Origin of the sequence: Rhodococcus sp. ACS1, from assembly GCF_002300155.1 — a bacterium.
Classification (GTDB): domain Bacteria; phylum Actinomycetota; class Actinomycetes; order Mycobacteriales; family Mycobacteriaceae; genus Rhodococcus_F; species Rhodococcus_F koreensis.
This window is the reverse complement of sequence record NZ_NSDZ01000007.1, coordinates 109,688-225,030: the sequence shown is the minus strand read 5'-3', so window position 1 is coordinate 225,030 and position 115,343 is coordinate 109,688. Positions and strand designations below refer to the sequence as shown.

Below are 115,343 nucleotides of genomic sequence, written 5' to 3'. Positions count from 1 at the left end.
TGGGTGACGACGACGCCCTTCGGCTTGCCCGTCGACCCGGAGGTGTAGACGATGTACGCCGCGTTGTCGAGGCTTATCGGCGACCGGCGGTCCGAATCTGCTACCGGCAGAGCCGGTTTCGCCTGGCACGCCTTCTCGAACTTGGGCGAGTCGAGCTGCAGCCACGGCACCGAGTCGGGCAGCGACTTCTCGTAGGCGGCCATGGTCAGCCCGATGGTCGCCCCCGAATCGGTCAGCATGTGCTCGATCCGGTCCATCGGGTAGTTCGGGTCGACCGGGACGAACGCGGCACCCGTCTTGGCCACCGCCCACACCGCCAGCACCGACTCGATCGACCGCGGAATGCCGAGCGCCACGAACGTCTCCGGGCCTGCGCCGCGGGAGATGAGAACCCGGGCGAGCTGGTTGGAGCGCTCGTTGAGTTCCCGGTAGGAGACGTTGCGGCCCTCGAACGTCAGAGCGGTACGGTTCGGATCCAGCGCCGCCGCGTCCTCGAAGATCTGCGGCAGCGTCCGGACGGAGAACCCGGGGCGGCCGCGCACCGGCGCGAACTCGGCGAGTTCGGCCTCGGTGAGCAGCTGCATGTGGGCCAGCGGGATCTCGGGCCGGTCGGCGAGGGCGTCGAGCACCCGCCGCAGCCGGTCCGCGATCTCGTCGACCGCGCTTTCCTCGAGGACCTCGGGGAGGTACTCGAACTTGAAGTTCAGCCGGGCGTCACCGGAGGCGACGACGGCCAGCGGGTAGTGCGCGGAGTCCTTGCCGTCGATGCCGAGGACGAACATCCCGGCGATGTCGGTCTGTTCGGTCAGCCCCGCCTCGTCCACCGGGTACGACTCGAACACGGTCAGCGTGTCGAATGCGCCGCCGCCGCCGACCGCCGACTGGATGTCGGTCAGCCCCACGTAGTGGTGGTCGAGCAGCGTGGCCTGTTCGCGCTGCACGCGTTCGAGCAACTCGCCCAGCGACTCCCATGGGTCGAGGGTGACCCGCACCGGGAGGGTGTTGATGAACAAACCGACCATCGACTCGATGCCCGCGATCTGCGGCGGCCTGCCGGACACTGTCCCGCCGAACACCACGTCGGAGCGGCCGACCAGGCCGCCCAGCACGATTCCCCACGCCGTCTGGACGACGGTGTTGAGGGTGAGCCCGCGTTCGCGGCTCAGGTCACGCAACCGGGTGGTGTGCTCCTCGGACAGCGTGAACGCGGTCTCCTCCGCCACGGCGGAATGCGCCTCACCCCGCTCCAGCGGGGCCAGCAGCGTCGGCTCCTCGACACCGTCGAGCGCGGCGCGCCAGGCGTCGAGGGAGTCCGTGGTGTCGTGGCGCTTCATCCACGACAGGTAGTCGCGGTAGGAATGGACCCGCGGCAGCAGGCTGCCGTCGGCGTCCAGGGCGTACAGCGTCAGCAGGTCGCGGATGACGAGCGGCGTCGACCAGCCGTCCAGCAGGATGTGATGGTTGGTCAGGATCAGCCGGTACTCGTCCCCGGTGAGCCGGACCAGGGCGAGGCGCAGCAACGGCGCGTCCGCCATGTCGAACTTCACCGACCGGTCGCCTGCCACGATCCGCTCGTATTCGCGGGCCGTCTCCTCGGGACCCAGGGCCGACAGGTCGAACTCCGACCACGGCAGTTCCACGTGCTGCTGGATGATCTGCGCGGAAGCGCCGGCACTGTCGTGGACGAACGCGGCCCGCAGGTTGGGGTGCCGGTCCAGCAGCGCCTGCCCCGCCCGGCGGAACCGGTCCGCGTTCACGTCGCCGCGCAGCTTCAGCGCCAACTGCACCAGGTACGGGTCGACCGAGGCGTCCGAGAACTGGGCGTGGAACAGCAGCCCCGACTGCAGCGGCGACAGCGACCAGATGTCCGACAGCGCCGGGAACCGGGACTCGAGCCGGTCGATGGCGTCCTGGTCGAGCGTCACCAGGTCCAGGTCGGACGGTGTCACACCGCCGGCGTCGGGCCGCGCGACGTGCTCGGTCAGCGCGGTCAGCGCCTGCACCCACAGGTCGGCGAGCGCACGCACCTCGGACGGGGTGAGGACCCCGGTCGGGAACGCCCACGTGGCCCGCAGCCGGTTGCCGTCGACCCCGGTGCCGGTGACGGCGTTGATGTCGAGCGCCGACGCCACCGGGATGTCGGAGGCGGGGATGTCGTCGAGTTTGGTGTCCGTCACCGGGACCCAGGCGTGCCCGTGGATGTCGGTGGATGTCGCACCGCCCAACCGGCCCAGGTAGTTGAACGTGACCTGCGGCTTCGCGAGCGCCCGCAACCGGTCGGCGCTCTCCGGGTCCAGGTAGCGGAGCATGCCGTACCCGATGCCGTGGTCCGGGATGGCCAGCAGCTGTTCCTTGATCGCCTTGATCGCCGACCCGGCGGCCCGGCCACCGGCGAAGGCGTCGTCGAGGTCGATGCCCGACAGGTCCAGGCGCACCGGGAACATGGCCGTGAACCAGCCGGCGGTGCGGCCCAGATCGGCGCCCGGCAGCACCTGGTCCTCGCGGCCGTGGCCCTCGAGGCTCACCAGCGACTCGCGCGTGAAATCGCCGTGGGTGCGCCGCCACTGCGCGAGGGCCAGCGCCAGTGCGGTCAGCAGACCGTCGTTGACGCCGCCGTGGAACGCCTCGGGGACACGGGTCAGCAGAGCATCCGTGACGTCGGCGGGCACCTCCACGGTGACCTTCTCGACCGTTCCCGCCACGTCGATCGCGGCGTCGAGCGGACGCGATCCGATCAGCGGGTCGTCGGCCTCGAGCACCCGGCGCCACAGTTCGATCTCGGCGCCGCGTTCGCGGGTCGCGTCGACGAGTCCGTGCGACCAGCGCCGCATCGACGTGCCGACCGGCTCGAGTGCCGGTTCCTGACCCGCGGTGACCTGCGCCCACGCCGTCGCCAGGTCGGGGACCAGGATCCGCCACGACACGCCGTCGACGACCAGGTGGTGGGCCACGACCAGCAGCCGCCCGCCCTCGTCGCCGGCGTCGAACCACACCATCTGCAGCATGACCCCGGCCTCGGGGTCCAATCGTCCTGCGGCGGCGTCGAGTTCGTGGGTGGCGATCTCCGCGAACGCAGACCCGACCACCGACGCGACCTCGACCCGGTGCAGCACGTCGTCCACGTCGACGGCGCCCGTGGCCTGCACCTCGATCCGCCACTGCGGTGCGGCGCCGAGCAGACGCGCCCGCAGCATGTCGTGGTGATCGACGACGGCCGCGATCGTGCGCTTCAGCAGTGTCTCGTCGGCCGCGGCGGGCAGGGACAGCAGCGCGGTCTGGGTGTAGCGGCGGAAATCGCCGCCGCGTTCGAGCAGCCACGCGGTGATCGGGGTGACCGGCATCTCGCCGATCCCGCCGCCAGGCAGTTCGTCGAGGACCACCACGTCGGCGGCGCCCGCCCAGGACGCCGCCTCGGCGAGGGCGGCCACGGTCTTGGCCTCGAACACGTCCCGCGGGGTGAGGACCACCCCGGCGGCCTTTGCGCGCGCCACCAACTGGATCGACATGATGCTGTCGCCGCCGAGCGCGAAGAACGAATCGTCCACACCAACCGATTCCAGACCGAGCACCTCGGCGAACAGGCCGGCGAGGACGGTCTCCATCTCCGTCGCCGGGGCGCGGCCCGCCGACACCCGGGCCCCGAAGTCGGGTTCCGGCAGCGCGCGGCGGTCGAGCTTGCCGTTGCTCGTCAACGGCAGCGCGTCGAGCACCACGAGGGTGGCGGGCACCATGTACGAGGTGAGCTGGGTGCCGACGAACTCGAGGGCCGAGGACACCTCGACGGTGGCACCGGATTCGGGAACCACGTAGCCGATCAGCCGGTGGCCGCCGTGCCCGTCGTCGCGGGTGAGGACGACGGCCTGCGCGATGCCGCGGTACCGGAGCAGCGCGGATTCGATCTCACCGAGTTCGATGCGGAACCCGCGGATCTTCACCTGGAAGTCGCTGCGGCCCAGGTATTCCAGCTGGCCGTCGGTGTTCCACCGGGCCAGGTCGCCGGTGCGGTACATCCGTGCCCCGGGACGGAGCGGGTCGGCCACGAACCGGGTGGAACTGAGCCCGGCCCGGCCCAGGTAGCCGCGGGTGACCTGGTCACCCGAGACGTACATCTCACCGATGGTGCCCGGGGGCACCGGGTGCAGGCGCCGGTCCAGGACGTGCACGTGCAGCCCGGCGATGCCGCGGCCGATCACACTGGCCGACGCCGATTCCGCGAACGCACGGTCGAGCGCGAGGTAGCTGACGTGGACCGTCGTCTCGGTGATGCCGTACATGTTCACCAGGGTCGGGGCGGTGTCGTCGTGCCGTGAGTACCAGCGGCCGAGCTGACCGAGGTCGAGAGCCTCACCGCCGAAGATCACGTACCGCAGCGCCAGTGCCGCCGCGTTCACGTCGATCTCCGAGACGATGCGGTCGGTCTCGGCGAGCTGATAGAACGCGGTCGGGGTCTGGTTGAGGACGGTGACCTGTTCGTTGCGCAGGAGTTCGTGGAACATCTCCGGCGACCGTGCCGTGTAGTAGTCGACGACGACGAGCCGGCCGCCGTGCAGCAACGGACCCCACAGCTCCCACACCGAGAAGTCGAACGCGTACGAGTGGAACATCGTCCACACGTCGTTCTCGTCGAACCCGTACAGCGGCTGGGTGTTCGCGAACAGGGTCAGCACGTTGCGGTGCGAGACGACGACGCCCTTGGGGCGGCCCGTGGACCCGGACGTGTAGATGACGTACGCCACCGACGCGGCGTCGAGCGGGGTGACCCGGTCGGCGTCGGTGATCGTCGCCGGCGACTGCTGCGCGAGGTCCGCGGTGGTCTCCGGGTCGTCGAGCAGGATCACCGGGGTCTCCGAGTCGGGCAGGGCGGAGACGTCGCCGGTGGTGGTGATCACGCAGTTCGGTGCGGCGTCCTCGAACACGAACGCCAGCCGGTCCGCCGGGTAGGTGATGTCGACGGGCAGGTAGCCGCCGCCGGACTTGATCACGGCCAGCAGGGCGATGATCAGATCGCAGGTGCGTGGCAGTGCCACGGCCACCAGCGTTTCCGGGCCCACCCCCTGGGCGATGAGCAGCCGGGCCAGCCGGTTCGACCGGGCGTCGAGTTCCGCGTACGTCAGCGCCACGTCCTCCGACGTCACGGCCGTGGCGTCGGGGAACCGGGCCACGCTCTGCGCGAACCGGTCCGCGAGGGTGTCGGTGCCCGCCTCCACTCCGGCGGTGTTCCACACGGTCGCCATCGCCGACCGCTCGGCGGCGTCGGTGACCACGATGTCACCGACCGGGGCCTGCGGGTCGGCGGTGACGGCGGTGAGGATTCGCAGGAACCGGTCGGCGAACGTGCGCACGGTGCCGGCATCGAACAGGTCGGTGGCGTAGATGAACGACGCGGTGATCCCCGACGCCACCCCGTCCGCGTCGAATCCTTCCTCGACGCTGAGCTGCAGGTCGAACTTGGCGACCTCGAGGTCGAAATCGACGGCGGCCGCGGTGAGTTCGGGCAGCTCGAGGCGCGGTGTCTCGTTGTTCCGGAACTCGAGCAGCGCCTGGAACAGCGGCGAGTGCGCGGTGGAACGCTCCGGCGCCAGGACGTCGACGAGCCGCTCGAACGGCAGGTCCGAGTGGTGGAACGCGGCGAGGTCGGTGGCCCGCACCTGATCGATCAGGGCGCCGAAACCCGCCGCCGGGTCGACCGCGCTCCGCAGCACCAGGGTGTTGACGAACATGCCGACCATGTCGTCGAGTGCGGCGTCACCGCGACCCGCGATGGGTGTTCCGACCGCGATGTCCTCGGTGGACGACAGCGCGGACAGCAGCACCGACAGGGCCGCGTGCACGGCCATGAACATGGTGGAGTTGTGTTTGCGCGCCAGCGCGGACAGCGCCCGGTGCACGTCCGCCGGAATCGTGAAGTCGACCTGCGCACCCCGGAACGACTGCTGGACCGGGCGCGCCCGGTCGGTCGGCAGCTGCAGGAGTTCGGGCAGGTCGGCCAGCTGATCCGTCCAGTACCGGAGCTGCTGGGAGATCAGCGACTCGGAGTCGCTCTCGTCGCCGAGCAGTTGCAGCTGCCACAGCGTGTAGTCGGCGTACTGCACCGACAGCGGGTTCCACTGCGGTGCGCTTCCCGCGATGCGGGCGGCGTACGCGGTCATGACGTCCCGGGCGAGCGGGGTGAGCGAGAACCCGTCGGCGCAGATGTGGTGCACCACGATGACGAGCACGTGATCGTCGGGGGCGAGTGCGAACAGCGCCGACCGCATCGGCACGTCGGCCGTGACGTCGAAACCGGCGGTCGCGAGACCGGCGATGTGCTCGCGGAGTTCGGCCTCGGACACCTCGGTGATCTCGAGGTTCGGTGTCCACTGACCGGGTGAGAGCACCACCTGGGTCGGTTCACCGTCGTGGGACGGGAAGACGGTCCGCAACGACTCGTGCCGGACGAACACGTCGGTCACCGCCGCGCGCAGCGATTCGACGTCCAGGTGACCGGTCAGCCTCACGGCGAGCGGGATGTTGTAGGCCGCCGACGACGTGTCGAACTGGTTGAGGAACCACATCCGCTTCTGCGCCAGCGACACCGGCACGTGCGCGGGCTGCGCCATCGGGCCGAGCGGGAGCCGCACGTGGTCGCCGTCGTGTGCCGGGGCGAAGGCCGTCGATTCGATCAGGCGGGCCAGCTGGTGGATCGTCGGCGCCTCGAACAGGGTGCGGACGCCGATGTCGGTATCGAGTTCCGCGGTCAGGCGTGCGGCGACCCGGGTCGCGATCAGCGAGTTGCCGCCGATGTCGAAGAAGTTGTCGTCGATGCCGACCCGTTCGATGCCCAGGACCGTGGTGATGACGTCGGCGATCGTGTGTTCGAGGACCGTCGACGGCGGCCGGAAGGCGTCCGACGTGGGCAGGAACTGCGGTTCCGGCAGCGCCGACCGATCGAGCTTGCCGACCGGGGTGAGCGGGATCTCGTCGAGGATCATGATGCTCGACGGGACCATGTGCGCGGGCAGCAGATTCGCCGTCCACTCCTTCAGCTCCGGCGGTTCGAGCACCGACTCGGCCTCCGGCAGCACATAGGACACGAGCACGGTGTCGCCGGCGGGACCGGGGCGGCCGAGGGTGACGGCGAACGCGACGGACGGGTGTCCGGCGAGTGCGCTGTCGATGTCGCCGAGTTCGATGCGGAAGCCGCGGATCTTGACCTGGAAGTCGGTGCGGCCCAGGTATTCGACCGTGTGGTCGGGCCGCCACCGCGCGAGGTCGCCGGTGCGGTACATCCGGTCGCCCGGGTCGCCGTAGGGGTTGGCGACGAACCGCTCGCTGGTCAGCCCGGCGCGGGCGTGGTAGCCGCGGGCCAGGCCCTCACCGGAGATGTAGAGTTCGCCGGCGACGCCGACGGAGACCGGTTGCAGCCGCGAGTCGAGGATCACCTCCGACACGCCGCGGACGGGGGCGCCGATGGTGACGGTCTCCCCCACCTGCAGGTGATCGCTGAGGTTGCTCATGATGGTGGTCTCGGTGGGGCCGTAGCCGTTGTACAGCGTGCGCCCCGGCGCCCAGCGGGTCACCAGTTCCGGCGGGACGGCTTCGCCGCCGGCGACCACGTTCTGGAACACCTCGAGACCCTCGGGGTCCACGGAGGCCAGCGCCGCGGGGGTGACGAACCCGTGGGTGACGCCCTCGGCCCGGATCAGCTCCGCGAGTTCCTCACCGCCGTACACGGACGGGGGCACGATCACCATGGTCGCGCCGACGGCGAACGACAGCAGGTATTCGAGGACCGAGGCGTCGAAGCTCGGCGAGGAGAAGTGCAGGGCCCGAGACGCCGAATCCGTCGCGTAGCGGGTGCGCTGCTCCTCGGCGAAGTTGTCGAGACCGCGGTGGCTGACCACCACACCCTTCGGCTTGCCGGTGGACCCGGACGTGTAGATGACGTACGCCGGGTGCGCGAAGCGCAGCGGCACGACGCGTTCGTCGTCGGTCACGGTGTCGGTGGACATCGCCGCGACGGCGGCTTCGGTCTCGGCATCGTCGAGGGTCAGCCACGTCACCGCGGCGGGCAGCCGGTCGCGATCGGCGGCCACCCGCACGCCGAACGTGCACCCGGAGTCGGTGACCATGTGCTCGACCCGCTCCCGCGGGTAGGTCGGATCGACCGGAACGAACGCGGCGCCGGTCTTGGTGATCGACCACACGGCGAGCACCGATTCGATGGACCGTGAGATGCCCAGGGCCACGATGTCTTCCGGGCCGACGCCGCGGCCGATGAGCAGCCGCGCGAGCTGGTTGGACCGTTCGTCGAGTTCCCGGTAGGACATCCGGCGGTCGCCGAACACCAGTGCGGTCGCGTCGCCCGACGCGGCGGCCGTCTCGGCGAACATCTGCGGCAGTGTGCGCACGGACCGGCCAGGCCTGCCGCGGGCCGGAACCAGTTCCGCTTCCTCGGCGTCGGTGAGCAGGCGCAGCTGCGCCAACTTCATCCCGGGGTGCTCGGCGAGCGCGATCAGCGCGCGGACGATCCGGTCGCCGATCCGCTCGACCGCGGCCCGGTCGAACAGATCCTCGACGTATTCGAGTTTCAGTTGCAGATTTTCGTGTGCCGAGGCGATCAGGGCGAGCGGGTAGTGCGCGGCGTTCGCGCTGTCGTGCACGTCGACGACGTGCATGCCGGCGATGTCGGTCTGCTCGGTCAGTCCCTCCCGGTCGACGGGGTAGGACTCGAACACGGTCAGCGTGTCGAAGCCGGCGCCCGGACCGGCCACCGACTGGATGTCGGTCAATCCGACGTAGTGGTGATCGAGCAGTGCGGCCTGCTCGCCCTGGATGCGTTCGAGCAGCTCCCCCAGCGTTTCCCGCGGGTCGAGGGTCACCCGTACCGGGAGCGTGTTGATGAACAGACCGACCATCGACTCGATACCCGCGATCTGCGGGGGCCGACCCGACACCGTCCCGCCGAAGACGACGTCGGAGCGGCCGACGAGGCCGCCCAGCACGATTCCCCACGCGGTGCGGATCAGGGTGCTGAGGGTCAGGCCGTGTTCGCGTGCGAGCACACTGAGCTGATCGGTGCGGTCGACGTCGAGTTCGACGACCAGTTCACTGGACTGCGTGTCGCTCTGGGCCGAGGCGTCGGCCGGGGCGAGCAGCGTCGGCTCCTCCACCCCGGCGAGGGCGCGCTGCCACACCCCGAGGGAGTCCTCGGTGCTGCGGTGCGACATCCACGCGAGGTAGTCGCGGTACGGGTGCACCCGCGGCAGCGCCGTGGCGTCCCCCTCCGTGGCGTACAGGGTCAGGAGGTCGCGGATCAGCAGCGGCATCGACCAGCCGTCGAGCAGGATGTGGTGATTGGTGATGATCAGGCGCTGCTCGTCCGCACCGACCTGGATCAGCATGAACCGCAGCAGCGGCGGGGTGGCCATGTCGAACCCGCGGCGGCGGTCGGTGTCGAGGAGTTCCCGGACCTCGGCTTCGCGGCTCTCCTCGTCGAGTGCGGACAGGTCGATCTCCGTCCACGGCAGTTCCGCGTATCCGTGGACCGCCTGGACGGGGGTGCCGCCCTCGTCGTAGACGAACGACGCCCGCAGGTTCGCGTGCCGGTCGAGCAGGGCCTGCCCGGCCACCCGAAGGCGGGACGACACGGCGCCGCGCAGTTCGAGTGTCACCTGCACCGTGTACGAGTCGATCGACTCGTCGGCCAGCAACGCGTGGAACAGCAGTCCGGACTGCAGCGGCGACAGCGACCAGATGTCGGACAGCGCCGGGAAGCGCGACTCGATGCGGTCGATGGCGTCCTGGTCGAGGCTGACCAGTTCGAGGTCGGACGGGGTCACACCGCCGGCGTCGGGGCGGGCCGCGTACGTCGTGAGCGCGGTCAGTGCCCGGACCCACAGTTCGGCGAGTTCGCGCACCTCGGCGACGGTGAGGACGCCGGCCGCGTACGCCCAGGTGGCGCGCAGCTGAGGCCGGTCGTCGACCTCGGTGGTGACGGCGTTGACGTCGATGGCCGAGGTGACCGGGGTGTCGAGGTCCTGCGCCCGGTCCATGTCGACTTCACCGGTCGGCGTCCAGCCGGCGCGGGTGGCCGCCTCGGACAGGTCGGCGGCGAAGCGTCCCAGGTAGTTGAAGCTGATCTGCGGCAGCGACCGGGCCGCGAGCAGCGGTGCGGTGTCGGCGTTGAGGTACCGCAGCATGCCGTAACCCATGCCGTGGTCCGGGATGGCCAGCAACTGTTCCTTGATCGCCTTGATCGCCGACCCGGCGGCCCGGCCGCCGTCGAACGCGTCGTCGAGGTCGATGCCCGACAGGTCGAGCCGCACCGGGAACATGGCCGTGAACCAGCCGACCGTGCGGCCCAGATCGGCGCCCGGCACGACCTGGTCCTCACGGCCGTGGCCCTCGAGGCTCACCAGGGTTCCGTCGACGGACCGTCCGTGCAGGGTGTGGCCGCGGGTGCGCCGCCACTGGGTGACCGCCATCGCCAGCGCGGTGAGCAGTCCGTCGTTGACGCTGCCGTGGATCGCTTCCGGCAGGGCCGTGAGGACGGCCTCGCTGACCTCGGCGGGCAACTGCACCGTGACCCGGCCGACGGTCGCATTGACGTCGACGTCGGGGTCGAGCGGACGGCTGCCGACGAGCGGGTCCTCGCAGTCGAGGATGCGCTGCCACAGATCCAGTTCGCCCGCCCGGTTCGCCGCCTCGTCGACCAGTCCGTGCGCCCACCGGCGCATGGACGTGCCGACCTGGTCGAGGACCGGTTCCTGGCCTGCCGAGATCTGCGCCCACGCGGTCGCGAGGTCGGGGACGAGGATGCGCCACGACACACCGTCGACGACGAGGTGATGCGCGACCACGAGCAGGCGGCCGCCGGACTCCCCGGCGTCGAACCACACCACCTGCATCATGACCCCGGCCGCCGGATCGAGCCGGTCCAGCGCGGCGTCGAGTTCCGCGATCACGGTGGCCGCGAACGCCGGTGTTCCCGGGGCGGCGGACACCGCGACCCGGCGGATCAGGTCCTGCGCGTCCACCGCACCGATCGGGCGGACGGCGAGATGCGATTCGTCGGCGGAGACCATCAGCTGCGCGCGCAGCATGTCGTGCCGGTCGAGGACGGCCTGAAACGTGCCGATCAGCGGTTCGAGTTCGCGCAGGTTCGGCGGCGCGGTCAGCAGCGCGGACTGCGACATCCGGTTGAACTCGCCGCCCCGTTCGAGCAGCCACTTCGTGATCGGGGTGGTCGGCATGTCGCCGACTCCGCCGCCGGGCAGTTCGTCGAGGACGACGACGTCGGCGGCGCCCACCCACGACGCCACCGCCGCGAGACCGGCGACGGTCTTGGCCTCGAACACGTCCCGCGGGGTCAGCACGACGCCCGCGGCCTTCGCGCGGGCCACCAGCTGGATCGACATGATGCTGTCGCCGCCGAGCGCGAAGAACGAGTCCTCGACACCGGCGGATTCCAGACCGAGCACCTCGGCGAACAGTGTCGAGAGCACCTCTTCCATCTCCGACACCGGCGCGCGGCCGGTCGACACCCGGGCCCCGAAGTCGGGTTCGGGCAGCGCGCGGCGATCCAGCTTGCCTGCCGGGGTGAGCGGCAACTCGTCGAGGACGATCAGCGCGGACGGCACCATGTACGGCGCGAGGAACCCGCCGACGAAATCGAGGACGGCCTCCGGGTCGAGTTCCGCGCCCGCCGTGGGGACGAGGTAGCCGACGAGCCGGTTGGCGCCGGTGCTGCCCTTGTGCGCGGACACCACCGAGCGGGCGACGCCCGGGTAGCGGGTGAGGGCGTTCTCGATCTCGCCGAGTTCGATGCGGAACCCCCGGATCTTCACCTGGAAGTCGCTGCGGCCCAGGTACTCGAGCTGGCCGTCGGTGTTCCAGCGGGCTAGGTCGCCGGTCCGGTACATGCGGGCACCGAGGCCGCCGTACGGGTTGGCGACGAACCGCTCCGCCGTGGTGCCCGCCCGGTCCTTGTAGCCGCGGGCCAGACCGGAACCGGTGACGTACAGTTCTCCGGTCACCCCGTTGGGCACCGGGTGCAGGCGGGAATCGAGCACCATCTCGCCGGTGCCCATGGGCGGACGGCCGATGGTGACGCCCTCACCGGGCAGCATGGGTCCGGTCACGCTCGACACGACCGTCGCCTCGGTGGGTCCGTAGGCGTTGAACATCCGCCTGCCGCCGGTCACCCACTGCGCCACCAGCTCCGGCGGGCACACGTCACCACCGGTGGCGACGCACTCGAGCTGGTCGAGGCCCGCGGGGTCCACGGATGCCATGGCCGCCGGGGTGATGAACGCGTGCGTGACCCGGCCCTCGCGGAGCACGTCGGCGAGTTCGGCGCCGCCGATGACGGAGGCCGGGGCGATCACCATGGTCGCGCCGGATCCGACCGCCAGCAGCAGTTCCAGGATCGAGGCGTCGAAGCTCGGCGACGAGAAATGCAGGGTCCGCGACCGCGGGGTGACCCCGAACCGGACGCGTTCGTCGGTGGCGAAGTTCGCCAGGCCGCGATGGGTGACGACGACCCCCTTCGGGGTGCCGGTGGACCCGGACGTGTAGATCAGGTAGGCCGGGTTCTCCAGCTCCAGCGGGTGTGTCCGGTCGGCGTCGGTGACGACGGCGGCAGAGTGCGCACTCACCTGGTCGTCGAAGCCGGGTGCGTCGACCACGACGTACGGGGTGCAGTCCGGCAGGGTGGGTCGGAACTCGGCGACGGTGAGCGCGAGCGCCGCACCGGAGTCGCTGAGCATGTGGACGATCCGGTCGGTCGGGTAGTTCGGGTCGACCGGCACGAACGCGGCGCCGGTCTTGGCGACCGCCCACAGCGACAGCACCGACTCGGGCGAACGTGCCATCGCCAGCGCGACCACCGATTCGGGGCCGATGCCCCGCCCGATCAGCAGGCGGGCGAGACGGTTCGACCGTTCGTCGAGCTCCCGGTACGTCACCTCGCTGCCCTCGTAGGACAGTGCGGCCGCCTTCGGGTCCACGGACGCCGCCGACGCGAGGAGTTCGGGCAGGGTCCGCGGTTCGGCGTCGGGACCGTCCATCACCGGGGTGAGCGCCGCACGCTCGGACGCCACCATCAGGTCGATGTCGCCGACCGCGATGCCCGGCTCGGACGTCACCGCGTCGAAGATCCGCTGCAGGTAGTCGGCGAAACCGGCGATCGTGGACGCGTCGAACAGACTCGACGCGTACGTGAATGCCGCGGAGATCCCGGCGGGCTCCCCCGACACCCCGAATTCTTCGGTCAGTGTGAGCTGCAGGTCGAAGTTGGAGATGTCGGTGGCCAGGTCGAGGCCGGTGACGGTCAACCCGGGCAGCTCCAGCCGCGGCCGCTCGTTGTTGCGGAACTCGAGCACCACCTGGAACAGCGGCGAATGCGACGTCGCGCGTTCCGGCGAGATCGCATCGACCAGCCGCTCGAACGGCAGATCCGCGTGGTGGAACGCGTTCAGGTCGGTGTCGCGGACCGTGGACAGCAGGTCGGTGAACGTGCCGGACGGCTCGACCGGGGTGCGCAGCACCAGGGTGTTGACGAACATGCCGACCATGTCGTCCAGGGCGGCGTCGCCGCGGCCGGCGATCGGGGTGCCCACCGTCACGTCGTCCGTGTCGCCCAACCGGGCCAGCAACACGGCCAGCGCGGCGTGGACAGCCATGAACACACTCGAATTGTGTTCGCGGGCGGTCGTGATCAACCGGCTGTGGATCTGCGGGTCGATGCTGAAGGGGTGGATGCCGCCGCGCATCGACTGCTGCGTCGGGCGCGGGTGGTCCGTCGGCAGCGCGAGCAGTTCCGGAAGCCCGGCGAGCGTGTGCGTCCAGTAGTCGAGCTGGGCGGCGAGCAGGCTGTCCGGGTCGTCTGCGTTGCCGAGTACCCGGTGCTGCCACAGCGCGAAGTCGGCGTACTGCACCGGCAGCGGCGTCCAGTCCGGTGCCTGGCCCCCGGTGCGGGCCGCGTAGGCGGTCATCACGTCCCGCGCGAGCGGGGCCATGGAGAAGCCGTCGGCGCTGATGTGGTGGACGACGATGACGAGAACGTGCTCGCCGGGATCCGTGCGGAACAGGGCTGCGCGCACCGGCACCGACACCGTGACGTCGAATCCGGCGCCCGCCAGCCGCGAAATATGCTCGGGCAGCTGCTCTTCCGTCGAATCGATCGGCGACAGATCCGGCACCACGTCCTCGGTCGGCAGGATCACCTGGAGGGGTTCGCCCTCCACCATCGGGAACCGGGTGCGCAGCGACTCGTGCCGGTCCATCACGTCGGCGACGGCGTCCTGCATCGCGTCCTCGTCGAGGTCGCCGGTCAGCCGCACCGCGAGCGCGATGTTGTAGGCCGGCGAATCGAGGTCGAACTGGTTGATGAACCACATGCGCTTCTGCGCCAGCGAGACCGGCAGGTGGTCGGGGCGCACCCCGGCCACCAGCGGCGGACGTTCGGCGCCCTGCACGGCCTCGGACTCGATCCGGGTGGCCAGCGTCGCGACGGTCGGGGCGTCGAAGATCTCCCGGACCCCGATCCGGCTGCCGAGCGCGGCGTTGACCCGCGCCACCAGCCGGGTGGCCACCAGCGAGTTGCCGCCGAGGTCGAAGAAGCTGTCGTACACGCCGATGCGGGGTGCGTCGAGCAGGTCCGCGAAGATCGACGCGAGGATCTCCTCGATCGGGTTGCGCGGCGTGACGAATTCCGCTGACGGGCTGAGGAACTCCGGCTCGGGCAGCGCGCCGCGATCCAGCTTTCCGGTCGCGCCGAGCGGGAACCGGTCGAGCACGATGATGCGGGTCGGCACCATGTAGGCGGGCAGCGCCTCCGCCGCCGCGTCGCGCACGACCGCGGTGTCGATGTCGGCGCCCGCCACGGGGATCACGTAGCCGACGAGGCTTTCGCCGGTGGCCTCGCTGCGGTGCACCGTGACGACGGCCTGCGCCACCGACGGGTGCGCCAGCACGGCCGCCTCCACCTCGCCGAGTTCGATGCGCTGTCCACGGAGCTTGACCTGGAAGTCGCGGCGGCCGATGTATTCGATGTTGCCGTCGGCCCGCCAGCGGACCACGTCACCGGTGCGGTACATCCGCTGTCCCGGTGCGCCGAACGGATTCGCCACGAACCGGTCCGACGTCAGGTCACTGCGACCGACGTAACCGCGGGCCAGCTGAACGCCGGCCAGATACAGCTCGCCGTGCACCCCGACCGGCACCGGATGCAGCCGGGAGTCGAGGACGTACAGCTGCGTGTTCCACACGGGTGCGCCGATCGGAACCGAGGCCCGGTCGCCTTCCGTGCACTCCCAGAAGGTGACGTCCACGGCGGCCTCGGTCGGGCCGTACAGGTTGTGCAGCGCCGCGGATCCGAATTCGCGGAAACTGTCGGCAGTGGCCGGCGGGAGGGCCTCACCACTGCAGAACACCTGGCGCAGCGAACCGCACAGTTCCGGTTCGGCGCCCGCCGTGAACACGGCGAGCATCGACGGCACGAAGTGCATGGTGGTGACCTGGTGGTCGGCGATGATGTGGGACAGGTACGTCGGGTCCCGGTGACCGTCCGGCGCGGCGAGGACGAGTCGCGCACCGACCTCGAGGGGCCAGAACAGTTCCCACACGGACACGTCGAACGTGACCGGCGTCTTCTGCAGCACCACGTCCGTGTGATCCATCCGGTACGTGTCCTGCATCCACAGCAGCCGGTTCGCGATCGCCCGGTGACTGACGGCGACGCCCTTGGGCCTGCCCGTCGACCCGGACGTGTAGATCACGTAGGCGGTCGAATCGGGGTGGATCGGACCGCCCCGCTCCGCGTCGGTGATCGGGGTGCTGGGCCGCCGGGACAGGTTCAGGGTGTCGATCTCGATCACAGCGGCGTCCGCGCTGTCGACGCCCTCGCACCGATCGCGGGAGGCGGTGAGAACGCAGGCGGGTTCGGCGCTCTCGATCACGTACGCGATCCGCGACGCCGGATGGTCGGGGTCGAGCGGCACGTACGCGGCCCCGGTCTTCTCCACCGCATAGATCGCGATCATCAGTTCCAGGGAACGGCGCAGCGCGACGGCCACCCGGGATTCGGGTCCGACGCCGCGGGCGAGGAGTTCGCGGGCCAGCCGGTTGGCGCGGGCGTCGAACTCCGCGTAGAGCAGTTCCTCTTCGGCGAACACCACGGCCACGGCGTCCGGGGTGCGGGCCACCTGCGACTCGAACAGGCTGACCAGGGTCGCCGGGTCCGGGACGGGAACGTCGGTGGCGATCCACTGCTCGAGCATCCGGTGCGTCTCGTCCGCGCCGATCAGGTCGAGGTCGCCGACTTTCGCGTCCGACCCGGCGGTGATGGTCTCGAGAAGGGTGACGAACCGTGCGGCCAGCGCCGTCATCGTCGGCGGGTCGAACAGTTCCGACGCGTAGGAGAACTGGACGTCGATCGCGCCCGGGGCGCCGGAGTCCTCGATGTGCTCGGTGAGGATGACCTGGAGATCGAACTTGGCGGCACCGGTCTCGAGTGCCTCGACCTCCACGTCGAGTCCGGGCAGCTCGAGCCTGGTGTTCGCGAATCCCTGCAGCACCAGCATCACCTGGAACAGCGGTGAATGTGCTTCGGAGCGCGTCGGTTTCAGTTCGTCCACGAGCCGCTCGTAGGGCAGATCGGTGTTGCTGAACGCCTCCAGATCCACGGAGCGGGTGTGCGAGAGGATCTCGGGGAAGCTGCGATCGGGGTCGACGGTGGTGCGCAGGACCACGGTGTTGACGAACATGCCGACGACGTCGTCGAGTTGCCGTTCTCCCCGGCCGGAGACCGGGGATCCGATCGACACGTCGGCCGACCCGGACGACCGGGACAGCAGGACCGCGAGCGCCGCGTGCACCACCATGAACAGGCTGGCGTCGTTCGCGCCCGCGATGTCGAGCAGCGCGGTGTGGATGCGTGCCGGAATCGTGAAGTCGGCGGTGGCGCCGATCATCGACTGCCGGGCCGGGCGCGGGCGATCCGTCGGCAGATCCATGACCTCGGGGGCACCGTCGAGGGTGCGGGCCCAGAACGCCAGCTGCCGGGACAGCAGACTCGTCGGATCGTCGGAGGATCCCAGCAGTTCGCGCTGCCACACCGCGAAATCGGCGTACTGCACCTCCAGCGGCGCCCACTGCGGGGCCTCGCCGGCGGCGCGGGCGTGGTAGGCCACCATCACGTCCCGGGTCAGCGGCGTCATCGACAGGCCGTCGGCGGCGATGTGGTGCACCACGAACACCAGCACGTGGTCCTCGGTCGCCGTCCGGTAGAGTTCCGCCCGGATCGGCGGTTCCACGGTGACGTCGAATCCGGTTGCGGCGTCGGCGATCAGGCGGGATTCGAGTTCGCTCTCGGCGACCTCGACTGCGTCGAGGTGCGGGCTCACCTCCGCGACCGGCAGCACTACCTGGATCGGACCGTTGGGGGTGTTCGGGAACACGGTCCGCAGCGATTCGTGGCGGGTGAGGACATCGCTCACCGCGGTCCGCAACGCCTCCACGTCGAGCGTGCCGCGCAGCCGGATGCCGACGGGAATGTTGTACGCGGGAGATCCGGTGTCCAACTGGTTGATGAACCACATCCGCTGCTGCGCCAGCGACACCTGCACCGGGCCGGATCCGGGCCGCGGCGCGAGCACGGGGCGGGCGGAGGTGCGGGGCCCGGCGGCGTCGACGCGGGCGCTGAGCAACGCGACGCTGGGCGCCTCGAACAGATCCAGCACCCCGATCTCCGTGCCGAGGGCAGTGTTCACCCGGGACACCACGCGGGTCGCGACGAGGGAGTCGCCACCGAGGTCGAAGAAGCTGTCGTCGACGCCGATGCGCTCGACTCCGAGCAGCGTCGCGAACACCTCCGCGATCTGCATCTCGGTCGGGGTCACCGGCGCCCGGTAGACGGTGGACGTCGCCTCGAACTGTGGTTCCGGCAACGCCTTCCGGTCGAGCTTGCCCGCCGGGGTCAGCGGGACCTCGAGGAGCTCCATCACCCTGGCGGGCACCATGTGCGCGGGCAGCGCGGCGGCGGCGTGTTCGAGGATGTCGCCGACGACGATCTGCGCGCCGTCCACGGGCAGCACGTACGTCACCAGCGCCGTGTCGCCGGACGGTGCGGTGCGGCCGACGGTGGTCGCGAACGCCACGCTCGGGTGCGAGCGGACGACGGCGTCGATCTCGCCGAGTTCGATGCGGAATCCGCGGATCTTCACCTGGAAGTCGGTGCGGCCGAGGTACTCCAGCTGTCCGGCGGCGTTCCACCGGGCCAGGTCGCCGGTGCGGTACATCCGCTCACCGGGTGTCCCGTGCGGGTCGGCGACGAACCGCTCGGCCGTCGGGACCGACCGGTTGTGGTACCCGCGTGCCACACCGTCGCCGGTGATGTACAGCTCGCCGGGCACCCCGGCGGGGACGGGGTGCAACCGCGAATCGAGCACCAGCAGACCGCAACCGCGGGACGGGCGGCCGATCGTCACCGGTTCGCCGACCGTCAGCGGTCCCGCGACGCTCGCGACGACGGTGGCCTCGGTGGGACCGTAGGCGTTGAACATGACGCGACCCGGCGCCCACTGCTGCACCAGCGCAGGAGGACAGCTCTCACCACCGGTGACGACGCACCGGATGTGGTCGAGTCCGGTGGGATCGACGGATGCCAGCGCGGCCGGCGTCACGAACGCGTGCGTCACCCGTTCGCGGCGCAACAGGTCGGCGAGTTCGGTACCGCCGTACACCGTCGACGGTGCCACCACCATCGTGGCGCCTGCGCCCACGGCGAGAAGCAGTTCCAGGATCGACGCGTCGAAACTCGGGGAGGAGAAGTGCAGGGTGCGCGACCCGGCGGTGACGTCGAACCGCTGCCGCTCGTCCTCGGCGAAGTTCGCCAGACCGACATGGGTGACGACCACACCCTTGGGAGTACCGGTGGAGCCGGACGTGTAGATCAGGTAGGCCGGATCCGCCGTCCGCAACGGCCGGAGGCGGTCGGCGTCGGTGATCGCGCCGGCGGCGTGCTGTTCCGTCTCCCGCCCGAACGACGCGTCGTCCATCACCAGCCACGGCGTGATCGCCGGCAGCGACGAGCGGTGCGCTATGGCGGTGAGACCGACGACCGCACCGGAATCGGTGAGCATGTGCTCGATGCGGTCGGCCGGGTAGTTCGGGTCGACCGGGACGAACGCGGCCCCGGACTTCGCGACCGCCCAGGTGGCCAGCACCGATTCGATCGAGCGCGCGATCGCCAGCGCCACAACCGAACCCGGCCCCACCCCGTGCCCGATCAGCATGCGGGCGAGTCGGTTCGACTGCTCGTCGAGTTCGGCGTAGGTCAGGGTGCGCCCCTCGTAGACGAGGGCGTCCCCGTCGCCGCCCGCCGCGACGGCACCGGCGAGCAGTGCGGGAAGCGTGCGGGGCTCCACCGCGGGCTCGTCGCGCACCGGTGCGAGTTCCGCGTACTCGGCCGGTTCGAGGAGGTCGACGTCCCCGATCGGCGCGGCCGGATCCGCCGTCACCGACTGCAGGATGCGGACGAAGCGGGCGGCGATTGCCTCCGCGCTGTCGCGGTCCCACACGTCCTTCGCGTACCGCAGCCGGCCGTTGATGCCGCCGGTCTCAGATTCGGTGAGGGAGAACACGAGATCCAGCCCCAGGGCTCGGTGTTCACGCTGGATCGGGCTGACCGTCACGGTCCCCGAGGAGTCGTGCGGATGGCCGCCGTCGGTGAACTCGAGCATCACCTGGAACAGCGGCGTGTGCGACGGGTCGGGTTCGGCCACCACGGCAGCGACGAGATCGTCGAACGGCAGCGCCGCGTGCGAGAACGCGGCCCGGTCGGCGTCCCGGACCCGGCTCAGGTGGTCGACGAACGACGACGCCCCGTCCACCTGCGACCGCAGGACCGCCTTGTTGAAGAACGCTCCGGCTTCCGGGTCTTCGGAGTCGGTCGTGTCGCGCCCGACGATCGGTGTTCCGACCACGACGTCGTCGGTGTCACCCAGCCGGCCCAGCAACACGGCCAGCGCGGCATGCAGCGCGGTGAAGATCCCGGTGCCCGCCTCCTCGGCCAGCAGTGCCGCGCGGTGCTGCACGCCGGCGTCGACGGCGAACCCGACGACCTCGCCCGCGCCGGCCCGCTCAGCCGGGCGCGGCCGGTCCAGCGGCAGCGCCGTCACCTCGGGCAGGCCCGCCAGCTCCCGCTTCCAGAACTCGAGCTGGGACTCCCGTTCGAGGAACCGCGCGCCGAGGCGCGCGCTCTCGGCATGGATGTCGGCGGTCCGCGCCTGCGGCTCCGCGGTGACGAATTCTTCGACCAGTTCCACGAACCGGCGGTGGTGCGCGCGCAGCTCCTCCGCGCCGTACCGGTTGGGGTTGCCGCGGAAATCGAGCAGTGTCTGGCCGTCGCCGCTCTGATAGATGTTGACCAGCAAGTCGTCCACCGGGCCCGACGTCACGATGTGGTACTCGCCGTTGACGGAGCCCAGCGTGAACGCCTGGTGGAACAGCATGACATTCACCATCGGGCCGGCGAGACCCTCCGCGGTCCCCGCGAGTCCGGCGTCGCGGCGGATGTCCTCGAGGCTGCACCGCTGATGACGCAGCGCACCCATCAGTTCGAGCTGCGTCCGCTGGACGAGTTCGGTCACCGTGTCCTCGGGGCGGACGGTGATCCGCAGCGGCGCGACGTTGACGAGCATGCCGCCGGACCGCTGCAGCGGCGCCGTGGTGCGCGCCGACACCGGCAGGTTGATGAGCACGTCCCGCCTGCCCGTCATGCGGGACAGATAGCAGGCGAACCCCGCGAGCAGGACGGCCGCCGACGTGGCACCGACCCGCTGATCCGACTCGCCGAGGAAACCCAGCGCGGATTCGGAGATCTTCGCGCTCTCGAGCCTGCTCTTCGCCGCCGCGGGGGCGTCGTGGGTGGCGAGCGTCGACCCGTGCTCGATGCCGACTATCCGTTCGGCCCAGTACAACCGGTCGTTCTCGAACCGGGTCGACTTCCGGTACTTCTGGTCGAGTGCGTACAGCTCGCGCAGGTCCAGCGCACGGTTCGGTTCCGGTTCGGTGCCCTCGATCGCCGCCGTGTACAGCGCCGCGATCCGGTTCACCATGGTCATGCCGCTGTACCCGTCGAGGGCGACGTGATGAATCCTGGTGTACCACAGGTAGTGCTGCTCACCGACCTGCAGGACGTTCATCTCGACGAGCCGGTCCCGGGTCAACCGCAGAGGTGTCGCGTAGTCCTCGTCGATCCACGCCTGCGCGGCGGACATCGGCTCGTCCTCGCCGCGGAAGTCGAGGAACCCGATCGACGGGTCGATCGTGAAATCGACCGCCTGATAGGGCTCCCCGTCGACGTCGAGCAGACGCAGGAACGGCGACTGGAACTCCTGACCGGCCCGCACTGCGGCATCGCTCAGCAGGTCCAGGTCGATCTCGCCCCGCAACTCGATGTACTGCGCGATGAACTTGGGGACCGTGGGGCTCAGTTGTTGGGCAAACCACATGCTCCGTTGCACCGAGGAGAGCGGGAAGGCCCCTTCGGGAACGTTCACATCTTCGGCGCCGTTATTCGGCTGCGGCGAATTCACACTCGTCATCTCGTTCCCCCAGCGGGTAGAAGACCTTGGATGCGCAAGTCCTGCGCGTGAGACGGACCAACCGACGCCGGTCTCCCACGCTGTACTGATCGTGCTGTACGTGTGGGCCCGGTGTGCGTCGATTCGTGATGTTCGTATCGGAATCGCCATCGATCGGCGACGGTCGGACCGGTCGAGCAGAGTGCGTCCCACGCTCCCCCGCCTCTGTCCGAGGCTCAGCGGAAGCGTTCGGCCTCACGTGCGAGTTGCACGAGGTCGGCGCACAGGGACTCCACCTCATGGGCCGCCGCACCTTCGGCAACGGCTGTCGCCACGTCCTCGGCGGCACATCGAACCTGGAAAACCCGGTCGACCATGGCGGAGGCTTCCTCCGAGGTGAGCACCACCGCATCGGCTGGGATTCTGGTGCCCTTGACCTGGGTGCGCTGCTCGTACGCGCGTTGACGGCACGATTGGCGGCAGTACCGGCGACGCCGGCCCATCCCCGTCTCTGCCACTTCGCGTCCGCACCACACACAGGAATCCGGTCTGCGGGAGGCGCTGGTCATGGTCGACCACCTTACTGCGCGGCGCCCCCGAGCCCGCCCGGTAAGATGTCGAGGTTGCATCTGCGCGGCGTGCGGGAACCAATCGGGAGGCCGTGGCGTTGTAGATGAGTGTGAACGCTTGGTGCTGGTCCAGGCGTGCTCGCGCGGAGACGAACGAGGAGAGGACACAACCATGGCAGATCGCGTACTTCGAGGGAGTCGACTCGGAGCGGTGAGCTACGAGACCGACCGTGACCACGACCTCGCGCCCCGTCGGATGGCCAAGTACCGGTGCGACAACGGTGAGGTCTTCGACATTCCCTTCGCCGACGATGCCGAGATCCCCGGTACGTGGCTGTGCCGCAACGGCCTCGAGGGAACCCTGGTCGAGGGCACGGCGCCCGAGGCCAAGAAGGTCAAGCCGCCGCGTACCCACTGGGACATGCTGCTCGAACGCCGTTCCAAGGAGGAACTGGAAGAGCTGCTGAAGGAGCGCCTCGACCTGCTGAAGGCGAAGCGCCGCGGAGCCTGACACAGGCCACCGAACCGTACGAACGCCGTCTCGGCTCTGCCGGGGCGGCGTTCGCCGCGTCCGGGGGGTGTGCGACCCCGCCTTCGGCGCGGTCCGGGGTGCCTGCGACCCCATTTTGGGCGGGGACGGGATGTTCGACACGGACAAGCTTCTGTAGGCCACTGGGCTGGTCACCGTCTCGACAGGACTCATCCAAGTACTCCGATCTGCTGAACGCGGGCGCGTTACATTCCGAGCACACCAAGCACCGAGCGTCACGCCCCGAACACGCAGTCGAAGAAACCACGTATGACCGACCTCCCGGGCTTCCATACCGTGTGAGAGGTAGGTCACATGACCGCTCTCAATCTACTATTCGGTACGGCGGAGTCAAGGGTTTGGTCTTCTCTTCGGGCAAATCTCACACCTGGGGTATGAAACCGGCACCCTGAAACCACGGCAGGTCCGGCGTTCACGATGTTCCGGGTGGTCAACCGCTCATTTCCACTACAACCGCTCACATTTCGTGGTATTTCCCCATCACCGCCCAAACCAAACCTTGCGGTCGGTTGAGCGGGGGCGGGGTGCGGTCATCGCACCGAGTGCGGCCGGTTCTCGCTGTCGTCCGGGTCGGTGTCCCTGCCGGTGTCGGGCGCGGCGTGCCGCGGCCGGCGCCGCGAACGCTCGAGGTGCGGCGCGATCGCGGCGAGAGCGTCCGGTGTCGTCATCGTCCAGTGCGTCGCGTCCACCGGGTGCTCGTCGATCCTTCCGCGCACGAACGGGCCCCAGCAGGTGACCGGGTCGACGTGGAAGCCGTCGTCGAGGGCGGCGGTGAAGAACACCAGTTCGCCGTCGAACATTCTCGGGCGGTGTCCGTCGATGAGGTCGGGGGCCCGCAGCGCGTTGCCGTAGATCCGGTCGAGTTCCGGGGCGGTGAGCGCCGCCAGCGGACCGCCGACGACCCGGAGCAGCGCGGCCGCCCGCTCGGCGTCGAACTGCCCGCCGGACGCGAGTTCGTCGAGAACACCGTCGTCGGGCAGGTCCAGGCCGGCACCGCCGAGGAGATCCGCCGTGGTCGCGGTGTTCTCCACGCTGCGGTCGAGTCCGACGTAGCTGTCGAGGAGTCCGAGCAGACGCACCTCTTCGCCCGCCGCCTGCAACTGCACCGCCATCTCGTGAGCGATGACCCCGCCCAGCGACCAGCCCACCAGGTGGTACGGGCCGTGCGGCTGGATCGAGCGGATCTCCCGGACGTAGCGATCCGCGAAGTCGGTGATCGTCTCCGGGTGCGGCTCGTCCTCGGTCAGCGCCGGCGACTGCAGCCCGTAGATCGGCCGGTCCTCGGTCAGTTCCCGGCTCAGCCCGGCATAGCTCCAGGCAAGCCCGATGAACGGGTGGACGCAGAACAGCGGCTCCGCCGTCCCTCGGGTGCGGATCGGGAGCAGCACGTCGAGCGAGGCGCCGGCGCCGCGCACTCCGTCGGTCGCCGCGTTCTGGATGCGCTGCCCCAGCGACCACGGCGTGGGGTCGGTGAACATCCACTGCAGCGGGAAGTCGATGCCCAGTTCGGACCCGAGCGCGGACGCGACCCGGGTGGCGATCAGGGAGTTGCCTCCGAGGTCGAAGAAGCTGTCCGTGGCTCCGACCCGGTCGATGCCGAGGACCTCGCCGAACACGGTGGCGACGGCCCGTTCGGCCGCGGTCCGTGGGGGCTGGTACTCGGCGGCGGCGGAGCGGACCTCCGGTGCGGGCAGGGCCTTGCGGTCGAGTTTGCCGTTGACCGACAGCGGGAAGGTGTCCAAGTGCACGACCTGCGCCGGAATCATGTACGACGGGACCCGGGTCGACAGGTGTGCGCGCACGTCGGACCACTCGGCCGCGCGCCGTCCCACCAGATAGGCGACGAGGGCTTCCTCGCCGCGTTCGTCCCGGTGCACCACCACGACCGCCTGCACCACATCCGGGTGCGCCTCCAGGGCCGCCTCGATCTCCCCCAACTCGATCCGCTGCCCCCGCAACTTCACCTGGAAATCCGTACGACCCAGATACTCCAACGCCCCGTCCCCGCGGCGCCGCACCAGATCCCCCGTCCGATACATCCGCCCACCCGCGGCGAACGGGTTCGCCACGAACCGATCCGCCGACAGATCCGCCCGATTCAGATAACCGCGCGCCAACTGATCACCCGCCAGATACAGCTCCCCCGCCACCCCGTTCGGCACCGGATGCAACCGCGCATCGAGCACATACACCTGCGTGTTCCACACCGGACGACCGATCGGCACCGACAGCGTGTCCGACGCACCGGTCTCCCAGTACGTCACGTCGACCGCAGCCTCCGTCGGCCCGTACAAATTGTGCAGACCCGCACCACTGACCGCCCGGAACCGCGACACCTGCTCCGGCGTCAGCGCCTCCCCCGAACAGAACACCAACCGCAACGAATCACACTGCACCACAGCAGGTTCAGCAGTGAACACCGACAGCATCGACGGCACGAAATGCGTGGTCGTCACGTGACGTTCCTGTATCAGCCCTGTCAGGTACCGCGGATCGCGATGCCCGTCGGGTGCGGCGATCACCAGGGACGCCCCGACCTGCAGCGGCCAGAACAGCTCCCACACCGACACGTCGAACGTCACCGGCGTCTTCTGCAGAACGACGTCCGAGCTGGTCAGGGCATATTCGTGCTGCATCCACAGCAGCCGGTTCACGATCGCACCGTGCGTGACCGCGACCCCCTTCGGACGGCCCGTCGAGCCGGACGTGAAGATCACGTACGCCGTGTTCGCCGCGGACAGCGGCCGGAGCCGGTCCCGATCGGTGACCGGCGCGCTGCCGTACCGGGAGAGGTCCTCGGAGGCGACGTCGATGACGGGGACCGAGCCGCTGTCGGCGAGTCCGGCACCGCTGACCAGCACACATGCGGGCCGTGCGGTGTCGAGCACATACGCGGTGCGCTCGGCCGGATGGTCCGGATCGATCGGCAGGTAGGCGCCGCCGGCCTTGACGACGGCATGGATTCCGACGAGCAAATCGACCGAACGGCGCATCTCCACCGCCACCACCGACTCGGGGCCGACGCCCTGTTCGATCAGTCGGCGCGCCAGCCTGTTCACGCGGGCGTCGAAGCTCGCGTAGGTCAGCTCCTCCCGGTCGCAGACCACCGCGATCCGGTCGGGGTCCGTCGCCACCGCCGCGTCGACCAGCGACGCGAGGGTGCCGGCGGGCACGGGGTGCGACGTCGCGTTGGTGCCGGCGATCTGTTTCCGTTCACCGCTGCCGAGGACGTCGAGGTCGCCGACCGCGGTGCCCGGACTGTCGACCGCCGCCCGCAGCACCTGCAGGAACCGCTGCCCGAACACGTGCGCGGACGGTTCGTCGAACAGGTCGGCGGCGTACGTGAGGCGGGCGGCGATCCCGCCGGGGCCTCCCTCGGAGTCGAACTGTTCCATCAGGGTGAGTTGCAGGTCGAACTTGGCGATGTCCACGTCGAAGTCGACACCGCTCACCGACAGGTCGCCGAGTTCCAGTGTCGCCTGGTCGAGGTTCTGGAACGTGAGCATCACCTGGAACAAGGGGTGCCGCCCGGTGGACCGCGACGGATTGACGACCTCGACGAGGCGCTCGAACGGGACGTCGGCGTGGGAGAACGCGGCGAGATCGGTCTCGCGCACGTCGGCGAGGAGTTCGGCGAACGTGCGCGCGCCCTCGACGTGCTGTCGCAGGACCAGCGTGTTGACGAACATGCCGATCAGGTCGTCGAGTTCGCGTTCGCCGCGGCCCGCGACGGGGGTTCCGATGGCGATGTCCGCGGAACCGGCGAGCCGGCTCAGCAGCACCGCGAGCGCCGAGTGCACCACCATGAACACGGACGCGTTCGCGTCCCGCGCCGCACCCAGCAGCGTGCCGTGCAGATCGGATGGCACGGTGAAGTCGACGGTGCCGCCCCGGTACGACGCGACCGCGGGACGCGGCCGGTCGGTGGGCAGATCCAGCTGATCCGGGGCGCCCGCGAGGGTCTGCGTCCAGAACGCGAGTTGCCGCGCCGATACCGAGTCGGGGTCGGTGTCGTCGCCGAGGAGGGCCCGCTGCCACAGTGCGTAGTCGGCGTACTGCACCGGCAGAGGCGCCCAGTCCGGGCTCGCGCCCGCCGACCGCGCCGCGTACGCCGCCATCACGTCCCGCACCATCGGCGCCATCGACCAGCCGTCGCCGGAGATGTGGTGCACGACCACCGCGAGGACGTGTTCCGTCGCGGAGATCCGGAAGATCCGCACCCGTACCGGAACCTCCGCGGTGACGTCGAATCCGGTGGTTACCAGGTCGGCGATCAAGGTGGGCAGTGCGGTCTCGTCGGTCGCGACGACGGACGCGTCATCGACCCGGTCGGCGGGCAGGATCACCTGGTGCGGGCCGTCGGCGGAGTCCGGGTAGATCGTCCGCAGCGACTCGTGCCGGTGGAGGACGTCGGTGACCGCGTGCTGCAGTGCGTCGACGTCCAGGACGCCCGACAGCCGGACCGCCACGGGGATGTTGTGCACGGCGGAGTTCGGGTCGAACCGGTTGAGGAACCACATCCGTTGCTGCGCCGAGGACAGCGGGAGCCGTTCGGGGCGCACTGTCGGGGTCAGCGCCGGGCGGGTGGGTGCGGTCGCGTCCGTCGAGTCCAGCAGCGACGCAAGGGCACCGACGGCAGGCGCCTCGAACAGGGACCGAATCTCGACGCGGCGACCGAGCGTCGCGGACAGCCGGGCGACCACCCGGGTGGCGACGAGGGAGTTGCCACCGAGGTCGAAGAAGTTCGCGCCGGTGCCGACTTCCTCGACGCCGAGTACGTCGGCGTACACGGCGGCGACGATCTCCTCGGTCGGTGTTGCGGGCGCGCGGTATTCGACTGCCGTCGAGGCGAAGTCGGGTGCGGGGAGCGCCTTGCGGTCGAGTTTCCCGTTCGCGGTCAGCGGCAGTTCCGCGAGCACGACGAGGGCGGCGGGCACCATGTAGCCCGGCACCGCGGCGCCGACGTCGGCCAGCACCGCGGCGGGGTCGACGGTCGAGCCGTCCGCGGGGACGACGTAGGCGACCAGGGCGGTCCCGGTGTGGTGGTTCTGGTGGGCGACCACGACGGCCTGCCCCACCCCGGCGGACCGCACCAGCGCCGATTCGATCTCGCCGAGTTCGATGCGGAATCCGCGGACCTTCACCTGGAAGTCGGAGCGCTCGAGGTACTCGAGGACCCCCTTCGCGTCCCGGACGCGCCAGCGGACCACGTCACCGGTGCGGTAGAGCCGTGAACCGGGTGCGCCGAACGGGTTGGCGACGAAGCGCTCGGCCGTCAGATCGGTGCGGGCCACGTAACCGCGGGCCAGCTGGTCACCGGCCAGGTACAGCTCCCCCGCCACCCCGACGGGAACCGGGTTCAGCCGGGCGTCCAGCACGAACGCCTGCGTGTTCCATTCCGGTCCGCCGATGGGGACGGTGTCGGCGTCGCCGTCGGTGTGGGTCCAGGCGGTCACGGACACGGCGGCCTCGGTGGGCCCGTACAGGTTGTGCAGGGCAACGGAGCCGAACCGGCTGCGGAAACGGGCGGCCGTGTCGGCGGGCAGCGCCTCACCGATGCACAGGACCCGGCGCAGGGCCGGCTGCTCCCCCGCACCCGGGGTGAATGCCTCCAGCAGGGACGGCACGAAATGTGCTGTCGTGACGCGCTGCTGACGCATGAGGTCCGCCAGGTAGGCCGGGTCGCGGTGACCGTCCGGGCGCGCGATGACGAGCCGGGCACCCGCCGTCAGCGGCCAGAACAGTTCCCACACCGACAGGTCGAACGTGACCGGCGTCTTCTGCACGACGGCGTCGGTGGTGTCGAGCGGGTATTCGTGCTGCTTCCAGCGGAGTTGGTTCGCGATGGCGGCGTGCGACACCCCGACGCCCTTGGGTCGGCCGGTGGACCCGGACGTGAAGATCAGGTACGCCGTGTTCTCCGGTCGCAGCGGCGCGCGGCGGTGCGCGGCGGTCACGGGTCCGCGCGGGGCGAGGTCGAGGGTGTCGATCTCGAGTACGGGGACGTTTTCGGCGGTGAACCCGTCCGCGGACGTGGTGAGGATGCACACCGGGCGTGCCGTCTCCAGCACGTACGCCAGCCGGTCTGCCGGATGGCCGAGATCGATCGGCAGGTACGCGCCACCGGCCCGCAGCACCGCGTACATCCCGGCGAGCAGTTCGATCGACCGGTTCATCGCCAGCCCCACCACCGCTTCCGGCCCCACGCCTGCATCGATCAGCCGGTGGGCGAGCGCGTCGACGCGCCGGTCGAACTCGGCGTACGTCAGTTCGGTGCCCTCGAAGAAGACCGCGGGGTCGTCGGGTGTGCGCACCACCTGAGCGGAGAACAGGTCGGGGAGCGTCGTCGGCGGCAGATCGACAGCGGTGTCGTTGAATTCCGTGATCACCGACTGCCGTTCGGCGTCGTCGAGCAGGTCGATGGCACCGACCGCGATGTCCGGGTTCTGCACGACCGACCCGAGGATGCGGGTGAACCGTTCCGCGAACGCCCGGACGGTCGCGTCGTCGAAGAGGTCGGTGGCGTAGGTGAACTGGGCCTCGATCACGTCCGGGGTGCCGTCCGCGTCGTGCTTCTCCGACAGTGTCAGGTGCAGATCGAAGTTGGAGATCGTGTTCGGCACGTCGAGTCCCTCGACGTGCAGGCCGGGAAGTTCGAGTGTGGTGGCGGCGAGGTTCTGGAACGAGAACGCCACCTGGAACAGCGGGTGGTGTGAGCGCGAGCGCGCCGGGTTCAGCACGTCGACGAGGCGCTCGAACGGGATGTCCGAGTGCGCGAACGCGCTCAGGTCGGTGGACCGTGCGACGTTCAGGCTGTCCGCGAACGAACTCTCGAGGTCGACGTGGGTGCGCAGAACCAGGGTGTTCACGAACATGCCGACGAGTTCGTCGAGGGATTCCTCGCCGCGGCCGGCGATGGGCGCGCCGACGGCGATGTCGGATTCGTTGCTCAGTCGCGCGAGCAGCACCGCGAGCGCGGTGTGCATCACCATGAACAGGGAGGTGTTCCGGCCGCGCGCGAGGGTCAGCAATGCGCGGTGGGTGCCGGCGTCGATGGTGAACGGCACGTGCGCACCCCGGTGGGAGGCGACCGCGGGCCGGGAGCGGTCGGTCGGCAGGGACAGCCGGTCCGGCAGACCGTCCAGGGCGCGGGTCCAGTACGCGATCTGTTCGGCGGCAACCGATTCGGGATCGGACTCGTCGCCGAGGAGTTCCCGCTGCCACAGGCTGTAGTCGGCGTACTGCACCGGCAGCGGCGTCCACAGGGGGACGTGTCCCTCGGTGCGGGCGGTGTAGGCGAGCATGACGTCGCGGGCCAGCGGGGCGAGCGACCAGCCGTCCCCTGAGATGTGGTGGGCGACCATGACGAGCACGTAGTCGTCGGCGCCGACGCGGTACATCCGCGCCCGCAGCGGCACGTCCGAGGTGACGTCGAAGCCCGTCGTCACGAGTGCGAGCACCCGTCCGAGGATGTCGTCGGGGTGCGCCGGCACCGGGGTCAGGTCAGGCACCGCGTCGGCGGCGGGCACTATCATCTGGTGCGGGCCGTCGGCGGAATCGGGGTAGACGGTGCGCAGCGCCTCGTGCCGTCCGACGAGATCGGCGATGGCGATCTGCATGGCGCGCAGGTCCACCTCACCCGACAGCCGGAGTGCGACCGGCAGGTTGTAGGCCGGTGACGCGGTGTCGAACTGGTTGATGAACCACATCCTCTGCTGGGCGAGCGACAGCGGAATGTGTTCGGGGCGAACCCTCGCCGTCAGTGCGGGCCGCCGTGCACCGTGAGTGGTGGTCTCGGTGATCCGCGCCGCGAGCGCGGCGACGGTGGGCGATTCGAACACCTCACGGACCCCGACGTGGACGTCGAGGGCGGCGTTGATCCGCGACACCACCTGGGTTGCGAGCAGCGAGTTGCCGCCGAGGTCGAAGAAGCTGTCGTGGATGCCGATCTCGGGCAGGGCGAGGATGTCCGCGAAGATGCCGGCGACGATCACCTCCATCGGGTTCCGCGGCGCCTCGAACGTCGTGGCCGCGGCGGCGAAGATCGGTTCGGGCAGCGCGGCCCGGTCCAGTTTGCCCGCCGGGGTGAGCGGCAGGGCGTCGAGGAGGGTGACAGACGCGGGCACCATGTACGCGGGCAGGGTGCGGCCGACGAAATTCGCGACCTCGACGCGGTCGACGTCCTCACCGGTGAACGGCAGCACGTACGCGACGAGGGAGGTCTCCCCGTTCGGGTGCTCGTAGCCGACCGTGGTGGCGTATTCGATCTGCGGGTGTGCGGTGAGGGCGGCGTCGATCTCGCCGAGTTCGATGCGGAATCCGCGGATTTTCACCTGGTGGTCGGTGCGGCCGACGAAATCGAGGACGCGGTTCTCCCGCCACCGGACGAGGTCGCCGGTGCGGTACATGAGGTCGCCGGGCTCGCCGTACGGGTCGGCGACGAAGCGTTCGGCGGTCAGTCCGGGCCGTCCGAGGTAGCCGCGGGCCAGGCTCGGTCCCCCGACGTACAGTTCGCCCGGCACCCCCACCGGCACCGGACGCAGCCGCCCGTCCAGCACGAGTGCCCGCACCCCGCGGCTCGGACCGCCGATGGTGACCGGTTCGCCGGCGCGGAGGGGTTCGGTGATGGACGACATGATCGTCGCCTCACTGGGGCCGTATGCGTTGACCATGCGGCGTCCGGGCGCCCAGCGGGCGACCAGTTCCGGCGGGCACACGTCACCGGCGACGACGACCACGGCGAGGTCACCCAGCCCGCGGTGGTCCACCGACGCCAGCGCCGCCGGGGTCGAGAACGCATGGGTGATGCGTTCCGCCGCGAGCAGTTCCGCGAGTTCCGATCCGCCGTAGATCGTGGGCGGCGCGATGACCATCGTGGCTCCCGCGCCGAGTGCCATCAGCATCTCGAACACGGAGGCGTCGAAGCTCGGCGACGCGAAATGCAGTGTCCGCGAACGGGACGTGACACCGAGCAGCTCACGCTCGTCGGTCACCAGGTTCATCAGACCGCGGTGCGTCACCGCGACCCCCTTGGGCCTGCCGGTCGATCCCGACGTGTAGATGACGTACGCCACCTGGTCGGACAGGATCGGCCGCATGCGGTCGCGGTTGGTGAGCGGCAACCGGGACTCGTGGGTGCAGTGCACCTCGAGTGCCGGGTCGTCGAGGAGCATCCACCGGATCGAGTCCGGGAGCAGTGCCTGCTTCCCGGACACGGTGATCCCGACCATCGCCCCGGAGTCCTGCACCATGTGCAGGATGCGGTCCGCGGGGTAGCCGGGGTCGACGGGCACGAAGGCGGCACCGGTCTTGGCCACCGCCCAGACGGCCACCACCGATTCGAAGGACCGGGGCAGCGCCAGCGCGACCCGGGTTTCGGGTCCCACTCCCCTGTCCACCAGCAACCGGGCCAGCTGGTTCGACCGTTCGTCGAGGTCCCGGTACGTCAGGCCGGCACCGTCGAAGACGACGGCGAGGCCGTCGGGTGCTGCGGCGACGGCGTCGGCGAGGATCTCGGGCAGCATCTGCACGGGCCGCGGGTCGGCGCCGCGGACCGGGGTGAGCGCCGCGTATTCGTCTTCGCCGAGAACGGGGATGTCGCCGATCGGCCGCTGCGGGTCGGCGACGACCGCCTCGAAGATCCGGCGCAGCCGGGTCGCGTATCCGGCGGCGGTGCTCTCGTCGAAAATGTCGGTCGCGTAGATGAGTTCGGCGTCGATGCCCGCCGGCTCGGTCGTGTCGTCGAGCCTCTCGGTGAGCGTGAAGTGCAGGTCGAACTTGGCGATGCTCGCGTCGAGGGTGAGCGGTTCCACCGACAGTCCGTCCAGCTCCAGTCCGTCGGCGGACACGGCCTGCACACCGAGCGCCACCTGGAACAGCGGGTGGTGCGAGGTGGAGCGGACCGGGCTCAGGACCTCCACCAGCCGCTCGAAGGGCAGGTCGGCGTGGGCGAACGCCTCGAGGTCGACGTCCCGCGCTTGCTCGAGCAGCGACACGAACGACGCTCCCGGATCCAGCGTCGTCCGCAGGACGAGGGTGTTGACGAACATGCCGATGATGTCGTCGAGTTCGGCCCGGCCGCGGCCCGCGACGGCGGTGCCGACGGCGATGTCGGCGGTGGTGCTGAGGCGCCCCAGCAGGACGCTGAGCGCGGCGTGGGCGACCATGAAGATGCTGGCGCCGTGCGCCCGTGCCAGCTCGGCCAGGGCCCGGTGCGTGCCGGCGTCCAGGGTGAAACGGGTCGCCGCACCCCGATGTGACGGCACCGCAGGCCTGCCCCGGTCGCCGGGCAGGTACAGCTGGTCCGGGACACCGGCGAGCGTGCGGGTCCAGTAGTCCAGTTGCGCGGCGGCGAGGCTGCCCGGGTCGGACTCGGCGCCGAGCACCTCCCGCTGCCACAGCGCGTAATCGGCGTACTGCACCGGCAGCGGTGCCCAGGTGGGCGGATGGCCCGCGGCACGGCTTGCGTACGCGATCATCACGTCGCGGATCAGCGGTTCCATCGACACGCCGTCCGCGGAGATGTGGTGGACGACGAGGGCGAGCACGTGCTCGGCGTCGCCCAGCGAATACACCTTCACCCGCAGCGGCACCGCCTGGGAGACGTCGAAACCGGTCAGGAGGAATTCCTGGAGATCCGCGCGCAAACCGGTCTCGCTCACCTGGACCGGTACGACGTCGGGGGTGAAGGCCCCGGGCGCGAGGATCACCTGGTGCGGCCCACCCCGGGAATCAGGGAAGACGGTCCGCAGCGATTCGTGCCGGGCGATCAGGTCACCGATCGCCGCGGCCAGCGCCGCCGTGTCCAGCGGGCCGGTCAACCGGACCGCTGCGGGCAAGTTGTAGGCGGGTGAGGACGTTTCGAACTGGTTGAGAAACCACATCCGCTGCTGCGCCAGCGACAGCGGGATCCGGTCGGGGCGGATGGCCGCCGTCAGCGGTGCGATCGCGGTGGACGGATCGTGCTGGTCGAGTCGCCGGGCCAGGGCCGCGACGGTGGGGGCGTCGAACACGTCGCGGATCGCGATCCGCGTCTGCGTCGCCACCCCGATGCGGGTGCTGAGTTTGGTGGCGGACAGCGAGTTGCCGCCGAGGTCGAAGAAGTTGTCGTCGACACCGACGCGGGGAACGCCGAGGAGTTCGGCGAAGACGGCCGCCACGACACGCTCCGACGCGGTGCGCGGCGCCGTGTATTCCGCCTTCCCCGCGAATACCGGTGCGGGCAGGGCATTCTGGTCCACCTTGCCGTTCGGCGTCACCGGCAGTTCGGTCAGCGGGACCAGCAGCGACGGAACCATGTAGGAGGGCAGGCTGCCCGCTGCCTCGGCCAGGACGGCGTCGCGGTCCAGTGCGATGTTGCCGCGCGGCACGACGTACCCGACCAGGTGCTCGCCGGTGTGCGGGTCCGAGTGCGGGACGACGACCGCCTGCTCCACGTCCTCGTGCCGGAGCAGCGCGGAGACGATCTCGCCCAGTTCGATACGGAATCCGCGGACCTTCACCTGGAAGTCGGTGCGCCCGAGGTACTCGAGCAGGCCCGCCGCGGTCCAGCGGACGAGGTCGCCGGTGCGGTACAACCGTGCGCCGCACGGCGAGAAGGGGTCCGCGACGAAGCGTTCGGCGGTGAGGTCGGGGCGGCCCAGGTATCCGCGGGCGAGTTGGACACCGCCGAGGTACAGCTCTCCCGCCACCCCGGCAGGCACCGGACGGAGGCGGTCGTCGAGGACGAGGGTGCTGGTGTTCCAGACGGGCAGGCCGATCGGGACGGTGTCGGAGTTGTCGGACCGGGCCGCGAAGAACGTGGTGGTCACCGCCGCCTCGGTGGGGCCGTACGTGTTGTCGATCTCGGCGGGATGGGACGCCCGGAAGTCGTCGATCGTCTCCGGGGACACCGCTTCGCCGCCGACCAGCACGTGCCGCAGCGCCGGCAGGCCGGTCAGCCCGGGCCCGGACGTGAGGGCCGCCAGCATCGCCGGCACGAAATGCACGACGGTGACGCCGTGCGTGCGGAGGACGTCCGCGAGGTACTGGGGGTCGCGGTGTCCGTCGGGTTCGGCGATGACGAGCCGGGCGCCGGCGGCGAGCGGCGCGAAGCATTCCCACACCGACACGTCGAACGTCACCGGGGTCTTCAGCAGCATCGTGTCGGTGGTGCCGAGCGCGTACTGCTCACGCAGCCACTCGAGTTGCGCCGTGATCGCCGCGTGGGAGACGGCCACGCCCTTGGGCCGTCCCGTGGACCCGGACGTGAAGAGGACGTACGCCGTGTTGTCCGGGCGCAGCGGTGCGATCCGTTCGGCGGCGCGGATCGGTTCCCCGCCGAACGCGGCCGGGTCGAGGTCGTCCGGTGCGATCGCCCGCACTCCGTGCCGGGTGGCTTCGGTCTGCGTGAACAGGTCGCTGCTGGTGAGCACCAGGGACGCGCCGGACTGTTCGACGATGTCACGGTTGCGCTGCTCCGGTTGACCGGGGTCGAGTGGGGTGTAGGCGCCGCCGGCCTTCACCACGGCGTGGACGGCGACGAGCAGGTCGAGCGACCGCGGGATCTCCACCGCCACGACGACGTCGGGGCCCACACCGTCGCCGATGAGCCTGCGTGCGAGTCGGTTCGCCCGGGCGTCGAACTCGGCGTACGTCAGGGTCGTGTCGCGCCAGAGCACGGCGGGGGCGTCCGGGGTCGCCCGTACCTGTTCGTCGAGCAGACCGGTGAGGGTGGAGTGCACGGTGTCCCGTGTCGCGCCGTGCGACTGGGCGAGGAGACGCAGCCGGGTGTCGTCGCCGAGCAGGTCGAGGTCGCCGACCGGGATTCGCGGATCGCAGGCCAGCCCGGACAGGACCCGGAGGTAGGACTCGCCGATCCGCAGCGCGGTGTCCGCGTCGAAAAGGTCCTTGGCGTAACCGAGTTCGAGGTCGAGTCCCGCCGGGTTCCCGTCCTCGTCGTGGCGTTCACCGAGCACGAAGTTCAGGTCGAACTTGGCGATCGGCGACTCGATGTCGAGTGCGGACACCTCCAGTCCCGGCAGTTCGAGTGTCGGGGTCTGCAGGTTCTGCAGTGCGAGCGCCACCTGGAACAGCGGGTGGAACGCGGTGGAGCGGGTCGGGTTGATCGCGTCGACCAGTTGCTCGAACGGCACGTCGACGTGGGAGAACGCCTCGAGGTCGACGCGCCTGACCTGGTCGAGCAGTGCGGCGCCCGTCGAGTCCGGCCGCACGTCGGTGCGCAGCACCACAGTGTTGACGAACATGCCGACGAGTCCGTCGAGGGACTGCTCGCCACGGCCCGCGACGGACGTTCCAATCGCGACGTCCGGACCGGCACCCATCCGCGACAGCAGTGCGGCCAGTGCGGTGTGGACGACCATGAACAGGCTGGCGTGGTGGGCGCGCGCCAGGTCCTGCAGGCGCTTGTGGATGTCGCCGTCCAGGGTCAGTCGCGCCGTTCCGCCGCGGTGCGACGGTGCCGGTGGACGGGGACGGTCGGTGGGCAGTGCGACCTGATCCGGCAGACCCGCCAGTGTCCGCTTCCAGTACGCGATCTGACCGGCGGCGAGCGACTGCGGATCGTCGGCGTCGCCCAGCAGGTTCCGCTGCCACATCGCGTAGTCCGCGTACTGCACCGGCAACGCGTTCCACGCCGGGGCGTCGCCGACGGTCCGGGCCGCGTAGGACGTCATCACGTCGGAGGCGAGGGGGATGAACGACCAGCCGTCCGCGGAGATGTGGTGGACGACGAACAGGAGGATGTGCTCCGACCGGCTCTCGCGGAACAGGTGGACCCGCAGCGGGAGGTCGGTGGAGACGTCGAACCCGGTGGAGGCGTGGCGGAGGATCGCACCGGTGAGGTCTTCACCGGACAGGCGGATGGGCGTCAGATCGAGAGGGATCGACTCCACCGCGGCGATCACCTGATGCGGACCGTTCTCGGTCGCCAGGTAGACGGTGCGTAGTGCCTCGTGACGGGCCAGGACGTCGCCGAGTGCCATGCGCAGGGTGGCGACGTCGATCCGGCCGGACATACGCAGCGCGAGCGGAATGTTGTAGGCGGCCGAGGAGGTGTCGAACTGGTTGAGGAACCACATCCGTTGCTGCGCCGGCGACAGCGGGATCATCGCGGGCCGATCACCGGCGACGAGGGCAGGTCGCTCGGCCGTCGTGTCGGACGCTGCGGCGGTCGCGAGTGCGCGCACGGTGGGATTGTCGAACAGGGTGCGGACGGAGATGCGTGTTCCCAGTGCTGAACCGACGCGGGAGACGACCTGGGTGGCGGACAGCGAGTTGCCGCCGAGGTCGAAGAAGTTGTCGTCGAGTCCGATGGACGGCTCCCCCACGACGTCGGCGAACACGGCGGCGATCGCCTGTTCGGCCGCAGTCTGCGGTGCCGTGAACGCGCTGCGGCGCGCGAAGACGGGTGTGGGCAGGGCGTTGCGGTCGAGTTTGCCCGCCGGGGTCAGCGGCAGCGAATCCAACACCATGATCGACGACGGCACCATGTACCCCGGCAACCGCTGCCCCGCGAACTCCGCCAACACCCGGGTTTCGATGTCCGCTGCCGGCGCCGGCAGCACGTAGGAGACCAGGCGACTGCTCCCGCTCCCGTCGTCATAGCCGACCGTGTGCGCGAACTCCACCACCGGATGCGACGCCAACACGGCGTCGATCTCACCCAACTCGATCCGGAACCCCCGGACCTTCACCTGAAAATCACTGCGGCCCAGAAACTCCAGAACCCAAGACCCGCCCTGCGAGGCCACCCAGCGGACCACATCACCCGTGCGATACATCCGGCCACCCGCACCGAACGGCGACGCCACAAACCGTCCCGCCGTCAACCCCGCCCGGCGCACATACCCCCGAGCCAAGCTGGAGCCGAGGACATACAGCTCACCGCGCACCCCGAGCGGGACCGGACGCAACCGGTCATCGAGGACGACGAGATCGACACCCACGGTCGGTGACCCGACACTCACCGCCTGTCCGGGAACCAGCGGACCCGTCGCCGACGACATGATCGTCGTCTCACTCGGACCGTACGCATTGACCATCACCCGGCCCGGCGCCCACCGCGCCACCAACTCCGGCGGACACACATCACCCGCCACCACCACAGTCCGCAGATGGTCCAGACCGCGGTGATCCAGCGACGCCAACGCCGCCGGCGTGCAGAACGCATGCGACACCCTGTGGTCGGCAAGAAATTCCGCCAACTCCGAGCCACCGTAAATCGTGGTCGGCGCCACCACCAGCGTCGCCCCCGCACAGACGGCCATCATCAACTCGAACACCGACGCATCGAAACTCGGCGACGCGAAATGCAACACCCGCGAACCCACCGACACCACCAGACGGTCCCGCTCGTCCGCCGCGAGGTTCACCAGGCCCCGATGCGTGACCGCCACACCCTTCGGCCGCCCCGTCGACCCCGACGTGTAAATCACATACGCCGGATGATCCACCGACAACGCGTGCGTCCGATCCGAATCCTGCAGGGGTTCCGGGGAGTACGACGCCAGAGCACCGATCACGGGGTCGTCGTCGAGAACGAGCCACTGCGTCGAATCCGGCAGGGTTTCCCGCAACGCCGCAGTCGTGATACCGATCGGCGCACCACAATCCTCGAGCATGTGCACGATCCGCTCGAGCGGATAACCCGGATCCACCGGAACGAACGCCGCCCCCGACTTCGCCACCGCCCACGTGCAGGTAACCGACTCCAGGGAGCGGGGCAACGCCAACGCCACCGACACCTCGGGGCCCACCTGCATGGCTGCGAGCAGTCGCGCCACACGGTTCGACTCTGCGTCCAATTCTCGGTAGGTGACGGTGCTCGTGGAGCCGCCGAGAAGTGTCGGGGCGACGAGGGCGTCACCGTCGGGGTTGCTGCGGACGGCGGCGGCGAGCAGATCCGGCAGCGTGACCGGTGCGAGCCCGGGCCGGCCGTGTGCCGGGACCAGACCTTGCCGTTCGGTGTCGTGGAGTAGATCGAGGTCCCCGACCGCGGTATCCGGGTCGGACGTCACGGCCTCGAGAATCCGCTGCAGCCGCCACGCGAAGTCGCGGACGGTGGACTCGTCGAACAGGTCGGTGGCGTAGACGAATTCGGCACGCATCCCGGACGGCGAGCCCGTGTGATCGAGTTCCTCGCCCAGTGTCAGCTGGAGGTCGATCTTGGCGACCCCCGGATCGACGTCCTCCACGCCGATCCGCAATCCCGGCAGTTCGTAGTCCGCTGACTGCAGCGGGTTCATCGACAGCGCGACCTGGTAGATGGGGTGATGCGCCGCGGTGCGTGTCGGGGCGAGGACGTCGACCAGCCGCTCGAACGGGACGTCGGCGTGGGCGAACGCTGCGAGGTCGGTGTCGCGCACCGTACGGAGCATCTCGGCGAAACTGTCTCCGCCACGCACGGCTGTGCGCAGAACTAAAGTGTTGACGAACATTCCGACGAGGTCGTCGAGGGCGCGTTCGCCGCGGCCGGCGATCGGGGTGCCGATCGCGACGTCGCCGGTGGCCGACAGTCGTCCCATCAGCAGCGCGAAGGCGGCGTGGGCGACCATGAAGGTGGTGGCCCCGTGTTCCCGGGCGAGTCGTCGAATGCACCGGTGGGTTTCGGGGTCGATGCCGAAGCGCACCGTTCCCCCGGTGAACGTCGGTTGCGCGGGGCGTGGCCGGTCGAAGGGCAGGGGCAGTTCGTCGGGCGCGCCGGCGAGCGTGCGCGTCCAGAATCCGAGTTGCGTGGCCATCACGGATTCCGGGTTGTCTTCGCTGCCGAGGACGTTCCGCTGCCACACGCTGAAGTCGGCGTACTGGACCTCGAGCGGCGCCCACTGCGGGGCATTGCCCTCCGCGCGGGCCGCGTAGGCGACCATGACGTCGCGGCCGAGTGGTCCGAAAGACCAGCCGTCGGCCGCGATGTGGTGCAGCGAGATGGCCAGGACGTGTTCGGTGGGCGTGGTGCGGAACAGGGTGGCCCGTACCGGTGTCTCGGCGGTGACGTCGAATCCGCGGGACGCGAACGCCGCCATCCCGCCGGGGAGATCGTCTTCGGTGACGTCGACCGGAGGCAGTGTCACGGTGACGTCGGCGGCGGCCAGTACGACCTGCTCGGGGCCGTCCCCGCCATTCGGGAACACCGTGCGCAGCGACTCGTGGCGTTCGACGACGTCGTCGAACGCGGCCGCCAACGCTGCGGTGTCGACGACGCCGGACAGGCGCACCGCGAACGGCAGGTTGTAGGCCGGGGAGCCGGCGTCGAACTGGTTGAGGAACCACATGCGCTGCTGGGCGAGCGACAGCGGGATGCGGGCGGGCCGGGTCGCCGCCGTCAGGGCGGGGCGCGCGTCCGTCGTAGTGGGGTCGACGCGCAGTGCCAGGTCGGCCACGGTGGGTGCTTCGAACACGTCCCGTACCGACAGCCGGGTGCCGGTCGACTCGGCGATGCGCGCGGCGACGCGGGTGACGGACAACGAGTTGCCGCCGAGGTCGAAGAAGCTGTCGTGGACACCGATCCGGCCGGCGCCGAGCACGCCGGCGAACACGTCGGCGAGCACCTGTTCCACCTCGTTGCGCGGTGCCACGTATTCGGTTGTATCCGAGGTGAACTCGGGTGCGGGCAGGGCCTTGCGGTCCAACTTCCCGCTCGTGTTCAACGGGAACTCGTCCAGCAACACCGTCGCCGACGGCACCATGTACGACGGCAGCGAACCCGAAGCATGCCGGCGCAGATCCTCCACATCCAGCTGACCGGCAGGCTTTCCGACCACATACGCGACCAGATGATCACCCGTGACGGCATCCGAGTAGACGACAACAGCGGCACCGGTCACCCCCGGATGCGACCGCAACACCGCCTCGATCTCACCCAACTCGATCCGCTGACCACGGAACTTCACCTGAAAATCGGTACGCCCGATGTAGTCCAGCACACCGTCTCGCCGGCGCCGCACCAGATCACCGGTGCGGTACATCCGCGACCCGACACCACCGAACGGATTCGCCACAAACCGGTCCGATGTGAGGTCGACCCGGCCCAGATACCCCCGCGCCAACTGGACGCCACCGAGGTACAACTCCCCCGGCACCCCGACCGGAACCGGGTGCAACCGCGAATCCAGCACATACGCCTGCGTGTTCCACTCCGGAACCCCGATCGGCACCGTCGCCTCGTCGGTGTCGGACGTCTCCCAGTACGTCACCGACACCGCCGCCTCCGTCGGCCCGTACAAGTTGTGCAATCCCGCCGTCGACAACTCCCCGAACCGTGTCACCGTCGCCGGCGGCAACGCCTCACCGATCACGAACACATGACGCAAGGAACCACACGAACTCGCAGGAACCGACGCAACGAACACGTCCAACATCGACGGCACGAAATCGGTGACCGTCACCCCGTGTTCGTCGATCACCTCCGCGAGATACGCCGGATCACGGTGGCCGTCCGGAGACGCCAACACCATGGTGGCACCCACCTGCAACGGCCAGAAGAACCCCCACACCGACACGTCGAACGTCGTCGCCGTCTTCTGCAACAACACATCCCGACCGGTCAGCCCATACTCCGACTGCATCCACACCAACTGGTTCACGATCGCAGCATGCGCAACCGCCACACCCTTCGGCCGCCCCGTCGACCCCGACGTATAGATGACATACGCGGTGTTGAACGGACGCAATGGAGAAATCCGGTCGGCATCGGTGATCGGATTCGACCCGAATCCCGAGAGATCCAGGTCGTCGATGTCGAGCACCGCGAACGTGCCCGGAAGATCCCCGCGATCAGCTGACGTGCTGAGAACACAGACGGGCTGCGCCGAGTCGAGCACATACCCGATGCGATCGGCCGGATGATCCGGGTCGACCGGCACATACGCACCGCCCGCCTTCACCACCGCGTACATTCCCACCACCAGGTCCAGTGAGCGCCGCATCGCCAACGCGACCCGCGACTCCGGCCCCACACCACACGAGATCAGATACCGCGCAAGCCGATTCATCCGCTCGTCGAACTCCGCATACGACAGCGCAGCTCCCTCGAACACCACGGCCGTCGCCCCCGGAGTTCGCCCGACCTGCGCATCGAACAGATCCGGCAGGGTCGTCGCGGGGACCGCGTGTTCGGTCGAGTTCCAGTGGGTCAGTGCGGCGTGCTCGTCGGCGCCGAGTAGGGCGATGTCACCGGCCGGTGTTCTCGCGTCGGTGGTAACGACATCGAGGATCGTGGTGAATCGGGTAGCGATGGAGGCGGCCGTGTCCTCGTCGAACAGATCGGCTGCGTACGTCAGTTGCGCAGTCATCCCGTCGGGGTCGCCTGCGGCGTCGAACCGCTCGACGAGGGTCACGTGCAGATCGAATTTCGCGACGCCGATGTCGGTGTCGAGTCCGTGCAGGGTGAGTCCGTCGAGTTCGAGTGCGGTCTGCTCGAGGTTCTGGAAGGTGAGCATCACCTGGAACAACGGATGCCGGGCCGCGTGCCGGGTGGGGCTGAGCACCTCCACCAGCCGTTCGAACGGCACGTCGGCGCGGGAGAACGCCGCGAGATCCACCTCCCGGACGTGGTCGAGCAGGTCGGTGAACGCGGACCCCGGATCGATGTGGGTCCGCAGGGCCACCGTGTTGACGAACATGCCGATCAGATCGTCGAGTTCGGGTTCGCCGCGACCGGCCACGGGGGTGCCGATGGTGACGTCGGAGGAGGCGCTGAGACGTCCGAGCAGCACGGCGAGCGCGGTGTGCATCACCATGAACAGCGTGGCCCGCCGGGACTGCGCGAGCGCCGTCAGCGCGCGGTGCGTGGACGCGTCGATGACGAAGTCGACGTGCCTACCGCGATACGACTGCTCCGCGGGTCGCAGCCGGTCCGTCGGGAGATCCAGTTCCTCGGGGATGCCCGCGAGGGTGTTCGTCCAGTAGGCGAGCTGCCGGGCGGCGAGGGATTCGGGGTCGGATTCGTCGCCGAGGAGTTCGCGCTGCCAGAGGGCGTAATCGGCGTACTGCACCGGCAGCGGCGTCCAGGTGGGGCGTACTCCCCGGGTGCGGGCCGCGTACGCGACCATCACGTCGCGGACCATCGGTGCCATCGACCAGCCGTCACCGCAGATGTGGTGCACCACGAGTGCCAGCACGTGGTCGTCGGCGCCCACCCGAAGCAACGTGACGCGGACCGACAGGTCTGTGGTGACGTCGAACCCCGTCGTGAAGAATCGCGCCAGGACGGTCTCCAGTTCGTCCTCGGCGATGTCTGCGACGGTCAGATTCGGTAGCGCGTCGGCAGTGTCGCGCACGACCTGGTGCGGTCCGGTCGCCGAATCCGGGAATACGGTGCGCAGCGTGTCGTGCCGTTCGATCAGGTCCGCGACGGCCGCCGCGAGCGCCACGCGGTCGAGTGCCCCGGTGAAGCGGACCGCGAACGGCAGGTTGTACGCCGGGGACGACGGATCGAACTGGTTGAGGAACCACATGCGCTGCTGGGCCGGCGACAGCGGAATCCGTTCCGGCCGTTCCCGCCGGGTCAGCGACGGTCGGGTGTCCGCACCGGTCGACTGAGACAGTCTGGCCGCGAGTTCCGCGACGGTCGGCGACTCGAACAGGTCCCGCACCGCGAGCGGGACACCCAGTTCGCCACGGATCCGGGACACCAGCTGGGTCGCGATCAGCGAGTTGCCGCCGAGGTCGAAGAAGCTGTCGTGGACGCTCACCCGGTCGAGTCCGAGTACCGTGCCGAACACCGCGGCAACGGAGTGCTCGACGCTCGTGGTCGGTGCGGTGTATTCACCCGCAGCGGAAGAGAACTCCGGCGCGGGGAGTGCCTTGCGGTCCAGCTTCCCGCTCGTGTTCAACGGGAACTCGTCGACCAGCACCGTCGCCGACGGCACCATGTACGACGGGAGCGAGCCCGAGGCATGCGCACGCAGCCCTGCGGCATCGACCGCATCACTTTGTGACGGAACCACATACGCCACCAGATGATCACCCGTGACGGCATCCGAATACACCACCACCGCCGCACCGGTCACCCCCGGATGCGACCGCAACACCGCCTCGATCTCACCCAACTCGATCCGCTGACCACGGAACTTCACCTGAAGATCGGTACGCCCGATGTAGTCCAGCACACCGTCCCGCCGGCGCCGCACCAGATCACCGGTGCGGTACATCCGCGCCCCGACACCACCGAACGGGTTTGCCACAAACCGGTCCGACGTCAGATCCACCCGGCCCAGATACCCCCGAGCCAACTGGACGCCACCGAGGTACAACTCACCCGGCACCCCGACCGGAACCGGATGCAACCGCGAGTCCAGCACATACGCCTGCGTGTTCCACTCCGGAACCCCGATCGGCACCGTCGCCTCGTCGGTGTCGGACGTCTCCCAGTACGTCACCGACACCGCCGCCTCCGTCGGACCGTACAAATTGTGCAGGCCTGCGGAGGACAAGGCCCGGAACCGACTTGCGGTTTCGGGGGGAAGTGCCTCGCCGATCACGAAGACGTGCCGCAGTGTGGCGCAGGATGCGTCCGAGGCCGCGGCGACGAAGACGTCGAGCATCGACGGCACGAAATCCGTCACCGTCACCCCGTGTTCGTCGATCACCTCCGCGAGATACGCCGGATCGCGGTGGCCGTCCGGAGAGGCCAACACCATGGTGGCACCCACCTGCAACGGCCAGAAGAACCCCCACACCGACACATCGAACGTCGTCGCCGTCTTCTGCAACAACACATCCCGACCGGTCAACGCGTACTCCGACTGCATCCACAGCAATTGGTTCACAATCGCCGCATGCGCAACCGCCACACCCTTCGGCTTACCGGTCGATCCGGAGGTGTAGATGACGTAGGCGGTATTGTCCGCGCGCAAGGGATGCAATCGTTCGGCGTCGGTGATGCGCGTGCCGGAGTAGTCGGTCAGGTCCAGGTCATCGATCGTGATCACGTCGACGTCGGAGGGAACTGCACTGTGATCCGTGGTACTGGTCAGAACGCGTACCGGCCTGGCAGACTCCAGCACGTACCCGATGCGGTCGACGGGATGGTCGGGGTCGACGGGCACGTAGGCACCGCCCGCCTTCACCACCGCGTACATTCCCACCACCAGGTCCAGCGAGCGCCGCATCGCCAACGCGACCCTCGACTCCGGCCCCACACCACACCAGATCAGATACCGGGCAAGCCGATTCACCCGAGCATCGAACTCCGCATAGGTGAGGGAGACGCCCTCGAAAACCAGTGCCGGGGCTTCGGGAGTCCGCGCTACCTGCGCGTCGAACAGATCCGGCAGGGTGGTGAGGGGGACGTCGTGGTCGGTGGCGTTCCATCCGGACAGTTCGCGGATGCGTGTGGCGGGGTCCGCGATCGCGATGTCGCCGACCGGCGTCTGCGGTGCAACTGTGACGGCCTCGAGGATCCGGACGAACTGCGCGCCGAACGAGCGGACCGTGCTCTCGTCGAACAGGTCGGTGGCGTAGTTGAATTCGGCGGCGATGGGGCCGGGTCGCCCGTCGGCGGCGTGGGTGTCGGTGAGGACGAGTTGCAGGTCGAATGCGGCGACGTCGGGAAGGATCGGTTGGCTCGACACCGACAGGCCGGGGAGTTCGAGGTGCGTGGGGGCGTGGTTCTGGAAGAACAGCGCCACCTGGAACAGCGGGTGGTGTGCTGCCGTGCGGGTGGGGTTCAGGTGCTCCACCAGACGCTCGAACGGCACATCCGTGTGCGCGAACGCGGAGAGGTCCACGTCTCGGACCTGCTGCAGTAGTTCAGTGAACGACGAGGCCGGGTCCAGTTGTGCGCGGAGCACGAGGGTGTTGACGAACATGCCGACCAGGTCGTCGAGGTCGCGGTCACCGCGGCCGGCGACGGGCGTGCCGATGGCGATGTCGGTGGTCGCGCTGAGCCGGCTGAGCAGTACCGACAGTGCGGAGTGCGCGACCATGAACAGGGTGGCGTTCTGTGTGCGGGCCAGGTTTAGCAGGCGTTCGTGCAGTTCGGCGGAAATCTCCCACGACAGGGTGGCGCCGTGCTTCGACGCGACGGTGGGTCGCGGCCTGTCGGTGGGCAGGTCGAGGCTGTCCCGCAGCCCGGCCAGCGCGGTTCCCCAATACGCGAGTTGGCGGGCGGCCCGCGAGTCCGGGTCGTCCTCGTCGCCGAGGAGTTCGCGCTGCCAGAGTGTGTAGTCGGCGTACTGCACGGGCAGCGGCGTCCACTGCAGTTCGTGGCCGCCGCTGTGCGCGGCGTACGCGAGCATCAGGTCACGGGACAGCGGCGCGAACGACCATCCGTCGGCGGCAATGTGGTGCACCACCAGGACGAGCACGTGTTCGTCGTTCCGCACGCGCAGCAGTTGAGCGCGTACCGGAATCTCGGTGGTGACATCGAAGCCGGCGAGGGCGAATCCCCGGATCGCGGCGGGGAGGTCGGCCTCCGTCACCTCGGCGACGGTGAGGTCGAGGTCGGCGTCGTGCACGTCGCGGATGCGCTGCCAGGGGCCGGCGTCCGAGGCGGGGAACACGGTGCGCAGCGATTCGTGCCGGTGCAGTACGTCGCGGAGCGCGCGACTCAGTGCCGTGATGTCGAGGTCACCCGAGAACCGCACGGCGAGAGGCAGATTGTAGACCGGACTCGCGGTGTCGAACTGGTTGAGGAACCACACGCGTTGCTGGGCGGGCGACAACGGCACCTGCTCGGGCCGCTTCCGCGGAGTCAGTGCGGGAGGCGCGAGGTGCGTCGCAGGGTCGGCCCCGTCGAGTCTCTGCGCGAGCCCGCCGACGGTCGGCGCATCGAAGACATCGCGCAGCGACACCGGGACGCCGAGTGCGTTGCGCAGTCGCGATACCAGGCGGGTGGCGACGAGGGAGTTGCCGCCGAGGTCGAAGAAGTGGTCGTGGATGCCGACCCGCTCGACACCCAGGATCTCGGCGAACACGTCGGAGACAACCACCTCGGCGGGGGTCCGCGGTGCCACGTATTCAGCGGTCGCGGTGTCGAGGTTCGGTGCGGGCAGGGCCTTGCGGTCGAGTTTTCCGTTCACCGACAGCGGCAGCGTGTCCAGGTGCACGACCTGCGCCGGAATCATGTACGACGGCAGCACCCGGGCAACGTGGTCTCGGAGATCCGCCGCCTCGGTGTTCGCGGCACCGACCGTGTAGGCGACGAGGGCTTCCTCGCCGCGTTCGTCCCGGTGCACCACCACAACCGCCTGCACCACGTCCGGATGCGTCTCCAGGGCCGCCTCGATCTCACCCAACTCGATCCGCTGCCCCCGCAACTTCACCTGGAAATCCGTACGACCCAGATACTCCAACGCCCCGTCGGCCCGGCGACGCACCAGATCCCCCGTCCGATACATCCGCCCACCCGCGGCGAACGGGTTCGCCACGAACCGATCCGCGGTGAGATCGACGCGGCCGAGGTACCCCCGCGCCAACTGGTCACCCGCCAGATACAGCTCCCCCGCCACCCCGTTCGGCACCGGATGCAACCGGGCATCGAGCACATGCAACTGGGTGTTCCACACCGGACGACCGATCGGGACAGAGAATGTGTCCGACGCACCGGTCTCCCAGTACGTCACGTCGACGGCAGCCTCCGTCGGCCCGTACAGATTGTGCAGACCCGCACCACTGACCGCCCGGAACCGCGACACCTGCTCCGGCGTCAGCGCCTCCCCCGAACAGAACACCAACCGCAACGAATCACACTGCACCACAGCCGGTTCAGCAGTGAATACCGACAGCATCGACGGCACGAAATGCGCGGTGGTGACGCGGTGCCGGCGGATGAGGGTGGCGAGGTAATCGGGATCGCGGTGCCCGTCCGGTGCGGCGATCACCAGGGACGCTCCGACCTGCAGCGGCCAGAACAGCTCCCACACCGACACGTCGAACGTCACCGGCGTCTTCTGCAGAACGATATCCGCTCTGGTCAGGGCATATCCGTGCTGCATCCACAGCAGACGGTTCACGATCGCGCCGTGCGTGACCGCGACGCCCTTCGGACGGCCCGTCGAGCCGGACGTGAAGATCACGTACGCCGTGTTCGCCGCGGTGAGCGCGGGGGCGACCGGTTCCGAGTCCTCCTCGGGGAGGTCGAGGGTGTCGATGTACTCCACGAGTGCCGCGGTGGAGAACGTCCTGTCGTCGGCGGCGCGTGTCAGCACACAGACCGGCTGTGCGGTGTCGAGCACGTACGCGGTGCGCTCGACCGGATGGTCGGGATCGATCGGCAGATACGCTGCGCCTGCCTTCACGATCGCGTAGACGGCGACGAGCAGGTCGATCGAGCGCCGCATCCCGACCGCGACGACGGACTCCGGTCCCACCCCGTTCCGGATCAGGTGGCGGGCGAGTCGGTCGGTCTGATCGTCGAACTCGGCGTAGGTCAGCCGCCGATCGTCGAATACCAGCGCCACGGCATCCGGGGTGGCGGCGGCCTGGGCTGCGAACAGCGACACCAGGGTGTCCGCCGGCACCGGACGGTGCGTTGCGTTGGCCGCGGTGAGGGCGGCGCGTTCCCCCGCCGCGAGGAGGTCGAGGTCGCCGACGGCGACCGGCGGGTTGCCTGCGACCGCGTCGAGGAGCCGGGCGAATCGTTCGCCGATCGACTCGGCCGTGGTGTGGTCGAACAGATCTGTCGCGTAGGACAGTTGCACGGCCAGACCTGCGGCGTCGCCGGCGGAGTCGAACTGCTCGACGACGGTGAGTTGCAGGTCGAACTTCGCCACCTGGACGTCGATCTCGGCGGCCTCGACCTCGAGCCCGTCGAGTTCCACCCGGGTGTTCGCGGTGTTCTGGAACGTGAGCATCACCTGGAACAGCGGATGATGCGCGGACGACCGGGCGGGACTGAGCACCTCCACGAGGCGCTCGAAGGGGACGTCGCCGTGCTGGAACGCGGCGAGGTCGGCGTCGCGCACCCGGGCCAGCACGTCCCCGAACGTGTCGGCGGGTTCGACGGCGGTCCGGAGTACGAGGGTGTTGACGAACATGCCGACGAGATGGTCGAGCGCTTCCTCGCCGCGACCGGCGACGGGGGTGCCGATCACGATGTCGGACCCGGCACCCAGGCGGCGCAGCAGCACGGCCAGCGCGGCGTGCGTGACCATGAACGAGGTGGTGCCGGTGCTCTGCGCCAGATCGAGGAGACGCCGGTGGACGTCAGCGGGGATCGTGAACTCGACGCGGCCACCGCGGTGCGACATGTCGGCGGGCCGGGTCCGGTCGGTGGGCAGTTCGATCACCTGCGGCACCCCGGCGAGCGCCGACCTCCAGTAGGTGATCTGCTTGGCGGACAGGCTGTTCGGGTCGTCCTCCGACCCCAGCAGCTCACGCTGCCACAGGCTGTAGTCGGCGTACTGCACCGGCAGGGGCGCCCAGGTGGGCACGTGACCGGCGACGCGCGCCGCGTACGCGAGCATCACGTCGGCGGCCAGTGGTGTCATCGACCAGCCGTCGGCGGCGATGTGGTGGACGACGAGGACGAGGACGTGCCGGTCCGGCGCCTCGCGGAACAGCCCGGCGCGCATCGGCGTATCGGTGGTGAGGTCGAATCCTGCGCCGCCGAGGGCCGTCACCGCGGCGGTGAGCGACTCGGTGGCGACGTCGGCCGGGCCGTCTGCGGGTAGCACGCTCACGGCGGGGGTGATCAGCTGATGGGGTCCGTCCGCGCTGTCGGGGTAGACGGTGCGGAGCGCCTCGTGCCGTTCCTGGACGTCGTCGAGCGCCCTGCGCAGGGCGTCGCGGTCGAGTGCGCCGGTAAGCCTCAGGGAAATCGGCAGGTTGTAGGCGGCCGAGGAGGTGTCGAACTGGTTGAGGAACCACATTCGTTGCTGCGCAACGGACAGGGGTACGCGGTCGGGTCGTTCGCGTGGTTCCAGCACCGGCCGCGGGTCGGATTGCGGCGCGGCGCCCACCACCGAGGCCGCCAGTTGCGCCACCGACGGCGACTGGAAGAGGTCCCGGACCCCGATCCGCACACCAAGGGCGGCGTTCACCCGGGACACGACCTGGGTGGCCGTCAGCGAGTTGCCGCCGAGGTCGAAGAAGCTGGTGTCGACGCTCAGTTCGGGCAGACCGAGGACGCCGCGGAAGATTCCGAGAAGGATCTCCTCGGTGACCGTCCTCGGGCGCACGATGTCGGCCGAGCGTGCGGCGAATACCGGTGCAGGCAGGGCGTTGCGGTCCAGTTTGCCCGCCGGGGTCAACGGCAGCGAATCCAACACCACGATCGACGACGGCACCATGTACCCGGGAAGACGCTCCCCGACGAACTCCGACAACACCCGGGTTTCGATGTCCGCTGCCGGCGCCGGCAGCACATACGACACCAAGCGAGTATTTCCGCTCCCGTCGTCATAGCCGACCGTGTGCGCGAACTCCACCACCGGAAGCGACGCCAACACCGCATCGATCTCACCCAACTCGATCCGGAACCCCCGGACCTTCACCTGAAAATCACTACGGCCCAAAAACTCCAGAACCCAAGACCCGCCCTGCGAGGCCACCCAACGGACCACATCACCCGTGCGATACATCCGGCCACCCGCACCGAACGGCGACGCCACAAACCGTCCCGCCGTCAACCCCGCCCGGCGCACATACCCCCGAGCCAAGCTGGAGCCGAGGACATACAGCTCACCGCGCACCCCGAGCGGGACCGGACGCAACCGGTCATCGAGGACGACGAGATCGACACCCACGGTCGGTGACCCGACACTCACCGCCTGTCCGGGAACCAGCGGACCCGTCGCCGACGACATGATCGTCGTCTCACTCGGACCGTACGCATTGACCATCACCCGGCCCGGCGCCCACCGCGCCACCAACTCCGGCGGACACACATCACCCGCCACCACCACAGTCCGCAGATGGTCCAGACCGCGGTGATCCAGCGACGCCAACGCCGCCGGCGTGCAGAACGCATGCGACACCCTGTGGTCGGCAAGAAATTCCGCCAACTCCGAGCCACCGTAAATCGTGGTCGGCGCCACCACCAGCGTCGCCCCCGCACAGACGGCCATCATCAACTCGAACACCGACGCATCGAAACTCGGCGACGCGAAATGCAACACCCGCGAACCCACCGACACCCCGAGCCGAACCCGCTCGTCCGCAGCCAGATTCACCAGACCCCGATGCGTGACCGCCACACCCTTCGGCCGTCCCGTCGACCCCGAGGTGTAGATCACATATGCCGGATGATCCACCGACAACGCGCGCGTCCGATCGGCATCGGTCACCGCATCCGCCGGATAGGCGGCAACGGCCGACAAAAATTCGTCGTCGTCGAGAACCAACCACAATGTCGAATCCGGCAAACCCGCCCGCAATGCCGCCGTCGTGACACCGATCGGCGCACCACAATCCTCCAGCATGAACGCGATGCGGTCAGCCGGATAGCTCGGATCGACCGGAACGAACGCCGCCCCCGCCTTCGCCACCGCCCACACACTCGACACCGACTCCCGCGACCGCGGCAACGCCAACGCCACCACGACCTCCGGGCCGACCTGGAGGTCGATCAGGAGACGGGCGAGCCGGTTCGACGTCTCGTCCAGGGCGCGGTAGCTGAGGGTGTCGGCGGATGGCCCGGGCCCGGGCGAGACGAGGGCGTCACCGTCCGGGTTGCCGCGGACGGCGCCGGCAAGCAGGTCCGGCAGCGTGACCGGTGCGAATCCGGCGCGTCCGGTGGCCGGAACCAGGCTGCGGCGTTCGTCGTCGTCGAGGATCTCGAGGTCGCCGATCAGGCGCGGGGCGCCGGTGTCGGAGGTGAGGAACGCGCCGAGGAATCGGGTAAAGCGGGCGTGGTGGGCGTGGAGGGCGTCTTCGGAGTACAGGTCCGGGTTGGCCTCGAGGTCGAGGTTGAGGCTGGTGCCGGCGACGCCGTGGTAGACGTTGACGGCGAGGTCGCTGATGGGGCCGGTGGACAGCAGTTCGAGGCGGCCGACGATGCTGCCGAGGGTGATCTCGGTGTGGAACAGCATGACGTTGATCAGTGGGCCGTAGAAGCCCTGATGATCGGTGGCGGCGTCGCGCCGGATGTCGATGTGCGGGTACCGCTGGTGCCGGAGCGCCGCGGTGACCTCCAACCGGACCGCTGCCACCAGATCGGCGTTCGTCATGTCCGGGCGCACATGCAGGCGAAGCGGGACGACGTTGGACACCATGCCGCCGGAGCGGCGGAGCAGCGCGGTGGTGCGGGCGGTGACGGGCAGACTGACCGCGACCTCTTCGCGACCGGTCATTCGGGCGAGATAAGCGGCGAAGGCGGCGATGACTTCGAAGGCGGCCGACGAGTCGTGGCGGTTCGTCGCGGCGTCGAGGTGGTCGACGAGGGGGCCGGGGATCTGGCCGCCCGTCGTGCGACTGCGTGCCCGCGCGGGGGCGGTCCGGTCGACGAGGCTGTGCGGTTCGCCGAGGGTAGATGCCCGCTCGGACCAGTACTCCCGGTCGGCGAGGTAGCGCGACGACGTCCGGTAGTCGTCGTCGACGCGGGCGACGTCGGTGAGTTCGGCGGCCTTGGACGGCGCCACAGTGCGCCCCTCGACGGCCGCGGTGTACAGCTCCGCGGTCCGGTCGACGAGCGTCACCGAGCCCATGCCGTCGAGTGCGACGTGGTGCACGCGGCAGTACCAGTAGTGGTGGTTCGGCCCGATCCGCAGGACCGCCGAGGTCACCAGCCGGTCGCGGCACACGTCGAGCGGGGTGGTGTACTCCCGCCGCATCCACTCCGTGGCCGCCGCCCTCGGATCGGGCTCGTGCTGCAGGTCGACCAACCTGACCGATGCCTCCAGCGTCGGATCGATCAGCTGGTAGGGAACTCCGTCGACCTCGACGAGGCGGAGGAAGGCGGAGCCGAGTTCGCGGCCCGCGGCGATCAGCGACTCCGACAGCAGCGGGACGTCGAGGGCACCCACCAGTTCGACGCACTGCGCGATGTTGACGGGCACTGCGGGATCGAGCTGCTGGGCGAACCACATGCCCCGCTGAGCGGCGGAGAGCGGAAATGCACCGTCCGGAATGCGACCTTCCGCGGTCACGTCACCACCCGGTACAGCTTCGACCACCTTGTTCGTCCTCTTCCCACTCCGGCGGTGGGAAGAACCCACCGGCCACCCAAGAAACTCATAGTGACCCGCGAACCTGGGAATTTACCGAACATTACCCGGGAGTACGCTTCAGGTTCCTATCGGACGAGCGGTTCGGACCGTTTCAACGTGTCTCACGATGTGGACATCTCGGGCATATTCCCATGTACATCATGTTTGTCGGCGGTCTACGTAGAACTGCCCCACGCCTTCCGGAGAAGGAATGGGGCAGCGGTCGGCCGGGAGCTATCCGGCGGCCACACCCTTGATCCGGGCGATCCGGTTCCGCAGCCCCCACTGGGTGACCTTGAGGAGGGCCTCGCGGACGATCCCGCCGCTCATCTTGGATTCACCGATCTCCCGCTCCGTGAACGTGATCGGAACCTCACGGACCGTGAAGCCCTCCTGAATGGCCCGCCAAGCCAGGTCCACCTGGAAGCAGTAGCCGTGTGACTCCACCGCGGCGAGGTCGAGCTTCTCGAGCACCTCACGGCGGTATGCGCGGTACCCGCCGGTGATGTCCTTGATCTTCACGCCGAGGGCCAGCCGTGAGTAGATGTTCCCGCCGCGTGACAGCCACTCGCGGTGTTTCGGCCAGTTGACCACCGTGCCGCCCGGCACGTACCGCGACCCGAGGACGAGGTCGGCACCGGCATCGACCTGCTCGAGCAGGCGATGCAACTGTTCCGGGGCGTGGCTGCCGTCGGCGTCCATTTCGACGAGCACGGTGTAGTCGCGGTCCAGGCCCCACCGGAAGCCGGCGATGTAGGCGGCGCCGAGACCGTTCTTCTCCGTCCGGTGCATCACGTGGATGCGACCGGCGTCGTCGTTCGACGCGAGGGCATCCGCGACGTCTCCGGTGCCGTCGGGGCTGCCGTCGTCGACGACGAGAACATGCGTCCGCGGCAGCGCCGCATGCAGGCGCCGCACGATCGGGCCGAGATTCTCCCGCTCGTCATACGTCGGAATGATCACCAGAGTCCGTGCGCTCGGTGCCCCGCTCTGCCCGGAACCGGTCTCCGATGTCATGAGGATCCTCCCTGCCGGCATCTGCCGGCGCCTTCTCGGTACTGCTGTGACTCAGTGTGCGAACGGTGCGTCGTCGTTGCACCACGGCGAACGCGACGGCAGCGACGGCGCCGACACAGAGAAGAATCTCCGGAATCGGGCCGAGCCGACTAGCCAGCGTAGTACCGGTGCTCAGCGGCACCTGCGACACCAGGGCCGCGGGGACGAAGAGCGGAGTTTCCGCCACCGTGGCCCCGTCGGGTCCGATGATCGCGCTCACACCGCTGGTGGCGGCCACGACGACGGCGCGCCCGTGCTCCACGGCCCGCACCTTCGACATGGCCAGTTGCTGGTAGGTCATTTCGGTGTCGCCGAACGTGGCGTTGTTGGTGGGGACCGCGAGGAGTTCGGCGCCGCTGCGCACCGACTGCTCGAACGCCCGGTCGAAGGCGACCTCGTAGCAGGTCGCGACGCCGACCGCGATCCCGTTCGCGTGGACGACGCCGTCACCGTCGCCGGGAACGAAGTTGCCGGCGCGGTCGGCGTACGAGGAGAAGTGCCGGAAGAATCCGCGGTACGGCAGGTATTCGCCGAACGGCTGGATGATCTTCTTGTCGTGCCGCTCCTGCGGTCCGGCGTCGCCGTCCCACACGATCACCGAGTTGGTGGTGGTGCGGTCGGAGTTCACGAGCACCGCGCCCACCAGGATGGGTGCGCCGATCGCCTCGGACGCGCGGGAGATGTCCGCGGCGGCGTCGGCGTTGCGCAGCGGGTCGATGTCGGATGCGTTCTCGGGCCAGACGACGAGGTCGGGTTGCGGCGCCGCGCCCGACGCCACGTCGTCGGCGAGTTCGAGGGTGCGGTTCACGTGATTGTCGAGGACGCGTTTGCGTTGGTCGTTGAAGTCGAGACCGAGTTTGGGGACGCTGCCCTGGATCGCGGCGACGGTGATCGTCCGGTCGCCCGAGTCCATTCCCGGCAGTGCCGGCCACAGCGCGAGGGAGACGACCGTCGCGGCGAGCGCGGCGACCAGACCGCCTGCGAGCGGCCGCACCCAGTTCGTGGCGCCGCCCGACCGGGCCCGCACCGTCACCGCGACGGACGCCAGTCCGGCGCCGGTCAGCGCGACGGCGAAGCTGAGCAGCGGGGAACCCCCGATGCTCGCGAGCGGCAGGAACCAGCCCTCCGACTGGCCGAACGCCAACCGCCCCCAGGGGAAGCCGCCGAACGGCACGCTCGCCCGCAGCCATTCCGTCAGCGACCAGCACGCCGCGATCCACAGCGGCGCCCAGCGCAGCCGGGAGACCAGCACGGCGAGTACGCCGAACAGTCCGATGAACAGCGACTCGACCGCTGCGAGCGCGAGCCACGGGAGGGCACCGACGAACACCCCGATCCACGGGAGCAGCGGCACGAGAAAACCGAGTCCCGCGAGGTAGCCGTACCCGAAGCCCGCGCGCAGCCGCGGCGCCGCGCCGCCGGCACCGGTGAGGACGAGCGTCAGCAGGGCGATGCCGACGGGAGCGAGAAACCACAGGGGGCGGGGCGGAAATCCGCCGAAGACGAGGAATCCTGCGGCCACCGACAGGACGGAGCGCACGAGCACGCCCCGCTTTCCGGTGGTCCAGCGTGCCGTCGTGCTACCGCTCATGGACGACGCTCCCCCGGTGAACCGAACGCAGCAGGACCGGCGTGGGTGCGTCGTCCTCGAGACGCGGCAGGGCGGGCACCCGGGACCGGGGATCCGTCGACCACCGCTGCACAGAATCCTTGGGGGCACTGACCACCAGTTCGCCCGCATCCCACACGGCGTACGACGCCGGCGCACCCGGAGCGAGCGTCCCGGCGAGCCCGTCGCGGACCCCCCCGGCACGCCACGCACCGCGGGTGGCGGCCGAGAACGCGGCGCGCGGGGAGATCCCGCTGCCGGGTGTGCGGTGGTGGACGGCCGCGCGCAGCATCGCCCAGGGTTCGACCGGGGTGACGGGTGCGTCGGAGCTCAGTGCGAGCGACACCCCGGCAGACGCGGCGGCGGCGAACGGGTTGAGGGTGACGGCACGCTCGGTTCCGAGGCGCTGCGCGTACAGGCCGTCGGTTCCGCCCCACAGGGCGTCGAATGCGGGCTGGACGCTGGCGATCACACCCCACTGCGCCAGCCGCGCCGCGTCGTCACCGGTCATCATTTCGGCGTGCTCGAGTCGGTGCCCGGCGGCCGCGACGGCGGGACCGCCCAACTCGTCGGCGACGACGGCGAACGCGTCGACCGCGGCCCGGACGGCGGCGTCGCCGATGACGTGGAACCCGGCCTGGATGCCGGCGATCGTGCAGGCGCGCACGTGCGCGGCGATCTCGTCGACTCCGAGGTAGCTCTTGCCGGTGCCACCGTCCAGGTCCGCATAGGGTTCGCTGAGCCACGCCGTGTGCGAGCCGAGGGATCCGTCGATGAATAGGTCGCCGCCCAGCGCGTGCGCGCCGGTGGCGTCGAGCAACTTCCTGGCCTCGTCGGCGTCGGTGACCGCCTCACCCCAGTAGCCGCGGACCTCGACGCCGTGCGGGGTGGCGAGGAGTTCACGGAAATCGTCGAGTCCGGCGATGTCGGGTCCGCCGCACTCGTGGACCGCGACGATGCCGCGCGAGCCGATGGCGTCGAGGGCGGCGACGCGGGCGGCGGACCGCTGCCCGGCCGTCAACAGCGAGCGGGCGACGGTGCGGGCGGCGTGGTGCGCCTCGAAGGTCAGCGGCCCCTCGGACGAGAACCCCGAGGTCTCGCTCAGATCCGGGACCGACCGGCGCAGGGCCGTCGAGCACACGGCCGAGTGGACGTCGATCCGGGACAGGTACACAGTGCGTCCGGGGGCGGCCTCGTCGAGTTGCGTCGTGGTCGGGCCAGTGCCTTCCGGCCACGCCGATTCGTCCCAGCCGTGTCCCCAGATGACCGCGTCGGAATGGGTGCGGGCGAAGGACGCGAGCCGGTCGAGGCACTCGCGGAGCGAACCGACCCCCACCAGGTCGAGTCCGACGATGTTCAGGCCGAGCGCCGTGACGTGCACGTGGGTGTCGACGAACGCCGGTGTGACGAACGCCCCGCCGAGGTCGACCACGTCGGCGCCGGGGTGCAGCGCGCGGGCCGCGCGGTCGTCGCCGACCCACGACACGACGCCGTCGGTCACTGCCATCGACGTGGCGTCTGGAGCAAAGGAACTGTAGATTCGGCCGCCGACCAGCAGTTGTGTAGTCACAGGCAACCAGTCTGCCTGTTAGGGCAGAACGCGGGGATCACGGGTCGGGGTTCGGGGGTCCTCGTCGATCACTTCGCCCTCGAAGACCTCGTCGACCACCTCTCCCTCGATCACCTCGCCGCGACCGCGCCGGGGTGCCCGCGCGAAGGCCTCGGCCCCGGCCGCGACGGTCGCGGCGCGGCGGCCCGCCAGCAGGACCACGACGGGCCGGAGGGCCCACCGGGTGGGGGGAATGAGGAAGAGCAGGCCGAGCACCGAGGTGACCAGGCCGGGAACGAACATCAGGGCGGAGCCCAGCGCGACGAGTGCACCGTCCGCGACCGCGGCCCCCGGGGATCCGTCGCCGCCCGCCGCCCGGCGCAGGCCGTCCATCACACGACGCCACTGCGACCGCATCAGCAGCAGTCCGATCAGCGTTCCCCCGAGCAGGAGGAGCACCGTCCACAGCACGCCGATCGCGTGACCGACCAGGACGAGCGCGGCGATCTCCACCACTACGTACAACAGGAACAGTGCGGCGTACATGACGCCCCCTTTCGGACGGCCGGTTCATCGAGGGTCTGGGGTCAACCGTCTGCTCGTTCAACGTTCGACGGCGCCGATTTTCTCCCGGCCGCAGATATCGAAGCGGGCACGATGCTAACCCTCAAGTTGACATTGAGACTCTGGGCATGATGCAGTTCACTGCGATGGGGGTCTTCCGATCCCGCGCACAACGAGGAGCCGAAATGACTCGTCCCACAGTCTTCCGCCGAGCCGCAATCGTTCTCGCGTCCGCAGCCGCCTTCGGCATGCTGTCTTCGGGACCGGCGTCGGCAGCACCGGTCGCCGACTTCGCAAAGGGCGCCGCCGAACTGCAGGCGCTGGCCACCGAGGTCTCCCCCGCCGCGACCGCCGCCGTCGACGCACTTCTCGGCGCCAGCGTGTTCATCCCGAAGGACGTGCTCGAAGTCGGACTCACCACGCCGCAGGACTTCATGTACCCGTCCCCCACCCTCGGGTGCGGCGTCGCCGACAAACCCGCGACCGTCACGCTGGCCAGCGCCCAGGGCGGACCGAACCTGTTCCCCCAGATCAGCGCGAACCAACTCCGCTTCCAGGCGATCCCCGCCTACGTCGCGATCCCGCAGTCGTCCGAACTCAGCGTCGCGTGGATCAACCTGACCACGTTCCAGGGCGGGATCGTCAAACTCGACGACAAATTGCCGATCTTGGGCACCCCGCTGCTGTCGAAGATCGTCGACACCGGCAAGGGCACGGTTCTCGCGACGATGTTCGGCACGGTCGGCTACGCCGACGCCGTCACGTGCACGGTGGTCCCGACCGTCGGCACCTTCACCGTCTGACGGCAGTACGCTTCCCCACCCGCCGGCCTACGAGCCGGGTCGCACCAGGCCCGTCTCGTAGGCCAGCACCACTGCCTGCACCCGGTCGCGGACGTTCAACTTGGTGAGGATCCGGCCCACGTGCGATTTGATGGTCGACTCCGACAGGAACAGCTGAGCGGCGATCTCCGTGTTCGACAGCCCGGTGGCGACCAACTGCAGCACCTCCCGCTCACGTTCGGTCAGCACGTCGAGGATCTCCGGGTCGCGCAGCGGCGCCGGACCGTCGTCGAGGAACCTCGCCAGCAACCGCCGGGTCACCTTCGGCGACACCACGGCATCCCCCGCGGCCACGCTGCGAATGGCCGACACCAGGTCTTCCGACGGGGTGTCCTTGAGCAGGAACCCGCTGGCACCCGCCCGCAACGCACCCATGGCGTGCTCGTCGAGGTCGAACGTGGTCATCACCAGCACACGGCTCGCGACCCCGGACTCCAGGATCTGGGCGGTCGCGCTCACCCCGTCCACCACCGGCATGCGCACGTCCATCAACACCACGTCCGGTTCGAGTTTGCGCACCGCGGCGACGGCGGCCGCGCCGTCGCTCGCCTCACCGACGACGGTGATGTCGTCCTGGGCGTCGAGCACCATGTTGAGGCCCATCCGCATCAGTTCCTGGTCGTCGACGAGTAGCACGGTGATCGGCACAGCGCCAACCTAACACCGCGCTCCGGGTGCGCGCGCAGCCCGCGGGACGGGGCGGTCACGAGTGGATAACCAAACCAAGACCTCCATTAGCCCTGGCATACGCTCGAAGTCTGCCTATGATCGAGTCGGCGGACAGTGGGAGAGCCCAGGGATCGGGGTGTCCAGATGCGAATCGCGGATGTGTTGCGGAACAAGGGTCCCGCCGTGGTGACGGTGGATCCGGATATGCCGGTCAGTACCCTGATCGGCGAACTCGCCCGGCACAACGTCGGAGCGCTGGTGGTCACGGAGAACGACGCCGTCGTCGGGATCGTCACCGAACGCGACATCGTGCGCCGCATTCACGAACGCGGCCCCGACATCCTGAATGCGCGGGTCGTGGACATCATGACCACGTCGGTGTTCGCCTGCCTGCCGACCGACACCGTGGACAGTCTCGCCGAGACCATGACCGAACGCCGGATCCGGCACCTGCCGGTGATCGTCGACGGCCAGTTGGTCGGCATCGTCAGCATCGGCGACGTGGTGAAGAGCCGGATCGGCGAGTTGCAGACCGAACGCGACCAGCTCGAGTCCTACATCGACCACGGCTGAGCGAGGACCCATGCCCCTGTTCGTCGTGGAGTACACGTACAGCCCCGAGACGTCGGCCCTTCGCGACGATCACCGAACGCAGCACCGTGCGTGGCTCTCCGAACTTCTCCGTCGCAAGATCATGCGCTCGAGCGGGCCTCTCGCGAGCGGCCACGGTGCGCTGTTCATAGTCGACGCCGAGGACGAGGACGCGGTCGCGCGCGTGTTCGCGCACGATCCGTTCGCCGAAGAGAATCTGGTGGCGAACGTGCAGATCCGCGAATGGTCGCCCGCGATGGGCGAATTCAGCGAATAGCACGCCGGGAACCATCGGCGGCGGGCGGTCCCGCGGCCTGGGGACTCAACCCGCGGAACCTGGACCGGGTGTGCCACCGGTTGCGCCTCCGACCCTGCGCCGTCGATTTCCCGTCAATCCGCGCCGCTAAACACTCACCGCGCGCACGACCTCGTCACGTTCGGGTTCGGTGGCTGCGCGGCGCTCTCGCCTGCCCTCTACGATGTCGCGGTGTCTACAGGATTGCTGAACCCGCCGCTCGATCGGTCCACCCCGCCGCCGGTCGCGAACTCGTATCGGGCGCCGGCGATCCTCGCCGCATCCGGCGCTGTGGTGGCGGCCGTGCTGTTCTGGGTCGTGTCCGGCAGCCTCACCGACGATGCGTACATCAGCCTGTCGGCTGCCCGGAACCTGGCCGTCCACGGCGAGTGGGCGATCGTGCACGGCCTGACCGCGAACACGTCGACGTCCCCGCTGAACGTGCTGGTGCTCGGCGCGCTGACGTTCCTGACCCGGTTGTGGGGCCCGGGCGATCCGCTGCTCGCACTCGGAATGCTCAACGTGGCGGTCACCGCGCTACTGGGGTGGGTGCTGGCCCGGATCGGCCGGCGACTCGGACTCGGACCGTTCTGGGCTGTGCTCGCCGGTGCACTGGTGGTGTTCAACCCGTTCGTGTTGTCGGCGGTCGGGCTCGAGGTGCTGTTGATCCCTGCCGCGGTCGCGGTGATGGTGTGGTTCGCGCTCGACGGCCGGGCCGCGTGGTTCGGTGCGGCCGCGGGGATGGCGGCGCTGGTACGACTGGACCTGCTCGTGTTCGTTCTCGTCATCGCGGCCCTGTCGCCGGCGATACGCGGCCAGGTGCGGCAGGCCCTCGGGGGCTTCGCCGCGATCGCCGCGCCGTGGTACCTGTTCAGCTGGCTCGTCCTCGGTTCGGCCCTACCCGACACCTTCCTGATCAAACAGGGCCAGGCCTCCGACGTGGGCGGCTACAACTACCTCACGGGACCGGTCATGTACTTCGAGTCCAACCCGTGGCGGACCGTCGCCGCATTCGGGCCCGCAGCACTCGGACTCGTCCTGCTTCTCCTCGCACTCTTCTCGTACGCCCGCTACCGGACGCGACCGCTGCCGGTGCCAATGCCGGGAGCGGTGCTCGCGCTCGGGCTGTCCGGCGCCCTCTACTACGTCGCCTACGTCGTCCTCGACACCGTGCCGTACCACTGGTACTACGTGGCGCCCGCGACGACACTGGCGATGTTCGCCGTCCTCGCCGCCGGCATCCACTGGACGGCTGCTCGCGACACGACGGACCGCGCCGCCGCCGGTGCGCTGGCCGGTGCGTTCGCCGTGCTGGGCGTCGGCGCGGTGTATTTCGACGTCGAGGGCGGTCTTCCGTGGGAGGCACCACCCATTTTCGGTAACTGGGCGAGCGCGCAGGACTACGAGCGGGTCGGCCGTGCGGTCGGGACGCTCGTCGGGGACGCACCGGTCCGGTCTCCGGGTGAGATCGGCACGCTTGCGTACTTCTGTGAATGCGTGATCGTCGACGAGTTCTCCGACCGCGGGTTAGTGGTCGAGGACCGGTTGGTGCCACGCCTCGCCGAGGCCTCCGAGCCGGCGCGAACGCTGCTGCGCGCGAATTACGCCTTCTTCGATTACCGGCTGGCGCCGGTAGATCCCGCCTTCGACCTCCGGTACGGGGAGGGTCGCGGTCCCGGCGGGCCGATGTCGTGGGAGGTGTTCTCGGCGGCCCGCGGAGTCGGCCACTTCACCCTGGTGCCGCTCGCCGCCGGCTGAGGCCCTGTGGAACGTCGTCGACGACGTTCGCGACCCTGGAGTCACCGATGAAGGTCGGGATCATGCGCCCTCCGGGCGCCGCGCCGCGTCGAGTCGCTGAAGCAGGGCGCGTGCGCCGTCGAGGAACAGTTCGAGTGCGTCGGGATACGCGCTGCGGTCGGAGAGTTCCACCAGAAGTCCCGCGGTCGCCGCGATGTTCGGGTGGGTCTCAGCAGGCAGTTGGGTGTAGGACGATCGCCACAGTTCCCGGTCGGACTCGCGGACGTCGTCGGGTAGCGCGAGTTCGGCGCCGTCGAGTGCGGCGAACGCCAGCATCTGATCCACGAACGCGCGATAGAGGCGGACGGCTGTACCGTCGGGAAAGCCCGCCTCACGCAGTATTCCGAGAATCGTGTCGACTGCGGCTTGCTCGGAGGCGCGGCCGCTGACTCTGCTGGCCGACAGGACTGCCGCCTGCGGGTGGTCCAGATACGCCGCATGCGAACGTATTCCGAGTGCGTACAGGTCCCGCCACCAGTCCCCCGTGGGTTCCCACCCGTGAAACGACCGGCCGATCAGCTCGTCGGCGATCGCCAACGTCAGGTCGTCGATGCCGCGAAAGTAGCGGTACAGGGTGCTCGGGTCGGCCCCCAGCGCAGCCCCGAGACGGCGGGCGGACAACCCTGCGCTGCCGTGATGCCGCAGCAATCGCAGCGCCGTCTCGATGATCGCCTGCTCCGAGAGAACCACACCCTGTTTCGTCGGCCTGCGCCTCCTCCTGGGCGAGTCCGAGACCATCTGCTTCGCCAATTCCGGGGCTCCTTCCCTCACACCTGCCTTATGCCAACACCGTTGACCATGTCGACACCGACAGTGTTGCATGTCACAGGCAGGGAGCGAAAGCCCAGGCACCGGGCATGACAAGTCCGGATCGGCGCGTGGCATCGCACCCATCCCACCCTTCGAGCGAAAGCGACGCAGATGGCAACAGTGAACGACGGCGCGGCCGGCGCGCCCAGGGCGACGGCCTTCCGCAAATCCCTCGGTGTCATGGACGGCATTGCGATCGCCGCCTCGAGTACCGCGGCGACGACCAGCATCGGTGTCGGATTGGGAGTCGTCGCCGCCGTGGTCGGGCTCCAGATGCCGGTGGTGCTGTTGCTGGCCTTCGTCCCCATTCTGGGAATTGCCAGCGGATATGCCCGGCTCAACCGGGTCGAACCCAATTGCGGCAACAGCTACGTCTGGGTGGGCCGCAGCCTCAGTCCGTGGCTGGGCTTCCTCACCGGCTGGATGGCCATCGTCGCCGTCGTCGTGTTCATGGCCTACACCACCGCCATCGCCGGGTCGGCGATCCTGCAGCTCGGCGGCATGGCCGGCGTGCACAGTGTCGCCGGACTCCCGATCGATCCCGATTCCACACTGCAGTCGACGCTGCTGGGACTCACCATTCTGGGAGCGGTGACGTTCACCGCCGTCCGCGGCGTCGCGGTGGCGGCACGACTGCAGAAGTACCTCCTCGTCTTCGAGTACGTCGTGTTGATCGGATTCTGCGCGTACGGGCTGTTCGCCGGGAGCCAGCCGTTCTCACTCTCCTGGTTCAACCCCTTCGCGATTCCGTCGTTCGCCGTGCTGGCTCAGGGCATGGTGATCGCGGTCTTCTTCTACTGGGGTTTCGAAGCGGCGTTCAGCGTGAGCGAGGAGGTGCGCGATCCTCGCGACGCGTCCCGCGCCGGCGTGATCACCGTCTTCATGGTCCTCGGCTTGTTCCTGCTCGGCGCGGTGGCGTTCCAGCGCGTCCTCACCCCCGCGCAACTCGCGGACAACGGGACAGTCGGGCTCGCGTATCTCGGCGAGACGCTCGCCGATCAGCCGCTGGCCGCGCTCCCCGTGGTGGCGCTGATGTTCTCCGTCGTCGCTTCGCTCCAGGCCACCGTGATACCCAGTGCACGTGGACTGTTCGCGATGGGCAGGGACCGCACACTCGGCCCGGTGTGGACCCGGATCCATTCCCGTTACGGCACCCCCGCAGCCGGCACCGTGCTGCTCGGCGGCATCTCCGCCGTGGTCGCGCTACTGGCCACGGTCATCCCCAAGCTGAGCGATCTTCTCGGTGCAGGCATCAGTTCGATCGGACTGGTGGTCGCACTCTGGTACGGCTTGACGGCACTCGCGGCCGCTGTGCGGTTCCGCGGACTCCTGCGGGAACATCCGTGGGAAGGATTGCGCGCGGTCGTGTTTCCCGCGCTCAGTGCCCTGGTGTTGCTGGCGCTCGGCGGATATCTGGGCTGGATTTTCTACACCTCGGCCGATCATCTCGAAGTCAGCGCGACCAACGGATGGTTTCAGCTGCTGTTCCCGATTCTCGTCGTGATCTCCGGACTGACGGTGGCCGCGCACGCGAAATGGGTCCGCCGATCGCCCTATTTCGTCACCGGCCGCGGAACCGACGCCGACGACGCGAACCTGCTCGCCGGAGGCGCACCCTCCGAGGTCGCCGTCACCACTCAGTCCTGATCAACGCACCACCGCGTGATCCGAATACCGACGAAAGCACTTCCCGACAGGAGATTCTCGATGTCAGCACTACCCGCAGATCTGGTCTTCACGGGCGGATCGATTGCCACCCTGGACCCGGCGCGCCGCCGTGCCACGACGGTCGCCGTCACCGGGGGCCGGATATCGGCCGTCGGCCACGACGAGGCCCGGGAGCTGATCGGCGCCCGCACCGAGGTCGTCGACCTCACCGGCAGGCTCCTGCTGCCCGGCTTCCAGGACGCGCACATCCATCCGGTGGTGGCGGGCCTCGAGTATGCCCGCTGCAACCTCACCGGCACCAGCGATGCCGGGTCCACCCTCGCTGCCGTCCGCAGCTATGCCGACGCACACCCGGAACTGCCGTGGATCGTGGGCGGCGGGTGGTCGATGGAGGCGTTCGACGGAGGCACACCCACTGCGCAATACCTCGACACCGTCGTGCGGGACCGGCCGGCGTTCCTGCCCAATCGCGACCACCACGGGGCGTGGGTGAACACGAGGGCCCTGACCATCGCCGGCATCACCCGGGATACTCCCGATCCCGTCGGCGGCCGCATCGAACGCGACGCCGACGGCGAGCCGACCGGCATGCTCCAGGAGTCCGCGATGGAGCTGGTCGGCTGCCACACCCCGCAGCACACCCCCGACGATCGGCTCGAGGCATTGCTCCACGCCCAGCAGCATCTGCATTCGCTCGGCATCACCGCCTGGCAGGACGCGCTGCTCGGTGACACGTCCGGTATCTCCGATGTCTCGGACGCCTACCTGACCGCGGCCGGCGACGGGTCCCTCACCGCGCGGGTGGCGGGTGCCTTGTGGTGGGATCGCGACCGGGGATCCGAGCAAATCCCCGACCTGCTCCGGCGACGTGCTCGCCTCCGCGTCGGAAGGATGCGCGCCGACACCGTGAAGATCATGCTCGACGGTGTCGCCGAATCCCGCACCGCGGCGATGATCTCCCCGTATCTGGATGGATGTGGCTGCGCGACCACACATTCCGGCACCAGCTTCGTCGACCCGGAGAAACTGCGAGGCTACGTCACCGAACTCGACGCCCTCGGATTTCAGGTGCATTTCCATGCGCTCGGCGACCGGGCCGTACGGGACGCGCTCGACGCGATCGAGGCCGCCCGGACTGCCAACGGATTCCGCGACACCCGCCCGCACCTCGCCCACCTGCAGGTCGTGGACCCCGACGACATCCCCCGGTTCCGCGCGCTCGGTGTCACCGCCAACATGCAACCACTGTGGGCAGCCCACGAACCGCAGATGGACGAGCTCACCATCCCCTTCCTCGGGGACGAACGCACCCGGCGGCAGTATCCGTTCGGTTCCTTGTTGCGCTCGGGTGCGACGCTGGCGGCCGGCAGCGACTGGCCGGTCAGCAGTGCCGACCCGCTCCACGGGATCCACGTCGCGGTCAATCGCACACTGCCGGGCCTGAACGGGCAGGGACGCCCCGTGTTCCTGCCGAAGCAACGGATCGACCTCACGTCCGCACTCACCGCCTACACCGCCGGGTCCGCGCACCTGAACCACCTCGACGACACGGGAAGCATCGAGGTGGGCAAGCTCGCCGATCTCGTGGTCCTCGACCGGGATCCGTTCACCGGACCCGCCGACATGATCGCGGAGACCCGGGCCGTCCTGACCTATGTGGGTGGCGACCGCGTCTACACGGCACCGGACGCCTGACGTCCCGCGGCAGGCGGCGATACCCTGTGGTCCGGATGCCGATCGGCGGCCCTCGTGGCGCCGATCGGCATCCGCGACCACACTGGAGTTGTCCCGCCGAAGTCAGGAGACAGTGATGGGCGACAACAAGCCGTTCGGCTTCGACCCCGACGATCTCGACCGCGTGATCCGTGAGGCCGGCGAGGAATTGCAGGGCGTCAAGGACCGGATCGTCAGGTTCCTGGAGCAGGCGGATTCCCAGATCCCGTGGACGGGCGTCTTCGCGGACTTCGCCCGGCCGCCGCGCGCCGCGTCGAAGCCGGAGACGACCGGGGAGACCGGCGACGGCGTGTGGGCGATCTACACCGTCGACGGCGAGGGCGTCGCCCGCGTCGAGCAGGTGTATGCCACCGAACTCGATGCCCTCCGCGCGCACAAGCACAACACCGATCCCCACCGTTCGGTGCGATTCCTCCCCTACGGCGTCACCGTCAGCGTCCTCGACCAGCAGGAGGAGCCGACGCCGCGGGAAACGGAGTGACTGCACGGACCTCGGCTTCGTTGGATCTCGGTCCGGCCCAACGCTGCCTCGGGAGGCAGGGACGAGCCGTGGAGTGGGTCGGTCAGGGTGTGACGATGGGAAAGCTCGGATCGAAGTCGTCGAGCACCGCAGCGAGCGCAGACAGAGCGCCGGCGTCGCCGTCCAGAGTCACCACTCCCGCCTGCTCGAGTTCGGTCGCGGACGACGGCTTCAGTAACACACCCGCGAGGGCCTTCTTCGGACTCGACACAGTCAGCTGGGTGCCGGCCGAATCAGTCTGGGGGTCAACCAGGTGTGGTGGTGGTCGCCGCGCAATGCCCCGGGTCAGACACGCGGATCGCATCGCCGTCGTCGGTCGTTCCCTCGGTATCAGGAGCGCGAGCAGCGCGATGATCAGGCCGGCCACGGCTGTGGCCGAGTGCGCCTACCCTGATGGAATCGATACTCCTCGACATCGACGAGTCGGGGGGTGCGCCGTGTACGGAAGGAGGAACCGGGTCCTTTCGGATGGATCTGGGTTTGATGGCGGACACCGAACTGAACGCCCCAGCATCTTCTACGATGTATGGCCTGCTGACTATCCGTCGGGTCTCAGGGCACGGTCTGGAGGGTTCATGAGCATCCGAATATCGTCGAACACACCGGATGACGAACCGGGGAGCACGTTGTTGCCGGTTCGCGACAGAATCGACGAAGACCTACGAACCCACCCAGCGGTGAGGCTTGCGAGCGAAGCAGTCCCCGTGATGCACCGCACCACGGCCGGAGAGCGATTCGGACCGGTCCGGCTCATCGAACGCGACTCCGATGTCGCCGTCGTATTCGCCGCAGATACCACCCGTTGGGCGGTTCTTGTTCAGCCAGGCGGCGATTCACCGAAGGCATCCCTCATCCTCGGGGTACCCAATCCCCGCGTTGGATTCGGTCGCTCGTTTCGAGCTTCGTACTTGGAGCGGTTGACCGTCCATCAATCCGGCGACCCGTCGTCGCGAGGGAACCACCAGAGTTCGGATGGATGGCACTGGCCGGAATCGCTGCCGAAGGCGTGTCTCGGTTCGAAGTGAGGTCGTCGCTCGATACAGACACCGGAGGTGTCGGAGCCGACGGAGTCGTCCTTGCGGTGCTCCGCGCGCGGTGGAGAGAGAAACTGCACGTCGCCGTAACCTTGCCAGCGGCGAGACAGTCTCCGTCCATCATCCAAGCCTGCGGCCCGCGCGCCCGAGCTGACGAGCCCCTGCCGGGCGAGGCGTTATCGGGTAGGCGTCGGGCAAGACGGTGGGGGCCATTTGATCGACCCCTTGCGGAGCGGTACCTAACCATTTGTGTTGCGCCGCGCAGTGACATGGCGTTGCCCGAGATCTCGGCTCGGGGACTCTATGGTGGTCAGCACATGACTACCGCTGAAACCTTGTTGGCCGGCCCCCGTGGGCATCGGATGCTACTCGCGTACGCGAGGGACGCCGAACGAACTCTGCAACCCGAGTTCCGCAGTGACTTGTTCGATCACGCGGTTTCCCTGGCGGCGTATCACCTCGAGTCCGGTCGGGAAGGCGCACGCGTGTTGCACGGGCCCGGCGCTGACGAGGCTCGGCAGAACGTCCTCACTGCAGACGATGTGGCGCACCGCCTGTCCCAGGTTCCGCTTCCCGAGGTGACGGCGGTTGCACTCCGTTCGGCGCTCGCCGATGCGGTGGACGCGGCGCGCTACTGGCAGGACCCGGACGGTGAAGACATCCTCGTCGCCGCCGAGCCTGTGCGCCGTGAGCTTCGACGGGTCGCCGAGCACATCGCACGATCCCCGCATGCGCAGTGGTGGACAACGCCTGATGCGACCGATCAGTGGTTGGTGGGCTGGAGTGAGGACGGTACGGATTCCGTTGGGTCGACGACCGCAGAGCTGTTGCGTGACTATGGTGATCGGACTGCCGCGGAGGAAGTGCGAGCCGGACGCGATCGTCCGGCGGATCCGTCGGCGAACTGGTCCGGCTGGTGGTGGTCGACTCCACCTACACGGTGTTCGTCCCGGCGGCTGTTCGACGGGACCCCGGCCGGCTTGTGGTTCGTCGAGGACAGCATGGGATGGGAGCGCGCCATCGCGCGACGAGTGAACATCCCCGCCGGCGCTCGCGTGTACGAGGTCGACGGTGCACAGGCGTGGGCAGAACTCTGCAGACAGTTCCCCGTCGAGGTCACCGCGCAGAAACGCCACGATTGGTACCGCACCACCGGACGGTCAGGGCGATGGGTCATTCCTGACTGGTCGCGGCTCCCCGAACGGTACGAGGGCGTGCACCTCACCGTGGCGGGATACCTCGCCGCGGCGGGCACCGCGATCGCCGTCGATGCCGACACCGCGAGTGTCATCGCGGGATGGGCGCCCGACGACACCTACTGGCTCACCGACACCGTCAAACTCGACAGCGACGATTCCCAGACCTGGGTGTGCGACACCGTTGGGAGGCGTCCTTGCTGGGTCGAAGAAGCGCACCACTGAGGACTGCTGGGTTTTTTCAGAGCAGGCTTGTGAATTATTCATGCCCCTTGTGCCGCAAGCGGATCGATGATTGGTCATCCGCGCCGTGGTGGGTTGTCGTCATGATGAGGAAGTGGTCAGACATCGGCCGGCTTCTTCGACGGCGTTGGCGTCCTCGGGGAAGAACATCTGTATGTCCGGCCAGATAGTGCTCTGCCGGGCTGATTGATCCACACTGACGAGCGGTGCCCCGAGCACACTGTTTGCGTTTGCCGTCAGCGCTTGGCCCTCCGCTGGCGCCGGGCCGGCGCCTAATCCCCACACTCCGTGGGAGATCGAGCCGTCGCTTCTCCTGAACTCCATGGCGATCGCGTAGTAATTGTCGAACGGCACGGATCCCTTGCTGCGGGCCCAGGGGTCGTGGACAGCAACCGCGTCAATGGGCTCGATCGGGTCGGTAAGCGGCCTGCTTGCGATCAGGTCCGTCACGGTGGAGCCGACGCCAAGGCAATCCGCGTCAGGTGCTCGGCGAACGTCCGCGATAACGACGGCCGCCAGCCACGTAACCGCAGCAGCTGCGATCGCCGCGACCATCACCGCGCGCCATGACCAACCCGCCTGTCTGGCCATCTGTTCGCCTCCCCGAGCTCACGCCGTGATCTGACTGAGCGTAATCGCGTTCACCGTCCGGCCGCTTGTTCCGACACCTCACGGACTCTCTGTGGTTGTCCGCTGGCGGATCGCTCTCTGGGGCGGTTGGTAGATGACACGGAGATCGCACCGTCGCGGAATCTCGGAGATCAACTTGTCGATGGTCACTCCGAAGTGAGCCGGAACCGTCGCAGCAGTCCGTTTGCTGACGACGTGACCGTCATCGAGTCGTCGTTATGCCGGCTCTGCCATCACGCCGAAATGGCGCGCCGTCCCAGAAAGCCCCGGAAGCTCCTGCACGGGCGACCAGGTGCGCAGCCCGTCCGTGCTGTCGGAATAGAGATACTTTCCTTCGGTATAGGCGTCGAGATATATCCGCCAGGCGCCGTTCGGCAACTGAACCACAGCCGGGCCCTCCACCAGCGAGCCCCAATTTCCAGGCGGGACGAATGAGTAGGGTCCCGTCACCGACGACGCGACCGCATGCTCGACGAACTTCTTCGTCTCGTTCTTGGTAAACGCGTGATAGGTCGATCCCACCTTCACCACGGTGGTGTCGATGTGGTCCGCGCCGATCCCGGCGAGCGGAACAGGTGGGCTCCACAACCTGAGCGATGGTTCCAGCGCCGTCATCAGATACGGCACGAATCCTCCACCGGTCGACAGCGACAGGATGACGTTGACGCGGTCGCCGTCCACGAACCATTCGGGCGCCCAGGCTTTGGTGACGAATGGCGACAGCGACGGTCCGTCCTTGAACCCGGCCGACCCCGAGAAGCCCGGCGGGCTCGTAGAACCGGTGCCATCCCCCGTGCCTGGCATGAATGCGCAGCAAAACGGGACCGGATAGTTCCCCATAGGTGTCCAGTTGATGCGGTCACTACTGCGTGCGAAGCCGATACTCGCCCCGCCGCCCGTTGTATAGGTGACGTAATACAACCCGTCTGTGTTCCGGAAGATGCTCGGGTCACGCACAAGCCCTGACTGGGGCCGAAACGCCGACAGTCCGACGGGTTGGAACCCCGTGCCGTCCCCCGACTCGTATACATCCATGTCGCGGTCGCTTACGTTGCTGAACGCCACCATCGTGTATCGCCAGGCCGGCGGGGCGGCGCCGCTGTTCCCCGGGGTCGCGACCAGCAGGCCCGCGACAGCGAGCATCACCATCGATATGGCCGAAAAACAGGTCCGTTTGGTCAGCATCACCGGTGCAGTATCCATGACTGCAGGCGCACCATGCGTAACTTTGGCCGCAGGCGCAGCGGACGGTTCGGTTACGCTGATGTCGGCCGCGCGTGCCGCCGACATGGCCCAGCCACGGATCCTTCGACCTCCATCCCAAGCGACAACGTCATACGTTGAGAGGAACCGTCGTGGCCATTGCGATCGTCGTGTGATCGCAGGTGTACGGCTCGACGGGGTGGGAGCTGCTGATGCTGCCGGCGTCGTTGATGGTCGGACTGATCGTGGTCGCGGCGGGCCTGCTCATGGCGGCGGCGAGTCGCCGGAAAGACGCTCGCTCCGAACCGGGAGAACAGCAAGTCGCCTGAGTGATCGGGCCGCTCAGTCCTCCAACTCGAGCGGCAGCTCCGCGGTGACCCGCCAACTCCCGTCGGTCTGCCGTCCCGCCTCGAGCGTGCCGTGCAAGACGGCGACGCGCTCCCGCATCCCGAGCAGTCCGTTGCCCGATCCGAGCGAGAACTGCCCGGACGAGTTGCCGTTGTCGGTGATCTCGACGAGGACGTCCGTCTCGCGGCGCCGCACCCGAACCTTGGCGCGGGGGCGTTCTCCGGCGTGCCGGAGGACGTTGGTCAGCGATTCCTGAACCAGCCGGTGGACGCCGAGGCTGACCGCCGGGCTGATGTCGTCCAACTCCCCCGTCAGTTCGAGTTCCACGGGCAGGCCGGCGCTGCGCATCATGTCGACCACCCGGGCGAGACCGGCCGTGCCGTGCTGGGGCATGTCGTCGGTCGCCGGTTCGGTGCGGAGCAGCGACACGGTGCGCCGCAGTTCCGCCAGCGCCTCCCGCCCGGTGCTCGCGATGTTGGTCAGTGCCTGCTTCGCGATGTCGGGGTTGCTCTTCAGGGCGTAGGACGCACCGTCGGCCTGCACGATCATCACGCTCACCGCGTGTGCGACCACGTCGTGCAGTTCCCGGGCGATCCGGGTGCGCTCGGCGGCCACCGCGTCCTCGGCGCGTCGATCCCGGTCGTAGTCGGCGACAACGAGGCGAGCCGCGACCTCTTCGTCGTAGGCGCGACGGGCGCCGAGGAATTCCGCGGTGATCCAGGACAGCGCGAACACAAGCACCGAGTACAGTCCGGCTGCCAGCAGTTCCTGCTCCAGCAACCAGATCGACAGTACGGAGTCGACGACCAGGCCCACCGCGTAGACCGCTGCGGTGCGGCGGTCTACGTAGGCGACGAGCGTGTAGAGGGCGACGGCGAGCGCCAGCAGGCCGGGGTGCTCGGCGTCGAGGTCGCCGATGGAATAGCTGATGAAGGTGATCGTGATCGACATCACCAGCACGGCGCCTGCCGCCGCCCGCGGATACCTGCGGCGCCATGCGATCGGCAGGCACAGCAGGAAACCCATGACCAGCTGCACCCATGGCGACCGGTCGCCCGACGCGGTGAACACGAACACCTCGAGGGTGAACAGGATCGCCGCCAACATCGAGTCCGCGACCGTCGGCTTGCCCCGCAGCCACAGACTGAACCTCCTCATGTGCTCAGCGTAAGTACCTCTCGGCGCGTGTGGTTGAGTCGGCACCATGAATGTGGGTGACTGGGCGCTTCTTCTCACCGCCGCGACGGCCGCCGGGTGGGTGGACGCCGTCGTCGGCGGTGGCGGGCTGATCCTCATTCCCGCCCTGTTTCTCGTCGCACCCCAGCTGACGCCGCAGGCGGCATTGGCCACCAACAAGCTGACCGCGTTCACCGGCACGTCCGCCGCCGTCGTCACGTTCGCGCGCCGCATCCCCATGAACTGGCGGCTGCTGGTTCCCGCCGGTCTGCTCGCGGCGGTGACGTCCGCGCTCGGCGCCGCGACGGTGTCGCGTATCGACAAGGACGTCTTCATCCCGCTCATCATGGCGGTGCTCGTCGGGGTCGCCGTGTTCGTGACCATCCGTCCGCAACTCGGGACCACGCTGGCGAAGGATCCGCCGACCCGGCGGAAGGTCGTCGCCGTCGTCCTGCTCTCCGCCGGGCTCCTCGGTTTCTACGACGGCCTGTTCGGGCCGGGCACCGGAACCTTCCTCATCATCAGCTTCGCCACGTTCCTCGGCACGGAATTCGTGCGCAGCGCAGCGATGGCGAAGGTGATCAATCTCGGATCGAATCTCGGAGCGCTGGTGTTCTTCGCCGCCACCGGCCACGTGCTGTGGGCGCTCGGCCTGAGCATGGCGGTCTGCAACGTGATCGGCGCGATCATCGGTTCGCGGATGGCGCTGAGCAAGGGTGCCGGTTTCGTCCGGATCACGCTGCTGATCGTGGTGATCGCAATGGTGATCCGGTTGGGTTGGCAGCAATTCGGGTGATCGACCGACTACGGTGGTCCAGGTGACGGCTCCACGACAGGTTGATCCGGAATTCCTTGCCCTTCCGCTGCGTTCGCTGGCGGACGCAGCGCTCGCTGCCGCCCGTGCGGCGGGTGCGTCGCACGCCGACCTTCGGGTACACCGACTGACCAGCCAGTCCCTGCGGCTCCGCGACGGCGAGGTGCAGTCGGCGGTGGACACGGACGAACTCGGGTTCGCGGTACGGGTCGTCGTCGACGGCACGTGGGGTTTCGCCTCGCATGCCGAGCTGACCCCCGCGACCGCCGCCGCCACCGCGCAACAGGCCGTCGCCGTCGCCCGGGCGCTGCGCGGGCTGAACCGGGAACACGTCGAGCTCGCGGACGAGCCGGTGTACTCGGACGTGCATTGGGTGTCCGACTACGACGTCGACCCGTTCGAAATCCCCGCGTCGGAGAAGATCTCGCTGCTGGGTGAATACTCCCGCCGGCTGCTCGCCTCCGACGGGGTCGACCACGCCACCGCGGGATGCCTGCAGGTGAAGGAGCAGACGTTCTACGCCGATCTCGCCGGGTCCTCCATCGTGCAGCAGCGGGTGCGGTTGCATCCGCAACTCGAAGCGACCACCGTCGACCAGTCGGCCGGCGTGTTCGAGACGATGCGCACCCTCGCTCCCCCCGTCGGCCGCGGATGGGAATACGTCGCCGGAGACGGAGTGTGGAACTGGACCGACGAACTCGCCCGCATCCCGGACCTGCTCGCCGAGAAGGTGAAGGCCCCCAGCGTGGTCGCCGGCCCCACCGATCTGGTGATCGACCCGACCAACCTGTGGTTGACGATCCACGAGTCCATCGGGCACGCCACCGAGTACGACCGGGCCATCGGCTACGAGGCCGCCTACGCGGGCACGTCGTTCGCCACGCCCGACAAGCTCGGCACGCTGCGCTACGGGACACCGATCATGCGGGTGACCGCCGACCGGACCGAGCGGCACGGCCTCGCCACGGTCGGGTACGACGACGACGGCGTCGAGACGCAGTCGTGGGACCTGGTCGCCGACGGGGTTCTCGTCGGCTACCAACTCGACCGGGCGTTCGCGCCCCGGCTCGGGCTGGAGCGGTCGAACGGCTGCTCGTACGCCGACTCGCCGCACCACGTCCCGATCCAGCGGATGGCGAACGTGTCGTTGCAGCCCGACCCCGACACCGACCGCAGCACCGAGGACCTGATCTCCGGGGTGGAGGACGGCATCTACGTCGTCGGCGACAAGTCCTGGTCGATCGACATGCAGCGCTACAACTTTCAGTTCACCGGCCAGCGGTTCTACCGCATCCGCGGCGGGAAGCTCGACGGGCAACTCCGCGACGTCGCCTATCAGGCGACCACCACCGACTTCTGGGGTTCGATGGACGCCGTCGGCGGCCGGTCCACCTGGCAGCTGGGCGGCGCATTCAACTGCGGCAAGGCGCAGCCCGGTCAGGTCGCGGCCGTCAGCCACGGCTGCCCGTCGGCACGCTTCCGCGGCGTCAACGTACTGAACACCCGGACGGAAGGCGGCCGATGATCGCACCGCAGCAACTCGTCGAGCAGGTCCTCGCCCGGGCCACCGTGGACGAAACCATCGTGATCGTCACCGATGCCAGCGAGGCGTCGCTGCGGTGGGCGGGCAACTCGATGACCACCAACGGCGTGTCCACCTCGCGTAGATGGACGGTCATTTCCATCGTCCGCTCCGGGCAGGACGCCAGGGTCGGGATCGTCACCTCCGCGTCCGTCGACGTCGCCGACATCGACGGAGTGGTCCGATCCGCCGAAATCTCTGCCCGCGCAGCCACACCCGCGTCCGACGCGATGCCGCTGCTCACCGGAACCGGCACCGACGAGCGCTGGGAGGATTCGGCGCAGCGCACCGAGATCGGCGCGTTCGAACAACTCGCCCAGGACCTGAGCATGGGCTTCGACGGCGACGATCAGCTCTACGGTTTCGCGCATCATCAGCTGCACACCACGTGGCTGGGCACGTCGACGGGAATCCGGCGCCGATTCGTCCAGCCGACCGGGTCGGTCGAGATCAACGGCAAGCGCGGCGACGCCAGCGCCTGGGTGGGCACCAGCACCAAGGACTTCACCGACGTGGCCGGAGTGAAGTTGCTCGAGGACCTGTCGACGCGCCTGGACTGGGCCGGCAACCGCGTGGAGTTGCCCGCGGGCCGGTACGAGACGATCCTGCCGCCGTCCGCGGTCGCGGACCTCATGATCTACCTCATGTGGACCATGGAGGGCAGGGCCGCCGAAGAGGGGCATTCGGCCCTGTCGGCGCCCGGGGGCACCCGCATCGGGGAGAAACTCAGTGCACTCCCCCTCACCCTCTATTCCGATCCCGTCGCGCTCGGCCTGGAGTACGCGCCGTTCGTGATCGCCGGGTCGTCGTCCGAGTCGGTGTCCGTCTTCGACAACGGGATGGACGCGGGCCGCGTCGACTGGATCCGCGACGGCACCATCGGTGCGCTCGCGTACCCGCGGTCGGCGGCGAAGGAGTTCGGCGCCGAGGCGACCGTGCCCGGCGACAACCTGATCCTCGACGCCGGCGGTTCGGTGTCGCTCGACCAGATGGTGGCCGAGACCGAACGCGGACTGCTGCTGACCACCCTCTGGTACATCCGGGAGGTCGACCCCGCCACGCTGCTGCTCACGGGATTGACGCGGGACGGCGTCTACCTCGTCGAGAACGGAAAGGTCACGGGCGCCGTGAACAACTTCCGGTTCAACGAGAGCCCCCTCGACCTGCTGCGGAGGGTCACGCAGGCCGGCGCCACCGAGCGGACCCTGCCCCGCGAGTGGAAGGACTGGTTCACCCGGACCGCGATGCCGTCGGTGCGGGTGCCGGACTTCCACATGTCTTCGGTCAGCAAGGCGCTCTGAGGGCGCGATTTCTATGCGGACGCTCGTCTAGGTGACAGGCCGTGAGCTTTCCGTTATAAATGCTGCAGACATCACGCATATGAGATTTCTCACTCCAGAGACGTTTCGCCGCGGATGTCATATTCAGGTCTCCAGAGAACGGGACCGAAACTCCCGCATCGCCGCGTGGCCGACGCATGCGCCGAGTCCGTCCCTTGCACGCCCGACAAGGAGGTTTCATGCACTCCGATACCCGCATCCGCGAAGCACTCCACGGCCACACCAAGGTCACGGGACGGTTCGCGCTCGCCGACGTGGCACTGACGACGTTCGTCTGCCTCGCCTGCGCCACCGGCATAGGCATCATCACCGGTTCAGTTCTCGCCGCCGCGACGGGGGGACTGATCGTCGTCCTCGCCACGGCGCTGATGGTGGCGGCGGTATGACCGCGCCGAGCATTCAGCGACGTACCACAATCCAGGAGATCCCCGTGTCGAACGACGTCCTCGAGGCTGCACCGCCTGCACATTCGATTCCGCACCGCCACCCCGACGGGCGCGAGGTCCTCGCCACCGCGAAGGGCATCCTCATCGCCACCCGCGGATACGGCGACGCCGAGGCGTTCGAGGAATTGCTCGACGTCTCCCGCCATCACCACGTCAGCGTGCTGCGAGCGGCGAAGTCGCTGGTGGAATTGGCGACTCGGCGACAGCCGTGCCCGTCCGTGACGACGCCGGCACCGCTGTACGCACTCGAGTTCACGGAATGGACGACGCTGCTGGCGCGATGACGTCGCCCCGGTCCGCCCGGGTGAGACGCTGGTGGCCCCGATGTGTGAGCCATTCGAGCGGCCCACGATCGAATCGCCGCAACCACAGGCGCGACACGACGATCAGGGTCGCCGAGACGGCGCCGAACAGTGCGAGCGTCGCCGGAACCACGGTGGTGCCGTCCAATCTGGCCGCGAGGCCGAATCCCCAGCCGTAGCAGACGATCGAGCACAGAATATTCTGCAGCACATAGCAACTGAGCGCGGTGTGGCCGACGCCCGAGAGTGCCTGGCCGGGCGCGCCGGGTGCGCGACCGTCGGCGTAGCGGTGCGCGATCGCCGCGAGTAACCCCAACGCCACGATCGGCGCGGTCCCGTACCTGCCGAGGATCAGACCCGCGTCGCCACCGAACAGTCCGAGCGCGAGGTCGAGCGGAAGGGCGATCGCCAGGCCGGCGATCATGAGGCCGCGCCGCAGCGCGCCACGGTCCGGGTCGAGGACGCGCGCACCGTAGAGGTGCGCGCCGACGAGGAACAACGCGATCGACAGCGGCAGGATGAACAGCACCTCGAGCCGGAACAGCAACAGATTGTCGGCGCGGAAGACGACGAGGTCCCAGAAACTGCCGTCCGCATAGGGATTCGGCGACAGCGACTGCGGATCCCGCGCGGGCGCCGAGGACAGGGCCGCGACGACGAGGGCGAGCATCGCCGCGTGGACGGCCACCGCGCACACTATCCACGTTCGCTGCGCGCGGATGCCCGTGGTCAGGATGAATGCGACGATCAGTCCGGTGAGGGCATACCCGGTCAGGACGTCGAATTCGGTGAACAGCAGGAAGTGCAGTGCTCCGTCGAGCATCAGCAGCGCTGCGCGCCAAGGGTATCCGCCCGGCCACCGTTGACCGCGCCGCTGGGCGGACCGCTGCTGGATGACCAGTCCGATGCCGAACATGACGGTGAGCAGGCCGAGGAACTTGCCCTGCGCGAATTGCTGCAGCACCGCCTGCACCGGAGCCCATCCGCCGGTGGCCTTTCCGGTGCCGTTGATGTATCCGACGAGTCCCTCGACGTTGGTGAAGATCCAGATGTTGGTGGCGAGCGTGCCCAGGATCGCCGCGCCGCGCATGACGTCGAGCGCAGCGTAGCGGTGGGAACTCGATGGTTGCGATGTCATCCGTTCAGCCCCTCCAGTACTTGTTAGTACGGTCGTGCCAACAAATTCTGATGCTAACACGACCGTGCTAACATGACCGGGTGCCGAAGCTCATCGACCACGACCGACGGCAGCAGGACATCGCCGAGGCTCTGTGGCGGGTGATCCAACGCGACGGCATCGGCGCCGTGTCCGTCCGCGACGTGGCCGCCGAGGCCGGCATATCCAGCGGATCGCTGCGGCACGTGTTCGCCAGCAAGGCCGAACTTCTCGCCTATTCGATGCGTCTGGTAGCCACGCGGGTCCGCGAACGGGCACAGGCCCACACCTCGATCGCCGACCCGTGGCAGCGTGCCCTCGCCGTGTTGGACGAGGTGCTCCCCCTCGACGATCGCCGGCGCTGCGAGATGGAAGTGAATCTGGCACTCGTCGCCGAGAGCCCCGCCCATCCCCTGCTGAAGGACATCGCCCTCGGCGCCCAGCGACAACTACGGGATGCGTGCGCCGCGATCCTGACCGGTCTCGCACGGCACGGTCTCGTCGCGCCGGACATCGACGTCGACGCCGAGGCGATGCGTCTGCACGCACTCGTCGACGGCGCCGCGATGCACGTCCTGCTCGGCGACACCGACACCCCCGACTCGGCGCACCGCATGATCGACGAGCACCTCCGCACCCTCGCCTGAGCGGTTCGTGCCTCGCGGGTTGTCAGTTGCTGTAGACCCGATCGACCCGGACGAATACGACCGCCCGGCCCTGCTCGGCCATCACCCGGTCGTATTCGTCCCAGTCCTCGTGCGTGCCTCCGGCAGAGACGAATACCTCCCGACGCAGAAGCCGCAATCTCTCGTCGTCGAGCCACGGCTGGGGGTCGTCGGGACCGGCTATCTCGGCGGTTCCCTCGACGGTCGCCCACTGCCACCCATCCCGGAAGGTGGTGGCGACCTGAGGGCGAGACCTCAGGTTGTTCAGCTTCACCCTTCCGTAGGTCACGAATCCCAGAACCGGTTCGCCTGTGGCCGGGTGCTCGAGCAGGCCGACGTTGACCATCGAGGCCTGAATGGTTCCGTTCGCGCGAAGAGTGGCGACCACCGCCAGGCCGTTGTCATCCCGTGCCAGAGCAACAGCGTCCTCGAGAGTCGTCATCCACCGAGACTACTGCGGTGCCGGCCTTGATCGATCGTCATTGCCTGCAGTTCGCATCTACGGCACGACGTCATTGTGTGGAACGCGCCGAGGAGACGGGTCAGTGTGGGGTTCCGCCCGCGGCCAGGTAGGTGTCGATGGCCTGTTGCAGGCGGTCCAGGGCCGCGCCGTAGGCGGTGAAGTCGCCGGTGCGTTGTGCCTCGCGCAGGTTGGCCAGGGCGGCGTTGAGTTCGAGGACCGCCGCGGTCAGCTGGTCCGATGACGCCGGCGGCGGGGCGGTCGGGGCGCCCGGTGGAGGCGGCGCCGGCGGTTGCCCATCGATAGGTGGAGGTGTGGTGGCGTCGCCGCCGGGTGCGGTGGCGACGGCGCCGGTGCCGGTGCCGAAGACCTGGTCGAGGGCCTCGGCGAGAGTGGGGGCATATCCGATACGCACCCCGCCGGTGCCGGGTTCGCGGTAGCTGACCAGGACTCGGGCCAGCTGCGGGAACGTGGAACCGTTGGGCGTGCTGGTCAAGCGTTCGGTGAACACCGGTTCGACGTAGAGGATGCCGCCGTCGGCGATCGGCAGGGTCAGCAGGTTGGCATAGTAGATCCGGTTCGACCGCTCGAGCAGGGTGCGCTCGGAGGCGACGCGGGTGTCGGAGATCATCGAGTTCTGGGTCTGCCGCGGGCCCTGGGTCTGGGTGTCCGTCGGCAACCGCAGAATGTCGATCTTGCCGTAGTTTTCGGGGTCGGAGTGCACCGAGAGGTAGGCGGAGAGAAATTCCCGGTTGAAGCCGACCATGGCGCTGGTGAGCCGGAATGACGGGGCCGCGGTGCCGGCGTCGCCGACCAGGACGTAGTACGGCGGTTGCTCGCCACCGGTGTCGGCGGTCGGATCGCTGGGCACCGACCAGAATGCATTGGTGGTGAAGAACTCCCGCGGATCATCGACGTGGTACTTCGCCAGCAGGTCCCGCTGCAGGCGGAACAGATCCTCGGGGTAGCGGAAGTGCGTGCGCAGCTCGGTCGGGATCGCATTCGGCGGCTGCACGGTGCCGGGGAACACGCTCATCCACGCCCGCAGGACCGGGTCGTTCTCGTCGACCTGGTAGAGGGTGACGGTGCCGTCGTAGGCGTCGACGGTGGCCTTCACCGAGTTCCGCACATAGGACACCTGCTCGGGGGACAGGGTGCGGCCGGTGTCGGTGACTACCGGCTCGGCGAGTGAGCCAACCTGAGAGTACGGGTAGTGTGCGGCAGTGGTGTAGCCGTCAACGATCCACACGATCCGGCCGCCGACCACCGCTGGATACGGGTTGGTGTCGGTGGTCAGCCACGGGGCGACGTGCTCGACTCGGGTGGCCGGGTCCCGGTTGAAGATGATCTTCGACTCGGGCCCGATGGCGCCGGAGAACAGGATGTTGCGTTCGGCGTACCGGGCGGCGAACGCCAACCGGTTGACCCAGCTTCCCACCGGCACCCCACCGGTGCCGGTGTAGGTGTACTGGGCGGTGTCGGTGTCGTACTCGCGCGGCGGCGCGCCCTCGGGTCCGCCGACGATGGCGTAGTCCGGGTCCGCCTGCGCGATCACCTCACCGAAGTAGATGCGCGGTTGCTCGACCGGGATCACCTGCCCGCCGCCGGCCTGCGAGGCGATGTCGCTGACCGCGTAGATCGGGTACCCGCTGTCACTGCTCGCGCTCTGCCCGGCAGCGTCGCGGACGGCGGCGTTGACCCTGTTGGCGGGGGCGGCGACGAACCCGTTGCCGTGGGTGTAGACGGTGTGCCGGTTGATCCACTGGGTCTGTTTGCCGCTGAGACTGTTCGGGGAGAGCTCGCGGGCGGCGACGATGTAGTCGGCGAGTCGCCCGTCGATGATGTAGCGGTCGATGTCGAGGTGCTCGGGGAAGCCGTAGAAGTTCTTCAGCTGTTGCTGCTGGGTGAAGGTGCGCGAGAGCACGGTCGGGTCGAGCAGGCGGGCGTTGGCGATGGTGGTGACGTCGGCGGGAATGTCCCGGGGCGGCCGGGTGCCGACCCCGGGATAGTCGAGGTAGTCGACTCGGTCCGGGCCGATTCCATAGGCCTGCCGGGTCGCGGCGATGTTGCGTTCGATGTAGGGGCTCTCCCGATCGGCGGCGTTCGGTCGGACCGAGAACTGCTCGATCAGCGCCGGATAGATTCCGCCGACCACGATCGCCGAGAGCACCAGCAGTACCGTGGCCATCGCCGGGATCCTCAGGTCCCGCACCGCGATCGCGGCGAAGAACGCCGCCGCGCACAGTACTGCGATCGCGACCATGATCAGCCGGGCCGGCAGCACCGCGTTGATGTCGGTGTATCCGGCCCCGGTGAAGGTGGGCTCCTTCCGGCCGCTCCACAACAAGGAGTACCGGTCGAGCCAGTAGGAGGCCGCCTTCAACGCGATGAACGTGCCCGCGAGCACCGCGAGCTGGATGCGCGCCGGCCGGGACACCTCGATGAGGTGGTCCTTGCTCGGTGCCAGCCGGATGCCGCCGAACAGGTAGTGGGTTCCCAGTCCGATCAGCAACGCCAGGAACACCGCGACGAACAGCCACGTCAGGATCAGCCGATAGAACGGCAGGTCGAAGATGTAGAAGCCGATGTCGTACCCGAACTCCGCGTCCACAGTGCCGAAGCCGCCGCCGTGCAAGAACAGTTGCACCGTCCCCCAACTCGCCTGCGCGTGCAGCCCGAACGGCAGCGCCAGCAGCACCGCGATCCCCACCGTGAACGACCGCGGGCGGCGCAGTACCACCGTCCGGTACCGCTCGAGCGGATCCTTCGCCGCGTCCGCGGCAGTGGCCGCGAACAGTGGGCGGGATCGGTACGCCCACACCGTGGACGCGAAGATCACCGCACCCACCAGCAGCGTCACTGCCGTGAACAGGATCAGCCGCGTGACCAGGACCGTCCCCCAGACGCGGCGGTAGCCGACCTCACCGAACCACAGCCAATCGGTATACCCCACGACCAGACGCGGCCCGATCACCAGCAAAGCAACGAGCGCCACCGTCACCATGATCGTGACCCGGGCCCGACGCGGCAGCGCCCACATCCGGTCGGACGGTTGCATGGCCACCTCCCACGGGTCGGCTCACGAGCAGCCCCGCCGGACCACCCCGCCCGATGCAGCGAAGGCGTCCGTATCACCCCATTCTAGGCGGTGCCGGATCGGGCGCAGTGGACCCGCGAGTGGAACGAGTGCTGCCGGGTGGGGTGGCGTGGCGCGTCGCCGGTGCCTCCGCGGCAAGCTGTCCAAGGAGCTCGTCCGCAAACTCCTCGAGGGCCTGTCGACGACCGCATCGCGACACGACATGACCGACCGCTTTCACAATCTGGAACGAACGATCTGGAACGACCACGAACGCCGCTGCCACCTGAAGGACGAACGCGGGAAGTCTATTCACACCCACCGATCCGGGCAACGACATCGCAGCCCGAATCATCAAGACACACAATTAACTTGACGATGACCCCGTCGGTGACAGGCCGAGCCGATGCTGTGATGAACACCGATCGCAGCATGTCAGCGCACCCCGCTTGAGTCGTGGCGTACGGGGTACCCAGCCGGCACGGGGACATCCGCCCGCAACCGCTGTGCCCCTGACGAGGAGGTGCGCACAATGATCAACTTGTACTACCTACTGACCGTGGCGCTCTACATCATTTCGGCGATCTGGCAGGGCAATCTCGGACACTGGTGACCGAGATACCGGGGCAGGCCGGGCATTGATCGCGTCTGCCCCCGTCTGCGGGTGCCCGACACAGGAGTACATGCCGTCGGTCAGCCATCGTCCAGTGCCTTCGAGGTGACGACCTGGACCAGGTCGTCGAGAGCGGCGAGCGCGGCGTCGCCGTCGCGGTCGACGAGCCACCGCAGCACCAGCCCGTCGAGCGCCGCCAACGCGAAGCGCGCGACCTGCTCGACGGGCGTGCCCCAGGCGACACCGGCCCGGTGAGCGCACAGATCGAGGAACGCGATAGCTTCGGCATCCATGGTGCGGTACTGGTGGCTCGCGACCGCCCCGGCGGAGTCGTGGCCGGCGCCGCGGCGCCGCAGGGCCCTCGCGGTGATCTCGTAGGTCAGCAACTGGTGGTCGGGGGTGGCCTCGATGACCGGCCACAGGCCGCCGATCCCGGCAGAGAGGAGTTCCCGAAGACCGGGAATGCCCGGCAGTTCCGCGGCCCCCGTCAGCCGGCCGAATGCCGCCCGCATCGACTCGCTGACCTGCAGGATCAGGTTCTCCCCCATCTCGGTCAGGAGTTCTTCCTTGTCCTCGAAGTGGTAGTGCGCCACCCCGAGCGACACACCGGCCGCGTCGGCCAGGCGGCGGATGGTCAGCGCGGCGACACCCTGGTGAGCGGCGATCGCCAGCCCCGCCTCGATGAGCTGTCCGCGGCGAACATCTGCGGGAAGCGTCTGCGACATCACCAGATCGTATGCGCCCGAGCCCCACCGGGAGACGCATCGGACCACACAAGGGCTACCGGTCGTCGGCCGTGACGGCGAGTCCTATGGTGCCGGTCTTTCCTCGGCGCAGGAGGCTGCCTTTCATCGTGAGCCAGCCGAGGATGCCGTACTTGCGGGCGATCACGTCCCGGGTGTGATCGGTGTCCGCGGCGTCGAGGATGACGGCGCGGGCCGGTACCTCGGGGCCCTTCGGCTTGCCGCGCGCATCGCACGCGGCCACCGTCACCTCCGGATTGCGGCGGATGCGTTTGACCTTGTAGGAGTCGGTGACCGTCCACATCAGCAGACGGTCACCGTCGGCGGCGGCCCACAGTGGCGTCGCCACCGGGGTGCCGTCTTTCCGAAACGTGGTGAGCAGGACATACTTCGCGGACGACACCCGATCGAATTCTGTGGTCACCCGGCCCATGCTAGCCCCGATGCCGGTCAGTCCCCTTCGAGTTCGCCTTCGGTTTCGAGGTACACCTGCCGCAGGCCGTCGAGGGTCTGCTGCTCGGGGTGCTCCCACATGTCCCGCTCGGCCGCCTCCAGGAGTCGTTCGGCGATGCCGTGCAGGGCCCACGGGTTGGACTGTTCCATGAACTTGCGGTTCTGCTCGTCCAGCACGTACGACTCGGCGAGTTTCTCGTACATCCAGTCGGCGACGACGTTGGTGGTGGCGTCGTATCCGAACAGGTAGTCGACGGTCGCCGCCATCTCGAACGCGCCTTTGTAGCCGTGGCGGCGCATCGCCTCGAGCCACCGCGGGTTCACGACCCGGGCCCGGAAGACGCGGGACGTCTCCTCCGACAGGGTCCGGGTGCGCACCGACTCGGGCCGGGTGCTGTCGCCGATGTACGCCTCGGGGGACTTCCCGGTGAGCGCCCGCACGGTCGCGACCATCCCGCCGTGGTACTGGAAGTAGTCGTCGGCGTCCGCGATGTCGTGTTCGCGGGTGTCGGTGTTCTTGGCCGCCACGGTGATTCGCCGGTACGCCGTCCGCATGTCGTCGGCGGCGGGTGCGCCGTCGAGTCCGCGGCCGTACGCGAACCCACCCCACGTGGTGTACACGTCGGCGAGGTCGGCGTCGCCGCGCCAGCTCTTGGAGTCGATCAGCTGGAGCAGTCCGGCCCCGTAGGTGCCCGGCTTGGACCCGAAGATGCGGGTGGTCGCGCGACGTTCGTCGCCGTGCTCGGCGAGATCCGCCTGCGCATGGGCGCGCACGAAGTTGCTCTCGGCCGGTTCGTCCAGTGCGGCGACGAGCCGGACGGCGTCGTCGAGCAACGCCAGGACGTGCGGGAACGCGTCCCGGAAGAAGCCGCTGATCCGGACGGTGACGTCGATGCGCGGACGGCCCAGTTCCTCGAGGTCGATCACCTCGAGGTTCACCACGCGCCGGCTCGCCTCGTCCCACACCGGGCGCACGCCGAGGAGCGCGAACACCTCGGCGATGTCGTCGCCGGACGTGCGCATCGCGGACGTGCCCCACACGGACAGCCCCACCGACCGCGGCCATTCGCCGTGATCGGACTTGTAGCGGTCCAGCAACGATTCGGCCATCGCCTGACCGGTCTCCCAGGCGAGCCGCGACGGCACGGCCTTCGGGTCGACGGAGTAGAAGTTCCGGCCCGTCGGGAGCACGTTGATCAGCCCACGCAGCGGCGACCCGCTCGGCCCGGCGGCGATGAAACCGCCGTCGAGCGCGTGCAGCACCTGGGCGATCTCGTTGTCCGTCTCCCGCAGCCGGGGCACCACCTCGGTGGCCGCGAACCGCAGGATCTTCGCGACCGTGGCGTCGTCGGTGAGGGTGTCGGCGGCGTCCGGGTTCCAGTCGGCGTCGTGCATGCCCTGCACCAGCCCGTGCGCCTGCTGCTCGATCTCGTCCACACGGGTGCGGGATTCGTCGCCGTCCTCGCTGAGGCCGAGAGCCTCACGGAGTCCGGGGACGTTCTGCTCGCCGCCCCACATCTGCCGGGCGCGCAGCATGGCGAGCACCAGTTCGACCTCGGCGGCGTCTCGGGGCGCCGCACCGAGCACGTGGAGCCCGTCCCGGATCTGGACGTCCTTGATCTCGCACAGCCAGCCGTCGACGTGCAGCAGCATGTCGTCGAACACGTCCTCGTCGGGACGTTCCTCGAGTCCGAGGTCGTGGTCCATCTTGGCGGCACGCATCAGCGTCCAGATCTGCTGGCGAATGGCGGGCAGCTTCGACGGGTCGAGTGCGGAGATGTTCGAGTGCTCGTCGAGGAGTTGCTCGAGCCGCGAGATGTCACCGTAACTCTCGGCGCGGGCCATCGGCGGGATCAGGTGATCGACGAGGGTCGCATGGGCGCGGCGCTTGGCCTGCGTGCCCTCCCCCGGGTCGTTGACGAGGAACGGGTAGATCAGGGGCAGGTCGCCGAGCGTGGCGTCGGTGCCGCACGAGGCGGACATGCCGAGTGTCTTGCCGGGCAGCCACTCGAGGTTTCCGTGCTTGCCGAGGTGGACGACGGCGTCGGCGCCGAAACCGCCGGCCGCGGCGTCCGCCGCGATCCACCGGTACGCGGCGAGGTAGTGGTGGCTCGGCGGCAGGTCCGGGTCGTGGTAGATCGCGACCGGCTTCTCCCCGAATCCGCGGGGCGGCTGCACCATCAGGACGAGGTTTCCGAACTGCATTGCGGCGATGACGATTTCGCCGGCGGGATCCTGCGATCGGTCGACGTACAGTTCGCCGGGCGCGGGTCCCCAGTGTTCCTCGACGCCCTCGCGCAGTTCCGCGGGCAGCGCCGAGAACCACTCGCGGTAGCGGGCGGCGGAGATCCGGATCGGGTTCCCCTCCAGCTGCTCCGCGGTCAGCCAGTCCGGGTCCTGGCCGCCTGCGGCGATGAGGGCATGGATCAGCGCATCGCCGTCCTGGGCCGCGAGGCCGGGCACGGAGTCCGGCCCGTCCGCGGGGCCCAGGTCGTAGCCGGCGGCCCGCATCTCGGTGAGCAACCTGATCGCGCTGGCCGGGGTGTCGAGACCGACGGCGTTGCCGATGCGGGCGTGCTTCGTCGGGTACGCCGACAGCATCAGGGCGATCCGGCGTTCGGGTGCGGGGATGTGCCGGAGCCGGGCGTGCCGGACGGCGATGCCCGCCACCCGGGAGGCGCGCTCGGCGTCGGGAACGTAGGTGGACAGGCCGTCGGCGTCGATCTCCTTGAACGAGAACGGCACCGTGATCAGTCGGCCGTCGAACTCGGGGACCGCGACCTGGGTGGCCACGTCGAGGGGGGACAGTCCGTCGTCGTTGGACTCCCACGACTCCCGGCTGCTGGTCAGGCAGAGCCCCTGCAGGATCGGCACGTCCAGCGCGGCCAGCGCGGCGACGTCCCATGCCTCGTCGTCACCGCCGGCCGACGCGCCCGCCGGCTTGGTGCCGCCGGCGGCGAGCACGGTGACCACCATCGCGTCCGCTCGGCGCAGCGTCGTCAGCAACTCCGGTTCGGCGGTGCGCAGCGACGCGCAGAAGATCGGCAGCGGAGTGCCGCCCGCCGCGTCGACGGCCTCGCACAGGGCCTCGATGTAGCGGGTGTTCCCGGCCAGGTGCTGGGCGCGGTAGTAGAGAACGGCGATCGTGGGGCGGTCCGCGTCGGCGTCGGGGGCGAACGGCGCGACACCCCAGCTCGGCAGGTGGACCGGCGCCTCGAAACCGTGACCGGTCAGCAGCACGGTGTCCGACAGGAAGTGGTGCAGTTGGGCGAGGTTGTCGGCGCCGCCCTCGGCGAGATAGTTGTGCGCCTCCGCCGAGACACCGGCCGCGACCGTCGAGCACTCCATCAACTCGGCGTCCGGGGCGTGCTCGCCGCCGAGGACCACCACGGGCAGTCCGCTGGCCAGGACCGCGTCGAGTCCCTCTTCCCATGCCCGCTTGCCGCCGAGGATGCGCACCACGACCAGGTCGGCGCCGTCGAGCAGTCCCGGCAGATCCTCCTCGACCAGCAGCCGTGCCGGGTTGGCCCAGCGGTAGTCCGCCCCGCTGGCGCGTGCGCTGAGCAGGTCGGTGTCGGAGGTGGAGAGCAGCAGGATCACGTGTGGAGCCTTCCTGGGGGTGTCGCGCCCCGTGGCGGTGGTTCTGTGCGGAACCGGAGGTCGGAGGACGGCAGGCGAGGGTCTGGCTCGCCCACCGGTTTCGGCGAGCTCACAGTGGCGCGACCGCACCGGATTCGCACCGGCTTCCTCTCCTGCTGTCGCAAGTGCTGGTGATGCTACCCGGGGCCGGACGTAACCTGGGACCATGGTCGACTCCCGTTCCCGCCCCGATGCATGCCCCGGCGCGCTGCAGGTCCATCAGGCGGCCGACGGTGCGCTCGCCCGGGTGCGCCTCCCCGGCGGTGTGCTGACCTCCGCCCAGCTGCAGACACTCGCGGAATCGGCGCGCGACCTCGGCAACGGCGAGATCGAATTGACGTCCCGCGGTAATGCGCAACTGCGGGCGGTCCGCGATCCGCTGGAGTTCGCCCGGCGCCTCGCCGACGCGGGCCTGCTGCCCTCGGAAACGCACGAGCGGGTCCGGAACATCCTCGTCTCGCCGCTGACCGGCCGGATCGGGGGTCTGACGGACCTGCGCGATCTGGTCGGTGTACTGGACCGGACGTTGTGCGCCGACCCCACGTTGGCGGACCTGCCCGGCCGCACCCTGTTCACCCTCGACGACGGCCGGGGCGACGTCTCGGCGCTCGGCGGCGATTTCGGGGTCCACGCTGTCGGTGGGTCGGAGGTCGCGCTGATCCTCGCCGGTCGCGACAGCGGCGTCCGGATCCCGACAGCGGACGCGGTGTCGATGCTCGTCGATGCCGCCCGCGTCTTCCTGGAGCTGCGCGAACGGCACTGGCGGCTGTCCGAGATCGCCGACGGGGTCGAACGGACGCTGTCGGCACTGACGCTGGCACCGACCGCCGACCCGGTTGGCGGGTTCGACGAGCACCGGCCGCCGATCGGGTGGCTCGACCAGCCGGACGGCAACGTGACCCTCGGCGGCGGTCTCGCATTCGGGGTCCTCGACGCCCGGCTGGCGGAATTCCTCGCCGCGGTCGAGAAGCCGGTAGTCGTCACGCCGTGGAAAACGGTGCTGCTGTGCGATCTGGACGAGTGGTCCGCCGAGCAGGTGGTCCGGGTCCTCGCCCCGATGGGCCTGATCTTCGACGAGAACTCCCCGTGGCTGAACGTCAGCGCCTGCACCGGGCAACCCGGGTGCGAGAAGGCGCTAGCCGATGTGCGGACCGATGCGCGGGACGCCGTCGCGAGCGGCGAACTCCCGGTGGAGGGCCGACAGCACTGGTCGGGCTGCGAGCGGTGCTGCGGCCGCCCCAAGGGCGAGGTCGCCGACGTCGTCGCCACCGAGACGGGTTACCGGGTGGAGGAGCGGTGAACCCGGAGCCTCTATCGTGAGCGGATGATCGAGTACATCCGAGACGGCGCGGAGATCTACCGCCAGTCCTTCGCCACGATCCGCGCCGAGGCGGATCTCAGTGCCTTTCCCGAGGACGTCTCACAGGCCGTGGTCCGCATGATCCACGCGAGCGGTCAGGTCGATCTCGTGGACGACGTCGCGTTCACCCCCGGCGTCGTGAAGGCCGCCCGCGCGGCGCTGGCGGACGGCGCCCCGATCCTGTGCGACGCGCAGATGGTCGCCGCCGGCGTGACCCGCAAGCGTCTCCCGGCGGACAACGAGGTGATCTGCACCCTGCGCGACCCCCGGGTTCCGGTGCTGGCGGAGCAGATCGGGAACACCCGCTCGGCGGCCGCGCTCGAATTGTGGGGCAGCAAACTGGAGGGGGCCGTCGTCGCGATCGGCAACGCCCCGACCGCCCTGTTCTACCTGTTGGACATGATCGAATCCGGTGCACCCCGGCCCGCCGCGATCGTGGGCGGCCCGGTCGGGTTCATCGGCGCGGCGGAGTCGAAGGAAGCGTTGATCGAGCACCCGAGCGGACTCGACTATCTGGTGGTCCGCGGCCGCCGCGGTGGCAGTGCCATCACGGCTGCGGCGCTGAATGCGATTGCGAGCGAAGTCGAATGAGTTCCAACGAGCAGTCGACCGGCAAGCTGTGGGGCGTCGGCATCGGACCGGGCGACCCGGAACTGGTGACGGTCAAGGCTGCGCGGGTCATCGCCGAGGCCGACGTAGTGGCGTTCCACAGCGCCAGGCACGGCAAGAGCATCTCCCGCGCGGTCGCGGCGCCGTACCTGCGTGAGGGCCAGATCGAGGAGCACCTCGTCTACCCGGTCACCACCGAGACCGTCGACCACCCGGGCGGATACCAGGGGGCGATGGACGAGTTCTACGAGGAAGCGTCGCAGCGGCTCGCCGCGCACCTCGACGCCGGCCGTACGGTGGCGCTCCTCGCGGCGGGCGACCCGCTCTTCTACAGCTCGTACATGCACATGCACAAGCGGCTGGCGCAGCGCTTCGAGGCGGAGGTGATTCCCGGGGTGACGTCGATCAGCGCCGCCTCGGCCGCGCTGGCGATGCCGCTCGTCGAGGGCGAGGAAATCCTCACCGTCCTGCCCGGCACCCTGCCGCGCGGCGAGCTGACGCGGCGCCTGCGGGAGACCGACGCCGCCGCCATCCTGAAACTCGGACGCACCTACCCGGCGGTGCGGCAGGCGTTGAAGGACTCCGGTCGCATCGACGAGACGTGGTACGTCGAGCGGGCCAGCACGACACGGCAGAAGATCGACCACGCGGACGACGTGTCGGACAGCGACGTCCCCTACTTCTCGATCGCCATCGTGCCCAGCCCGTCGAACGCCCGCCGCGACGATGCGCCTCCGCAGGGCGAACTCGTCGTCGTCGGGCTCGGCCCCGGCGATCAGGCCTGGACCACCCCGGAAGTGCAGCACGAACTGTCGCTGGCCACCGACCTCGTCGGATACGGGCCGTACATCGACCGGGTCCCCGAACGTCCGGGACAGCGCCGTCACTCGAGCGACAACCGGGTCGAGGCCGAACGGGCCGCGATGGCGCTCGACCTCGCCAAGAACGGGGCCCGCGTCGCCGTCGTGTCCTCGGGCGACCCGGGTGTGTTCGCGATGGCCGCCGCGGTGCTGGAAGTGGCCGCCGAGGAACAGTGGCGGGGCGTCCCCGTCCGCGTGCTGCCCGGCATGACTGCCGCGAACGCCGTGGCGAGCCGGGTCGGCGCACCCCTCGGCCACGACTACGCCGTGCTGTCCCTGTCCGATCGACTCAAGCCGTGGGACGTTGTGGCGCAGCGTATCTCGGCGGTCGCGAGCGCCGACATGGCCTTCGCCGTCTACAACCCGGCGTCGAAGTCACGGACCTGGCAAGTCGCCGCGATGCGTGACCTCGTCCTCGAGCACCGCTCCCCCGACACCCCGGTGATCATCGGCCGCGACGTGGCCGGCGCGCAGGAGTCGGTGCGGGTCGTGCGGCTCGCCGACCTCGACCCGGCCGAGATCGACATGCGGTGCCTGCTCATCGTGGGCTCCTCCATGACGACCGTCGTCGAGAACGAACACGGGACGAGGGTCTTCACGCCCCGGCGCTATCCGGGTTGAGTGGATCGAGCTCCACCAGGATTCCGCTCTCCCGGATCCAGGGACCGTCCCGCGGCGCCACCATCTCGACCCAGCCCGTTCCCGCGAACGGCCCCGACACAGGTGGCGGCGCGGGAACCAGACCCGTGCGGAGGCCGGCCTTTCCGTCGGGAACCTCGCTCAGCGTGTAGGTGCCTGCGCAGCGGTACCGCCCGTCGGGATCGGCGTGACGCGTGTGCGTGATCAACTGCCGGCGCCGGATTGATCCCGTCACTCGTGCGGACTCGGGGAGCAGCGCGGCGAAATCCGCCTCGAAGTAACCACGGAGGTGGACCGGACCGCGCAGCTCGTCGGCCGATTTCACGAATGCGGTGAACCCGGCGCCACGAAACAACATCGAACGCACCGGCCTGTCGTCGAGATTCTCGATCTCTCCCGTCACGTCCGATCCGAAGTCCGGCAAGTCGCCCGGACCGGTATCGGTATCTCCGCGCGGGTAGAACCTCAGCGCGTACTCCGCGACATCTCCGACCACGGGAAACGCGCACTGGCCATCCATGATCAGGTCCTCGGGAACGACGATTCTCAGTGCCATGTCCTTGCTGTTCCCGATCGAAAGTGTTTTCACACCGATCAGGCGACGCGGCCGGAGCGGAGTTCGGTCACCGCGATCCGGGCGACGTGCCCGATCGCGGCATCGACCACCGGCAGCACCGGGTCCGTCCGCGCGGCGCGGGTGAAGACGGCGACCGCGACCGGAATCTCACCGGGAAACGTCACGACGGCCACCTCGTTGCGGATGGCGCCGATGGTCCCGGTCTTCCCGGCGACGTCCACCCCGGAGTGCGGAAACCCGGAACGGATACGGTGCTGCCAGATCTGCGCGGACATCACCTGCCGGACGAACTCGCCCTGCGCGCCGGGCACCGCCCGTCCGGTCCAGATCGCGTCGAGAAGCGACGTCATCTCCCGCGGCGTCGTCGCGCTCGCGTACGACGGGTCGTAGGCGGACACCGTCCACGCCTCGTCGTTGTCCGCAAGCGCCGCGAATGCTTCGGCGGTGGTGTGCGCATGGGCGTCGATCACCAAACTGCGGTGCGCATCCGCGGTGCCGCCGATGATGCGCGTGCTCGTCAGGCCCAGGTCCGACAGTGACCGCTCGACGCTCTCGAGTCCCACCCGCCCGAGAACCAGGTCGGCGGCCGCGTTGTCGGACACGGTCATCATCGACAACGCCAGATCCCGCCAGCTCAGCACCACCGGGTCGCGGAACGTCGACACTCCCGTCGGTCCAGGAGTGCAGTCGGCCGGATTGACCCGGACGGTCGCGGTCGGCGACAACTCCCCGGATTCGAAAGCGCGGCACAGGGCCACGAGCAGCGGAAGTTTGTAGACGGACGCGAGCACGACGACGTCGTCCGCGCCGACTGCGATGTCGCCGGCATCGCCGACCGGGGTACCGACGCGGCGGGCGTGCAACCATCCGGTGCACCCGGCGTCGGCGAAGACGTCACGGATCCGCTTCTCCGCCGATGTCATCGATCGGCCCTGATCAGCACTCGGTCGAGGGCGGCGGCAGACGATGCGACATCTGCCCCGGAGCGCCAGACGATGCGCACGCGCAGCGAGAGGTCGTCGCGCAGCAGATCGATCCACGCCACACCGGGCATCACCGTGGGCGGCGACGCCGTCACTCCGAAATGCCCGCCGGCGGACACGCGCGTGAGGAGTTCCCGCTGCCCCGACGCGATCACGATGTCCAGGTCCAGACCCCGCACCCGCCACAGGTCGATGAACAGGTCGTGGGCAGGCGGATTGTCCGAGCGCGGACCGGTGGCCAGCATCAGCCCGCGCAGCATCCGGACCTGCGCCTTCTTCGCGGCTGCCACCGGGTGGTCGTCAGGCACCACCACCCACCGCCGGAGCTTGACGACCGGGCCGATGTCGAGACCAGTCAGTAGGGCCGGATGCTCGACCACGGCGACGTCGAGACTGCCTGCGCGGACTGCGTCCACGAGTTCGGTGGTGGACGCCGTGGTCGTCACCACCCGGGTGGGATGCGTGGCGTCGACGTCTCGCAACGCACGAACACAGCGCACCACCACGGCGTCGGCCACCGAGTGCGGGACACCCCACCGCACCACCGCGTCGCGACCACCCGCGATGCGGTGCGCCTCGTCCTCGAATCGGGTCGCGTCGTCCACGAGAAGCCTCGCACGCGGGAGCAATTGGCGTCCGGCGTCGGTGAGTCCGACGCCGCGGGCACTGCGCTGAATCAACTCCGTGCCGAGTCTCTGCTCGAGCCGACGCACCCCCTGTGACAGCGGCGGCTGCGTCATGCCAAGTCGCGACGCGGCATTGCCGAAGTGCCCCTCTTCCGCAACGGCGACAAAGAAACTCAGATGGCGCAGCAGATCCATGGCGCCCATTGAACCAGTTCCGATCACCCACTTCGGCGAGCCCGTCACTTCGCACACACAAAACGTCCTGCCGACCTGGGGCAATAGCGCACCCGACTCGCCGCGACGGCGGATTCGTCTTTGCGCTATGGGCGGGGGCACCTCCACATTGGGTCCATGCTGATACATCGATATCACCCGAAGCCCAGGTGCACCGGTCGTCGCGGCGCCGTTGCACTCGCACTGGCTCTGCCGTTGCTGGTCGGGGCGTGCACGGCCACCGCGGAGCAAACCCTGCCCAAGACGTCGGAGGTGGCTGCGTTACCGGATCAGCAGTCCCTCGACGCGAAAATCGAGGCACTGGAAGCGCAGTACGCCACGCGGATCGGGGTGACGGCCGTCTATCCCGCGACCGGCGCGGTCTACAGCCACCGGGGCGACGAACGATTCGCGATGTGCTCGACGTTCAAGGCCTACGCGTCCGCCGCGGTCCTGCGCAAGATCGAGGACGGGTCGACCGCCCTCGACAAGACGGTGGTGATCGAACCCGGCGATCTCGTCGAGAACTCGCCGGTCACCGCCGCTGCCGTGGGCACCCCGATGACGTTGGGGCAGATCGCCGAAGCGGCGCTGACGCAGAGCGACAACACCGCCGGAAACTATCTGCTCCGCGAGATCGGCGGTCCGCAGGCGGTCACCGCCCTCGCCCGCGACCTCGGCGACGAGAGCACGCGACTGGACCGGTGGGAGACCGAACTCAACACCGCTTTCCGCGGCGATCCCCGGGACACGACGACACCGACCGGCCTCGCCCGGGGTTTCCGGGCGCTGCTCCTCGACGACGCCCTCGACGCGGCAAGCCGCGATCAGCTTCTCGAGTGGATGCGGGCGAGCAAGACTTCGGACAAGCGGATGCGCGCCGGTCTTCCGCCCGGATGGACCGCCGCCGACAAGACCGGTGGCGGCGGGTTCGGGACCGCCAACGACGCCGGCGTCGCCTGGAGTCCGGACGGCTCCCCCATCGTTCTCGCCGTCCTCACCGACAGCCTCACGAATCAGGAAGACGCGCAGGGAAACAACCAGGCGATCGCCGACACGACTGCGGCTGTCATCGAGGGTGTGACCGCGCCGTGAGCCATCTCTGCAGCGACACCGCCAGTTCGACGGGAGCGTCGAACTGGATCAGGTGCCCGGCGCCGTCGATCACCTCGAGTGTCGCACCGGGGATGAGGCGCGCCAGTTCCTCGGCCCGGTCGACGGGGATCCAGGCGTCGTCCCTCCCCCACACGACCGCGACGGGAACCTCGATCGACGCGTACCGGTCCTGGATCTCGTCGGTGTACCGCTCGTCGGCCTGGGCGATCTGCCGGTAGAACGCGACCTGACCCTCCTCCGACAGCCACGGCGTGGTCAGCACGGCCATCTGAGCGGGGGTCAGGCCGCGGTGGGACGCACCCGCGATGTACGCCTCGAGAGCACCACGGTGCACGGAGGCCGGTTGCGCGGCGAAGACGTCGGCGTTGTCCGCGACGAGCCGGAAGTAGCCGGATCCCCACGGCCGCAGTGCCACCACGTCGATCAGGGCCAGCGAGGTGTACCGCGCGCCGTGCAGGAGATGGGCGCGGAGTGCGACGGCACCCCCGTAGTCGTGCGCGACGACGTGGGGTGCCTCGAGGTTCCAATGCCGCAGGAGGTCGGTGAGCAGTTCACCCTGGATGCCGAGATCGACGTCGTGGGCAGCGTCCTTCGACGACTGCCCGTACCCGGGCATGTCCCACAGGTAGACCGAGAACTCGGCGGCGAATGCGCGTGCGAACGGCCACCACAGCTGCGAAGACCACGGCGTCCCGTGGCACATCACTACGGCGGGGCCGTTCCCGAACTTGTCCCATGCCACCGACCTGCCGCGCCATTCGAGGGTCTGCGAAAGCTCCACACCCGCAGTGTGCCATCCCGCACGTGAGTGGCACGGTGTACTGACGCACACCGTGCCACTCACCTGTGACTAATGCACGAGGCCGCTTTCGAGGACCGAGTGCCCGCCCTCGACATCGTGACGGCAATCGACTGGGCGCAGCGACCTTCCGCCCTCGGCGACCCGCCGCCCGGCGACCGTCAGCATCGGGCGCGGAATCCCGATACCCATCACCGGCACGCCCGTCACATACCCTTCCTTGTAGAGATGATTCGACGCGTCGGCCACTTCGTCCCGGGTCAAGGGCGACGGCGCCCAGCCGACGGTCTCACCGATGGCGTCCGCGTCCAGAATCGGACTTCGATAACCTTCGCCAGCCTTCGCCAGAAGCCAACGCAGAACAGCGTCACGAACCGCCCATTGACGATCGGTAGCTGCATTCACATTTCAGTCCTCCGGTAATTGGCGTTGATGCCCGCGTGCACCATAGCCACCCGCAGGGAACAAGCAAGTTCGTGAGCTTTACTGCGCTTCTTGGGATCTCACGACTGCGACTCCGGTGGACTTTCCCATTTTCCCGGGTATGGTCGGGACGATGATGCCGGACCTCGAGGTGGGACGTGAATTTCTCCGTGCCCGCCCGTGAATCGACCTACGATGGGTGAATGGAGAGCGGAACCGACGCGACCAAGACCTGTTCGTCCTGCCACGGTCCGATCGGATACGAGATCAAAGACGCCCACGCCGGATTCGCGTCGCTGCCTCCGGGCAAGCGGTACCGGGTCTTCCACTGCATGAATCGATGCTCACGATCGGCCCCCGACGGCCTCGAATGCGGACACCGCCACGAATACCTCTGAAACACGTCATCGTTCAGTCCTTCGGTCCAAAAACATCGCATCGTCCCCTTGACCTCGAGTCCACTCAAGCTTTTAGCGTGGAGTGCATGACAACGACCGCCCCGTCACAGGCCGGCTGGTCCGAATTGCTCGGACCCCGGTATCGCTCGACCTCCGCTGTCCTCGCCGGCGGCGTCGGACTGCACGCCGTCAACATCTTCCTGACCACGAGTCTGCTGCCCACCGCCATCGGCGAGCTCGGGCGCGAATCGCTGTACGCGTGGAGCGCGACCGTCTTCATGGTGGCGTCGGTGATCTCGTCGATGACCGTGAGCCGCCTCCTCGCACACCGCGGGGCGCTCCGTGCGTATCTGTTCGCGCTGGCGCCGTTCTGCGCGGGCACGATGATCTGCGCGATCGGTCCGTCGATGGAGGTGCTCCTCGTCGGACGTGCAGTGCAGGGGATCGGCGGGGGCCTGCTCGCCGGCCTGAGTTACGCCGTACTGCGCGAGGCGCTGCCCGAACGTCTGTGGGCCCGCGCGACCGCATTGGTGTCGGCGATGTGGGGCGTGGGAACTCTCGCCGGACCGGCGATCGGCGGCCTGTTCGCCCAACTCGGCCATTGGCGACTCGCGTTCGTCGCGCTGGCGGTGGTCGCCGCGGTCATCGCAGTGATCGCGCCCCGCGCGTTGCCGCGCACCGAGCGTGTGCGGGGCGGCGAACCCGTCCCCGCCACGTCGCTCGCGCTGCTCACCCTGGCGACGATCGCGATCAGTGTGGCCGGCATCCTCGGCAACCGCACCCACATGCTGATCCTGATCGCAGTCGGAGTCGTGTTCGTCGCAGCGTTCCTGGCCTGGGAGCGGCGATCACCGCGCCGAGTGCTGCCGAAGTCGACGTACAGCCGGGCGTCGTCCCTGAAGTGGATCTACCTCACCATCGCGGTCCTCGCGTCCGGAACCGTGTCCGAGGCCTTCACACCGCTGTTCGGTCAACGGCTCGCCGGACTGGCGCCGTTCGCCGCGGGATTCCTCGGCGCCATGATGTCGGTCGGATGGTCGGTGACCATGATCTTCAGTTCCGACATCTCCCGGCGGCGCCCGAAGACGGTGGCCATGATCACCGGACCACTGGTCCTCGCCGCGGGCCTGCTCCTCACGGCGGCCCTCTGGCGCGACGTCTCCGGACTCGCCGTGGTGATTCTGTGGGCTGTCACGCTGGCCGCCGCGGGCGCCGGCATCGGACTCGCCTTCCCGCACCTGATGGTCGCCGCCATGCAGAGCACCGACGACGCGCACGAGGGCGCCAAGGCGGCGGCCGGGCTCAACACGGTCGAGTTGATCGCCATGGCCGTCGGGTCCGCGGTCGCCGGTGTGCTGGTCAATCTCGGCGCGCCCTCGACCCTCACCTCGGCGCAACTGCTGTTCCTCGGTCTCGGCGTCATCGCGACGGCCGGCGTGTTCACTGCGTACCGCGCGACCCGGCAGGCCGACCGAGGGAACGCCGACCCGTCCTAGGCCCGCGCTGCGAAGTGGTGCGCGCGACGGAGGATGTCGTGGGCACGGGCGAGTTGCGGCGGATGCCCGCCGTGCGTGACATGGCTACCGTCCGGGCCCAGTCGCTCGATCGTCGACTCGGCCCAGGAGATGTCGTCCGAGTCCGGCGCCATCGCGGTGTTGATCACGGGTACCTGCTCGTTCGCGAGCGTCAGTTTTCCGGTCATCCCCATCTCGCGGGCAAGTCGAGTGTCGTCCCGGACGATCTCGGCGCTCTGCGCCAGCGTCGGCCCGTCGATCGGAGCCGCGATCCGGGCTGCCCGGCTGGCGTTGACGAGCCGGGACCGGGCGTATGCCAACGCCATCGGGGTTCGTCCGGCGCCGGTGTCGCGGCAGTAGTCGCCGATCCCGAACGCGAGCCGGGTGACGGGAGCGGTGCGAGCAATGTCGTCCACGGCGACGACGGCCTCCGCCGATTCGATGAGGGCGACCAGCGGGACACCGGGGATCTCCGCGGCGGTGTCCCGGACCTGTGCGGGTGCTTCGGTTTTCGACAGCATCAGCCCGCGCAGCCCGGGCAGGCCCCGGATCGCGTCGAGGTCGCGCCGCCAGTGCGGGGTGGTTACGTCGTTGATCCGCACCCAACCCGGATTCCGCTCGAGCCATCCGGCGGCGCAGGCACGACCCTCATCCTTCGCGGCGAACGGCAAGCCGTCCTCGAGGTCGAGGATCAGCGCATCGGCGCCGGAGTCCGCCGCCGCGGCGAAGACCTCGCTCCCGACCGCAGGAACCAGAAGCCAACTTCGCGACATCGCGAGGTCGATCTCGCTGTGCTGGGCTGTCTCGACACTCATGCTGTTTTTTCCTCGGCCATACCGAGGAGTCTGCGCTTCACCGGGAGGCGGCACACTCGACGAAGCGGAGTGCAGCGAAGGGGTTCGGGCACCGCTTCGTCAGGTGCGGCGCCCGACCCGTCCGGTCCGGCTCAGAAGTCGAAGCCCCAATTGGCCGGGTTGAAGACGACGCGGTACCAGACGGCGGTGGCCGAGTCGAACGTGCACGGCACGATTACGACCCCGGACGTCTGTTCGAGCGCCGCAGCCTTCCCGCAGAAGTACTCCGCGCCTTCGCCGGACGTCTCGGCACGGTAGACGGGTCCGACGTGCCACGGTTCGGCACTCGCCGTACCGGCGCCGACGGTGGCTCCGAGGACAAGAGGTGCGGCCAGTATCCCGGCCAGTGCTGCGGCACGCCGGGCGGACTTCTTCTGCACGAGAGCTCCTTCGTAGGCGACGACACGACAGTTCTGTGTGGTTAGTTCGCACAAGAAGCGTCGGACGTTACCGCGGTGCTGCGGCCCTCTCCTCGAACACCTCGCTCGACCCGTTCTGCGCGGCGAGTGCGCGGGCTCTGTCCAGGGCCTCCTGGGCGGCCGCCTTCACCGTCGCGGGATCCTCGGCTGTCGCAGGCGCTTCGACCGGTGCGGGCGTCTCGACTACGTCGGGAGTCTCCGCAAGATCGGGGGTTTCGACGGCATCAGGGGTCTCCACTGCGTCCGGCGTCTCCACTGCGTCCGGCGTCTCCACTGCATCCGGCGTCTCCACGGGGTCGGGAGTCTCGATTGCCGGTGCGGGCGCCTTGGTGACGGGGGGTACCTCGACGGGCGCTGTGCCACCCTTTTTCAGATACTGGCCGCACACCGGCCACGCGCCGGGGCCTTGGGTTTTCAATACGTTCTCGGCGACCCGGATCTGCTCGGCCTGACTGGCTTCCGAGGGCACTCCTGTTCCGCCGTGGGATTTCCAGGTTTCCGGTGTGAACTGCAATCCGCCGTAGAACCCGTTTCCGGTGTCGGTGGCCCAGTCGCCGCCGCTTTCGCACTCTGCGACTTCTTCCCAGTCGTGCGGCGCGCCGAACGCGGTTCCCGCGCCCAGCCCCAGTAGAATGGTGGCGGCCGCGCCGATCAGGGCGATCCAGCCGAACGTGCGTTTCTCCATGTTGCGAGTGGTCATGCTGGCTCAATCCTCTCCGCGCTTGCGGACGCGGCATGCCGGCGACGACACGTCGATTGCCGGCGATCCTTTCGGTGCCTCGTCCCGCGCCTCGAAGGTGTCGGGATCACGAACCCGCGTCGGCAGATTTGCAGCGGCGGGCCCCCGAACGTGGCCTCCTCCCGAAATTCACACGGCATGAACAAGGTACGGATGTTCGACTATTGAGAAACGCGAGTGAAAATTGTGCAGTTCTGAGGTTTCGATACCCGTTCGAGTCCATGTCGTGACAATTCCGACATCTGTTGAACAGTAATGCGAATGCTGGATGACGATGCAGTGAACGCACGCTCCCGTCCTTCGACGGTGGCGGTGGACTGGCTACCCTGACGATCCCGACACCGCCGGAGTCCACCGGCGCGGGGACGAACAGGACAGTGCCGACATGTCGCATTCCTCAGCCGATCCGTGGCGCTCGAGCACCACCCTGGCGCGGTTGCGCGCCGGCCTGGCCACTCTGGGCCCCGGGGAGCAGCGAGTCGCGCGGGCCGTGCTCGCCGAGCCCGCGGCGGTGGTGGAGTTGTCGACGGCGGAACTGGCGGCGGCGTCGGGTACGTCCCCGGCGACGGTGGTGCGGGCGTGCCAGCGACTGGGATTCCGCGGATTCCAGCACCTTCGACTCGAACTGGCCCGTGTGACACCGGATCCCGAGGGGGCGGCGGCCACCCCGGTGGACACGGCGTTCGTAGCCGCCGCCGAGGCGCTCGCCGCGACTCGCGCGACCATCGATCCCGCCGGGTTCGCCGCCGTCGTGGACCTGATCGTGCGGGCCCGGCGGATCCTGCTGGTGGGCAACGGATTCTCGTCCCCACCGATCCAGGATGCCGCCTTGCGCTTCACCACCGCGGGTCGCAGTGTGGAGGCGCCGCTCGACATCCTGGGGCAGCAGTTCTCGGCGCGGCTGCTCACCGACCGGGACGTATGTCTCGCCGTCAGCTACTCCGGTGCGAACACCCACACCTTGCGGGCGTGCGCGGCGGCGCGTGACCGGGGCGCATCGGTCGTGGCGATCACGAGTTACTCCACTACCCCGCTGACCCGGCTCTCCGACCACGTCTTGTGGGCAGGCGCAGGCGTTCACGAGAACGAGGCGGATTCGTTCTCGGCGCGGATCAGCCAGTTCACGATCCTGTATGCCCTGCAGCGCGCGGTACTCGGCCATCCCGAGCAGCAGGCGGACGACACCGGGGCACGTGACGTCGTCGCGGACGCACTCAGCGATTCACTTCCCGACGAACCGGGTCATACGAACGAGTGCGGCAACCGGAACATGATCGACTGTTAGCGTTCCCGCCGCCGGTTGTTCCGATTCGCGGTCCCACCTGTTCAATCTCGCCCCACACGATGTCACCGACGGAACGCCGTTCCGGAACAGATGGAACGTTGAGTGACGAAGGATGAGTCGTGGAATCGATGGAGGTGGCCGGCACGTTCAACATGCGGGCGGTGGCGGGCCCCGGACTGATGCCGCACACACTGTTCCGCTCCGCGGCGCTCGACCACCTCCACACCGAGGGCCGGGACATGCTGTGCGCGTACGGCATCCGCACGGTGATCGATCTGCGCGACGCCACCGAACGCGCCACGGCCGACACGACCGGCGGCTGGACGGTCGCTCACCACCCGCTGTACGACCCGCGCACGGGGCCACCGCAGGCCGGCGACATCGCCCACGTATACCGATCCCTGCTCGACGACCGTGGCGGCGCGCTCGTGGAAGCGCTGCGCGCGCTCGCATGCTCCCCGGCCCCGGTGCTGGTGCACTGCACCGCTGGTAAGGACCGCACCGGGTTGCTCGTCGCTCTGGCGCTCGCGGCGGTGGGGGTGCCGGACGCCGTGATCCTCGACGACTACGCCCGGTCCGGAACGCAGGTGCGGCCCCACCGCGAGGAAGCGGTACGGCGCCTGTTGACGGAGCTGGCACTCGACTCGGCCGAGCACGCCCGCGCCCTCGAATTGCACCTGGATTCGCCGCCGTCGGTACTCGCCGGCGCCCTCACCCACGTCCGTTCCCGGCATGGAACCATGACGAACTACCTTCGTGCCCAGGGATTCACGGACACCGACCTCGCCGCTCTGCGCACACGACTGCTCGACGCCACCACCCTCACCGTGCTGCACCTGAGCGACGTGCACGCCTCCGCGTCCGCGCCGCTCCACTCCCGCGTCGACGGGATTGCCCGGGTGCGACGGGTCGCCGACCGCGTCGAATCGTCGACGCTGCGTCCCGACGTCGTCGTGGTCACCGGAGATCTGTCACACCACGGCGACGGGTCGAGCTACCCGGCTCTCGCCTCGGTATTCGACGAGCTGCGCGGCCGACTCGGGTGCCCGGTGGTCGTCGTCCCCGGAAACCACGACGAACCACGCCGCTTTGCAGCGGTTTTCGGACGGAACCCGGTCGAACACGTGCACGGTTTCCGGGTGATCGGGCTCGACACCGCGGCGGGATCGGTGTCGCGGGAGGATCTGGACCTGTTGCGTTCCGAGTTGCGCTCGCCCGCACCGAACGGCACGGTCCTGGCGCTGCACCACCCGCCGGTGCCGTCGCCCGCGGCCACCCTCGCCGGACGTGAACTCGCGGCCCCGGAGGAACTTGCCGTGGCGCTCGCCGGCTCCGACGTCGTCGCGATCCTCGCCGGCCATTTCCACCACCCGATGAGCGGGGTGTTCGCCGGGATCCCGGTATGGGTGGGTGGTTCGCTCGCCTACCTGCAGGACACCGGGACGCCGGCCGACACCGTCATCGGGTTCGACGCCCCGATGTACTCGATGGTCCGCTGCTCCCGGCACGGAGTCAGCGCGCTGCCGGTTCCCCTGCACACCCCCGACGTGCTGTTCCGGTCGAACCCCACGCTCACTGCCGCCGCATCCTGAACCGACCTCGTCATCCCCTCATCCCCCTTCGACCAGGAGAATTCGTGAAAACCCTGTCCCGCCTCGTATCGGCTGCCGCGCTCGGCACGGTCGCCGCGCTCACACTCGCCGCGTGCTCCGAGCCCGCCGCACCCGACGCCGAACAGACCGGCAACGCCGACAGCGGCGCCGGGACCCTGACGGTGTACACCTCGGAACCGCAGGCCAAGATCGACGCGCTCGTCGCCGCATTCACCGCGGAGACGGGCATCGACGTGGAGGTGTTCCGCGCGGGCACCGGCGACCTGACCGCCCGCATCGAGGCCGAACGCACCACCGGCACGATCGGCGCCGACGTTCTGCTCGCGGCCGACGCCCCGACCTTCGAGAGCTACAAGACCGAGGGTCTGCTGCAGCCGTACACCCCCGCCGACGTGAACACACTGAATCCGGACGTCGTCGATCCGGACGGCTACTACGTCGGCACCCGCATCATCCCGACGGTGATCGCCTACAACACCACGGCAGTCGACGCGCCTCCCACCGCGTGGAAGGACCTGGCCGACCCGAAGTACCGCGGCCAGATCACGCTGCCGAATCCCGACGTGTCCGGTGCCGCCGCGTTCAACACCGCGGTGTGGCTCAGCACGCCCGAACTCGGCGAGAGCTGGCTCGAGGCCCTGGCCGCCAACGACCCGGTGGTCGCCGAGAGCAACGGGCCGGTCGGGCAGGCCGTCGCGGCCGGAACGCAGCCGGTGGGCATCGTCGTCGACTACCTGGTACGGGAACTGGCGGCGAAGGGATCGCCGATCGCGCTGGCCTATCCCACAGACGGCATTCCGTACATCTCGCAGCCGGCCGGCATCTTCACCGGTTCGGACGACACCGAGGCGGCGCGGAAGTTCGTCGACTTCCTCGTGAGCAAGCAGGGTCAGGAACTCGCCGTGAAACAGCAGTACCTGCCGGTGCGCGGCGACGTCGGCACCCCGGACGGGGCACCGGCACTGGCCGACCTGGCGTTGCTCACCCCGGATCTGCAGGAGATCACGAAGATCCAGGACGACGCGGTCCGGAAGTTCAATGGTCTCGTCGGTTAGGTCCGCATCCTCTCCCGCCGCCCGGGTCCTGCCCGGGCGGCGGTTCGATCCCGTCGGGGCCGTGCGGGTGGCGCTGTGGTTGTTCGTCGCCGCCGTGATCGTCGCGCCGCTCGCCACGGTCGTGTCACTCGGGCTCGGCGGCAACCACATTGCGCAACTGATCGACGACGACATCGTCGGCGCCGCGACCCACAGCGTGGTCTCGGCCGGCCTGTCTGCGATGTTCGCGGTGGTTCTCGCGACCGCGATGGCGTTGCTGCTCGACCGAACCGATCTGCCAGGCCGCGGCGTTCTGCGCCTGATCCTGTTGTCGCCATTGCTGATCCCGCCGTTCGTCGGGGCGATCGCGTGGACCGGCCTCCTCGGCCCGAGCGGCCTGGCGAATCGGTTCTGGGGGGAACGGTTCGGTGGCCCGTTGTGGAACATCTACGGCGGTGACGGCGTCGTCTTCCTACTGACGGTGCACGCGTACCCGCTGGCGTATCTGATCATCGCGGCGGCGCTGCGGAAGGTGCCGGGCGACCTCGAGCAGATCGCCCGGATCGGCGGTGCCTCCCCGTGGCGCGCGATGCGCACCGTGACGCTGCCGCTGTTGCGTACCGCCCTGCTCGCCGCGTTCACACTCACCGCGGTGTCGAACCTGGCCGACTTCGGGATTCCTGCCCTGATCGGGCTGCCGGAGCGATACGTGACGTTGTCGACGATGGTGTACCGCTACATCCAGTCCGGCACGGTGGACCGGCCGCTCGAGGTGGTCTCCACGATCGGGATCGTGCTGCTGATACTCGCCGTCCTCGCGGTGTTCGTCGATCGGCGACTGTCTCGGCGCAGCAGGCAACTCGACGGTCCGGTCACCGCCCAGCAACCGTTGCCGCTCGGCGGTGCCCGCATCCCGACCGGCGCACTTGCCTGGACCGTCGGTCTCGCGCTGACGGGGCTTCCGCTCCTCGCGCTCGCCTCCCAGGCGCTGCTCCCCGCCCCGGGCGTGCCGCTGACCTGGGACAACCTGACACTCGAGAGCATCGTGGCTGCCGTGACCGCACCGGGCACCGTAGTGGGCGTGCAGAATTCGCTCCTCCTCGCCGTCGGCGCGGGAGTTGTGTGCGCTGTCGCAGGCCTGGTGATCGGAGTGCTCACCACCCGCACCCGGTCGCGGGACAACACGAGCCTCGATCTTCTCGCCATGCTGCCGCAGGCGGTGCCCGGACTGGTCATCGCGGTGGGCTGGCTGATCGTCGGCCGCTACACGGGCCTGTTCGACTCTCGTTGGGTGATCCTGTGCGCCTATGTCACCGCGTTCCTGGCGATCGTCGTGCAGGCGGTGCGTGCACCGCTGTCCACCACCCCCACGTCGCTGGAGGAGGCGGCACGCGCATCCGGCGCGTCCCGCCTGCGGACGCTGCGGGACGTGCCGGTGGCGATGACCGTGCCTGCCGCGGCGACCGGCGGTGTGCTGGTGGCGTTGACCGCGGTCCGCGAGCTGACCATGTCGGTGCTGCTGGTGGCACCCGGCACCCAGACTCTCGGGGTGTCCATCTTCAACCTGCAGCAGACCGGCGACTACAACGCCGCGTCCGCGCTGTCCCTGCTCGTCGCGCTCGTCGGCATCGTCGGTCTCGGCCTGTTCGCCGGCACCCGCGCCGGGCGCTGACCACTCCACAGATCGGAGTCCTCTTCATGTCCGCGATCACCCTCACCGGTGTCGACCTCCGCTACCCCGACGGCACCGCGGGACTGTCCGGTATCGACCTGGACGTCCGCGACGGTGAGTTCGTCGCACTCGTCGGACCGTCGGGTTCGGGTAAGACCACCCTGCTGCGCACGGTCGCCGGGTTTCTCGCCCCCACCGTGGGGCTCGTGCGGCTGGGCGACGAGGTCGTCGCCGACGGCACCCGCGCCGTGCCCCCCGACAAGCGTGGACTGGGAATGGTGTTCCAGCAGCATGCGATCTGGCCGCACCGGAGCGTCGGGCGTAACGTCGCGTACCCGCTCGAGGTTGCCAAGGTGCCGCACGCCCGGCGCGCCGAGCGGGTCGCGGACGTGCTCGATCTGGTGGGGCTGCCCGGGTTGGCGAAGCGTGATCCGGCGACGCTGTCCGGTGGGCAGCGCCAGCGTGTCGCGCTCGCCCGGGCGCTGGTGGCGCAGCCCCGCGCGCTGCTGCTCGACGAGGCGCTGTCCGCGCTGGACGAACCGCTGCGCGATCGGTTGCGTCTGGAATTGCGCACCCTCACCCGCGCGCAGAACCTGACGGTCGTGCATGTCACGCACGATCGCGCCGAGGCCCTCGCCCTCGCCGACCGGGTCGTCGTGCTCGACGGCGGGCGGATTCAGCAGGTCGGGACACCGGAGGAACTCGTGCAGCGACCACGCTCGGCGTTTGTCGCGAAGTTCCTCTCGGACGCGAACCTGCTGCCCGGCACCGTGTCCGACCATGGCTTCTCGAGCGCCGACGGCGGTGTGCACGTGGGTCGGGATCGGCTGGCGGACATGTCATCCGGAACCGGCATCCTCGCCGTGCTGCCCTCCGACATCGAGGTGACGTCGACGGACAGCGCGGGTACTACCCAGGGGATCGTGATGTCGTCGCTCTTCGGGCGCGAGGCAAGCGACGTCGTCGTGTCCTGCCGCGGCGCCGAATTCCGGTGTGCGGTCCGCGGAACCCGGCCGGTGGTCGGCGACCGCGTCCGGCTGACGATCCGCCGAGGCCTGTTCTACCCGGCCCCGACGAAGGCCGACGTGCCCGCTCCCAGTGCGGCGGCGCTCGCCGGATCGCGGCGATGAGCGAGACGACCCGGTTGGCGCTGGTCCGCCACGGCCGCACCGACTGGAACCGGCGGGGGCTGTTGCAGGGCCACACCGACGTACCGCTCGACGACGTCGGCCGCGGGCAGGCTCGCGATACCGCGCGGATACTCGAAGCCGAGGCGTGGGACACGGTGGTCACCTCCCCACTGTCTCGCGCGGTCGGCACCGGCCGGATCATCGCGGAATACCTCGGGATCGGTGTCACGGGAACGCATTCCGGACTCGCCGAACGAAGTTACGGCGCCGCCGAAGGGCTGACCCGCGAGGACGCCGAGCGTCGGTGGCCGGACGGCGCCTTCCCGGACCTCGAGTCACTGCAATCGGTCTCGGCGCGGGGTTGCCGCGCCCTCGGCGCGATCGCCGGGACCTACCCCGACGGCCGAGTCGTAGTGATCACGCACGGGGCGCTCATCCGCGCGGTACTCGGTGACCTGTCCGACACGGTGGTGCCGCGCATCGTCAACGGCGCGGTCTGCGAGATCGAATGGGCGGGAGTGTGGCGGGTCGTGTCGGTCAACCGCACCGTCTTTCACGGTGTCGCGGACCCTGCGTAGTCCTTCACTCCGGGCGCCGAGCGTCATGACCTGCGCCGTCTCACCGTCGTATCGGCCGACGAACCGATCATGGGTTCAAGCCGCCACAATCCGGCGGCGGCGAGCACGTGCCACAACGCGTGGCCCGGCAGGAGAGTACCCGGCCTGCAGATCGGCGTCCGGTCGCCGACGGCGCCGAGCAGCGCGCCGGACGCGACAAGCACTGCCGCGACGATCGTCGTGCGCCGCAACTCCGGTCGGACGCGGGCGCGTTCGAGGCAGAGTCCCACCGCGGCCGCGGCGAGGAGTGCCTGCACGATCGTCGACGCCGTCGGGCCGGCAGCCACGGTGGGGATCATCAGGAGCGAAACAACGAGCCACCACCCCGGCGACAGCCGTCGGCCGAACCGATCGGACGCGGCGTCGACGGCGATGTACGCGAGCAACGTCGCGATCGGGATGTCGTGCGCGTATCCCTGCCACGGAGGGTCGGGTCCGTGCTGGACGAGCGACCCGACACCGACCGCGACGATGAGCAGGCCGTAGGTGATGGACGGCGCGTCGCGCCGGCGACCCACGAGGACTGCGAGGCCGGCAACCACGAAGGCCAGGCTGGTGACAGCGGCCGCGTGCTGCGCGATGAAACCTCCCATACTCCGAGGTTTCCAAAGCCGCCGACGCACCGCAAGCACGACCGGGGCGGTCGCACGAGTGGACGCGGGATAGGGCAACGGCGCGCCGAAAGCGCGAACAAAACCTTCCAGTCGGACTTTTTCTGTGGCATCGTAACGATCCATGGGGGAATCAGCAGTCGCCGCCGTCGCCATCTACCACGCGCCCGCAGCGGACCGACGGGGTACACCGGCCGACGGACGCACCCTGTTGATCGAGGACGACACGGACGTTCTCTTCGATGGTGTCGTCGTGCCTCCGCACGGGTGGCTCGAACACGTTCGCGCACTCGGTGCGGTCGGCGTGATCGCCGGAGCCGGAATCACGGCCGCGCCCGACTGGCAGCGACAACTCCCCCGCCTGGCCCGCGAGAGCGAACTTCTCGGGTCGATCGCCACCGTCACGTTCACCAACGCCTCCGGCCGGGAGGATTTCCACGCGTTCGCATACGAGGTGGTCGCCGCGTTGCGGCCGGCACTGCCTCCCGAGGCTGTGCACGATGCGGGGTTTGCGCTCGAGGACGACCGGCCACACCGCGCGGTCCTCGAGGTCGTGGACAGTGCGGTGCGGCACCGAGTCGCCGTTCCCGCGCGGATCGTGGACATGCTCCAACGGCGTGCCACGGACCGCACGTCGTTCGGGTGGCGGGACGCCCGAACGCTGACGCGTCTTCTGCGGAAGATTCGCACACGCTGACGGTCGACACCCCGCTGTGCAAGACTCGAATTTGCACGGACGACAGTGATGCGCCGGACCACCCTGATGCGGAGGGCGTCATGTCCCGATCGGTACCCGGAGATGCTCCGGACGACATGGGGCACACGGCGTACGCGCGTGTGCGCGCCGGCCAGCTGAATGCGGTTCAGGCGGCCCTCGAGGACCACACGCGACGCCTGGACTGGCCGCGAGAACAGATCGAGCGCTACCGGACCGCACGGCTGCGGGCCCTGCTCTCGCACGCCCGTGAGCGGTCGCCGTTTCACGCCCCACGGCTTCGTGGTCTCGATCCGTCGACGGCCACGGTCGCCGACCTGGCGTCGCTGCCGATGATGACCAAGCAGGACGCGCAGGACAAGTGGGATGCGATCGTCACCACTCGTGACCTCGATCGCGAGCGTGCCGAACGGATTCTGGCCGAGCAGCAATGGTTTTCGTACACCCCGGGAGACGCACAGATCTTCAGCTCGGGTGGGTCGAGTGGTGTCCGCGGCGTGTACGTCTGGGATTGGCAGTTCTCCGTGTCGGCCGCGTGCCTGGCCTGGCGGATGCAGGCGCGGGAGGAACGGCGGGCGCCGGTGCAGTCTCCTTCGCGCCTCGCCGTGCTCGCGGCCGGTGTCCCTCCGCACGCGAGCACCCCCTTGTTCGATGTGCCGACCGCACCGGGGATGGAGACCGTTGTGATCCCGGCAGGCGCACCGTTCGACGAAATCGTCGCCGCCGTGGCCGCGGCTCGCCCCACGCACCTGGTCGGATATGCGTCGGTGATCGGACGGCTCGCCCGAGCATCCTTGGCCGGCGGTCTGCAGGTTCACCCCGTCCGGGTGAGCACCAACTCCGAGCCACTGCTGGACGAGGATCGGCAGGCCATCGGCGAAGCCTGGTCGGTGCCGATCCACAACCTCTGGGGGTCGACCGAGATCGGCGTGCAGGCAGTGGGTTGCGGACACGGCGAGGGACTGCACGTGTGCGAGGACGAGGTCGTGCTCGAACGCGTCGACGACACTGGCACCCCGGTCGCCGCCGATGCGCCGGCCGCGCGAACACTCGCCACGGGCCTGGCCAACCGGGCGTTTCCCTTCATCCGCTACGACCTCGGCGATCAGGTCACGTTGCTCCCCGGCACCTGCCCGTGCGGAAGTGCATTCGTGCGCGTCGCCGACATCGGCGGGCGGCGCGACGACGATTTCCGATACGGGACGAAGACGGTGCCCGCGAGCACGTTTCGTTACGTCCTCGGCGCAGATCCGCGTGTCTCCGAGTACCAGGTCAGGCAGACCGTCGACGGTGCGGACATCTTCGCGGTCGGCGACCCCGACGTCGCCCGGCTGACGTCGGCTGTCGCCGAGGCGTTGCGCCGGCAAGGATTGTCCGATCCGCAGGTCCGGATCGAGGTCGTCGACCACCTGCAGCGTCATCAGGCGAGCGGGAAACTGCAGCGGTTCATCGCACTGCGGTAGCGCGCAGTCGGTTCTCGGCACCCGCCCGGTCGGCCCGGCCGGACAGGGGTCGCCGTTCCTCACCCCAGGGTGTCTGTCGCTGCGGCCGCTGCCGTCCGACGATGGTCGTACACGGTCACCCAGTCGAGGAGCAACGATGACGGACAGTGATTTCGGGGCAGTCAGCGAAGACGCCACAGGCGCAGTCTCCGACGGCACGGATCTGAATCGCGTTCACGCCGAGATCGCCCGCCTCGACGCGGAGATCCTGGACGCGGTCAATCGCCGCCTCGTTCTCGCACAGCTCGCGGCCCGTACCCGGGTCGAGTCCGGTGCACCGATGGTCGCGCTCGGCGGGGAGACCGACGTGATCCGCCGCTATCAGGACGAATTGGGCCCCCGAGGTTCGCTGCTGGCGCTGGAATTGCTCCGGCTGGCGCGGCCACCCTTTTCGTCGACGTACCGAACACGGTAGCCGCACCGACACTCACCTCGGTCGACACCGATCGCGAGAGCAGTGCCCAGCAGTCCTCGCGACGCTGGGCACTGTTCGCCTGTCCGGGGCGATTCAGCGCCATCACGTGGGAAAACCGGGCCAGATGTGGCACGCATCATATTCGCGACACTGAAGTTGCGGCGTTCACCCATCGCATTCGGCACCGGCAGAGCCACTTCGGGTGCATCATCAACTACCCTGTCCTGAAGGACGCGGGTTTGCTGCTCACGTTCTCACTGGCTGTGAGAGGGGTGGCTGCTTTAGGCACGGTTGATTGGGCGGCCCGGTAGTTGTTGTGCCCGAGTGCGGCAATGTTGGCGGCGGCGTTATGGTCCGCGTGACCGGTCCATCCGCAGCCGCGGCACCGGAACAGTGCTTGACTGTGCCTGTTCGCGGTGTCGCAGTGCCCGCAGAGGTGGCACGTCTTACTGGTATTGCGAGGGTTGATCACCTGCACCGGCACCCCTGCCGCGTGCGCCTTATAGGTGATCTGGTCGCGCAGTTGCGCGTATGCCCAGGAGTGCAATTGTTGCCGTTGTCTGCGTGCGAGCCGTACCCGGTCCCGGATTCCCGACAGGTCTTCTACCGCGATTCCTTGACCGGTGCGTTGCGCCTGGGCAACAATCGTTTTCGAGAGTTGATGATTGATGTCGGTGGCGTACCGAGTCTCCTTCCTCCGCCGTTTCTTCAGTTTCCGTTTCGCGGACCTGGTCCCCACCTTCTGCAGCGCGGACCGGATGGTTCCGTTCTTTTTCCGGCGGGCGGTGACCGCACCACCGGACCACCGGACGTCGAGTTCGGCCGGGTCGTCTGCGGTGGTCACAGCCAGGTTCACGATCCCCAAGTCCACACCCAGCCACCCGGCGGGGTCGTCGGCGGGGACCAGCTGCTGCGGTGCGTCGGTGTCGACGGTTGCATGCAGGTAGAAACATCCGTCCCGGAAAATCAGATCCGACTCGCCTGTGCGGTCGGCGAGCATTGTCAGCTGCCACGGCGCGCACACGAATCCGACGTTGCGCATCCGGCCCGCGCTCGTCCAGATCGACACCGTCGATCGATCGATCTGCCACGACAAGCACCGATCGTCGAACGGTTGGCCCGCGTCCTGACGGAACACGATCGCCTTACCCGCCACCTTCGCATACCGTGTCGATCCCGGCGTGCCGTAATTCCCGTTACGCAGGTTCGCTGTCCGGGTCGCGTACGCATCCGCGACTTTCTTGATGACCCGGATCGCCGGTTGCGCCGACAACCCGCACGCCTTGAGCTGGGCATAGACCTGCTTTTGCAGCGCGAACGGGCGCCGATCAGCGGCGGTGTGCGCGAGCTGCGCAACCATGTTCGCCCCCGCATTGCACAACTCCAGTGTCGATTTCAGCGCCACATACTGCTCCGGGGTGGGAGCCAGCTTCACGACAACGATCCGCTTCACACCCTGCGCCTTTCCCTGCGGATACTCTTTGGTCTATGTCACCGAGATGGACGCCTGACCCGAACGTACGCCGCGGCCGTAGCGTTGTCTACAACCTACATGCGCACTTGGTCTTCGTCACGAAGTATCGTCGCGGTGCGTTCACCGACCCGATGCTGACCCGATGCGAGCAGATCATGGCAGAGGTGTGTGACAAGTTCGGCGCAACGTTGACCGAGTTCACCGGAGAAACCGACCACGTCCACCTATTGATCCACTACCCACCTACCGTGCAACTCTCCACCCTGGTCAATAGCCTCAAGGGCGTCTCCGCTCGATACCTGCGCCAAGAGTTCCCCGACCACATCCAGAAATACCTGTGGGGCAATCACTTCTGGTCACCGTCCTACTTCGCCGCCTCCGCCGGCGGAGCCCCGCTCGCCATCGTCGCCGAGTACATCACCAACCAGAAACGACCCGAACCCACACAAGAAAGCGACCCCGCTACGCGCGATCGCGCAATACAGAATCAGCTTCCTCCCGGCCCCCAAGGGCCAGGCTTCCTCTGATCAATCCGGTGAAGTCCATGCGCGATTTCCGATTCTCGTTCAACATTTTCGGTTTCGACTCCCGAGATGCCCTTCTCGACCGATGCCGTCACGGCGAGAGCGCCGGCTACGACACCGTGTTCGCCGCCGACCACCTCGGCGCCCCGGCACCGTTCCCCCTCCTGGTGGCCGTCGCCGGCGCCACCGGACTGCGGGTCGGAACTCTGGTGCTCAACGCACCGTTCTGGAACGCCGCCCTGCTCGCTCGCGAGATCGCGACGACGGACATCCTCACCGACGGAAAGCTCGAGGTCGGTCTCGGTGCCGGGCACATGAAGTGGGAGTTCGACGCCGCGGGTATCGAATGGAGGCCATTCGGCGGCCGAGTCGAGCAGTTGTCGGAGTTGGTCGACGGCCTCCGCACGTTCTTCACCACGGACTTCGACGAGCTACCCGAGGGCCGCACTGTGCCACGACCGTTGCAGCGGCGTGGATTCGGCGGCTCGGGTCCACCCCTGATCATCGGCGGTACCGGGGACCGCGTGCTGCGGATCGCGGCCGCCCACGCCGACATCGTCGGTGTCGCGGGCACATTCCAGATTCCGGGACGACCCCCCGGCACATTCCGCCTCGCCACCGCGGACGAGGTGGCCGAGCGAATTCGCTTCGTACGGAACCACGCCGGTGCGAGAGCCGAGGGCATCGAGTGGCATCTACTGGTCCAGTTGGTCGTCGAGACGGACGACCGCCGGGCCGCGGCGAACGAGATCGCGGACCGGCTCGGCGGCACCATGTCGGTGGCAGACGTCCTCGGCACCCCGTACGTCCTCGTGGGAACCGTGGAGGAGATGGCCGAGCAACTCCGGAGCCATCGGGAGCGTTACGGCTTCTCGTACGTCACCGTCCACGAACCGTATCTGGAGGTGTTCGCCCCCGTGATCCGTCGACTCCGCGAACAGAGTTGACGGACAACGACTCACGGCGTGTTGATGTACTCCTGGATGGCCTGCTGCGCCTTGGGGTTGCCCTGTCCCATACCGACGATCGCACCGGTGATCGCGCCGATCGGCGTGCCGATGATGCAGCCGGCGAGACTGCCCGGGAACATCGAGACACATCCGACGCCGAGACCGATGAGCGCACCGATCGCGGTGCCGGCCGCTCCCCCGTTGGCCCAGCCGACGCCGAGTTCGTTGAGCATGTTCTCGAGGGCCTTCTGCTTGTCCACCTCGTGCCGACCGGGGATCGCCAGGGCCGGCGTTCCCGTGTTCGGCACGACGGGGTCGGCATGCGCCGTGCCGGCTCCGAGTGTCACCGTCGCTGCGACGAGGACCGATGCTGCCGATTTCTTGATCAAGTTCATCGCGATCCCACCCTGCTGAAGAAGGAAAAACCGGTTCCGACTGTAACCTGCGGCTGCATCATCGGTGGCGAAACCGCGGCATCGGAAGAGTACCGCGGTGAGCGCCCGTCGGCACGGGTGAAAGCCGTCAGTTCACGCGCCGGTTGAACAGTCGTTTCGCCCAGAGGTAGCCGAGCAGCGCGATGCCGGCGCTCCAGCCGACCGCGAGCACTGCGCTGCTGCCGACGGGGCCGCCGAGAAGCAGTCCGCGGATGGTCTCGATGACGGGGCTGAACGGCTGGTACTCGGCGAACCACCGGAGACCGGCCGGCATCGAGTCGGTGGGGACGAACCCACTGCCGAGGAATGGCAGCAATATCAGCACCATCGGGAGGTTGCTCGCCGTTTCGACGCTCTTGGACACCAGCCCGAACGCAACGGACAGCCAGGTGAGTGCGGACGTGAACATCGCGAGCACCGCCGTCGCCGCTACCCACTCCCCGAGTCCGGCGGTGGGCCGGAAACCGATGAGCACGGCGACACCGACGACCAGGACGAGGCTGATCAGTGTCTGGATCATGCTGCCGATGACGTGCCCGGTCAGCACGGACACCCGTGCGATGGCCATGGTCCGGAACCGGGCGATGATGCCCTCGGTCATGTCGGTGGCGACCGAGATCGCGGTTCCCTGGGCGGCGCTGGCCACGGTCATCAGGAGGATTCCGGGTGCCACGTAGTCGATGTAGGCGCCGCGTCCGCCGTCGGGATCGCCGAGTCCCGCTCCCAGCGTGCCGCCGAACACGTACACGAAGAGCAGGAGGAGGATGATCGGCATCCCGACGAGGAGCACCGTCACCGACGGGTACCGGACCATGTGCCGGAGGTTGCGTCGCAGCATCGTCGCCGAATCGCTCAGCGCGTAACCCATGGTCGTCATCGCACGCTCTCTTTCCTGGTTGCGGCGCGCTCGGTGAGCGCGAGGAAGACGTCGTCGAGATCGGGTGTGTGGACGGTCAGGTTCTCGACCTCGATCGATGCGTGATCGAGCCGATCGAGCAGCGCGCGCAGCGATTGCACGCTGCCGTCGCCGGGAACCTGCAGGGTGAGCGCTTCCTCGTTCCGGGTCACGTCGCCGAGCAGCCGGGATGCGGCGTCGAGTTCGCGCACCCCGGGCAACGCCAGGGTGATGTGGCCGCCCGGAACGAGCCTCTTCAGCTGTTCGGGGGTTCCCTCCGCGACCAGCCTGCCGCCGTCGAGGAGTGCGATCCGGTCGGCGAGCCGATCTGCTTCCTCCAGGTACTGGGTGGTGAGGAAGATCGTGACCCCGTCGGCGACGAGTTCGCGGATGATCTGCCACATGGCGCGGCGACTGCGCGGATCGAGACCGGTCGTCGGCTCGTCGAGGAAGATGATCCGGGGATCGCCGACGAGGGTCATCGCCAGGTCCAGCCGGCGGCGCATGCCACCGGAGTAACTCCCGGCCGGCTTCGCGCCCGCCTCGACGAGATCGAACCGGGCCAGCAGTTCCGTGGCCCGGGCGCGGCCCGCGTCGCGCCGCAGGTGGTGCAGATCGGCCATCAGCATCAGGTTCTCGCGACCCGTGAGGAGGTTGTCCACCGCGGAGAACTGGCCGGTCACACCGATGGTGGACCGAACCGCGTCGGGCTCGCGGGCGAGATCGTGACCCGCGATCCTCACCTT

Annotated in this window: 65 protein-coding genes and 1 riboswitch (2 of these 66 running past the window's edge); of the genes, 33 read left to right on the top strand and 32 right to left on the bottom strand. The window is 68.9% G+C overall.

Annotated features, from left to right (window positions below):
• Both CJ179_RS32360 and CJ179_RS32355 read right to left on the bottom strand, forming a co-directional pair.
• On the bottom strand, nucleotides 1–21,590 hold the 5' portion of the coding sequence (locus CJ179_RS32360) for a non-ribosomal peptide synthase/polyketide synthase (RefSeq protein WP_095864150.1). It extends 5,194 nt beyond the left edge of the window; only the first 21,590 of its 26,784 coding nucleotides appear in the window; the start codon lies at nucleotides 21,588–21,590; the stop codon falls past the left edge of the window.
• 215 nt (nucleotides 21,591–21,805) lie between these two features.
• The gene (locus tag CJ179_RS32355; RefSeq protein ID WP_095864149.1) at nucleotides 21,806–22,138 is read right to left on the bottom strand and encodes a hypothetical protein; all 333 of its coding nucleotides are present in this window, start codon (nucleotides 22,136–22,138) and stop codon (nucleotides 21,806–21,808) included.
• Nucleotides 22,139–22,310: 172 nt separating this feature from the next.
• On the opposite strand from CJ179_RS32355, the gene CJ179_RS32350 reads away from it, so the two are divergent.
• Complete coding sequence (locus CJ179_RS32350) at nucleotides 22,311–22,649, top strand: RNA polymerase-binding protein RbpA (protein WP_005255751.1); 339 nt, start codon at nucleotides 22,311–22,313, stop codon at nucleotides 22,647–22,649.
• Between the two features lie 569 nt (nucleotides 22,650–23,218).
• On the opposite strand, the gene CJ179_RS32345 is transcribed toward CJ179_RS32350, so the two are convergent.
• The 5 genes from CJ179_RS32345 to CJ179_RS32325 form a co-directional block, all read right to left on the bottom strand.
• The gene (locus tag CJ179_RS32345) at nucleotides 23,219–52,741 is read right to left on the bottom strand and encodes a non-ribosomal peptide synthetase (RefSeq protein ID WP_095864148.1); all 29,523 of its coding nucleotides are present in this window, start codon (nucleotides 52,739–52,741) and stop codon (nucleotides 23,219–23,221) included.
• A gap of 267 nt (nucleotides 52,742–53,008) precedes the next feature.
• Nucleotides 53,009–53,791 carry a polyprenol monophosphomannose synthase gene (locus CJ179_RS32340; RefSeq protein ID WP_095864147.1) on the bottom strand — a complete coding sequence of 261 codons (783 nt, stop codon included), beginning with the start codon at nucleotides 53,789–53,791 and terminating at the stop codon, nucleotides 53,009–53,011.
• Nucleotides 53,718–55,421 (bottom strand): apolipoprotein N-acyltransferase, encoded by a 1,704-nt coding sequence (lnt, locus tag CJ179_RS32335; protein ID WP_095864146.1) that lies wholly within the window; start codon nucleotides 55,419–55,421, stop codon nucleotides 53,718–53,720. Before lnt ends, CJ179_RS32340 begins: the two co-directional genes overlap by 74 nt.
• Nucleotides 55,411–57,015 (bottom strand): amidohydrolase, encoded by a 1,605-nt coding sequence (locus CJ179_RS32330; protein ID WP_095864145.1) that lies wholly within the window; start codon nucleotides 57,013–57,015, stop codon nucleotides 55,411–55,413. Before CJ179_RS32330 ends, lnt begins: the two co-directional genes overlap by 11 nt.
• 12 nt (nucleotides 57,016–57,027) lie before the next feature.
• The gene (locus tag CJ179_RS32325) at nucleotides 57,028–57,534 is read right to left on the bottom strand and encodes an FxsA family protein (protein ID WP_095864144.1); all 507 of its coding nucleotides are present in this window, start codon (nucleotides 57,532–57,534) and stop codon (nucleotides 57,028–57,030) included.
• A gap of 203 nt (nucleotides 57,535–57,737) precedes the next feature.
• Here CJ179_RS32325 and CJ179_RS32320 point away from each other — a divergent pair, with 203 nt between their 5' ends.
• Nucleotides 57,738–58,355 (top strand): hypothetical protein, encoded by a 618-nt coding sequence (locus CJ179_RS32320; protein WP_095864341.1) that lies wholly within the window; start codon nucleotides 57,738–57,740, stop codon nucleotides 58,353–58,355.
• Nucleotides 58,356–58,382: 27 nt separating this feature from the next.
• Here the strand turns inward: CJ179_RS32320 and CJ179_RS32315 are convergent, their stop codons facing one another.
• Nucleotides 58,383–59,042: a response regulator transcription factor gene (locus CJ179_RS32315; protein WP_072946200.1), complete on the bottom strand. Its 660-nt coding sequence runs from the start codon at nucleotides 59,040–59,042 to the stop codon at nucleotides 58,383–58,385.
• 165 nt (nucleotides 59,043–59,207) lie between these two features.
• On the opposite strand from CJ179_RS32315, the gene CJ179_RS32310 reads away from it, so the two are divergent.
• The 3 genes from CJ179_RS32310 (at nucleotide 59,208) to CJ179_RS32300 (ending at nucleotide 61,707) form a co-directional block, all read left to right on the top strand.
• A complete protein-coding gene (locus tag CJ179_RS32310; protein ID WP_072946198.1) occupies nucleotides 59,208–59,636 on the top strand; it encodes a CBS domain-containing protein in 429 nt (142 codons plus the stop codon).
• Nucleotides 59,637–59,646: 10 nt separating this feature from the next.
• Nucleotides 59,647–59,931, top strand: coding sequence for a YciI family protein (locus tag CJ179_RS32305; protein ID WP_072946196.1), 285 nt, complete (start codon nucleotides 59,647–59,649; stop codon nucleotides 59,929–59,931).
• Nucleotides 59,932–60,141: 210 nt separating this feature from the next.
• Nucleotides 60,142–61,707, top strand: a complete 1,566-nt coding sequence (locus tag CJ179_RS32300) for a hypothetical protein (RefSeq protein WP_095864143.1) — start codon at nucleotides 60,142–60,144, stop codon at nucleotides 61,705–61,707.
• A gap of 60 nt (nucleotides 61,708–61,767) precedes the next feature.
• On the opposite strand, the gene CJ179_RS32295 is transcribed toward CJ179_RS32300, so the two are convergent.
• Entirely contained in the window at nucleotides 61,768–62,496 is a 729-nt protein-coding gene (locus CJ179_RS32295; RefSeq protein WP_072946191.1) for a TetR/AcrR family transcriptional regulator, read from the bottom strand.
• 171 nt (nucleotides 62,497–62,667) lie between these two features.
• On the opposite strand from CJ179_RS32295, the gene CJ179_RS32290 reads away from it, so the two are divergent.
• From CJ179_RS32290 to CJ179_RS32280, 3 genes are all read left to right on the top strand, one after another.
• The gene (locus CJ179_RS32290; RefSeq protein ID WP_095864142.1) at nucleotides 62,668–64,203 is read left to right on the top strand and encodes an APC family permease; all 1,536 of its coding nucleotides are present in this window, start codon (nucleotides 62,668–62,670) and stop codon (nucleotides 64,201–64,203) included.
• 60 nt (nucleotides 64,204–64,263) lie between these two features.
• Nucleotides 64,264–65,919 carry an amidohydrolase gene (locus CJ179_RS32285; RefSeq protein WP_095864141.1) on the top strand — a complete coding sequence of 552 codons (1,656 nt, stop codon included), beginning with the start codon at nucleotides 64,264–64,266 and terminating at the stop codon, nucleotides 65,917–65,919.
• Between the two features lie 115 nt (nucleotides 65,920–66,034).
• Nucleotides 66,035–66,439 carry a hypothetical protein gene (locus tag CJ179_RS32280; RefSeq protein ID WP_072946185.1) on the top strand — a complete coding sequence of 135 codons (405 nt, stop codon included), beginning with the start codon at nucleotides 66,035–66,037 and terminating at the stop codon, nucleotides 66,437–66,439.
• A gap of 82 nt (nucleotides 66,440–66,521) precedes the next feature.
• On the opposite strand, the gene CJ179_RS32275 is transcribed toward CJ179_RS32280, so the two are convergent.
• Nucleotides 66,522–66,782, bottom strand: coding sequence for an alkyl sulfatase C-terminal domain-containing protein (locus CJ179_RS32275; protein WP_095864340.1), 261 nt, complete (start codon nucleotides 66,780–66,782; stop codon nucleotides 66,522–66,524).
• 1,047 nt (nucleotides 66,783–67,829) lie between these two features.
• Between CJ179_RS32275 and CJ179_RS32265 the strand changes: the two genes are divergently transcribed.
• Entirely contained in the window at nucleotides 67,830–68,933 is a 1,104-nt protein-coding gene (locus CJ179_RS32265) for a hypothetical protein (protein WP_257015895.1), read from the top strand.
• A 99-nt stretch (nucleotides 68,934–69,032) separates the two neighbouring features.
• Here the strand turns inward: CJ179_RS32265 and CJ179_RS32260 are convergent, their stop codons facing one another.
• Nucleotides 69,033–69,542 carry a hypothetical protein gene (locus tag CJ179_RS32260; protein WP_095864138.1) on the bottom strand — a complete coding sequence of 170 codons (510 nt, stop codon included), beginning with the start codon at nucleotides 69,540–69,542 and terminating at the stop codon, nucleotides 69,033–69,035.
• A 255-nt stretch (nucleotides 69,543–69,797) separates the two neighbouring features.
• The gene (locus tag CJ179_RS32255; RefSeq protein ID WP_095864339.1) at nucleotides 69,798–70,784 is read right to left on the bottom strand and encodes a glycoside hydrolase family 43 protein; all 987 of its coding nucleotides are present in this window, start codon (nucleotides 70,782–70,784) and stop codon (nucleotides 69,798–69,800) included.
• A 182-nt stretch (nucleotides 70,785–70,966) separates the two neighbouring features.
• Here CJ179_RS32255 and CJ179_RS51515 point away from each other — a divergent pair, with 182 nt between their 5' ends.
• Nucleotides 70,967–71,113, top strand: coding sequence for a hypothetical protein (locus CJ179_RS51515; protein ID WP_167372229.1), 147 nt, complete (start codon nucleotides 70,967–70,969; stop codon nucleotides 71,111–71,113).
• Between the two features lie 13 nt (nucleotides 71,114–71,126).
• Here the strand turns inward: CJ179_RS51515 and CJ179_RS32250 are convergent, their stop codons facing one another.
• Nucleotides 71,127–72,290, bottom strand: coding sequence for a sensor histidine kinase (locus CJ179_RS32250; RefSeq protein WP_072950530.1), 1,164 nt, complete (start codon nucleotides 72,288–72,290; stop codon nucleotides 71,127–71,129).
• A gap of 46 nt (nucleotides 72,291–72,336) precedes the next feature.
• Here CJ179_RS32250 and CJ179_RS32245 point away from each other — a divergent pair, with 46 nt between their 5' ends.
• From CJ179_RS32245 to CJ179_RS32225, 5 genes are all read left to right on the top strand, one after another.
• The gene (locus CJ179_RS32245; RefSeq protein WP_072950533.1) at nucleotides 72,337–73,104 is read left to right on the top strand and encodes a TSUP family transporter; all 768 of its coding nucleotides are present in this window, start codon (nucleotides 72,337–72,339) and stop codon (nucleotides 73,102–73,104) included.
• 22 nt (nucleotides 73,105–73,126) lie between these two features.
• Nucleotides 73,127–74,647, top strand: a complete 1,521-nt coding sequence (locus tag CJ179_RS32240) for a TldD/PmbA family protein (protein ID WP_095864338.1) — start codon at nucleotides 73,127–73,129, stop codon at nucleotides 74,645–74,647.
• Nucleotides 74,644–76,005 (top strand): metallopeptidase TldD-related protein, encoded by a 1,362-nt coding sequence (locus tag CJ179_RS32235; RefSeq protein ID WP_072950536.1) that lies wholly within the window; start codon nucleotides 74,644–74,646, stop codon nucleotides 76,003–76,005. The genes CJ179_RS32240 and CJ179_RS32235 overlap by 4 nt, the downstream gene beginning before the upstream one ends.
• A 218-nt stretch (nucleotides 76,006–76,223) precedes the next feature.
• Complete coding sequence (locus CJ179_RS32230; RefSeq protein WP_072950539.1) at nucleotides 76,224–76,430, top strand: hypothetical protein; 207 nt, start codon at nucleotides 76,224–76,226, stop codon at nucleotides 76,428–76,430.
• Nucleotides 76,427–76,774 carry an ANTAR domain-containing protein gene (locus CJ179_RS32225; protein WP_072950541.1) on the top strand — a complete coding sequence of 116 codons (348 nt, stop codon included), beginning with the start codon at nucleotides 76,427–76,429 and terminating at the stop codon, nucleotides 76,772–76,774. Before CJ179_RS32230 ends, CJ179_RS32225 begins: the two co-directional genes overlap by 4 nt.
• Here the strand turns inward: CJ179_RS32225 and CJ179_RS32220 are convergent.
• Nucleotides 76,743–77,930 (bottom strand): DUF418 domain-containing protein, encoded by a 1,188-nt coding sequence (locus CJ179_RS32220; RefSeq protein ID WP_095864137.1) that lies wholly within the window; start codon nucleotides 77,928–77,930, stop codon nucleotides 76,743–76,745. The genes CJ179_RS32225 and CJ179_RS32220 overlap by 32 nt on opposite strands.
• A gap of 80 nt (nucleotides 77,931–78,010) precedes the next feature.
• Between CJ179_RS32220 and CJ179_RS32215 the strand changes: the two genes are divergently transcribed.
• Nucleotides 78,011–78,595, top strand: coding sequence for a TetR/AcrR family transcriptional regulator (locus CJ179_RS32215; RefSeq protein ID WP_072950547.1), 585 nt, complete (start codon nucleotides 78,011–78,013; stop codon nucleotides 78,593–78,595).
• Between the two features lie 22 nt (nucleotides 78,596–78,617).
• On the opposite strand, the gene CJ179_RS32210 is transcribed toward CJ179_RS32215, so the two are convergent.
• From CJ179_RS32210 to CJ179_RS32185, 5 genes are all read right to left on the bottom strand, one after another.
• Entirely contained in the window at nucleotides 78,618–79,055 is a 438-nt protein-coding gene (locus CJ179_RS32210; protein ID WP_072950550.1) for a TIGR03618 family F420-dependent PPOX class oxidoreductase, read from the bottom strand.
• A 100-nt stretch (nucleotides 79,056–79,155) separates the two neighbouring features.
• Nucleotides 79,156–82,131 carry a UPF0182 family protein gene (locus CJ179_RS32205; RefSeq protein WP_095864337.1) on the bottom strand — a complete coding sequence of 992 codons (2,976 nt, stop codon included), beginning with the start codon at nucleotides 82,129–82,131 and terminating at the stop codon, nucleotides 79,156–79,158.
• Between the two features lie 711 nt (nucleotides 82,132–82,842).
• Nucleotides 82,843–83,487 carry a TetR/AcrR family transcriptional regulator gene (locus CJ179_RS32195; RefSeq protein WP_095864135.1) on the bottom strand — a complete coding sequence of 215 codons (645 nt, stop codon included), beginning with the start codon at nucleotides 83,485–83,487 and terminating at the stop codon, nucleotides 82,843–82,845.
• Nucleotides 83,488–83,542: 55 nt separating this feature from the next.
• Nucleotides 83,543–83,938 (bottom strand): PPOX class F420-dependent oxidoreductase, encoded by a 396-nt coding sequence (locus CJ179_RS32190; protein WP_087557467.1) that lies wholly within the window; start codon nucleotides 83,936–83,938, stop codon nucleotides 83,543–83,545.
• A gap of 17 nt (nucleotides 83,939–83,955) precedes the next feature.
• A complete protein-coding gene (locus tag CJ179_RS32185; protein WP_095864134.1) occupies nucleotides 83,956–87,558 on the bottom strand; it encodes a cobaltochelatase subunit CobN in 3,603 nt (1,200 codons plus the stop codon).
• A 55-nt stretch (nucleotides 87,559–87,613) separates the two neighbouring features.
• Nucleotides 87,614–87,757: riboswitch (cobalamin riboswitch) on the bottom strand.
• Nucleotides 87,758–87,763: 6 nt separating this feature from the next.
• Between CJ179_RS32185 and cobG the strand changes: the two genes are divergently transcribed.
• Genes cobG through CJ179_RS32170 form a run of 3 tightly spaced genes read left to right on the top strand, consistent with a single transcriptional unit; the run spans nucleotide 87,764 to nucleotide 91,047 of the window.
• Nucleotides 87,764–88,897, top strand: a complete 1,134-nt coding sequence (cobG, locus tag CJ179_RS32180) for a precorrin-3B synthase (protein ID WP_095864133.1) — start codon at nucleotides 87,764–87,766, stop codon at nucleotides 88,895–88,897.
• 24 nt (nucleotides 88,898–88,921) lie between these two features.
• Nucleotides 88,922–89,548, top strand: coding sequence for a precorrin-8X methylmutase (locus CJ179_RS32175; RefSeq protein ID WP_095864132.1), 627 nt, complete (start codon nucleotides 88,922–88,924; stop codon nucleotides 89,546–89,548).
• Nucleotides 89,545–91,047 carry a precorrin-2 C(20)-methyltransferase gene (locus CJ179_RS32170; protein WP_072950564.1) on the top strand — a complete coding sequence of 501 codons (1,503 nt, stop codon included), beginning with the start codon at nucleotides 89,545–89,547 and terminating at the stop codon, nucleotides 91,045–91,047. Before CJ179_RS32175 ends, CJ179_RS32170 begins: the two co-directional genes overlap by 4 nt.
• Here the strand turns inward: CJ179_RS32170 and CJ179_RS32165 are convergent.
• Genes CJ179_RS32165 through CJ179_RS32155 form a run of 3 tightly spaced genes read right to left on the bottom strand, consistent with a single transcriptional unit; the run spans nucleotide 91,022 to nucleotide 93,455 of the window.
• Complete coding sequence (locus CJ179_RS32165; protein WP_143548932.1) at nucleotides 91,022–91,621, bottom strand: hypothetical protein; 600 nt, start codon at nucleotides 91,619–91,621, stop codon at nucleotides 91,022–91,024. The genes CJ179_RS32170 and CJ179_RS32165 overlap by 26 nt on opposite strands.
• Nucleotides 91,622–91,659: 38 nt before the next feature.
• Complete coding sequence (locus CJ179_RS32160) at nucleotides 91,660–92,565, bottom strand: serine hydrolase (RefSeq protein WP_095864130.1); 906 nt, start codon at nucleotides 92,563–92,565, stop codon at nucleotides 91,660–91,662.
• Nucleotides 92,562–93,455 (bottom strand): LysR family transcriptional regulator, encoded by an 894-nt coding sequence (locus tag CJ179_RS32155; protein WP_095864129.1) that lies wholly within the window; start codon nucleotides 93,453–93,455, stop codon nucleotides 92,562–92,564. Before CJ179_RS32155 ends, CJ179_RS32160 begins: the two co-directional genes overlap by 4 nt.
• Before the next feature lie 147 nt (nucleotides 93,456–93,602).
• Here CJ179_RS32155 and bla point away from each other — a divergent pair, with 147 nt between their 5' ends.
• Complete coding sequence (gene bla / locus CJ179_RS32150; RefSeq protein ID WP_095864128.1) at nucleotides 93,603–94,559, top strand: class A beta-lactamase; 957 nt, start codon at nucleotides 93,603–93,605, stop codon at nucleotides 94,557–94,559.
• On the opposite strand, the gene CJ179_RS32145 is transcribed toward bla, so the two are convergent.
• Nucleotides 94,534–95,361: an alpha/beta fold hydrolase gene (locus CJ179_RS32145; protein ID WP_072950571.1), complete on the bottom strand. Its 828-nt coding sequence runs from the start codon at nucleotides 95,359–95,361 to the stop codon at nucleotides 94,534–94,536. The genes bla and CJ179_RS32145 overlap by 26 nt on opposite strands.
• Nucleotides 95,362–95,430: 69 nt before the next feature.
• Nucleotides 95,431–95,784 (bottom strand): serine recombinase, encoded by a 354-nt coding sequence (locus CJ179_RS32140; protein WP_095864127.1) that lies wholly within the window; start codon nucleotides 95,782–95,784, stop codon nucleotides 95,431–95,433.
• Between the two features lie 221 nt (nucleotides 95,785–96,005).
• On the opposite strand from CJ179_RS32140, the gene CJ179_RS32135 reads away from it, so the two are divergent.
• Together CJ179_RS32135 and CJ179_RS32130 are read left to right on the top strand one after the other, a co-directional pair.
• The gene (locus CJ179_RS32135; protein WP_072950573.1) at nucleotides 96,006–96,200 is read left to right on the top strand and encodes a hypothetical protein; all 195 of its coding nucleotides are present in this window, start codon (nucleotides 96,006–96,008) and stop codon (nucleotides 96,198–96,200) included.
• 86 nt (nucleotides 96,201–96,286) lie between these two features.
• Nucleotides 96,287–97,696, top strand: coding sequence for an MFS transporter (locus CJ179_RS32130; protein WP_095864126.1), 1,410 nt, complete (start codon nucleotides 96,287–96,289; stop codon nucleotides 97,694–97,696).
• On the opposite strand, the gene CJ179_RS32125 is transcribed toward CJ179_RS32130, so the two are convergent.
• The 3 genes from CJ179_RS32125 to CJ179_RS32115 form a co-directional block, all read right to left on the bottom strand.
• The gene (locus tag CJ179_RS32125) at nucleotides 97,693–98,529 is read right to left on the bottom strand and encodes a CoA ester lyase (protein WP_072951303.1); all 837 of its coding nucleotides are present in this window, start codon (nucleotides 98,527–98,529) and stop codon (nucleotides 97,693–97,695) included. The two genes, CJ179_RS32130 and CJ179_RS32125, sit on opposite strands and share 4 nt — an antisense overlap.
• A gap of 131 nt (nucleotides 98,530–98,660) precedes the next feature.
• Entirely contained in the window at nucleotides 98,661–98,948 is a 288-nt protein-coding gene (locus tag CJ179_RS32120; protein WP_095864125.1) for a hypothetical protein, read from the bottom strand.
• Nucleotides 98,949–99,015: 67 nt separating this feature from the next.
• Nucleotides 99,016–99,687: a transglycosylase family protein gene (locus tag CJ179_RS32115; protein ID WP_095864124.1), complete on the bottom strand. Its 672-nt coding sequence runs from the start codon at nucleotides 99,685–99,687 to the stop codon at nucleotides 99,016–99,018.
• A 424-nt stretch (nucleotides 99,688–100,111) separates the two neighbouring features.
• Here CJ179_RS32115 and CJ179_RS32110 point away from each other — a divergent pair, with 424 nt between their 5' ends.
• The 6 genes from CJ179_RS32110 (at nucleotide 100,112) to CJ179_RS32085 (ending at nucleotide 107,038) form a co-directional block, all read left to right on the top strand.
• Nucleotides 100,112–101,011, top strand: coding sequence for a MurR/RpiR family transcriptional regulator (locus CJ179_RS32110; RefSeq protein ID WP_095864123.1), 900 nt, complete (start codon nucleotides 100,112–100,114; stop codon nucleotides 101,009–101,011).
• Nucleotides 101,012–101,139: 128 nt separating this feature from the next.
• Nucleotides 101,140–102,603 (top strand): tyrosine-protein phosphatase, encoded by a 1,464-nt coding sequence (locus CJ179_RS32105; RefSeq protein WP_257015921.1) that lies wholly within the window; start codon nucleotides 101,140–101,142, stop codon nucleotides 102,601–102,603.
• A 44-nt stretch (nucleotides 102,604–102,647) separates the two neighbouring features.
• Complete coding sequence (locus CJ179_RS32100) at nucleotides 102,648–103,679, top strand: ABC transporter substrate-binding protein (RefSeq protein ID WP_095864121.1); 1,032 nt, start codon at nucleotides 102,648–102,650, stop codon at nucleotides 103,677–103,679.
• Nucleotides 103,663–105,330 (top strand): iron ABC transporter permease, encoded by a 1,668-nt coding sequence (locus CJ179_RS32095; protein WP_257015892.1) that lies wholly within the window; start codon nucleotides 103,663–103,665, stop codon nucleotides 105,328–105,330. The genes CJ179_RS32100 and CJ179_RS32095 overlap by 17 nt, the downstream gene beginning before the upstream one ends.
• 26 nt (nucleotides 105,331–105,356) lie before the next feature.
• Nucleotides 105,357–106,460 carry an ABC transporter ATP-binding protein gene (locus CJ179_RS32090; RefSeq protein ID WP_095864120.1) on the top strand — a complete coding sequence of 368 codons (1,104 nt, stop codon included), beginning with the start codon at nucleotides 105,357–105,359 and terminating at the stop codon, nucleotides 106,458–106,460.
• Nucleotides 106,457–107,038: a histidine phosphatase family protein gene (locus CJ179_RS32085; protein WP_095864119.1), complete on the top strand. Its 582-nt coding sequence runs from the start codon at nucleotides 106,457–106,459 to the stop codon at nucleotides 107,036–107,038. Before CJ179_RS32090 ends, CJ179_RS32085 begins: the two co-directional genes overlap by 4 nt.
• 23 nt (nucleotides 107,039–107,061) lie before the next feature.
• On the opposite strand, the gene CJ179_RS32080 is transcribed toward CJ179_RS32085, so the two are convergent.
• Nucleotides 107,062–107,670 (bottom strand): hypothetical protein, encoded by a 609-nt coding sequence (locus CJ179_RS32080; RefSeq protein WP_095864118.1) that lies wholly within the window; start codon nucleotides 107,668–107,670, stop codon nucleotides 107,062–107,064.
• A gap of 142 nt (nucleotides 107,671–107,812) precedes the next feature.
• Here CJ179_RS32080 and CJ179_RS32075 point away from each other — a divergent pair, with 142 nt between their 5' ends.
• From CJ179_RS32075 to CJ179_RS32065, 3 genes are all read left to right on the top strand, one after another.
• Complete coding sequence (locus CJ179_RS32075; protein WP_095864117.1) at nucleotides 107,813–108,385, top strand: hypothetical protein; 573 nt, start codon at nucleotides 107,813–107,815, stop codon at nucleotides 108,383–108,385.
• Nucleotides 108,386–108,465: 80 nt separating this feature from the next.
• A complete protein-coding gene (locus CJ179_RS32070; protein WP_095864116.1) occupies nucleotides 108,466–109,866 on the top strand; it encodes a phenylacetate--CoA ligase family protein in 1,401 nt (466 codons plus the stop codon).
• 136 nt (nucleotides 109,867–110,002) lie between these two features.
• Nucleotides 110,003–110,320, top strand: a complete 318-nt coding sequence (locus CJ179_RS32065) for a chorismate mutase (protein WP_095864115.1) — start codon at nucleotides 110,003–110,005, stop codon at nucleotides 110,318–110,320.
• Nucleotides 110,321–110,534: 214 nt separating this feature from the next.
• Here the strand turns inward: CJ179_RS32065 and CJ179_RS32060 are convergent, their stop codons facing one another.
• Nucleotides 110,535–111,773 carry an RNA-guided endonuclease TnpB family protein gene (locus CJ179_RS32060; RefSeq protein ID WP_095864114.1) on the bottom strand — a complete coding sequence of 413 codons (1,239 nt, stop codon included), beginning with the start codon at nucleotides 111,771–111,773 and terminating at the stop codon, nucleotides 110,535–110,537.
• Nucleotides 111,774–111,808: 35 nt separating this feature from the next.
• On the opposite strand from CJ179_RS32060, the gene tnpA reads away from it, so the two are divergent.
• Nucleotides 111,809–112,321 carry an IS200/IS605 family transposase gene (gene tnpA / locus CJ179_RS32055; RefSeq protein ID WP_257015891.1) on the top strand — a complete coding sequence of 171 codons (513 nt, stop codon included), beginning with the start codon at nucleotides 111,809–111,811 and terminating at the stop codon, nucleotides 112,319–112,321.
• A 17-nt stretch (nucleotides 112,322–112,338) separates the two neighbouring features.
• Nucleotides 112,339–113,265: an LLM class F420-dependent oxidoreductase gene (locus CJ179_RS32050; protein WP_095864335.1), complete on the top strand. Its 927-nt coding sequence runs from the start codon at nucleotides 112,339–112,341 to the stop codon at nucleotides 113,263–113,265.
• Nucleotides 113,266–113,276: 11 nt separating this feature from the next.
• Here CJ179_RS32050 and CJ179_RS32045 read toward each other — a convergent pair whose 3' ends face one another.
• The 3 genes from CJ179_RS32045 to CJ179_RS32035 all read right to left on the bottom strand — a co-directional run.
• Nucleotides 113,277–113,663, bottom strand: a complete 387-nt coding sequence (locus tag CJ179_RS32045; RefSeq protein WP_072943487.1) for a hypothetical protein — start codon at nucleotides 113,661–113,663, stop codon at nucleotides 113,277–113,279.
• A gap of 127 nt (nucleotides 113,664–113,790) precedes the next feature.
• Nucleotides 113,791–114,579, bottom strand: a complete 789-nt coding sequence (locus CJ179_RS32040; protein WP_095864113.1) for an ABC transporter permease — start codon at nucleotides 114,577–114,579, stop codon at nucleotides 113,791–113,793.
• Nucleotides 114,576–115,343, bottom strand: the 3' portion of a protein-coding gene (locus CJ179_RS32035) for an ATP-binding cassette domain-containing protein (protein ID WP_095864112.1). 195 nt of this gene lie beyond the right edge of the window; 768 of the gene's 963 nt are visible here — the last part of the coding sequence; the start codon falls outside the window, past its right edge — the gene reads right to left on this strand; the stop codon is at nucleotides 114,576–114,578. Before CJ179_RS32035 ends, CJ179_RS32040 begins: the two co-directional genes overlap by 4 nt.

Coding starts and splice junctions, on each gene's coding strand:
- CJ179_RS32355 (WP_095864149.1), bottom strand. CDS start 22,138: ATGACCAGCGCCTCCCGCAGACCGGATTCCTGTGTGTGGTGCGGACGC.
- CJ179_RS32350 (WP_005255751.1), top strand. CDS start 22,311: ATGGCAGATCGCGTACTTCGAGGGAGTCGACTCGGAGCGGTGAGCTAC.
- CJ179_RS32340 (WP_095864147.1), bottom strand. CDS start 53,791: ATGACATCGGAGACCGGTTCCGGGCAGAGCGGGGCACCGAGCGCACGG.
- lnt (WP_095864146.1), bottom strand. CDS start 55,421: ATGAGCGGTAGCACGACGGCACGCTGGACCACCGGAAAGCGGGGCGTG.
- CJ179_RS32325 (WP_095864144.1), bottom strand. CDS start 57,534: ATGTACGCCGCACTGTTCCTGTTGTACGTAGTGGTGGAGATCGCCGCG.
- CJ179_RS32320 (WP_095864341.1), top strand. CDS start 57,738: ATGACTCGTCCCACAGTCTTCCGCCGAGCCGCAATCGTTCTCGCGTCC.
- CJ179_RS32310 (WP_072946198.1), top strand. CDS start 59,208: ATGCGAATCGCGGATGTGTTGCGGAACAAGGGTCCCGCCGTGGTGACG.
- CJ179_RS32305 (WP_072946196.1), top strand. CDS start 59,647: ATGCCCCTGTTCGTCGTGGAGTACACGTACAGCCCCGAGACGTCGGCC.
- CJ179_RS32290 (WP_095864142.1), top strand. CDS start 62,668: ATGGCAACAGTGAACGACGGCGCGGCCGGCGCGCCCAGGGCGACGGCC.
- CJ179_RS32285 (WP_095864141.1), top strand. CDS start 64,264: ATGTCAGCACTACCCGCAGATCTGGTCTTCACGGGCGGATCGATTGCC.
- CJ179_RS32280 (WP_072946185.1), top strand. CDS start 66,035: ATGGGCGACAACAAGCCGTTCGGCTTCGACCCCGACGATCTCGACCGC.
- CJ179_RS32275 (WP_095864340.1), bottom strand. CDS start 66,782: ATGCGATCCGCGTGTCTGACCCGGGGCATTGCGCGGCGACCACCACCA.
- CJ179_RS32265 (WP_257015895.1), top strand. CDS start 67,830: ATGACTACCGCTGAAACCTTGTTGGCCGGCCCCCGTGGGCATCGGATG.
- CJ179_RS32260 (WP_095864138.1), bottom strand. CDS start 69,542: ATGGCCAGACAGGCGGGTTGGTCATGGCGCGCGGTGATGGTCGCGGCG.
- CJ179_RS32255 (WP_095864339.1), bottom strand. CDS start 70,784: ATGGATACTGCACCGGTGATGCTGACCAAACGGACCTGTTTTTCGGCC.
- CJ179_RS32250 (WP_072950530.1), bottom strand. CDS start 72,290: ATGAGGAGGTTCAGTCTGTGGCTGCGGGGCAAGCCGACGGTCGCGGAC.
- CJ179_RS32245 (WP_072950533.1), top strand. CDS start 72,337: ATGAATGTGGGTGACTGGGCGCTTCTTCTCACCGCCGCGACGGCCGCC.
- CJ179_RS32235 (WP_072950536.1), top strand. CDS start 74,644: ATGATCGCACCGCAGCAACTCGTCGAGCAGGTCCTCGCCCGGGCCACC.
- CJ179_RS32230 (WP_072950539.1), top strand. CDS start 76,224: ATGCACTCCGATACCCGCATCCGCGAAGCACTCCACGGCCACACCAAG.
- CJ179_RS32225 (WP_072950541.1), top strand. CDS start 76,427: ATGACCGCGCCGAGCATTCAGCGACGTACCACAATCCAGGAGATCCCC.
- CJ179_RS32220 (WP_095864137.1), bottom strand. CDS start 77,930: ATGACATCGCAACCATCGAGTTCCCACCGCTACGCTGCGCTCGACGTC.
- CJ179_RS32210 (WP_072950550.1), bottom strand. CDS start 79,055: ATGACGACTCTCGAGGACGCTGTTGCTCTGGCACGGGATGACAACGGC.
- CJ179_RS32205 (WP_095864337.1), bottom strand. CDS start 82,131: ATGCAACCGTCCGACCGGATGTGGGCGCTGCCGCGTCGGGCCCGGGTC.
- CJ179_RS32195 (WP_095864135.1), bottom strand. CDS start 83,487: ATGTCGCAGACGCTTCCCGCAGATGTTCGCCGCGGACAGCTCATCGAG.
- CJ179_RS32190 (WP_087557467.1), bottom strand. CDS start 83,938: ATGGGCCGGGTGACCACAGAATTCGATCGGGTGTCGTCCGCGAAGTAT.
- cobG (WP_095864133.1), top strand. CDS start 87,764: ATGGTCGACTCCCGTTCCCGCCCCGATGCATGCCCCGGCGCGCTGCAG.
- CJ179_RS32175 (WP_095864132.1), top strand. CDS start 88,922: ATGATCGAGTACATCCGAGACGGCGCGGAGATCTACCGCCAGTCCTTC.
- CJ179_RS32170 (WP_072950564.1), top strand. CDS start 89,545: ATGAGTTCCAACGAGCAGTCGACCGGCAAGCTGTGGGGCGTCGGCATC.
- CJ179_RS32165 (WP_143548932.1), bottom strand. CDS start 91,621: ATGGCACTGAGAATCGTCGTTCCCGAGGACCTGATCATGGATGGCCAG.
- CJ179_RS32160 (WP_095864130.1), bottom strand. CDS start 92,565: ATGACATCGGCGGAGAAGCGGATCCGTGACGTCTTCGCCGACGCCGGG.
- CJ179_RS32155 (WP_095864129.1), bottom strand. CDS start 93,455: ATGGGCGCCATGGATCTGCTGCGCCATCTGAGTTTCTTTGTCGCCGTT.
- bla (WP_095864128.1), top strand. CDS start 93,603: ATGCTGATACATCGATATCACCCGAAGCCCAGGTGCACCGGTCGTCGC.
- CJ179_RS32135 (WP_072950573.1), top strand. CDS start 96,006: ATGGAGAGCGGAACCGACGCGACCAAGACCTGTTCGTCCTGCCACGGT.
- CJ179_RS32130 (WP_095864126.1), top strand. CDS start 96,287: ATGACAACGACCGCCCCGTCACAGGCCGGCTGGTCCGAATTGCTCGGA.
- CJ179_RS32125 (WP_072951303.1), bottom strand. CDS start 98,529: ATGAGTGTCGAGACAGCCCAGCACAGCGAGATCGACCTCGCGATGTCG.
- CJ179_RS32115 (WP_095864124.1), bottom strand. CDS start 99,687: ATGACCACTCGCAACATGGAGAAACGCACGTTCGGCTGGATCGCCCTG.
- CJ179_RS32110 (WP_095864123.1), top strand. CDS start 100,112: ATGTCGCATTCCTCAGCCGATCCGTGGCGCTCGAGCACCACCCTGGCG.
- CJ179_RS32105 (WP_257015921.1), top strand. CDS start 101,140: ATGGAGGTGGCCGGCACGTTCAACATGCGGGCGGTGGCGGGCCCCGGA.
- CJ179_RS32095 (WP_257015892.1), top strand. CDS start 103,663: ATGGTCTCGTCGGTTAGGTCCGCATCCTCTCCCGCCGCCCGGGTCCTG.
- CJ179_RS32090 (WP_095864120.1), top strand. CDS start 105,357: ATGTCCGCGATCACCCTCACCGGTGTCGACCTCCGCTACCCCGACGGC.
- CJ179_RS32085 (WP_095864119.1), top strand. CDS start 106,457: ATGAGCGAGACGACCCGGTTGGCGCTGGTCCGCCACGGCCGCACCGAC.
- CJ179_RS32080 (WP_095864118.1), bottom strand. CDS start 107,670: ATGGGAGGTTTCATCGCGCAGCACGCGGCCGCTGTCACCAGCCTGGCC.
- CJ179_RS32075 (WP_095864117.1), top strand. CDS start 107,813: ATGGGGGAATCAGCAGTCGCCGCCGTCGCCATCTACCACGCGCCCGCA.
- CJ179_RS32070 (WP_095864116.1), top strand. CDS start 108,466: ATGTCCCGATCGGTACCCGGAGATGCTCCGGACGACATGGGGCACACG.
- CJ179_RS32065 (WP_095864115.1), top strand. CDS start 110,003: ATGACGGACAGTGATTTCGGGGCAGTCAGCGAAGACGCCACAGGCGCA.
- tnpA (WP_257015891.1), top strand. CDS start 111,809: ATGTCACCGAGATGGACGCCTGACCCGAACGTACGCCGCGGCCGTAGC.
- CJ179_RS32050 (WP_095864335.1), top strand. CDS start 112,339: ATGCGCGATTTCCGATTCTCGTTCAACATTTTCGGTTTCGACTCCCGA.
- CJ179_RS32045 (WP_072943487.1), bottom strand. CDS start 113,663: ATGAACTTGATCAAGAAATCGGCAGCATCGGTCCTCGTCGCAGCGACG.
- CJ179_RS32040 (WP_095864113.1), bottom strand. CDS start 114,579: ATGACGACCATGGGTTACGCGCTGAGCGATTCGGCGACGATGCTGCGA.